This is a genomic window from Nonomuraea mangrovi (assembly GCF_042681425.1).
GTDB classification, from domain to species: domain Bacteria; phylum Actinomycetota; class Actinomycetes; order Streptosporangiales; family Streptosporangiaceae; genus Nonomuraea; species Nonomuraea mangrovi.
In genome coordinates this window covers 1-110,088 of the sequence record NZ_JBHUFV010000020.1, presented here as the reverse complement: position 1 = coordinate 110,088, position 110,088 = coordinate 1, and the positions used below count along the sequence as shown (strand labels likewise).

112 protein-coding genes and 2 pseudogenes (1 of these 114 only partly in view) are annotated in these 110,088 nt (G+C 70.7%); 48 read left to right on the top strand and 66 right to left on the bottom strand.

The genetic code is table 11. The annotated features are described in order from the left end of the window. Positions 1-646, top strand: partial view of an RNA polymerase sigma-70 factor gene (locus ACFSKW_RS12825; protein ID WP_379572419.1) — the 3' portion only. 293 nt of this gene lie to the left of the window's left edge; only the last 646 of its 939 coding nucleotides appear in the window; its start codon lies off the left edge, out of view; it ends in the stop codon at positions 644-646. Between the two features lie 126 nt (positions 647-772). On the opposite strand, the gene ACFSKW_RS12820 is transcribed toward ACFSKW_RS12825, so the two are convergent. The 3 genes from ACFSKW_RS12820 to ACFSKW_RS12810 form a co-directional block, all read right to left on the bottom strand. Continuing rightward, entirely contained in the window at positions 773-1,390 is a 618-nt protein-coding gene (locus tag ACFSKW_RS12820; protein ID WP_379572418.1) for a MerR family transcriptional regulator, read from the bottom strand. A 319-nt stretch (positions 1,391-1,709) separates the two neighbouring features. Continuing rightward, complete coding sequence (locus tag ACFSKW_RS12815; RefSeq protein ID WP_379572417.1) at positions 1,710-2,411, bottom strand: RraA family protein; 702 nt, start codon at positions 2,409-2,411, stop codon at positions 1,710-1,712. 224 nt (positions 2,412-2,635) lie between these two features. Continuing rightward, a complete protein-coding gene (locus ACFSKW_RS12810) occupies positions 2,636-3,205 on the bottom strand; it encodes a hypothetical protein (RefSeq protein ID WP_379572416.1) in 570 nt (189 codons plus the stop codon). A 112-nt stretch (positions 3,206-3,317) separates the two neighbouring features. Here ACFSKW_RS12810 and ACFSKW_RS12805 point away from each other — a divergent pair, with 112 nt between their 5' ends. Continuing rightward, a complete protein-coding gene (locus ACFSKW_RS12805; RefSeq protein WP_379572415.1) occupies positions 3,318-5,951 on the top strand; it encodes a helix-turn-helix transcriptional regulator in 2,634 nt (877 codons plus the stop codon). Here the strand turns inward: ACFSKW_RS12805 and ACFSKW_RS12800 are convergent. Next, entirely contained in the window at positions 5,938-7,101 is a 1,164-nt protein-coding gene (locus tag ACFSKW_RS12800; RefSeq protein WP_379572414.1) for an MFS transporter, read from the bottom strand. The genes ACFSKW_RS12805 and ACFSKW_RS12800 overlap by 14 nt on opposite strands. A gap of 9 nt (positions 7,102-7,110) precedes the next feature. Continuing rightward, complete coding sequence (locus ACFSKW_RS12795) at positions 7,111-8,385, bottom strand: FAD-dependent oxidoreductase (protein ID WP_379572413.1); 1,275 nt, start codon at positions 8,383-8,385, stop codon at positions 7,111-7,113. A 166-nt stretch (positions 8,386-8,551) separates the two neighbouring features. Here ACFSKW_RS12795 and ACFSKW_RS12790 point away from each other — a divergent pair, with 166 nt between their 5' ends. Further along, positions 8,552-9,874, top strand: a complete 1,323-nt coding sequence (locus ACFSKW_RS12790; RefSeq protein WP_379572412.1) for an FAD-binding oxidoreductase — start codon at positions 8,552-8,554, stop codon at positions 9,872-9,874. Between the two features lie 111 nt (positions 9,875-9,985). Here the strand turns inward: ACFSKW_RS12790 and ACFSKW_RS12785 are convergent, their stop codons facing one another. Both ACFSKW_RS12785 and ACFSKW_RS12780 read right to left on the bottom strand, forming a co-directional pair. After that, complete coding sequence (locus tag ACFSKW_RS12785) at positions 9,986-10,660, bottom strand: response regulator (protein ID WP_379572411.1); 675 nt, start codon at positions 10,658-10,660, stop codon at positions 9,986-9,988. Beyond that, positions 10,629-11,786, bottom strand: coding sequence for a sensor histidine kinase (locus ACFSKW_RS12780; protein ID WP_379572410.1), 1,158 nt, complete (start codon positions 11,784-11,786; stop codon positions 10,629-10,631). Before ACFSKW_RS12780 ends, ACFSKW_RS12785 begins: the two co-directional genes overlap by 32 nt. 231 nt (positions 11,787-12,017) lie before the next feature. On the opposite strand from ACFSKW_RS12780, the gene ACFSKW_RS12775 reads away from it, so the two are divergent. Next, entirely contained in the window at positions 12,018-13,274 is a 1,257-nt protein-coding gene (locus ACFSKW_RS12775) for an alpha/beta hydrolase family protein (protein WP_379572409.1), read from the top strand. 241 nt (positions 13,275-13,515) lie between these two features. Continuing rightward, on the top strand, positions 13,516-13,806 hold the full coding sequence (locus ACFSKW_RS12770) for a DUF1905 domain-containing protein (protein ID WP_379572408.1): 291 nt from the start codon (positions 13,516-13,518) through the stop codon (positions 13,804-13,806). Between the two features lie 62 nt (positions 13,807-13,868). On the opposite strand, the gene ACFSKW_RS12765 is transcribed toward ACFSKW_RS12770, so the two are convergent. The 7 genes from ACFSKW_RS12765 to recD2 form a co-directional block, all read right to left on the bottom strand. Beyond that, a complete protein-coding gene (locus ACFSKW_RS12765; RefSeq protein ID WP_379572407.1) occupies positions 13,869-14,567 on the bottom strand; it encodes a TetR/AcrR family transcriptional regulator in 699 nt (232 codons plus the stop codon). 141 nt (positions 14,568-14,708) lie between these two features. Further along, a complete protein-coding gene (locus ACFSKW_RS12760) occupies positions 14,709-15,284 on the bottom strand; it encodes a YceI family protein (protein ID WP_379572406.1) in 576 nt (191 codons plus the stop codon). A 303-nt stretch (positions 15,285-15,587) separates the two neighbouring features. Beyond that, positions 15,588-16,061: a carboxymuconolactone decarboxylase family protein gene (locus ACFSKW_RS12755; protein ID WP_379572405.1), complete on the bottom strand. Its 474-nt coding sequence runs from the start codon at positions 16,059-16,061 to the stop codon at positions 15,588-15,590. A gap of 77 nt (positions 16,062-16,138) precedes the next feature. After that, positions 16,139-17,092 (bottom strand): RNA polymerase sigma factor SigJ, encoded by a 954-nt coding sequence (gene sigJ / locus ACFSKW_RS12750; RefSeq protein WP_379572404.1) that lies wholly within the window; start codon positions 17,090-17,092, stop codon positions 16,139-16,141. A 243-nt stretch (positions 17,093-17,335) separates the two neighbouring features. Then, entirely contained in the window at positions 17,336-17,626 is a 291-nt protein-coding gene (locus ACFSKW_RS12745; RefSeq protein WP_379572403.1) for a hypothetical protein, read from the bottom strand. Positions 17,627-17,697: 71 nt separating this feature from the next. Further along, positions 17,698-18,819, bottom strand: a complete 1,122-nt coding sequence (locus ACFSKW_RS12740; RefSeq protein WP_379572402.1) for a L,D-transpeptidase — start codon at positions 18,817-18,819, stop codon at positions 17,698-17,700. Positions 18,820-18,993: 174 nt separating this feature from the next. Beyond that, positions 18,994-21,207, bottom strand: coding sequence for an SF1B family DNA helicase RecD2 (gene recD2, locus ACFSKW_RS12735; RefSeq protein ID WP_379572401.1), 2,214 nt, complete (start codon positions 21,205-21,207; stop codon positions 18,994-18,996). Positions 21,208-21,383: 176 nt separating this feature from the next. Between recD2 and ACFSKW_RS12730 the strand changes: the two genes are divergently transcribed. Next, positions 21,384-22,094, top strand: coding sequence for a nuclear transport factor 2 family protein (locus ACFSKW_RS12730; RefSeq protein WP_379572400.1), 711 nt, complete (start codon positions 21,384-21,386; stop codon positions 22,092-22,094). 107 nt (positions 22,095-22,201) lie between these two features. Then, positions 22,202-23,533, top strand: a complete 1,332-nt coding sequence (locus ACFSKW_RS12725) for a serine hydrolase domain-containing protein (RefSeq protein WP_379572399.1) — start codon at positions 22,202-22,204, stop codon at positions 23,531-23,533. A gap of 61 nt (positions 23,534-23,594) precedes the next feature. Here ACFSKW_RS12725 and ACFSKW_RS12720 read toward each other — a convergent pair whose 3' ends face one another. Next, positions 23,595-24,002 carry a hypothetical protein gene (locus ACFSKW_RS12720; RefSeq protein WP_379572398.1) on the bottom strand — a complete coding sequence of 136 codons (408 nt, stop codon included), beginning with the start codon at positions 24,000-24,002 and terminating at the stop codon, positions 23,595-23,597. Positions 24,003-24,123: 121 nt separating this feature from the next. Between ACFSKW_RS12720 and ACFSKW_RS12715 the strand changes: the two genes are divergently transcribed. The 8 genes from ACFSKW_RS12715 (at position 24,124) to ACFSKW_RS12680 (ending at position 29,693) form a co-directional block, all read left to right on the top strand. After that, on the top strand, positions 24,124-24,924 hold the full coding sequence (locus ACFSKW_RS12715; RefSeq protein ID WP_379572397.1) for a helix-turn-helix domain-containing protein: 801 nt from the start codon (positions 24,124-24,126) through the stop codon (positions 24,922-24,924). A gap of 137 nt (positions 24,925-25,061) precedes the next feature. Beyond that, a complete protein-coding gene (locus ACFSKW_RS12710) occupies positions 25,062-25,472 on the top strand; it encodes a TOBE domain-containing protein (protein ID WP_358141251.1) in 411 nt (136 codons plus the stop codon). Positions 25,473-25,479: 7 nt separating this feature from the next. Then, a complete protein-coding gene (gene modA, locus ACFSKW_RS12705; protein WP_379572396.1) occupies positions 25,480-26,298 on the top strand; it encodes a molybdate ABC transporter substrate-binding protein in 819 nt (272 codons plus the stop codon). A gap of 4 nt (positions 26,299-26,302) precedes the next feature. After that, positions 26,303-27,133 carry an ABC transporter permease gene (locus ACFSKW_RS12700; protein ID WP_379572395.1) on the top strand — a complete coding sequence of 277 codons (831 nt, stop codon included), beginning with the start codon at positions 26,303-26,305 and terminating at the stop codon, positions 27,131-27,133. Continuing rightward, a complete protein-coding gene (locus ACFSKW_RS12695; RefSeq protein WP_379572394.1) occupies positions 27,130-28,164 on the top strand; it encodes an ABC transporter ATP-binding protein in 1,035 nt (344 codons plus the stop codon). The genes ACFSKW_RS12700 and ACFSKW_RS12695 overlap by 4 nt, the downstream gene beginning before the upstream one ends. Next, on the top strand, positions 28,161-28,385 hold the full coding sequence (locus ACFSKW_RS12690; RefSeq protein WP_379572393.1) for a hypothetical protein: 225 nt from the start codon (positions 28,161-28,163) through the stop codon (positions 28,383-28,385). The genes ACFSKW_RS12695 and ACFSKW_RS12690 overlap by 4 nt, the downstream gene beginning before the upstream one ends. Beyond that, the gene (locus ACFSKW_RS12685; protein ID WP_379572392.1) at positions 28,375-28,908 is read left to right on the top strand and encodes a hypothetical protein; all 534 of its coding nucleotides are present in this window, start codon (positions 28,375-28,377) and stop codon (positions 28,906-28,908) included. The genes ACFSKW_RS12690 and ACFSKW_RS12685 overlap by 11 nt, the downstream gene beginning before the upstream one ends. Continuing rightward, complete coding sequence (locus tag ACFSKW_RS12680; RefSeq protein ID WP_379572391.1) at positions 28,833-29,693, top strand: hypothetical protein; 861 nt, start codon at positions 28,833-28,835, stop codon at positions 29,691-29,693. The genes ACFSKW_RS12685 and ACFSKW_RS12680 overlap by 76 nt, the downstream gene beginning before the upstream one ends. A 54-nt stretch (positions 29,694-29,747) precedes the next feature. Here the strand turns inward: ACFSKW_RS12680 and ACFSKW_RS12675 are convergent, their stop codons facing one another. From ACFSKW_RS12675 to ACFSKW_RS12645, 7 genes and pseudogenes are all read right to left on the bottom strand, one after another. Further along, on the bottom strand, positions 29,748-31,334 hold the full coding sequence (locus ACFSKW_RS12675) for an FAD-dependent monooxygenase (RefSeq protein ID WP_379572390.1): 1,587 nt from the start codon (positions 31,332-31,334) through the stop codon (positions 29,748-29,750). Between the two features lie 79 nt (positions 31,335-31,413). Continuing rightward, positions 31,414-32,040 (bottom strand): TetR/AcrR family transcriptional regulator, encoded by a 627-nt coding sequence (locus ACFSKW_RS12670; RefSeq protein WP_379572389.1) that lies wholly within the window; start codon positions 32,038-32,040, stop codon positions 31,414-31,416. Positions 32,041-32,143: 103 nt separating this feature from the next. After that, positions 32,144-33,631, bottom strand: coding sequence for a cytochrome bc1 complex cytochrome b subunit (gene qcrB, locus ACFSKW_RS12665; RefSeq protein WP_379572388.1), 1,488 nt, complete (start codon positions 33,629-33,631; stop codon positions 32,144-32,146). A gap of 355 nt (positions 33,632-33,986) precedes the next feature. Next, positions 33,987-34,904: pseudogene (locus tag ACFSKW_RS12660) on the bottom strand (NAD(P)/FAD-dependent oxidoreductase); the annotation flags it as partial. A 376-nt stretch (positions 34,905-35,280) separates the two neighbouring features. Continuing rightward, the gene (locus ACFSKW_RS12655; RefSeq protein ID WP_379572387.1) at positions 35,281-36,078 is read right to left on the bottom strand and encodes an ABC transporter permease; all 798 of its coding nucleotides are present in this window, start codon (positions 36,076-36,078) and stop codon (positions 35,281-35,283) included. Continuing rightward, positions 36,071-36,853, bottom strand: a complete 783-nt coding sequence (locus tag ACFSKW_RS12650; protein ID WP_379572386.1) for an ABC transporter permease — start codon at positions 36,851-36,853, stop codon at positions 36,071-36,073. Before ACFSKW_RS12650 ends, ACFSKW_RS12655 begins: the two co-directional genes overlap by 8 nt. Then, positions 36,850-37,752, bottom strand: a complete 903-nt coding sequence (locus tag ACFSKW_RS12645) for an ABC transporter ATP-binding protein (protein ID WP_379572385.1) — start codon at positions 37,750-37,752, stop codon at positions 36,850-36,852. The genes ACFSKW_RS12650 and ACFSKW_RS12645 overlap by 4 nt, the downstream gene beginning before the upstream one ends. Before the next feature lie 157 nt (positions 37,753-37,909). Between ACFSKW_RS12645 and ACFSKW_RS12640 the strand changes: the two genes are divergently transcribed. After that, on the top strand, positions 37,910-38,161 hold the full coding sequence (locus ACFSKW_RS12640) for a DUF6401 family natural product biosynthesis protein (protein WP_379572384.1): 252 nt from the start codon (positions 37,910-37,912) through the stop codon (positions 38,159-38,161). 30 nt (positions 38,162-38,191) lie between these two features. On the opposite strand, the gene ACFSKW_RS12635 is transcribed toward ACFSKW_RS12640, so the two are convergent. Then, a complete protein-coding gene (locus tag ACFSKW_RS12635; RefSeq protein WP_379572383.1) occupies positions 38,192-39,052 on the bottom strand; it encodes a mechanosensitive ion channel family protein in 861 nt (286 codons plus the stop codon). Between the two features lie 195 nt (positions 39,053-39,247). Here ACFSKW_RS12635 and ACFSKW_RS12630 point away from each other — a divergent pair, with 195 nt between their 5' ends. Next, positions 39,248-40,021, top strand: a complete 774-nt coding sequence (locus ACFSKW_RS12630) for a TetR/AcrR family transcriptional regulator C-terminal domain-containing protein (protein ID WP_379572382.1) — start codon at positions 39,248-39,250, stop codon at positions 40,019-40,021. Between the two features lie 50 nt (positions 40,022-40,071). Here the strand turns inward: ACFSKW_RS12630 and pip are convergent, their stop codons facing one another. Continuing rightward, positions 40,072-41,019: a prolyl aminopeptidase gene (gene pip, locus ACFSKW_RS12625; protein WP_379572381.1), complete on the bottom strand. Its 948-nt coding sequence runs from the start codon at positions 41,017-41,019 to the stop codon at positions 40,072-40,074. 48 nt (positions 41,020-41,067) lie between these two features. On the opposite strand from pip, the gene ACFSKW_RS12620 reads away from it, so the two are divergent. After that, positions 41,068-41,562, top strand: coding sequence for a MarR family winged helix-turn-helix transcriptional regulator (locus tag ACFSKW_RS12620; protein ID WP_379572380.1), 495 nt, complete (start codon positions 41,068-41,070; stop codon positions 41,560-41,562). Here the strand turns inward: ACFSKW_RS12620 and ACFSKW_RS12615 are convergent. From ACFSKW_RS12615 to ACFSKW_RS12600, 4 genes are all read right to left on the bottom strand, one after another. Continuing rightward, positions 41,540-42,406, bottom strand: coding sequence for a LysR family transcriptional regulator (locus ACFSKW_RS12615; RefSeq protein WP_379572379.1), 867 nt, complete (start codon positions 42,404-42,406; stop codon positions 41,540-41,542). The two genes, ACFSKW_RS12620 and ACFSKW_RS12615, sit on opposite strands and share 23 nt — an antisense overlap. 19 nt (positions 42,407-42,425) lie before the next feature. Next, the gene (locus tag ACFSKW_RS12610; RefSeq protein ID WP_379572378.1) at positions 42,426-44,363 is read right to left on the bottom strand and encodes a ligand-binding sensor domain-containing protein; all 1,938 of its coding nucleotides are present in this window, start codon (positions 44,361-44,363) and stop codon (positions 42,426-42,428) included. 22 nt (positions 44,364-44,385) lie between these two features. Continuing rightward, a complete protein-coding gene (locus tag ACFSKW_RS12605; protein WP_379572377.1) occupies positions 44,386-46,854 on the bottom strand; it encodes a ligand-binding sensor domain-containing protein in 2,469 nt (822 codons plus the stop codon). 375 nt (positions 46,855-47,229) lie between these two features. Next, complete coding sequence (locus ACFSKW_RS12600) at positions 47,230-48,189, bottom strand: LysR family transcriptional regulator (RefSeq protein WP_379572376.1); 960 nt, start codon at positions 48,187-48,189, stop codon at positions 47,230-47,232. A gap of 320 nt (positions 48,190-48,509) precedes the next feature. Here ACFSKW_RS12600 and ACFSKW_RS12595 point away from each other — a divergent pair, with 320 nt between their 5' ends. From ACFSKW_RS12595 to ACFSKW_RS12585, 3 genes are all read left to right on the top strand, one after another. Beyond that, complete coding sequence (locus tag ACFSKW_RS12595) at positions 48,510-49,217, top strand: SDR family NAD(P)-dependent oxidoreductase (protein ID WP_379572375.1); 708 nt, start codon at positions 48,510-48,512, stop codon at positions 49,215-49,217. A 134-nt stretch (positions 49,218-49,351) separates the two neighbouring features. Then, complete coding sequence (locus ACFSKW_RS12590; RefSeq protein ID WP_379572374.1) at positions 49,352-50,422, top strand: nitronate monooxygenase; 1,071 nt, start codon at positions 49,352-49,354, stop codon at positions 50,420-50,422. Further along, on the top strand, positions 50,403-50,768 hold the full coding sequence (locus ACFSKW_RS12585) for a YybH family protein (protein WP_379572373.1): 366 nt from the start codon (positions 50,403-50,405) through the stop codon (positions 50,766-50,768). The genes ACFSKW_RS12590 and ACFSKW_RS12585 overlap by 20 nt, the downstream gene beginning before the upstream one ends. 91 nt (positions 50,769-50,859) lie before the next feature. Here ACFSKW_RS12585 and ACFSKW_RS12580 read toward each other — a convergent pair whose 3' ends face one another. Then, positions 50,860-51,030, bottom strand: a complete 171-nt coding sequence (locus tag ACFSKW_RS12580) for a DUF190 domain-containing protein (RefSeq protein ID WP_379572557.1) — start codon at positions 51,028-51,030, stop codon at positions 50,860-50,862. Between the two features lie 210 nt (positions 51,031-51,240). Between ACFSKW_RS12580 and ACFSKW_RS12575 the strand changes: the two genes are divergently transcribed. Genes ACFSKW_RS12575 through crcB form a run of 3 tightly spaced genes read left to right on the top strand, consistent with a single transcriptional unit; the run spans position 51,241 to position 52,450 of the window. Next, complete coding sequence (locus ACFSKW_RS12575) at positions 51,241-51,726, top strand: fluoride efflux transporter FluC (protein ID WP_379572372.1); 486 nt, start codon at positions 51,241-51,243, stop codon at positions 51,724-51,726. Next, positions 51,723-52,079 carry a DUF190 domain-containing protein gene (locus ACFSKW_RS12570; protein ID WP_379572371.1) on the top strand — a complete coding sequence of 119 codons (357 nt, stop codon included), beginning with the start codon at positions 51,723-51,725 and terminating at the stop codon, positions 52,077-52,079. The genes ACFSKW_RS12575 and ACFSKW_RS12570 overlap by 4 nt, the downstream gene beginning before the upstream one ends. Next, on the top strand, positions 52,076-52,450 hold the full coding sequence (gene crcB, locus ACFSKW_RS12565; RefSeq protein WP_379572370.1) for a fluoride efflux transporter CrcB: 375 nt from the start codon (positions 52,076-52,078) through the stop codon (positions 52,448-52,450). Before ACFSKW_RS12570 ends, crcB begins: the two co-directional genes overlap by 4 nt. Positions 52,451-52,600: 150 nt before the next feature. Here crcB and ACFSKW_RS12560 read toward each other — a convergent pair whose 3' ends face one another. Then, positions 52,601-53,065 (bottom strand): MarR family winged helix-turn-helix transcriptional regulator, encoded by a 465-nt coding sequence (locus ACFSKW_RS12560; RefSeq protein ID WP_379572369.1) that lies wholly within the window; start codon positions 53,063-53,065, stop codon positions 52,601-52,603. A gap of 77 nt (positions 53,066-53,142) precedes the next feature. Here ACFSKW_RS12560 and wrbA point away from each other — a divergent pair, with 77 nt between their 5' ends. Next, positions 53,143-53,814: an NAD(P)H:quinone oxidoreductase gene (gene wrbA, locus ACFSKW_RS12555; RefSeq protein ID WP_379572368.1), complete on the top strand. Its 672-nt coding sequence runs from the start codon at positions 53,143-53,145 to the stop codon at positions 53,812-53,814. Positions 53,815-53,839: 25 nt separating this feature from the next. After that, entirely contained in the window at positions 53,840-55,264 is a 1,425-nt protein-coding gene (locus tag ACFSKW_RS12550) for an MFS transporter (protein ID WP_379572367.1), read from the top strand. 37 nt (positions 55,265-55,301) lie between these two features. On the opposite strand, the gene ACFSKW_RS12545 is transcribed toward ACFSKW_RS12550, so the two are convergent. Next, positions 55,302-56,147 carry a class I SAM-dependent methyltransferase gene (locus ACFSKW_RS12545; protein ID WP_379572366.1) on the bottom strand — a complete coding sequence of 282 codons (846 nt, stop codon included), beginning with the start codon at positions 56,145-56,147 and terminating at the stop codon, positions 55,302-55,304. 352 nt (positions 56,148-56,499) lie between these two features. On the opposite strand from ACFSKW_RS12545, the gene ACFSKW_RS12540 reads away from it, so the two are divergent. Further along, a complete protein-coding gene (locus ACFSKW_RS12540) occupies positions 56,500-57,255 on the top strand; it encodes an SDR family oxidoreductase (protein WP_379572365.1) in 756 nt (251 codons plus the stop codon). Positions 57,256-57,503: 248 nt separating this feature from the next. On the opposite strand, the gene ACFSKW_RS12535 is transcribed toward ACFSKW_RS12540, so the two are convergent. The 3 genes from ACFSKW_RS12535 to ACFSKW_RS12525 are packed head-to-tail and all read right to left on the bottom strand — an operon-like array spanning position 57,504 to position 61,191. Then, positions 57,504-59,996 (bottom strand): FtsX-like permease family protein, encoded by a 2,493-nt coding sequence (locus tag ACFSKW_RS12535; RefSeq protein WP_379572364.1) that lies wholly within the window; start codon positions 59,994-59,996, stop codon positions 57,504-57,506. After that, positions 59,993-60,685: an ABC transporter ATP-binding protein gene (locus ACFSKW_RS12530; RefSeq protein ID WP_379572363.1), complete on the bottom strand. Its 693-nt coding sequence runs from the start codon at positions 60,683-60,685 to the stop codon at positions 59,993-59,995. Before ACFSKW_RS12530 ends, ACFSKW_RS12535 begins: the two co-directional genes overlap by 4 nt. Then, positions 60,682-61,191, bottom strand: coding sequence for a PadR family transcriptional regulator (locus ACFSKW_RS12525; RefSeq protein ID WP_379572362.1), 510 nt, complete (start codon positions 61,189-61,191; stop codon positions 60,682-60,684). Before ACFSKW_RS12525 ends, ACFSKW_RS12530 begins: the two co-directional genes overlap by 4 nt. 341 nt (positions 61,192-61,532) lie before the next feature. Between ACFSKW_RS12525 and ACFSKW_RS12520 the strand changes: the two genes are divergently transcribed. Both ACFSKW_RS12520 and ACFSKW_RS12515 read left to right on the top strand, forming a co-directional pair. Next, positions 61,533-61,976, top strand: a complete 444-nt coding sequence (locus ACFSKW_RS12520) for a DUF4158 domain-containing protein (protein ID WP_379572361.1) — start codon at positions 61,533-61,535, stop codon at positions 61,974-61,976. A gap of 85 nt (positions 61,977-62,061) precedes the next feature. Continuing rightward, positions 62,062-62,343 carry a DUF1761 domain-containing protein gene (locus ACFSKW_RS12515; protein ID WP_379572360.1) on the top strand — a complete coding sequence of 94 codons (282 nt, stop codon included), beginning with the start codon at positions 62,062-62,064 and terminating at the stop codon, positions 62,341-62,343. Between the two features lie 162 nt (positions 62,344-62,505). On the opposite strand, the gene ACFSKW_RS12510 is transcribed toward ACFSKW_RS12515, so the two are convergent. Then, positions 62,506-63,036 (bottom strand): DUF6584 family protein, encoded by a 531-nt coding sequence (locus tag ACFSKW_RS12510; protein ID WP_379572359.1) that lies wholly within the window; start codon positions 63,034-63,036, stop codon positions 62,506-62,508. Positions 63,037-63,259: 223 nt separating this feature from the next. On the opposite strand from ACFSKW_RS12510, the gene ACFSKW_RS12505 reads away from it, so the two are divergent. Beyond that, a complete protein-coding gene (locus ACFSKW_RS12505; protein WP_379572358.1) occupies positions 63,260-63,955 on the top strand; it encodes a CTP synthase C-terminal region-related (seleno)protein in 696 nt (231 codons plus the stop codon). A 260-nt stretch (positions 63,956-64,215) separates the two neighbouring features. On the opposite strand, the gene ACFSKW_RS12500 is transcribed toward ACFSKW_RS12505, so the two are convergent. After that, positions 64,216-64,431 (bottom strand): hypothetical protein, encoded by a 216-nt coding sequence (locus ACFSKW_RS12500; RefSeq protein ID WP_379572357.1) that lies wholly within the window; start codon positions 64,429-64,431, stop codon positions 64,216-64,218. A 438-nt stretch (positions 64,432-64,869) separates the two neighbouring features. On the opposite strand from ACFSKW_RS12500, the gene ACFSKW_RS12495 reads away from it, so the two are divergent. Beyond that, the gene (locus ACFSKW_RS12495; RefSeq protein ID WP_379572356.1) at positions 64,870-65,496 is read left to right on the top strand and encodes a DsbA family oxidoreductase; all 627 of its coding nucleotides are present in this window, start codon (positions 64,870-64,872) and stop codon (positions 65,494-65,496) included. On the opposite strand, the gene ACFSKW_RS12490 is transcribed toward ACFSKW_RS12495, so the two are convergent. Both ACFSKW_RS12490 and ACFSKW_RS12485 read right to left on the bottom strand, forming a co-directional pair. Then, entirely contained in the window at positions 65,485-65,895 is a 411-nt protein-coding gene (locus ACFSKW_RS12490) for an SRPBCC family protein (protein ID WP_379572355.1), read from the bottom strand. The two genes, ACFSKW_RS12495 and ACFSKW_RS12490, sit on opposite strands and share 12 nt — an antisense overlap. A 5-nt stretch (positions 65,896-65,900) precedes the next feature. Further along, entirely contained in the window at positions 65,901-66,863 is a 963-nt protein-coding gene (locus ACFSKW_RS12485; RefSeq protein ID WP_379572354.1) for a helix-turn-helix transcriptional regulator, read from the bottom strand. A 52-nt stretch (positions 66,864-66,915) separates the two neighbouring features. Here ACFSKW_RS12485 and ACFSKW_RS12480 point away from each other — a divergent pair, with 52 nt between their 5' ends. Next, complete coding sequence (locus ACFSKW_RS12480) at positions 66,916-68,010, top strand: epoxide hydrolase family protein (RefSeq protein ID WP_379572353.1); 1,095 nt, start codon at positions 66,916-66,918, stop codon at positions 68,008-68,010. Here ACFSKW_RS12480 and ACFSKW_RS12475 read toward each other — a convergent pair. From ACFSKW_RS12475 to ACFSKW_RS12460, 4 genes are all read right to left on the bottom strand, one after another. Further along, positions 67,997-69,040 (bottom strand): winged helix DNA-binding domain-containing protein, encoded by a 1,044-nt coding sequence (locus ACFSKW_RS12475; protein ID WP_379572352.1) that lies wholly within the window; start codon positions 69,038-69,040, stop codon positions 67,997-67,999. The genes ACFSKW_RS12480 and ACFSKW_RS12475 overlap by 14 nt on opposite strands. Positions 69,041-69,182: 142 nt before the next feature. After that, positions 69,183-69,824, bottom strand: a complete 642-nt coding sequence (locus ACFSKW_RS12470; protein ID WP_379572351.1) for a response regulator — start codon at positions 69,822-69,824, stop codon at positions 69,183-69,185. After that, a complete protein-coding gene (locus ACFSKW_RS12465) occupies positions 69,815-70,867 on the bottom strand; it encodes a sensor histidine kinase (protein ID WP_379572350.1) in 1,053 nt (350 codons plus the stop codon). The genes ACFSKW_RS12470 and ACFSKW_RS12465 overlap by 10 nt, the downstream gene beginning before the upstream one ends. Next, on the bottom strand, positions 70,851-71,486 hold the full coding sequence (locus ACFSKW_RS12460) for a DedA family protein (protein WP_379572349.1): 636 nt from the start codon (positions 71,484-71,486) through the stop codon (positions 70,851-70,853). Before ACFSKW_RS12460 ends, ACFSKW_RS12465 begins: the two co-directional genes overlap by 17 nt. 102 nt (positions 71,487-71,588) lie before the next feature. On the opposite strand from ACFSKW_RS12460, the gene ACFSKW_RS12455 reads away from it, so the two are divergent. Then, positions 71,589-74,174, top strand: coding sequence for a DEAD/DEAH box helicase (locus ACFSKW_RS12455; protein WP_379572348.1), 2,586 nt, complete (start codon positions 71,589-71,591; stop codon positions 74,172-74,174). After that, the gene (locus ACFSKW_RS12450) at positions 74,171-75,244 is read left to right on the top strand and encodes an SWIM zinc finger family protein (RefSeq protein ID WP_379572347.1); all 1,074 of its coding nucleotides are present in this window, start codon (positions 74,171-74,173) and stop codon (positions 75,242-75,244) included. Before ACFSKW_RS12455 ends, ACFSKW_RS12450 begins: the two co-directional genes overlap by 4 nt. Before the next feature lie 60 nt (positions 75,245-75,304). On the opposite strand, the gene ACFSKW_RS12445 is transcribed toward ACFSKW_RS12450, so the two are convergent. After that, on the bottom strand, positions 75,305-75,931 hold the full coding sequence (locus tag ACFSKW_RS12445; RefSeq protein ID WP_379572346.1) for a pentapeptide repeat-containing protein: 627 nt from the start codon (positions 75,929-75,931) through the stop codon (positions 75,305-75,307). A 35-nt stretch (positions 75,932-75,966) separates the two neighbouring features. Between ACFSKW_RS12445 and ACFSKW_RS12440 the strand changes: the two genes are divergently transcribed. The 5 genes from ACFSKW_RS12440 (at position 75,967) to ACFSKW_RS12420 (ending at position 80,295) form a co-directional block, all read left to right on the top strand. Continuing rightward, positions 75,967-77,523 (top strand): 2-isopropylmalate synthase, encoded by a 1,557-nt coding sequence (locus ACFSKW_RS12440; RefSeq protein ID WP_379572345.1) that lies wholly within the window; start codon positions 75,967-75,969, stop codon positions 77,521-77,523. A gap of 121 nt (positions 77,524-77,644) precedes the next feature. Beyond that, entirely contained in the window at positions 77,645-78,295 is a 651-nt protein-coding gene (locus ACFSKW_RS12435; RefSeq protein WP_379572344.1) for a flavin reductase family protein, read from the top strand. After that, on the top strand, positions 78,286-78,441 hold the full coding sequence (locus ACFSKW_RS12430; protein ID WP_379572343.1) for a hypothetical protein: 156 nt from the start codon (positions 78,286-78,288) through the stop codon (positions 78,439-78,441). The genes ACFSKW_RS12435 and ACFSKW_RS12430 overlap by 10 nt, the downstream gene beginning before the upstream one ends. Beyond that, positions 78,438-79,784 (top strand): amidase family protein, encoded by a 1,347-nt coding sequence (locus ACFSKW_RS12425; RefSeq protein WP_379572342.1) that lies wholly within the window; start codon positions 78,438-78,440, stop codon positions 79,782-79,784. The genes ACFSKW_RS12430 and ACFSKW_RS12425 overlap by 4 nt, the downstream gene beginning before the upstream one ends. A gap of 190 nt (positions 79,785-79,974) precedes the next feature. Continuing rightward, complete coding sequence (locus tag ACFSKW_RS12420; protein ID WP_379572341.1) at positions 79,975-80,295, top strand: GYD domain-containing protein; 321 nt, start codon at positions 79,975-79,977, stop codon at positions 80,293-80,295. 175 nt (positions 80,296-80,470) lie between these two features. Here ACFSKW_RS12420 and ACFSKW_RS12415 read toward each other — a convergent pair whose 3' ends face one another. Further along, positions 80,471-80,686: a hypothetical protein gene (locus ACFSKW_RS12415; protein WP_379572340.1), complete on the bottom strand. Its 216-nt coding sequence runs from the start codon at positions 80,684-80,686 to the stop codon at positions 80,471-80,473. Between the two features lie 97 nt (positions 80,687-80,783). Next, positions 80,784-81,335: a CGNR zinc finger domain-containing protein gene (locus ACFSKW_RS12410; RefSeq protein ID WP_379572339.1), complete on the bottom strand. Its 552-nt coding sequence runs from the start codon at positions 81,333-81,335 to the stop codon at positions 80,784-80,786. 93 nt (positions 81,336-81,428) lie between these two features. On the opposite strand from ACFSKW_RS12410, the gene ACFSKW_RS12405 reads away from it, so the two are divergent. After that, positions 81,429-82,676, top strand: a complete 1,248-nt coding sequence (locus tag ACFSKW_RS12405; protein ID WP_379572338.1) for an MFS transporter — start codon at positions 81,429-81,431, stop codon at positions 82,674-82,676. A gap of 71 nt (positions 82,677-82,747) precedes the next feature. Here the strand turns inward: ACFSKW_RS12405 and ACFSKW_RS12400 are convergent, their stop codons facing one another. The 3 genes from ACFSKW_RS12400 to ACFSKW_RS12390 all read right to left on the bottom strand — a co-directional run bounded on the left by ACFSKW_RS12400 (position 82,748) and on the right by ACFSKW_RS12390 (position 85,386). Further along, entirely contained in the window at positions 82,748-83,506 is a 759-nt protein-coding gene (locus ACFSKW_RS12400) for a carbonic anhydrase (protein ID WP_379572337.1), read from the bottom strand. Positions 83,507-83,600: 94 nt separating this feature from the next. Further along, positions 83,601-84,767, bottom strand: a complete 1,167-nt coding sequence (locus tag ACFSKW_RS12395; protein WP_379572336.1) for a Cmx/CmrA family chloramphenicol efflux MFS transporter — start codon at positions 84,765-84,767, stop codon at positions 83,601-83,603. 52 nt (positions 84,768-84,819) lie between these two features. Beyond that, positions 84,820-85,386 carry a TetR/AcrR family transcriptional regulator gene (locus ACFSKW_RS12390; protein ID WP_379572335.1) on the bottom strand — a complete coding sequence of 189 codons (567 nt, stop codon included), beginning with the start codon at positions 85,384-85,386 and terminating at the stop codon, positions 84,820-84,822. Positions 85,387-85,481: 95 nt separating this feature from the next. On the opposite strand from ACFSKW_RS12390, the gene ACFSKW_RS12385 reads away from it, so the two are divergent. Further along, on the top strand, positions 85,482-86,213 hold the full coding sequence (locus tag ACFSKW_RS12385) for a class I SAM-dependent methyltransferase (protein ID WP_379572334.1): 732 nt from the start codon (positions 85,482-85,484) through the stop codon (positions 86,211-86,213). 50 nt (positions 86,214-86,263) lie between these two features. Next, on the top strand, positions 86,264-87,460 hold the full coding sequence (locus tag ACFSKW_RS12380) for an MFS transporter (protein ID WP_379572333.1): 1,197 nt from the start codon (positions 86,264-86,266) through the stop codon (positions 87,458-87,460). 8 nt (positions 87,461-87,468) lie between these two features. Here the strand turns inward: ACFSKW_RS12380 and ACFSKW_RS12375 are convergent, their stop codons facing one another. Further along, on the bottom strand, positions 87,469-88,806 hold the full coding sequence (locus tag ACFSKW_RS12375; RefSeq protein ID WP_379572332.1) for an FUSC family protein: 1,338 nt from the start codon (positions 88,804-88,806) through the stop codon (positions 87,469-87,471). 29 nt (positions 88,807-88,835) lie between these two features. Here ACFSKW_RS12375 and ACFSKW_RS12370 point away from each other — a divergent pair, with 29 nt between their 5' ends. Next, positions 88,836-89,252 (top strand): MarR family winged helix-turn-helix transcriptional regulator, encoded by a 417-nt coding sequence (locus ACFSKW_RS12370; RefSeq protein WP_379572331.1) that lies wholly within the window; start codon positions 88,836-88,838, stop codon positions 89,250-89,252. A gap of 51 nt (positions 89,253-89,303) precedes the next feature. On the opposite strand, the gene mug is transcribed toward ACFSKW_RS12370, so the two are convergent. The 5 genes and pseudogenes from mug to ACFSKW_RS12345 all read right to left on the bottom strand — a co-directional run bounded on the left by mug (position 89,304) and on the right by ACFSKW_RS12345 (position 92,748). After that, positions 89,304-89,798 carry a G/U mismatch-specific DNA glycosylase gene (gene mug / locus ACFSKW_RS12365; RefSeq protein ID WP_379572330.1) on the bottom strand — a complete coding sequence of 165 codons (495 nt, stop codon included), beginning with the start codon at positions 89,796-89,798 and terminating at the stop codon, positions 89,304-89,306. Between the two features lie 112 nt (positions 89,799-89,910). Next, positions 89,911-90,243, bottom strand: a complete 333-nt coding sequence (locus ACFSKW_RS12360) for a TetR/AcrR family transcriptional regulator C-terminal domain-containing protein (RefSeq protein ID WP_379572556.1) — start codon at positions 90,241-90,243, stop codon at positions 89,911-89,913. A gap of 531 nt (positions 90,244-90,774) precedes the next feature. Next, positions 90,775-90,966, bottom strand: a pseudogene (locus tag ACFSKW_RS12355) (alpha/beta fold hydrolase); the annotation flags it as partial. Positions 90,967-91,063: 97 nt separating this feature from the next. After that, positions 91,064-92,038, bottom strand: a complete 975-nt coding sequence (locus ACFSKW_RS12350; RefSeq protein ID WP_379572329.1) for a VOC family protein — start codon at positions 92,036-92,038, stop codon at positions 91,064-91,066. Then, positions 92,035-92,748, bottom strand: coding sequence for a TetR/AcrR family transcriptional regulator (locus ACFSKW_RS12345; protein WP_379572328.1), 714 nt, complete (start codon positions 92,746-92,748; stop codon positions 92,035-92,037). Before ACFSKW_RS12345 ends, ACFSKW_RS12350 begins: the two co-directional genes overlap by 4 nt. Before the next feature lie 153 nt (positions 92,749-92,901). On the opposite strand from ACFSKW_RS12345, the gene ACFSKW_RS12340 reads away from it, so the two are divergent. Continuing rightward, a complete protein-coding gene (locus tag ACFSKW_RS12340; RefSeq protein ID WP_379572327.1) occupies positions 92,902-94,101 on the top strand; it encodes a cytochrome P450 in 1,200 nt (399 codons plus the stop codon). Positions 94,102-94,106: 5 nt separating this feature from the next. Then, positions 94,107-95,372 (top strand): ATP-dependent Clp protease ATP-binding subunit ClpX, encoded by a 1,266-nt coding sequence (gene clpX / locus ACFSKW_RS12335; RefSeq protein WP_379572326.1) that lies wholly within the window; start codon positions 94,107-94,109, stop codon positions 95,370-95,372. Here clpX and ACFSKW_RS12330 read toward each other — a convergent pair. After that, positions 95,369-96,268 carry a DMT family transporter gene (locus tag ACFSKW_RS12330; protein ID WP_379572325.1) on the bottom strand — a complete coding sequence of 300 codons (900 nt, stop codon included), beginning with the start codon at positions 96,266-96,268 and terminating at the stop codon, positions 95,369-95,371. The two genes, clpX and ACFSKW_RS12330, sit on opposite strands and share 4 nt — an antisense overlap. Positions 96,269-96,490: 222 nt before the next feature. Here ACFSKW_RS12330 and ACFSKW_RS12325 point away from each other — a divergent pair, with 222 nt between their 5' ends. Both ACFSKW_RS12325 and ACFSKW_RS12320 read left to right on the top strand, forming a co-directional pair. Next, positions 96,491-97,183 carry a hypothetical protein gene (locus ACFSKW_RS12325; protein WP_379572324.1) on the top strand — a complete coding sequence of 231 codons (693 nt, stop codon included), beginning with the start codon at positions 96,491-96,493 and terminating at the stop codon, positions 97,181-97,183. A gap of 233 nt (positions 97,184-97,416) precedes the next feature. Continuing rightward, positions 97,417-97,917, top strand: a complete 501-nt coding sequence (locus ACFSKW_RS12320) for a TetR-like C-terminal domain-containing protein (RefSeq protein ID WP_379572323.1) — start codon at positions 97,417-97,419, stop codon at positions 97,915-97,917. 74 nt (positions 97,918-97,991) lie between these two features. Here ACFSKW_RS12320 and ACFSKW_RS12315 read toward each other — a convergent pair whose 3' ends face one another. From ACFSKW_RS12315 to ACFSKW_RS12275, 9 genes are all read right to left on the bottom strand, one after another. Beyond that, complete coding sequence (locus tag ACFSKW_RS12315) at positions 97,992-98,885, bottom strand: TIGR03620 family F420-dependent LLM class oxidoreductase (RefSeq protein WP_379572322.1); 894 nt, start codon at positions 98,883-98,885, stop codon at positions 97,992-97,994. A gap of 263 nt (positions 98,886-99,148) precedes the next feature. Next, complete coding sequence (locus ACFSKW_RS12310) at positions 99,149-99,655, bottom strand: tyrosine-type recombinase/integrase (RefSeq protein ID WP_379572321.1); 507 nt, start codon at positions 99,653-99,655, stop codon at positions 99,149-99,151. After that, positions 99,645-100,091 (bottom strand): hypothetical protein, encoded by a 447-nt coding sequence (locus tag ACFSKW_RS12305; protein WP_379572320.1) that lies wholly within the window; start codon positions 100,089-100,091, stop codon positions 99,645-99,647. Before ACFSKW_RS12305 ends, ACFSKW_RS12310 begins: the two co-directional genes overlap by 11 nt. A gap of 415 nt (positions 100,092-100,506) precedes the next feature. Further along, positions 100,507-100,911, bottom strand: coding sequence for a type II toxin-antitoxin system PemK/MazF family toxin (locus ACFSKW_RS12300; protein ID WP_379572319.1), 405 nt, complete (start codon positions 100,909-100,911; stop codon positions 100,507-100,509). Positions 100,912-101,015: 104 nt separating this feature from the next. Further along, positions 101,016-101,213 (bottom strand): SDR family oxidoreductase, encoded by a 198-nt coding sequence (locus ACFSKW_RS12295; RefSeq protein ID WP_379572555.1) that lies wholly within the window; start codon positions 101,211-101,213, stop codon positions 101,016-101,018. A 193-nt stretch (positions 101,214-101,406) separates the two neighbouring features. Next, a complete protein-coding gene (locus ACFSKW_RS12290) occupies positions 101,407-102,369 on the bottom strand; it encodes an NADP-dependent oxidoreductase (protein ID WP_379572318.1) in 963 nt (320 codons plus the stop codon). Between the two features lie 420 nt (positions 102,370-102,789). Further along, positions 102,790-103,176 (bottom strand): DoxX family protein, encoded by a 387-nt coding sequence (locus ACFSKW_RS12285; protein WP_357631771.1) that lies wholly within the window; start codon positions 103,174-103,176, stop codon positions 102,790-102,792. 94 nt (positions 103,177-103,270) lie between these two features. Then, complete coding sequence (locus tag ACFSKW_RS12280; RefSeq protein ID WP_379572317.1) at positions 103,271-103,741, bottom strand: carboxymuconolactone decarboxylase family protein; 471 nt, start codon at positions 103,739-103,741, stop codon at positions 103,271-103,273. Between the two features lie 85 nt (positions 103,742-103,826). Then, positions 103,827-104,708 carry a sigma-70 family RNA polymerase sigma factor gene (locus tag ACFSKW_RS12275; protein ID WP_379572316.1) on the bottom strand — a complete coding sequence of 294 codons (882 nt, stop codon included), beginning with the start codon at positions 104,706-104,708 and terminating at the stop codon, positions 103,827-103,829. A 273-nt stretch (positions 104,709-104,981) separates the two neighbouring features. On the opposite strand from ACFSKW_RS12275, the gene ACFSKW_RS12270 reads away from it, so the two are divergent. Next, positions 104,982-105,821, top strand: a complete 840-nt coding sequence (locus ACFSKW_RS12270) for an NAD(P)H-binding protein (protein WP_379572315.1) — start codon at positions 104,982-104,984, stop codon at positions 105,819-105,821. A 370-nt stretch (positions 105,822-106,191) separates the two neighbouring features. Here ACFSKW_RS12270 and ACFSKW_RS12265 read toward each other — a convergent pair whose 3' ends face one another. Further along, positions 106,192-109,215 carry a Tn3 family transposase gene (locus ACFSKW_RS12265; protein WP_379572314.1) on the bottom strand — a complete coding sequence of 1,008 codons (3,024 nt, stop codon included), beginning with the start codon at positions 109,213-109,215 and terminating at the stop codon, positions 106,192-106,194. A gap of 200 nt (positions 109,216-109,415) precedes the next feature. Beyond that, complete coding sequence (locus ACFSKW_RS12260; RefSeq protein ID WP_379572313.1) at positions 109,416-109,772, bottom strand: ArsR/SmtB family transcription factor; 357 nt, start codon at positions 109,770-109,772, stop codon at positions 109,416-109,418. Between the last annotated feature and the right edge of the window lie 316 nt (positions 109,773-110,088).

Here is a 110,088-nt window from a genome sequence, read left to right as displayed (position 1 = left end):
CGGGCCGTGGCTGCCCGAGCCGTTGCTCACCGCGCCCGACGTGGCCGAGGACGTCGAGCTCGCCGAGAGCGTCTCGATGGCGATGCTGTTGGTGCTGGAGACGCTGCAGCCGACCGAGCGGGCGGTGTTCGTGCTGCGCGAGGTGTTCGATCTGGACTACGACGAGATCGCCGAAGCCGTCGACAAGAGCCCGAACGCGGTACGCCAGATCGCCTACCGGGCGCGGGCACATGTCGCCGCCCGCCGACCCCGCGGCATCGCCTCCCCGGCCGAGACCCGAGCCGCGCTCCAGGCCTTCCAGCGGGCGGTCGAAACCGGCGAGCTGCAGAGCCTGCTCGACGTCCTCGCGCCGGACGTCGTCGCCCTGAGCGACGGCGGCGGAGTCAAGCACGCCCTGCTGCGGCCCGTCGTGGGGATCGACAACGTGGCTCGACTGCTGGCCGTCGGCTGGTGGAAACGCGACGCAGAACGGTCGGTCGAGCTGGTTCAGATCAATGGCGGCCCCGGGCTGCTCGTTCGGGTCGACGGGGAGATCGACGGAGTGGTGGCGGTGCGCGTGGAGAACGGCTACGTCACCGGCGCCTACCACGTGCGCAATCCCGAGAAGCTGTCGCGCGTGGAGCGAGAGACCGCCGTGACCCGCTGAGCTCATTGAGACCGGCAGCGCGGGCACATGGCGGAGGCAGGACCGAGGAGCAACGGCAAACTGCGTGGTCGTCGAGACCCGGGCATAGTGGAACGCTCAGCTTCCCTCGCGTGCTGGCCCCCGTCCTCAGGTGTGGAGCCGCTCGCCGAGGGTGGCCTGCGCCAGCCGGCGCAGCATGGCGATCAGGGTGTCGCCCACCGCGGTGCCGATGACCACGATCTCCACCGCGCGCTCGCGGTCGCTCACGTCGCCGACCAGGCTCAGGTCGATCTCGGCGAATCGCTCGGCGGCCTCGGCGTAGTCGTCCAGGGCCTCGAGCATGTCCTGACGGCCGACCTCGTCCAGGGTGGCCAGCACCCCGACGGCCGTGCGGTAGGCGGGATCGCCGGTCCTGAGGCGCCAGCCCCGCTTGGCGAGCAGGTCGCGCAGGCGGCGCTCGGCGCTGTCCCTGTACGGCCCAGGCGGCACGTCCTTCACCTGGGTCACGGTCTGCTGTGCCGCGCCGAGCAGGTCGAACGCCTCGAGTTCCGGGTTGTCGATCCGCACGATCAGGTCACGGATGACCGCGATGGACAGTCCGCCGTACTCGATCATGGCCCGCACGAGCTTGAGCCTGCGCACGTGCTCGTCGCTGTAGTCGGCCTGGTTGCGTCCGGTCGGCCGGCCGGGCGCGACGAGGTTCTCCCGGATGTAGTACTTGATCGTCGGGACCGGGATGCCCGTCTTCTCGCTCAGCTCCGCCATGCGCACGCCGTCGAACCCCTCTTGTCGGATGCGGATGGCTAACTATAGATAGTAATAAGTAGTACTATCCACTCCCGAGATGGGAGGGCACGCTGCGTTGGCACCGCGCGGGACCTCTTCCTCGGGCGGTGGATGTATCTCGACAGCCGCGAGCGACAGGTGATCCGCTGGTCATGGCGCCGACACTGGTGCTCACGATCCTGCTGTCGCCGGTAGCGCTGCCGATCTACCTGCTGATCCGGCTCGCCTACCGCGCGACTCCGGCCGAGTAGCCGCGCTCTGGGCGGCGGGGGCCCTGCGACGGCCCCTCGCAGGGCGCTCACTCCTCGATGGCGCCGCCGACCGAGCGCAGGTGCTCGCGGAAGGTCAAAGAGGGCCGCTGCCGCCGCCCGGCGAGGAAGGCGTCGAAGTCCACCTGGGCGCGCAAGGTGTGGCCCGCGCGGATGCGGTCGGCCTGGCGGCGCTCGGTGTCGCGGATCGCCTCGGCGAGCGCGAGGAGCTCCTCGGCGCGGGCGGCGGGCACGAACACCACGCCGTCGTCGTCGCCGAGCACCACGTCCTCGGGCCCCACGCTCCACTCCCCCACGGTGGCCGACTCCAGCGCGCCGGGGGGACGCTCGTCCAGACGCTGCGGCCCCGTCGGGATCGCGCCCAGGCTGAAGACCGGCAACCCGATCGCCCTGATGTCGGCGCTGTCGCGGTGCAGGCCCCAGATCACGACTCCCTCCAGCCCGGCCGCCTGCGCCTCGAGCACCACGAGGTCGCCCACGCACGCCTCGTCCAGCCGTCCGCCGTTGTCGACCACCAGCACCTCGCCCGGCCCGGCCTCGTGGAAGGCCTCGAGGAAGACGTCGACGCTGCCGGCATGCCGCGCCGGACGCACCCGTCCGGCCACGCGGCCGCCCGGCACGACCGCCTGGAGGCAGACGCAACGGACCGGGATCCCCGCCCTGATGCACGCGTCCGCCAGATGCGCGGTGGTCAGGGTCGTGAGGCGCTTGTGGAGTTCTCGCTCGTCCATGGGGTCAACATTCGGGCGTCGGGCAGCCGGCGGCAACCCGTGGGAGCCGGCTCGTCGAACCGCGCGGGCGCCGCCTTCCTGTGCGAGACCACCAGGAGCGTCGCGGGGCGCTGCCGTCGCGGGCGGCCTCGGCGATCCTGTCCCACAGCAGCTTCTCGGTCGGAGGACAACAGACGGGGGCGACCGCGGACAACGGGTTGTGTCGACCTGGCGCGTCGCTCCGTCTACCACCGTTCCACCGTGAGGGTGTCGGCGCCGCCGGTGACGAGGATGTCGTAGCGGTCGGTGCCGTCCTGCCAGCCGGGGTCGGCCAGCGTGGTGCCGGCGCCGACCGCGCCGAGGTGGCGCTCGCCGAAGGTGATGCCGGTGCCGCCGCCGATCAGCGACAGCCGTACGGGCACGGAGGTCGGGCAGCCGAAGCGCACGTGGGAGGCGCCGCCCGCGATGCGCACGGGCACCGAGCCCTCGGGGGCGGGCAGCTCCACGGCGACCTGCTCGGCACCGCCCTGCAGGTCGAGGGCGGTCACTCGCAGCCCCCGCAGGTCGGCGGTCAGGCGGGAGGTGCCGCCGCGCACCTCGATGCGCCACGGCTCCGTCCCCTTCAGCACCACCTCGCCCGCCCTGCGCCGGTCACGGACGTGGAAGCTGCGCGGGAAGACGACGGTCACCGTGCCGCCGTGGACGCGCACGTCGGGCAGGACGCCGTCGAAGCCGGCCCGGTAGGGCGTCTCCAGTTTCGCGTCCGAGCCGATGGTGATGCCCGCGGCGCCGGGGACGAATGCGATCGTGTTCATGATTCCTCCTGAGGGACGATGTCGTGATCACGACGCTACGGACCAGCGCCCGGGGCGGAATCAGTCATCTTGCTGGTGGTGGTGGCCGTGAGCGGCTAAGTACGATCGCGGGATGCTTCACGGACGAGAGGGCGAACTGCGGGCGGTCGACGGGCTGCTGGGTCAGGCCCGCACGGGTGCCAGCGGCGTACTGCTGATCCGCGGCGAGCCGGGAATCGGCAAGTCCTCGCTCCTGGAGCACGCCGAAGCGGCGGCCGAGGGGTTCATCGTGCTGCGGGGCGCGGGCGTCGAGTCCGAGGCCGAGCTGCCGTACGCGGGGCTGCACCTGCTCCTGCTACCGGTGCTTCATCTGGTCGACGAACTGCCTGCGGTGCAGGCCACGGCATTGCGGGCCGCGCTGGGCATGGTGCAGGGTCCCGGCGAGGACCGCTTCCTCGTCGGGGTGGCCGCCCTGTCGCTGCTGGCGGAGGCGGCGGGCGCAGGCCCGCTGCTGTGCCTGGTCGACGACATGCAGTGGCTCGACAAGGCCTCCGCCGACGCCCTGCTGTTCGCCGCGCGCAGGCTGCGCGCCGAAGGGGTCGCGATGGTGCTGGCAGGGCGCGAGGAGTTCGCGCCCGCGGGGCTGCCCGAACTGCCGCTGTCGGGGCTGGCAGGCGCGGCCGCCGCCGCCCTGCTCGACGAGCGGGTCCCGGGACTGAGCGCCCAGGTGCGCGAGCGGGTGCTGGCGGAGGCGGGCGGCAATCCGCTCGGCCTCATCGAGCTGCCCGCCACGGCCGACCACACGCCCTTCCCTCTGGGCCCGCTGCCGCTGACCAGGCGCCTGCAGGACGCCTTCTCCGACAAGGGCGCGGGCCTGCCGGAGCAGGCGCGGACCCTGCTGCTGGTCGCCTCGGCGGAGGACACCGGCGAGCTCGCGCTGATCCTGCGCGCGGCGCGCGCGTTCGGCGTGCACGAGGACGCGCTGGAGCCCTGCGAGCGGGCCGGCCTGGTCCGCGTGGAGGGGACGAGACTGGTCTTCGGCCACCCGCTGGCCCGCTCGGCCGTCTACCAGGCCGCCGGGTTCGCCCGCCGCTGCGCCGTGCACAGGGCGCTGGCGGAGGTCGGCGATCAGGAACGGCGCGTCTGGCACCTGGCCGCGGCGGCGACCGAGCCCGACGAGCGGCTGGCCGCCGACCTGGAGAGCTCGGCCGAAGGCTTCCGGGCCCGTACCGGTCACGCCGCCGCCGCGGCGGCGCTGGAACGGGCCGCCGCGCTCACCCCGGACGAAGCGGACAGCACGCGCCGCCTGGCGGCCGCGGCCGAGGCCGCGATCGACTCGGGCCAGTTCGACCGCGGCAGGCAGCTGGCCGAACGGGCCGCCACCCGCTCCACGGATCCGCTGCTGACGGCGCGCATGGCCATGATCAGGGCCGACGTCGACTTCGAGCGAGGCGCGCTGGAGGCCGCCTGCGCCACGCTGATGACCGCCTCGCAGGCCGTCGCCGCGACCGATCCCGCGCCTGCCAGGACGATGCTGCTGCTGGTCATCCGCAACAGCTGGTATGCCGGCGATCCCGCGCAGGCCGAGGAGGCGGCCGCCAGGCTGGACAGGCTTCCACGCCTGGAGGACCCGCGCCGTCCCGCCTCGGCCATGGCGCGCGGCATGTCCGCGCTGCTCGCGGGCAGGCCGGCGCGGGCGATGCCGCTGCTGCGCGAGGTGGTCGAGGGCGGCAGGCAGGTCCGCCACGACCTGCACGGGCTGCGCAACAACGCGGCCCAGGTGGCGTTGCTCGTGGGCGACCACGAGGCCGCGCTGGACATCGCCAGGACCCTGGCCGAGGAGTGCGCCGCGCGCGGCATGATCGGCTGGCTGCCGCACGTCAACCTGGTGCAGGCGGCCGCTGAGCTGCACCTGGGCCGCCACCTGGACGCGGCCGCCACCGCCGCCGCGGGCGAGGCCATCGCGGGGCAGACGGGCCAGTCGCACCTGGAGGCGCAGCTGTGCGGGGTGCGGGCGTGGCTGAGCGCGGCGGCGGGCCGGGAGCGCGAGTGCAGGGAGATGGCGGCGCGCGCCGGGGGCCGGCCGTACGGCGCGGCGTGGGCGCAGTGGGCGCTCGGCCTGCTCGATCTCGGGCTCGGCCGTTACGACCAGGCGCTCGACCGGCTCGACCAGGTGGTCACGCACCAGGCCGCCGCGGTCGCCGACCTGGTGGAAGCGGCGGTAAGGCTCGGCACGCCCGAGCGGGCCGCGCGCTCGCTGGCGTGGTTGGAGGAGTGGACGGCCGCGGCCGGCAGGGCGTGGGCCGTGGCCTTGATCGAGCGCTGCCACGCGCTGCTGTCCAACGACGAGGAGCGCTTCGCCCGCGCCGTCGCGGCCGACGAGCGCCCCTTCGACCGCGCCCGCACCCAGCTGCTGTACGGTGAGTGGCTGCGTCGCGAGCGCCGCAAGCACGACGCCAGGACACCGCTGCGGGAGGCCGCCGACGCCTTCGACCGGCTCGGCGCCGGGCCGTGGGCCGAGCGGGCGCGCGGAGAGCTGCGCGCCACGGGCGAGACGTTGACCAGGGATCCTGGCGTGGAGCTGCTCGGCAGGCTCACCTCGCAGGAGCTGCAGGTGGTACGGCTGGCCGCCAAGGGCGCCACCAACAAGGAGATCGCCGCCCAGTTGTTCCTCAGCCCGCGCACGGTCGGCCACCATCTGTACAAGGCCTATCCGAAGCTGGGCGTCACCACGAGAACCGAGTTGGCAGCTCTCACTCTGTCGTGACGCGCAGCGGCGTCTCGGTGACCAGGCACGCCACCACGACGGCCGCGCAGGCCACCGGCGTCGAGACGGCGAACACCGCCTCGATCGAACCGGCCTCGTACAGCGCGCCCGCGGCCGAGACACCCGCGACACCGCCGAGCTGGCGAAGGAAGGGCCCGGCCGCGCTGGCCACGCCGACGTCCGCGGACGGCACGCTGTTCTGCGCGACGAGCGTCACCAGCTGCATCAGCATGCCCGCGCCGAGGCCGATCAGCAGCATCCACGCCGGCGCCACCCCGGCGAGCGCGATGCCCGCCGTACCGGCCGCGGTCAGTGCGGTGCCCGACACCAGGAACGCTTTGTAGCGGCCCGTCCTGCCGATCACCCGCCCCGCGAGGAACGACGCGGCGACCGCGCCGGCCAGCAGCGGCAGCAGCAGCACGCCGCTGCCGGTGGCCGAGGCGCCCTGGCGCTGCTGGAGATGCAGCGGCAGGAATGTCACCGCGCTCAGCATCACCGCTCCCTGGAGCGGCGCGAGCAGCGCGGCCAGGGCGAAGTTGCGGACGGCCAGCAGCCGCACGGGCAGCACCGCCAGGTAGTCGGCGGGCCGCCTTCCGCCGGGCTGGGGCGGCGCGAGTCGTAGGCTGATCACGAGGACGGCGAACGCCACGCCGCCGAGCGGCAGGTTGATCAGGTACGCCAGGCGCCAGGAGAGCAGGTCGGTGAGCATCCCGCCCGCCAGCGGGCCGCCGACCATCGCCAGCGCGGTCACGGCCGTGACGTGCCCCTGGTAGCGGGGGCGCTCGCGGGGCGGCACCAGCGCGGCCACCACCGCGATGACGCCGACCATCAGCCCGCCCGCGCCGAGCCCGTGCACGGCCCTGGCCGCGACGAGCTGGAGCATGTCCTGCGCCGCGCCGCACCCCGCGGAACCCAGCAGGAAGACCGCCAGCGCCGCCAGCAGCGCCCGCTTGTGGCCGAGCAGGTCACCGGCCCTGCCCCACAACGGCAGGGCGAGGGTCGAGGCGAGGGTGTAGGCCACGACCACCAGGGCCACCCGCTCCCCGCCGCCGAGGTCGGCGACCAGGGCGGGGGCCACCGTGCCGGTGATGGTGGTGTCGAGCGTGGCCAGCAGGAGCACCAGCAGCAGGCTGGGCAGAACTCTTCGCATGGCCGCCGCCTACTTCATCATCGCGGCGGCCATGCTCCTGCGGATCGGTGGCACCGCGTTGAAGAAGCGGAACAGCGTCTTGGTGAAGGCCCGCTGCGCCGGGTTGGCGCTGACGCCCATCTTCAGGTTGCGCATCGCCAGCGCGACGGCCTTGAAGGCGTACTCGCGCATCTCGGCCTCGTAGCCGCCGACGGCCTCGGTGAGGGACATCCTGCCGTTGACGTGCTCGACGAGGTTGCGGGTCAGCAGGCGGGCGTCGAGGATCGCGGTGTTGGCGCCCACGCCCGCGGTGGGCGGCATGTTGTGGATCGCGTCGCCGATGAGGGTGACGTTGCCGCTCTCCCAGCCCTTGACGGGGGTGGAGGTCTTCAGCGGGAAGATCGAGAGACTGTCGAGGTCGCTGCGCGCGATCAGCTCGCGCAGCTGGGGGGCCCAGCCCTCGGTCGCGGCGAAGGCGACCTGCTGCAGCTCGGCCCCGCTCATACGCTCCAGCTTCTCCCTGTCGCCGAGCCTGCCCCAGGTGCTGACGATGTTCCACATGACGTAGTCGGCGGTGTTGTCCATGAGCAGGCCGGGCCGCTGGTCGCGGGCGAGCGAGGATCGCGAGCGGAACTCGTGCGCGGCCATGAACACCGTCTTGCCCTGCGGACCGAACAGGAAGCCGGAACCGGCGAACAGCTGGCGCGGCAGCAGCCTGCGCGTCTCGTCGTCGAGCGGGACCTTCGCCGACACCGACAGCGCGCCGGTGTCCAGCCGGGCGGCGTTCGGCAGGAACTGCCGGCGCACCCTGGAGTTGGCGCCGTCCGCCGCCACCAGCAGGTCGCCGTCGGCGTGCGTGCCGTCCTCGAAGTGGGCGCGCACCCGCCCGCCGGGCAGCGGCTCATAGCGGGTGAAGGTCTTGCCGTAGGCGACCACGTCGTCGAGCCCCGACAGCAGGACCTCGCGCAGCGAGATGCGGCTGACGGACTTGAAGCTGTCGATGTAGTGCTCGGGCGCGTTCTCCTCCCCGATGACCAGCAGCTCCTTCAGGTGCGCGTCGTAGAAGCCGAGCGTGGTGTTGGGCTTGCCCGAGGTGGCGACGAACCGGTCGTACAGCTCGGCGGGCAGGCACTCGTGCAGAGCCGCGCAGCCCTTCGGCGTGATGTGGATGCGGTAGCCCTGCAGTCTGTCGTCCTTGGCGCGGTCACGCTCGTAGAGCGCGACGCTGACACCAGACCTGCGCAGACCCTGGGCGAGCGTGAGCCCGCCGATACCGCCACCGATGACCAGGACATGGAACGACATGGCTTCCTCCAGCCGGACGAGGGGGAGATCTTGACGACCACCACGCTAGGAGGGCGCCGAATGCGAGGAATCAGTCATGTGACTGGGGCCTACTTCCTGCGCCGTACCGGCAGGAGCCTCCCCTCGTACGACGACGCCGGGCGGGTCCGGCAGAGACGATCACAGCATGGAAGATAAGCTTCGCGCCCTTGTCAAGGGCACTGTCCTGACCCCCGGCGACGACCGCTACGAGAGCGAACGCAAAGCGTGGAACACGACCATCGACTCCCGTCCCGCCGTCGTCGTCGAGGCCGAGGGACCCGGTGACGTGCGGGCCGCGCTCGCCGTCGCCCGCGAGCACGGCGTGCCGTTCGCCGTGCAGTCCACCGGGCACGGCACCCTCGTGCCGGCCGACGGCGGCATCGTGGTGAAGACCTCGCGCATGGCCGAGGTGCGGGTGGATCCCGAGCGGCGCACCGCGCGCGCCGGGGCCGGCGCGGTGTGGTCCGACGTGATCGCCGCCGCCGCGCCGTACGGGCTGGCGCCCGTGTCGGGCACTCCTGCGATCGGTGTGGCCGGCTACACGCTGGGCGGTGGCACCGGGTGGCTGTCCCGCCTGTACGGCTACGCCGCCGACAACCTGCTCGGCGCCGAGGTCGTGACGGCCGACGGCAGGATCCTCACGGTGGGCGCAGGCGAGCACCCCGACTTGTTCTGGGGGCTGCGCGGCGGGGGCGGCAACCTCGCGGTGGTGACGTCACTGGAGTTCGCGCTGCACCCCGTCACCGACGTGTACGCGGGTATCGCGATGTTCCCGATCGAGCGGGCGGCCGGCACGCTGGCCCGCTACCTCCAGTGGGCGCCGAGCGAGCCGGACGAGTCGAACACCTCGATCATTCTCATGCGGACGCCCGGCTCGGGCGGGTGGGTGCTGGCCGTACGGGTCTTCTACGCGGGTTCCGCCGAGGAGGCCGAGCGCTGCCTGAAGCCGCTGCTCGACGCCGCGGGGCCGGCGCTCGGCGGTGGTTTCGCGGCGATGAGCTTCGCGGAGGCGGCCACCGTGTTCGGCGGGCCGCCTCCGCCGCCGATGGCCGTACGCCAGCATCTCGACCTGCTCAGGCAGGTGCCCGACGAGGCGATCGAGGTGATCGTGAAGAGCGCGGAGGAGCCGGTGAGCGCGATCGAGCTGCGCCACTGGGGCGGGGCGATGGCGCGTCCCGCGCAGGGGGCGGGTCCCGTCGGCCATCGTGACGTGCCGTACTCGGTGATCACCACGGCGATGCTGGACGGCTCCCGCGAGATCGCCGAGGTCGACGAGCGGATGCGTGAGGTGACCGGCTGGATGCGGCCCTACGCCACGGGCGGCTCGTTCCTGAACTTCCTGCTCGACCCGGCCAGGACCGCGGCCGCCTACACCGCTGACGACCACGCGCGGCTGGCCGGGGTGAAGGCGACCTGGGACCCGGACAACGTCCTGGGCCGCTCGCACAACATCCCACCGAGCCCCTGACGGGCGTGACGGCGGTGGCCGCCCGCTGCTGGCAGCGGCACCGGCCAGAGCCACGCCCTCCTTGGACGCCTGCGCCGTGGCGCTCCTTCGCGGGCGACTCTCGCCGTCGTCTCACGCCTCATGCGGCGTCGCCGGGCGGATGAGTCCGCTCTCGTAGGCGAAGACCACGACCTGTGCCCGGTCGCGCAGCCCCAGCTTCAGCAGGACCCGGCTGAGGTGCGTCTTGACGGTGGCTTCGGCCAGCTGCATCGCCGCGGCGACCTCGGCGTTGGACAGCCCGCGCGCCACCTGGACCAGAACCTCGTGCTCGCGGGAGGTGAGCAGGGACAGCCGCTCGTCGCGCTCACGAACACCTGGCATGAGCTGGGGGGCGAACTTCTCCAGCAGGCGGCGGGTGATCCGCGGGGAGAGCGCGGCGTCGCCCGCCGCCACGCTGCGGATCGCCGCCAGCAGTTCCTCGGGCCGGGTGTTCTTCGGCAGGAAGCCCGAGGCCCCGGCCTTCAGCCCGGCGAAGGCGTACTCGTCCAGGTCGAAGGTGGTCAGGATGAGCACCCGCGAGCGCGGGGAGTCCTTGACGATCACGCGGGTGGCCTCGATCCCGTCGATGCCGGGCATGCGCACATCCATCAGCACGACGTCGGGACGCAGCAGCCGGGCCATCCGGGCGGCCTCGTCGCCGTCGCCCGCCTCGCCGGCCACCTCGATGTCCGGCTCGGCCTGGAACACCATGCGAAACGCCATGCGCAGCAACGACTCATCGTCGGCGATCAGCAGCCGGATCGTCACGCCGTACCCCTTCTCGCCTTGCCGTCCTTGCCTTGTCGCCGCCGATGTCGAGACCGGCCGCCACCCGCCAGCCGCCGCCGGGCAGCGGACCGGCCTGGAGGGTACCGCCGTAGGCGGCGACACGCTCGCGCATGCCGACCAGGCCCCGCCCGTGCGTGTCTGCCGGCGCGTGCCCCGGGCGGCCGTCGTCGACGACCTCCACCGCGGCGTGCCGCGGCGTCAGGCGGACCAGGACCTCGGCCGTCGCCCCTGGGGCGTGCCTGAGCGCGTTCGTCAGGGCCTCCTGGACCAGCCGGTAGATGGTGAGCTGGGCGACGGCGGGGATCGCCTCCGGGTCACCGCTGACCTCCAGGCGGGTCGGCAGCCCGGCCGCGCGCATCCTGTCGGTGAGGGGACCGAGTTGGGCGATCCCGGGCGCCGGATGGAGCGGCTCGCCGGGCTCGCCGGGCTCGTCGTGCTCGACGGCGCCGAGAGAGCGTCGCATGTCGTCCAGGGCCTGCCGCCCGGTGGCCGCGATCTGCTCCATCGCGGCGGCCGCCTGCTCGGGCGCCCCGTGCCGCACGTACACCGCGCTGTCGGCCAGGGCCACCATGACCGACAGGTTGTGGGTGACGATGTCGTGCATGTCGCGGGTCATCCGGGCGCGTTCCTCGGCGACGGCGAGCCGTGCCCGCTGGTCGCGGTCGTGCTCCAGCGAGGTGACGTACGCCCGCCGGGCCCGCGTCCACAGGCCCGTGGTCAGGGCGGCGGCGGCCATCGCGGTCAGCGCGGCCACTGTGAAAGGGAACTGGCCGGGTGGCGCCCATCGCGCCGCGGCCAGCAGCGCCCCGGCCTCCAGCGTGAGCCCGGCCACCAGCGCCTGCCGCCAGGTGCCGCGCGCGCCGACGGTGTAGACAGCGACCAGCAGCGCGGCGTCGGCAGGAAGCTGCACGTCGGCGACCCATTGGAGGGCGGCCGCCGCCGCGATCGCGCAGAACACCGTCAGCGGCGCGCGCCGCCGCCACACCAGGGGCGCCACCAGGGCCACCTGGAGCAGCAACGGCACCGGCTCGCCGCGTGCCGGCACCTGGCCAGGTCCGAGCGTGGCAAGAAAGATCACGGCCGCCAGCAGCGCGTCGGCTGGCATGGACGACCATCGAGGGGGCGCTGCGAGGCGGGCCACGGGACGGTCGCCTCGTTTCATGCCGTTCACCCTAGTTGTCCTGCGGGTTCGCTCCCCATCCTCCTGCAGGATGAACATCCGGGCATGTCAGCCAGAAGTCGTAGGTGTGGATCAACCGTATGCCGCTAGCCCGAGGCCGCGCCCCGCTGCCAGCCTCGTCGGGCACAGGAATCCGCAGCTCACAAGGAGCCTCACATGTCCTTCGTCACGATCGCCGCGGCGGTCACCGGGCTTGCGCTGGCCGCGGTCACCGCGCCCGCCACGGCCCCCGCTCTCCCCACGGCAGTCCCCGCCGTCATGGCCGATCACGCGCCGGCCGGGCAACGCGTCACGATGGCCCTGCCCGCGCCGGGCGGGCCGTACCCCGTCGGCACCCTCGCCGTGCGCCTGGTCGACCGGTCCCGCCGCGACCCCCTGGTCAGGTCCAAGCCCTACCGGGAGCTGATGGTCAGCCTGTGGTACCCGGCCAAGGACACCGGCGGGGCCCTGCCCGTCGCGCCCCATATGGCGCCCTTGGCCGCGGCCGACTGGGACCGCCACTCCGCGCCGCCCATGGGCATCCCGACCGGCGCGGTGGACTGGGCCGCCACCCCTACCCATGCCCGCGCCGGCGCGCCGGTGGACCGTCGGGTGGGCAGGCTGCCGGTCGTGCTCTTCGGCTCCGGGGACGGCGGCACGCGCACACTCGGCACCGCCCTGGTGGAGGACCTGGCCGCCCGCGGCTACCTGGTCGTCACCGTGGACCACACCTACGAGGCCGACCAGGTGGAGTTCCCGGACGGGCGGGTCGTGCGAGCCCTGCCCCTGCCGCGGAAACTGACTCCACGCGTCATCGCCAAGCTGCTCGCGCAGCATTCCCAGGCCCGCCTTGCCGACATGCGGTTCGTCCTGGACAGGATCGCCGCGCTGGGCAGTGGCCACGGCCTCGGCGAGGAGAGCGGGCCGTTGCCCGCCGGGCTGCGCGGCGCCCCGGACCTGTCCCGGGTCGGAGCGCTTGGCCAGTCCCTCGGCGGGTCGGTGGCCGCCCAACTCGTCCACGACGACCCACGCGTGGACGCGGGAGTGAACCTCGACGGCGGCTACGTCGGCCGGGTGGCCAAGACCGGCGTCGCCAGGCCGTTCCTGCAGATCGCGGCCGAGGCGCACACCCGGGCGGGCGAACCGAGCTGGAAGTCCTTCTGGGAGGCCTCGACCGGCTGGAAGAGGGAGCTGCGCTTCGCGGGCGCGGCGCACGGCTCGTTCACCGACCTGCAGGCGCTGCTGCCGCAGATCGCGGCGGCGCTGCCGAAGGTGCCCGTCGCCGACTTCGTCGGCACGATCGACCCCGGCCGGTCCGTCTCGGCCCAGCGGGCCTACGTCTCGGCCTTCTTCGACCTGCACCTGAACAGGCGGCCGAGCCGGCTCTTCGACGCCCCCGACACCCGCTTTCCCGAGGTCTCCCTCATCCCCTGATCCGCCGGTGGCGATCAGGGCGTTCGGACGTGGGACCGCCGGTTCGGCCGTGCGGAAGATCTTCGCCCCTGAGCGATGATTCCGACCCGTCGCGGGAGTCACCTCTTCGACCGGACGACCCCAGGCCAGGAGGATCCCCGTCGACCACACGGCGGCAGCGCCCGCCACCGTCGTCGGGCGCCTCCCGGCCGCGGTCCGGGCTGACCGCGACACCTGTCGGAGACGACGTCAGGAGATGACGATGACCACCCAGAAGACCACGCAACCGCTCGACCACACCTTCACCGCGCGGATCGAGAAGGACGGCGCCTTCGCCACGTTCGTCACCGTGCCCGGCTCCGCCGAACTGCTCGGGACGAGGCGTCCGGTGAAGGTCGCGGGAACGATCGACGGCCACCCGTTCACCGCCACGCTCATGCCGTCGGGTGACGGTCCGCACTGGCTGCCCATGAAGGCGGCGCTGTGCAAGCTCATCGGCAAGGACCGGGCGGGCGTCGAGGTGACCTTCCACCTCGAGCAGCGGCTCACCTGAGCGCGCTCGCGCCCGGCCACGGGGTCGTGGTGGGGCCTCCCGCGGGCCGGGGTGGCCCCCGGCTACCCGGCCGTCGTGCCGGTGTCCGAGTCCTCCGGCGCGCTTTCCCGCGTCTCGCGCACCAGGGGGACGGACCTCGCGGGGTCGTCCGGCTCGGTGAGGCGAGGCTCGGCCAGGCCGTACAGGATGGCGTCGGCCAGCGGCCGGGCCTGCTCGGCGGGAGAGAACAGCTCGCGGCAGGCGAGCCAGGTGGCGGCGGTGCCGTTGACCGCGGTGGTGATCGTGAGTGCGGCGGTGCCGGGGCTGACACCGGGGCGGAGATCGGCCGTGCGCAGCAGCTCGGCCATGTGCCGCAGCCGGCCCTCCATGATGGCCTGCTTGTCCTTCAGCCCCGGCTCCAGCTCGGGTGCGCCCTCGGCGCCGCGCATCGCCAGCGAGTACACCTCCCGGAGCGTCGTGTCGCGCTCCAGCGCGGTGAAGAACGCGACGAGGAAGTCGGCGATCCTGCGCAGGGGCGGCTCGGGACCGTCGAGCCTGCTCCAGACGGGCGTGGCCGCTTCGGCCCCGAGTTCCTCGACGGCGGCCAGATAGAGCGTGGCCTTGTCGGGGAAGTGCTGGCAGGCCGCGTCGCGCGTCGTCCCGGCCCGCGCGGCGACCGCCGCGAGGGTGGCCGCCGCGTACCCTGAGGCGGCGAATTCCGCCAGCGCCGCGACCAGCAGGTCATGACGGGTGGCCGCCTCCTGCTCGGCACTTCTCCGCATGGTGACAGGCTTTCATACCCGCACGTTCTTGGAGGTGGTGGCCGGGGCCGGCGCTCGGCGTGCGGTCGCTGGGCTCGGCTGCCGGTGGGCAAGCGCTGACCTCGCCGGAACCGCCGACGTCGCCCTGGCGCGACAACGGCACTATCGAGATCGCAGGACGGCCTCGATCTCCAGGATGATCTGGACCTTCTCCCCGAGGGCGGCGCCGCCGCCGGGGATCGGGCCGTTGTAGCTCACGCCGAAGTCCATCCGGTTGATCTCACCGGTGGCGGTGAACCCGGCGCGGGCGCCCACGGCCGGGTCGGGGGCGAACGGGTCGACACCGAAGCCGTTGACCTCCAGCTTCAGCGGGACCGGCAGGGTGACGCCCTTGAGCGTCAGCTCGCCCTCCATCAGGAAGTCGTCACCGTCAGATCTGATGCCGGTGGAGCGGTAGGTCATCGTGGGGTACTTCTCGGTCTCGAAGAAGTCGGCGTTGCGCAGGTGCTCGTCCCGCTGGGCGTTGGCGGTGTCGATCGAGGTCATGTCGATCGTGGCGGTCACCTCGGACTTCAGCAGGTTCTCGGCGGTGAGGATGCGGCCCTCGAAGCGGGTGAAGTGGCCGCGCACCTTGCTGATCATCAGATGCCGGATGACGAAGCCTACGTCGGAGTGGGTCGGGTCGATCGACCAGGTGCCGGCTACGTAGCCGGGGACCTCGATCAGGTCGGCGGGCATCGTTGCTCCCTTGAGTTCTTCTGGATGTGGTTCTTGTGCCGACGATCACGTCGTGGAGCACGGTGCCGTGTGGCGCGATCACGGTTTCGGGCATGCTGACGACGTGCGCGTGTCGGGTGGACCTGGTCGGCGGTGGCCCGAGATCGACACCAGCCCCGGAGAGGGCTGAGGTCGGTCACGGTTACGGGGTCGCCGCTGCCACGGGTCAGGGGTGAGCGCCGGTGGCTCCGGGGTGGGGGGTCAGGCCCGGTGGGATCGGGCCGCTGCAGGTCGTCCCACCGGGGCCGAGGCGAAGCGGTGTCGTTATCCCCACTGGCCGGGCTGGTAGTCGCCGGCGGGCTGCTGCGTGATGACGTTCAACCGGTTCCAGGTGTTGATGAGGGCGATGAGGGACACCAGGGCGGCGAGCTGGTCATCGTCATAGTGCTTGGCGGCATTGGCCCAGGCCTCGTCGGTGACACCACCGGCGGCATCGGCGATGCGGGTGCCCTGCTCGGTCAGTTCCAGGGCGGCCCGCTCGGCGTCGGTGAAGACCGTGGCCTCCCTCCAGGCCGCCACCAGGTTGAGCCGCACCGAGGTTTCCCCGGCGTGCGCGGCGTCCTTGGCGTGCATGTCGATGCAGACGGCGCAGCCGTTGATCTGGCTGGCGCGGATCTCCACCAGGTGCCGCGTCGCGGCCGGCAGCGTCGAGTCCGCCACGGCCTTGCCCGCCGAGACGATGTACTTCACGACCTTGGCCCCGACCGGGTTGCTGTGGTGGTCAAAACGGGCGTCCATGCTGTTCTCCTTTGCGTTTCCGCTCTTACCCCCACCGACGAAGCAGCCCGGCAAAGTGTGAGAGACCCGGAAGTGACCTACGCCTCCCGCCCGTGTGTGTCCGTCGTCCACGGCCGGAGCTTCTCGGGGTTGCGCACCGCCCAGATGTGCTTGATCCGGTCGCCTGCGACCTCGAACGCGTACACCGTCACGGTGACGCCGTCCTGCTGGGCCACCAGACCGGGCTGACCATTGACCGTACGCTCCAGGATCGTCAGACCGTGTGCCCGGCCTGCGACCTCGACGAAGAGGTGCGCGACCTGCCGGCAGCCCTCGACCGGGCGCAGCCCGGCGCTGGCCAGGCCGCCGCCGTCGGCGATCGCGGTGGCGTCGGGGTCGAGCAGACCGATGAGGGCGTCGATGTCCTTGGCTTCCCACGCCTGCTTGAAGTCCCTGACGATGCCGGCGTGGCGGGCCGTCGGGGCTACGGGAGCCTGCGAGGCACGGACACGGCGGCGGGCCGAGGAGGCCAGCTGGCGGCATGCCGCCGGGGTACGGCCGACGATCTCGGCCACTTCGACGAAGGTGTAGTGGAAGACGTCGTGCAGGATGAGCGCGACGCGCTCGGCCGGATTCATCGATTCGAGCACGACGAGGAAGGCCATGTTGATCGACTCGTCGAGGGTGACCCGGTCGGCCGGGTCGACCGTGGTGCCGGCCGTCCTGTCGTGGATCCACTCCGTGCGGCCGGGCAGCGGCTCGGGGATCCATTGGCCGACGTAGCGCTCGCGCCGGGCCCGTGCCGAGCCGAGCAGGTCCAGGCAGATGCGGCTGGCGACCGTCGTCAGCCAGGCGCCGGGGGATTCGATGGCCTCCTGCTGCCGGCGGGACATGCCGTACCAGCGGGCGTAGGTCTCCTGTACCGCATCCTCGGCCTCGGCCAGGGAGCCGAGCAGCCGGTAGGCGAGATTGATCAGCTGACGCCGCTCGCTCATGATCGCGCGCAGGCTCGGATCGGGCCGGACGTGTCCTGGTTCGGATGGGGTGGTCATGGTACCGCTGGCTCCCTTGGTCGCATCTACCCTCATCGGGTCGACGAGACAGCGCACCGGAGTGTGAGGCCCCATCCGGGAGGGTCGTGTCATCGAACCGTGCGGGTAGGTCACGATCGCCCGCCGCTCCCCGGTCGCTGCGGTACCCGGCGCACCGGCGCGTGACCGCCGCGCCGCTGGCCGGGTGCGAACCGGTCCCATCGCCGACGACGAGAACCTGCCCGCACCGATCCGCCGCATTCGTCATCTGCGCGGCCGGCTTCCTGCGGTCCCACTCCGGCGGCCGGTGACGCCCTTGGGGCAGGGGTGGAGCAGGAAGGTGGCGCCGGACTCGTTCACCAGGGCGGGCCGCGGCGGTCTGAGGCCTTCGGTGAGCTTGGCGGGGCGCCGGTCGCGACCACCCAGGGCGACACCCGGATCGCGGGCGCAGGTGGCGGGCGGCGCGTTGCGGGCCACCGGGTCGTCGGCCGAACGCAGGAAATGTGAGGGAACGGACGCACGGCGGCGACGAGCACGGTCGCCGACAGCGGGCACGGAGAGAGGATGCCCCGGAGCGTCGGTATCCGGCGTGGGCGAGGCGGTCACCGCCCACGCCGGATCGAAGGTTAGAGGGCGCTGCCCTTCTTCCACTCCTTGAACGGCATCTGCCAGAAGCCCCAGCCGTTGTTCCACTCCAGCTTGCGGGTGGTCCCCTTGATGTCGACGACATCGCCGCGCTGCATGTTGTCGAAGAACCACTTGGCCTGGTCGGGCCGGGAGTTGATGCAGCCGTGGCTGACGTTCTGCCTGCCCTGGGCCCAGACGTTGTCCTTGGCGTGGACGTACTCGCCCGAGTTGGAGATCCGCACCGCGTGATTGATCATCACGTCGTAGTAGCCGGGGTCGCCCTTCTTGCGCCCAGGCGAGATCATCCGGACCGGGTTGCCCTTCTCCATGGTCAGGTGGACGCCGGAGGTGGTGGTGTACTCCCTCGTGGTGGCCATGCCGGCGCTGATCCGCATGGTCTGCACCTTCTTGCCGTCACGGTAGACGTACATCATGTGGGTCTTGGTGTTGATCTTGCTGATCTGCTTGGCGCCGATCTCGATCGAGGTGGTGTAGTCCTTCACCCCGTACATGTCCTGGCCGCCCTGCACGCCGTTCAGGCGTGCGGTCAGCTTCACCGTCTGGTGCGCCGGCCAGTACGTGGCGGTGCGGTAGATGACGGTCTTGTCGTTGATCCACCGCCACGCGCCCTCGACGGGCTTTTCGGCCTCGACCTCCAGCGCGCCCTCGACGGCCTCCTTGTCGGACACCGGGTTGTTGAAGGTCAGGATGATCGGCGCCCCCACGCCGACCTCCTCGCCCTTCTGGTTCGGCGTCACGTCGGCGACCTCGAGCTCGATCTCGGGCTTGAGGGTCTTGAAGCTGGCCGCGGCGGTGGTCTTCCCCGCCTTGGCCGACACGCTGTAACTGCTCGTGGGCCGAAGCGGATCCTTGGAGACCCACTTGGTCTTGTCGGCGTTGAAGTCGCCCTCGAGCTGCTTGCCGCCGCCCTGGACGACCACCTCGTCGAGTACGCCGCCCGAGGCGGTCACCACGACCTTCTTGTTCGGCTTCACCTTGGCGCTGCCCGCGGCAGGGCTGATCTTGATCTGCGGGGCCGGCGTGGCGGACACCGTGGCGGACTCACCGGCCGCCTCCGGAGCTCCGGCGGGGGCCGATCCGCTGGAGCACGAGGCGGTCATGGCCGCGGCGACAATGACCGCGACCCCGGCAACGGGCTTCCGCCAAGCTGGCGCAATGCTCAACACAGTGTTCTCCCCCATACCAGCAAAGTGCACCCAAAAACCTTAATGGCCATACCTGTTGGATGCTGAATCATATGGGAGAGTTCGCTCAATTTTGGACACAGTGGGCCGTCAACAGCTTGACAAGCGGTGAGTCAGGCCCGTGTGTCTCCTTCCTGCCCCTCTGGTCCTGACCGCCTGGGCCAGCGCGCGCCGCGAGCCGACGATGACCACCAGCTTCTTGGCCCTGGTGATGGCGGTGTAGAGCAGGTTGCGCTGCAGCATCATCCAGGCGCTGGTGGCCAGCGGGATCACCACGGCCGGGTACTCGCTGCCCTGCGAGCGGTGGATCGAGACGGCATAGGCGTGGGCCAGCTCGTCGAGTTCGTCGAAGGCGTAGTCGACGCTTTCCTCCTCGTCGGTCAGGACGGTCAATTTCTGCTCGTCGAGCCTGATGTCGGTGACCACGCCGACCGTGCCGTTGAACACCCCCGCCGCGCCCTTGTCGTAGTTGTTGCGCAGCTGGGTCACTTTGTCGCCGACCCTGAAGACCCGCCCGCCGTACCTGCGCTCAGGCATGCCCTCGCGGGCGGGGGTCAGCGCCTCCTGCAGGGCGGTGTTGAGCGCGCCCGCCCCTGCGGCCCCGCGGTGCATGGGCGCCAGCACCTGCACGTCGCGTCGCGGGTTGAGGCCGAACTTGCGGGCGATACGGCGGGCGACGACGTCGACGGTCAGCGACGCGATCTCCTCCGGCTCCTCGCAGGGGAACAGGAAGAAGTCCTTCATGCCCTCCAGGACGGGATGCCGACCGGTGTTCACGCGGTGGGCGTTGACCACGACGCCCGACTCCTGGGCCTGCCGGAAGATCTGCGTCAGCCGCACCCGGGGGATGTCGTCGGCGGCGAGCAGGTCCTTCAGCACCTCCCCCGCGCCGACCGACGGAAGCTGGTCGACGTCGCCGACAAGCAGCAGGTGCGCGCCGGGCGCGATGGCCTTGACGAGCTTGTTGGCCAGCAGCAGGTCGAGCATGGAGGCCTCGTCGACCACGACCAGGTCGGCTTCCAGCGGGTTGTCGCGGTCGAAGGTGGCCTCCCCGCCGGGACGCAGCTGGAGCAGCCGGTGGACGGTGGTGGCCTCATGGCCTGTCAGCTCCGCCAGGCGCTTCGCGGCCCGGCCCGTCGGCGCGGCCAGGATCACCTTGGCCTTCTTGGCGCGGGCCAGCTGCACGATCGAGCGGACGGTGAAGGACTTGCCGCAGCCGGGGCCGCCCGTCAGCACCGCGACCTTCTCGGTGAGGGCCAGGCGGACGGCCTGGCGCTGCTCGGCGGCCAGCTCCGCGCCGCTCTGGCGGTGCAGCCAGTCCTCCGCCCTGACCCAGTCGACGTCGGCGAAGGCCTTCAGCCTGTCGCGGCCGGTACGCAGCAGGCCGAGCAGGGTGCCCGCCAGGGACAGCTCGGCGCGGTGGAAGGGGACCAGGTACACGGCGGGCACGACGTTCTCGCCGGCGGGGATGTCCTCGCGGACCACGCCCTCCTCGGCGACCAGCTCGTCCAGGCACGTCCTGACCAGTTCGGCCGGCACCTCGAGGATCTTGACCGCGTCGGCGACGAGGTTGGGCGCGGGCAGGTAGCAGTGGCCGTCGTCGGCGGCCTGGGACAGGGTGTAGCGCAGGCCCGCCTTGACACGTTCGGGGCTGTCGTGCGGGATCCCGACGGCCTGGGCGATGGTGTCGGCGGTCTTGAAGCCGATCCCCCACACGTCGTCGGCCAGCTTGTACGGCTGGCTCCTGACCACCGAGACGGACGCCTCGCCGTACTGCTTGAAGATGCGGACCGCGATCGACGTCGAGACGCCGACGCCCTGCAGGAAGATCATGACCTCTTTGATGATCTTCTGCTCTTCCCAGGCGATCGCGATCAGCTTGGTGCGCTTGGGGCCCAGTCCTGGCACCTCGACCAGGCGTTCGGGCGCGGTCTCGATGATGTCGAGGGTGTCGGTGCCGAAATGGTCGACGATGCGCTCGGCCATCTTGGGGCCGATGCCCTTGATCAGGCCCGATCCCAGGTAGCGCTGGATGCCCTGGACGGTGGCCGGGAGCACGGTGGCGTAGGACCAGACCTCGAACTGCCTGCCGTAGCGGGGATGTGAGGTCCACCTGCCGGTCAGCCGCAGCGACTCGCCGACCTGCGCGCCCAGCAGCGGTCCCACCACGGTCAGCAGTTCGGAGCCCGAACGCTCGGTCGCGACTCGCGCGATGGTGTAGCCGGTCTCCTCGTTGGCGTAGGTGATCCGTTCGAGGACGGCGTCAAGTGAGGCACCGAGGGAGCCGTCCGAGCCAGCGTTCACGGAATACCCTCTCTCCCGACCTTTCCCGGCCAGGGTAGAGCAGCGACGGGCGGTCGTTGATCCCGATGGTGGTCGGTCCGAAGCCGGCAGCACCGGAAAGTGTCGAGCCCAGGCCGCGTCGCCGCTCGGTGCGATGCCTGACCAGAGGTCCAGGAACGGTGGGCCAGGAGCGTGCCGTGTTCACGCCCGTGCCCGAGGACGGCGAGCGGGTCGGCGTGGACGCGAAGGCGCGGGGGAACCCGCGACGCATGGCCGATCGCCGCGTCGGCGGCAATACCAAGAATCGACCCAATGAATACGTCGATGATGCGCAGCCGACCGGCCGATTTCGTAAGGTGCATTTGATCGCACAGGCATTAATGACGCCCCGATGCCATCGACGGGCTTTCGCACTCCAAGAAACGACCAAGGGGATGATCTGCATGGCACGTCCTCCACTCCCTCCGTTCACCCTGGAAAACGCGATCGAGAAGGTCAGGCTGGCGGAGGATTCGTGGAACACCCGGGACCCCGAGCGGGTGGCCCAGGGCTACACGGTGGACTCCCACTGGAGGAACCGTGCCGAGTTCCTCGACGGGCGTGACGAGATCATCGCGTTTCTCACCAGAAAATGGAAGCGGGAACTGGAATACCGGCTCATCAAAGAATTGTGGGCCTTCAAGGACGATCGCATCGCCGTGCGTTTCGCCTATGAATGTCGCGACGACTCGGGGAATTGGTTCCGCTCCTACGGGAACGAGAATTGGGAATTCGACGAGGAAGGGCTGATGCGCGTGCGGCACGCCAGCATCAACGACCTTCCCATCAGGGAGTCGGACCGCAGGTACCACTGGCCTCTGGGGCGCCGCCCGGACGGGCATCCGGGATTGAGTGATCTCGGCTTCTGAACCGGCCGGCGGCACGGCACTCCCCGCCGTCCTGCCCGCGGCCGCGAAACGGCGAGGGACCGTGAGGCGTGCGGGGTTGCCGCGAACTCTCGGTAACCTTCCGCGGTATGAGCGAAGTGGGTGAGACGGCGGCCAAGGCGCTCCTGCGCAGGCTGGCCGTGGAGCAGGCCGAATCCAGGGTGCCGTCGCTGACGGCGGCGATCGTGCGCGACGGCGAGGTGGCGTGGTTCGGCGGCAGGGGCCAGGTCGGGGACGGTGAACCGACCCTCGACACGCAGTACAGGCTCGGCTCGATCACCAAGAGCATGGTCGCCACCGTCGTGATGAGGCTGCGCGACGAGGGCCTGGTCGACCTGCTCGACCCGCTCGGCAAGCACGTGGAGGGGACCGCGTTCGACCAGGTCACGGTCGCCCAGCTGCTGTCGCACACCGGCGGGCTGACGGCCGAGCCGCCGACGCCGTGGTGGGAGCGCACGCCCGGCCTGCCGGTCGACGAGCTGATCGCGCGGCTGGGCCCGGACACCTCCCGGCACCGGCCGGGCCGCCGTTTCCACTACTCCAACGTCGGCTACGGCCTGCTGGGAGAGCTGGTGGCCCGCCATCGCGGCATGTCCTGGGTGGAGGCGGTGCGGCGGGAGGTTCTGGAGCCGCTCGGGATGAACGACACCACCCCCAGGCCGCGCGCCCCCCACGCGACCGGCTACGCCGTGCACCCGTTCGCCGACGTGCTGCTGCCCGAGCCCGAGCACGACGCGGTGTCGATGGCGCCCGCCGGCCAGCTCTGGTCGACGCCCGCCGACCTGGCCAGGTGGGCGGCCTTCCTGACCGGCTCCACGCGGGGCGTGCTGAGGCCCGAGACGCTGGCCGAGATGCGCGAGCCCGCCACCGTGGACGACGGCGACGCGTGGACCTCCGGGTACGGCCTCGGCCTCCAACTGGCGCGGGCCGGCGGCCGTCGCCTGGCGGGACACACGGGATCGATGCCGGGCTTCCTGGCCACCGTCTGGACCGACCCCGCCGACAAAGTGGGCGTGCTGTTCATGGCCAACACCACCTCGGGCGTGAGCCGCACGCTGCTGGTCGAGCTGCTGGCCATCCTCGACGAGCACGAGCCGCGCCTGCCCGAGCCGTGGAAGCCGGTCGCCGCCGACCCCGACCTGCTGGCGTTGACGGGGCTGTGGCACTGGGGGCCCGCGCCGTACCTGCTGAGGCTGCTGCCCGACCGAGGACTCTCGCTGACGCCGGCGACAGGACAGGGAAGGGCCTCGCGGTTCGTGCCGCAGGACGACGGCACCTGGCTGGGCCTGGACGGCTACTACGCGGGCGAGGTGCTCAGGGTGGGCGAGGGGTTCCTCGATCTGAACACCTTCATCTTCACACGGGAGCCGTACGACCCCCGGGCGCCGATTCCCGGTGGACCCGGCGAGTGGAGCGCGTGAGCGCGGCTCATCGAGCCTCGTCCGGTCGGTCAGGTACGGCGGCCGCACAACCCGGTGAGCCTCACGCCGCGACCGCCGCTCCACCCGCGCGCAACGACTGCCGCAGGCCGACGAGCTGGAAGATCGCGAAGACCGCGACCACCACGGCTCCGGCCAGCATGAACGCGACACCCCAACCGGTCAACGGGATCAGGCCCGCGAAGGCGAGCACGAGCTGGCCCGCGCACGACAGCGCGTTGCCCGCGACCACGTACCCGCCCAGGCGAGCGGGGATCCTCGGATAGCCGGCGATGAGCCCCAGGGCGGCGGCTCCCCCCAGCATGGCGACGCCCAACGGGACGGACCAGGCGGTCGGCAGGCCGAGCGGGCCGCTGAGCGCCTGGCCCCCGGCGAGCATGACGACGCCGAAGACGGCGGTGCTCCAGCCGTCGATCCGCAGGATCGTGCGCAGCAGGCTCGAGTCGGTCACAAGGGTCTCCTTCTCCATGACGGGCCGAGGTCGTGGGAGACGGTGCCATCCGTGGCTCATGGACTCAATGACCTCACAGGTCATGGCGGCCGTGACCTGCCGGTGGTCTACCCTTCAGCCAATGACCAAGGATCAGCCGTCGCGCGTGGGCGTCCTGCTGAGGGAGTGGCGACAGCGGCGCAGGCTCAGCCAGCTCGACCTCGCCCTCCTCGCCGACACCTCCGCCCGGCACCTGTCGTACGTCGAGACGGGCCGGGCGCGCCCCAGCAGGGAGATGGTGCTGCGCCTGTCGGAGGCGTTGGAGGTGCCTCTGCGCGAGCGCAACACCCTGCTGGTGGCCGCCGACTACGCGCCCGCCTACCGGGAGGGCCGCCTCAGCGACGAGGACATGGGCTCGGTCCGTGCCGTGCTCGACACCATGCTGACCGCGCACGAGCCGTACCCCGCCGTCGTCGTCGACCGGCTCTGGAACGTGGTGGCGGGAAACCGCGCCATGTCCGTGCTCATGGCCGGCATCCCGCCCCACCTGCAGGAGCCGCTGCCGAACGTCTTCCGGCTGACCCTCCACCCCGAGGGGCTCGCCCCGCATCTGGCGAACCTGGGCGAGGTCAGGTCGCACTTCCTCGACCGGCTGCGACGGCAGGTCAACGCCACCGGCGACGACGAGCTGCGCCTGCTGTACGAGGAGGTGCGCGGCTATCCCGCGCCGGCGGACGAGGAGGAGGGCACGGAGCTCGGGTCGAGCCCCTTCGAGGTGCCGCTGCGGATCCGCACGCCGTTCGGCGAGCTGTCGATGTTCGGCACGATGGCCACGTTCGGCGCCCCGGCCGACGTGACGCTGTCGGAGCTGGCGATCGAGTTGTTCTATCCGCTCGACGAGTTCACCGCCGAGGCCCTGCGCGCGCTGGCCGGGCCCGGCTGACCCGGCAGTGGCCGCCACGGCCGGTCCCGCGGTCGGGGTCGATCTCGTGAATGCCATGACATAACCGTGGATTGTCCCGCTGTTGCGGAGGCATCCGGGTATCCAGGCTGGAATCTGCGAAGGTATGGTGATTGCTTGTGACGACGTTCCGGATCAGCGAGGCCGCCGCCCTGCTCGGGGTCAGCTCCGACACCGTACGCCGATGGGTGGACGCGGGCCGGCTGGCGGCCGAGCGGGACGAGAACGGCCACCGGCGGGTGAAGGGCGCCGAGCTGGCCGCCTTCGCCCGCGCCCAGATCGAGGCGGAGGACGGCTCTGGACTGTCCTCGGCGCGTAACCGCTTCCGCGGCATCGTGACCGAGGTCATCAGGGACGCGGTGATGGCCCAGGTGGAGATCGCCGCGGGCCCCTACCGCGTGGTGTCGCTGATGAGCCGCCAGGCCGCCGACGAGCTGGACCTTCAGGTGGGGGTGGTGGCGGTCGCTGTGATCAAGTCCACCAACGTCGTCGTGGAGATCCCCGACCACACTCGCACTGTGAGTCAGTAAGGAGTCCTTGGTGCTCAGGCGTCAATCCAGGTGGGCCGTCGCCCTCCCCCTCGTCGTCGCTCTCGCGGGCCTGTCAGGCTGCGGTTCCAGCGGAACCGCCGCGCCTGCGGCCTCCGCGGCCGCCTCCGCCCCCTCCTCGCCCGCGGGCGGCGGCGCCACCACGGTCACGGTGTTCGCGGCCGCTTCGCTGACCGGCACGTTCACCGAACTCGGCAAGTCCTTCGAGACGGCCCACCCTGGCACGACGGTGAAGTTCAACTTCGGCTCCAGCGCCACGCTGGCCCAGCAGATCACCGCGGGCGCGCCCGCCGACGTGTTCGCCGCCGCCAGCCCCGCCACGATGAAGACCGTCACCGACGCGGGCCTGGCGAGCGCGCCGACCACGTTCGTGCGCAACAAGCTGGAGATCGCCGTGCCGGCCGACAACCCGGCCAAGGTCGACGACCTGAAGGACCTGACGGACGCGAAGGTCAAGGTGGCGCTCTGCGCCGAACAGGTGCCGTGCGGCGCCGCCGCCGTCAAGGCCCTGGACGCCGCGGGGCTGAAGGTCACCCCCGTCACGCTCGAACAGGACGTCAAGGCCACGCTCACCAAGGTCGAACTCGGCGAGGTCGACGCCGCCCTGGTCTACAAGACCGACGTGATCGCCTCGGGCGGCAAGGTGAAGGGCATCGCCTTCCCCGAGGCCGACAAGGCGATCAACGACTACCCGGTGGCGACGCTGTCCAAGGCGCCGGCGCCCGACCTGGCCAAGCAGTTCGTCGACCTGGTGCTGTCGGCCGAGGGCAAGGGTGTGCTGACGAAGGCCGGATTCGAGGCACCCTGACGCGATGACTCCCACCACCACGGCATCCGTCCAGGGCGCCGAGCGACGCCGAACCACCGGCCGCCTGCCATGGCTGCTGGTGGTACCCGCGGTGCTCGGTCTCGCGTTCCTGGTGCTGCCGCTGGCCGGTCTGCTGATCCGCGCGCCGTGGCCGACGCTGCTGGATCGCCTGTCCGAGCCGCAGGTGCTGGAGGCGCTGCGCCTGTCGCTGGTGACCTCGACGATCGCGACGGTCGTGTGCCTGCTGTTCGGCGTGCCGCTAGCCTGGCTGCTGGCCAGGGTCTCCTTCCCTGGCCGGCGGCTGGTGCGAGCCCTGGTCACCGTGCCGCTGGTGCTGCCGCCCGTGGTCGGCGGCGTCGCCCTGCTGCTGGTGCTGGGCAGGCGCGGCCTGATCGGGCAGTGGCTGGATGCCACCTTCGGCATCACGCTGCCCTTCACGACGACAGGCGTCGTCATCGCCGAGGCGTTCGTGGCGATGCCGTTCCTCGTGATCAGCGTCGAGGGCGCGCTGCGGGCCGCCGACCAGCGCTTCGAGGAGGCCGCGGCCACGCTCGGCGCTTCCCGCTGGACCATCTTCCGCCGCGTCACACTGCCGCTGATCATGCCCGGCGTCGTCGCGGGGGCGGTGCTGTGCTGGGCCAGGGCGCTGGGCGAGTTCGGCGCGACCATCACCTTCGCCGGCAACTTCCCCGGCACCACCAGGACGATGCCGCTGGCGGTCTATCTGGCGCTGGAGACCGAGCCGGAGGCGGCCATCGTGCTCAGCCTCGTCCTGCTGGCGGTCTCGGTGATCATCCTTGCCGGCCTTCGTGACAGGTGGGTGAGCAGCCCGTGACCCTGCGCGCGCGCCTGGTCGTCACCAGGGCGGCCTTCGGCCTCGACCTCCCGCTCGAGGTCGCGGCGGGAGAGGTCGTCGCCCTGCTCGGGCCCAACGGCGCCGGCAAGACCACCGCCCTGCGCGCCCTGGCGGGCCTGACGGGCCTGTCGGCCGGCGGGCACATCACGCTCGACGAGCGGCCACTGCACGGCGTGGCCGTCGAGCACCGCCCGATCGGCATGGTCTTCCAGGACTACCTGCTCTTCCCTCACCTGTCCGCGCTGGACAACGTCGCCTTCGGGCTGCGCTGCCGCGGCGAGGGCAAGGCCGCCTCCCGCCGTACGGCCCGCGCGTGGCTGGAACGCGTCGGCCTGGCGGGGCACGCCGGCGCCAGGCCCCGCCAGCTGTCCGGCGGGCAGGCCCAGCGCGTCGCCCTGGCCAGGGCGCTGGCCGTACGGCCCCGTCTGCTGCTGCTCGACGAGCCGCTCGCGGCGCTGGACGCGCACACCCGGCTGGAGATCCGCTCCCAGCTGCGCCACCACCTGGCGGACTTCGACGGCGCCACGGTCCTGGTGACCCACGACCCGCTGGACGCGATGGTGCTGGCCGACCGGCTCGTGGTCATCGAGGACGGCGCCGTCGTGCAGGAAGGTGCTCCGGCCGAGGTGGCCCGCAGGCCGCGCACCGACTATGTCGCGCGCCTGGTCGGCCTCAACTTCTACCGCGGCGCGGCCGAAGGGCATCGGGTCAAGGTCGGCGAGCTGCTGTTCAACACCACCGAGCAGCTCGAAGGGCCCGCCTTCGTCGCCTTCCCACCCTCCGCCGTGGCCCTCTACCGCTCGCGTCCCGACGGCAGCCCGCGCAATCTGTGGCAGGGCCGCATCCAGGGCATCGAACGGCACGGCGACAACGTCCGCGTCCATCTCGACGGGCCGATCATCGCGTTCGCCGACATCACCCCGGCCGCCGTGGCCGACCTGGACCTGACGCCCGGCCAGGGGATCTGGGCGTCGGTCAAGGCCACGGAGACCCACGCGTACCGGGCATGAACGCCATCTGCCTGGGCGGGCCGTGTCACGGTCTTCTGACGCAGATCGACCAGGAGGTCGGCACGCTGGCCGTCGTCGTTCCCCGCCGGTCGCCGTCCGAGCCCGTGATCCGGGCGCGTTACCGCATCACCAAGGAGCGGGTGCGCTACGTGGGGCAGGCCGAGCCGTACATCGCGCTGCACTGGGCGGACACCCCGCCTGCCTGCGCGTGTGATCGGTGAGCTGGCCCCACAGATGGTCGTCGGCGCAGATCCTGATCTCCGCGATCCTGCTGATGTGCCTGCCTCCGCACCGGTCGCCGGGCACCACCAGGTGAGGGCCCTGCTCGTCGAGGCCGTCGCCGTCCATGTGGACCCCGAGGACGGCGGCGGTGTTGCCGAACTCGGGGTCGATCTCGCCCCACGACAGTACGGCGTGGTGGCCGTCGCGGCCGGGTGCCGAGATCAGGAAGCGCAGCCGGTCCTTGCGCTCGAGCGGGTCGAAGCGGGGCTGCGCGGCCCTGGCGACGTCGAGGAGCAGCGGGCCGGTGAAGGAGTGCTGGCGCAGGCCCGAGGAGCTTCATCACATCTGCGATGGCTGATCGTGGTTTTCCTTTGCTGTTGCGGAGTGTCGCGGGCGCGGCCGATCCGTACAAGACCGAAGGCCGGGTGCGTGGGAAGGATGGAGTCATGGACATCGACAAGATCACCTCGTTCATGGCCGGTCATGCGCGGCCACTCGATCGCCGCCGCTTCGAGCTGCTGACCGGCACGGGCTCGCCGGAGGCCGCCCTGGCCGCGCTGGAGGGGTATCGCAACGACGACGGAGGGTACGGCTGGGGGCTCGAACCGGACCTGCGTTCGCCCGAGAGCCAACCGGGAGCGGCACTGCACGCCTTCGAGGTGTTCGAGCAGGCGCCCAGCCCGCGGGCGGCCGAGCTGTGCGACTGGCTGGAGACGGTGACGCTGCCCGACGGCGGGCTGCCGTTCGCGCTGCCGCTGACGGTCGAGGCCGCCACCGCACCGTGGTGGCGGGGCGCGGACCCCACGACGTCGTCGCTGCAGATCACGGCGGTGACGGCGGCCGCCGCGTGGCGCGCGGCCGCCCGCGACAGCGTGGTCGGCAGGCATCCGTGGCTGGCCCGCGCGACCACCTACTGCCTGGAGACCATCGCGTCCCTGAACGAGCGGCCGCACGCGTACGTGCTGGCGTTCGCCGTCCGTTTCCTCGACACCCAGCCCGAGCACGCCGCACTGCTCGACAGGCTGGGCGCGTTCGTCCCGCCGGACGGCGAGTTGCACGTCGAAGGCGGCACGGAGACGGAGATGCTGCGCCCGCTGGACTTCTCGCCCTACCCGGATCTGCCGTCGCGGCGGCTGTTCACGAAGGAGTCGGTGGACGCCGACCTGGACAGGCTGGCTGCTCTCCAGCAGGAGGACGGCGGCTGGACGGTCGACTACGCGACCATCTCGCCCGCGGGCGCGCTGGACTGGCGGGGCGCCATCACCGTCCACGCGGTCGACGTGCTGCGGCGCAACGGCAGGAGCTAGAAGGGGCACCGCCGGCCGTCCGCCGGGGGTCGCCGGCAGACCGTGGGGGCGGCATCACGCCGCGAGCGGTGCCCCGAACCATCGCGACAGGGCCGAGCGAAGGCCCTCGCGGTCGTCGGATCCGGGCCGGGGCGAGGCCGAGGCCCAGGCGATGTGGCAGTCCGGGCGCAGGAGCAGGGCGGTGACCGGCGGGGCAGGGTCGTGCGAGCGTGCCGTGACCGGGTCGTGGAGGCGGGCCGTGACGACGTCCACCCGGTCGCGCCATCCGAGCAGCTCCCCGGCGAGCGATCCCTCCTCGGTCAGGTCCAGCAGCAGCGGCCGGGCGTCCCTGGTCAGCTCGGCGAGCCGGACGCGCCAGGTTCCGGTGTCCAGCAGCAGGTCGGGGGCCCACTGGCCGACCAAGGGGTGGCCGTCGACCGCTCCGGTGTCGTAACGGATGTCGGCACCCGACATCATGTCGGCGATGTGCTGGACGTTGCGCCGGTCGCCGAGCAACTCGGTCCACAGCTCGCGCAGCGCCGTGACCTCGCCGCCCGGGGCGATCAGCGCCGACTGGGCCTGCGTGTGCATGACCACCCGTTCGGAGGCCGCCCGCCGCTCGGCCTCGTAGCTGTCCAGCAGTCCGGGCGGAGCCCAGCCGCGGATCTCGGCGGCGAGCTTCCAGCCCAGGTTGACCGCATCCTGCAGACCCAGGTTGAGCCCGGGCCCGCCGATCGCGCTGTGCACGTGCGCGGCGTCGCCGACCAGCAGGATCCTGCGCTCCCTGTACCGGTCGGCGATCCGCGTGTTGCCCCCGACCAACGTGCGCCGCAGGAAGGGGCCTTCGCCGTCAGGCTCGCCGAGCGGCAGGTCGGCGTCGAGTACCCGGCGGACGCTGGCACGCATCTCGTCCAGGGTCGGCGGCCGCTCGTCGCCGGGCAGGTCCTGGGGCCACTCCATCGTGGTCATCAGGGGCGGCTTGCCGGGCAACGGGGCGTACACGAACAGCCCGCGCTCGGTGCGGTGGTGCATGAACGGCGGGATGTGCCCGTAGCCGGGCACGTTCAGCCCGCCCGTGGCCGGATCGACCATCGAGTCCGGCACTGTGGCGTGCACGGTGCGGGAGACCGTGGCGTCCCTGCTCACTCCGGGGAAGCCGATGCCGGCCAGCTTGCGCGTCAGGCTGCTGCCGCCGTCCGCTCCGACCAGGAAGGCGGCCTCCATCCGGTAGGGTCCGGCCGGTCCCGCGACCTCGATCGTGACCGTGTCGTCCTGCTGCGACAGCCCGGTGATCTCGTGTCCCCTGCGGATCTCGATGCCGAGCTCGACCGCGCGCTCCTCCAGGACCTCTTCGATGCGAAGCTGCGGCACTTGTAGCAGATAGAGCGGATTGTCCTCCAGTACTCTCAGATCCAGCGGGAGCGCGCCGAACACGAAGCCCGGCGCGGGGTGCGGCGGCTCCTTCGAGCCGCTGAGGCGCTCGTACAGGCCGCGCCGTTCGAGCACCCGCACCACTTGGCCGACCAGGCCGTTGGCGCGGTTTTCCCTGGTGCGTTCGGGCAGTCGCTCCAGCACCACCGGCCGTACGCCGGCGAGGCTCAGTTCGCAGGCCAGCATCAGCCCGTTCGGGCCGCCTCCGGCGATCACGACATCGGCAGACATGGCATTCCTCCTTGAAAATGGGCATGGGGCATCGACCGGTGGTGTGCCGGTTGCTCACAGTGCGTTTGCTGGGTTCGCGTCAGGGGACGGGCAGCCCCTCCGACATCTGCCGGAGGGCGTCGGTCATGAGATCGGTGATCGGGGCGAGGGAGCCGGTGCGCATCCAGTGACCGGTGACCGCCCTGATGGTGGCCCCGACGGCGGCGGCCACCAGGTGGGGATACAGGTCGCGGACGAGGTCGGTCCCGGTGCGCTCCGCGATGGCGGCGGCCAGCTCGGCCTCGGCCTGGGCCTCGGCCTTGTAGATCTCACCCTGCAGGACCGGCTCGGCGAACATCAGGCGGAGCCCGGAGATCCACTGCTGGACGTCGACGTCCTCCATGTCGGCTTCCTGTCCCAGCCCGAACCGGGTCAGGGCGGCATTGGCGATCGCCTCCCAGAGCGGCTCGGTCGCTGGCCGGGTGCGCAGTTCCTCCGTGATCTGCCGGGCGCGCTCCAGATGCCGGAAGGCGATCGCCTCGCCCTTGCTGGAGAAGTAGTTGTTGAACGTGCGGGGCGAGACGCCGGCCTCGGCCGCGATGTCCTCCACGCGGACGTTGTCCAGCCCCCGCTCCGCGCAGAGGCGGATGGCCGCCCAGCTCAACGCGATGCGGGTCTCGCGCTTCTTTCGCTCGCGCAGTCCTTCGCGCACGCCCTCGATGCTCACACGACCACAGTACACAATCTTGCGCGATGCGCAAAGATGCGCGACCGGCAAGTTTTTGCCGTGGTGACCTGCCCCGGTTTCAGCGTCAGCCGGCGGGGGCGCCCTACGTCAATCGAGCCGTCGTATCGCCCGGCCCGTTGCTCAGCGCGTCCGAACCAGGTTCAGGGCTGTGGTGGCCGGCGAGCAGGAGTGCGGCTTCCTCTTCGGTGACAGCACGTTCGAGCTCGGCATAGCCGCCGTGCGTGCCGCGGACGATGACGCCGGTCTCCACCCCGTGCGTGACGGTGTGCCGGTCGCGCTCCTGCAGGCCCAGGCAGATCCGGTAGGCGATCAGGTGACCCAGCACCGGTCCCGCGAAGATCGCGACGCGGAAGAACCAGGTGGTGGCGTACAGCGAGACGCCGAAGGCGGAGGCCAGGACGTCGTTGCCGCCGGCGGCCCAGAGGATGCCGTAATACACGATGCCGGCGACCCCGAGGCCGGTGCGCCACGGCACGTCACGTGGCCGGTCGAGCAGGTTGTGCACGCGGGTGTCCCCGGTGAAGCGGCGCTCCAGCATCGGGTAGACGGCCAGGCCGGTGAACAGCAGGCCGGGAGCGATCAGCGCGGGGATGAGCAGGCTGAGCGTCAGCGTGTGGCCGAAGACGGTGATCTCCCAGCCGGGCATGATGCGCAGGGCGCCCTCCAGGAAGCCCATGTACCAGTCGGGCTGGGAGCCTGAACTGACCACGCTGGGACGAGCGGGACCGTACAGCCAGATCGGGTTGATCTGGAAGAGCGTGGCCAGCAGGGCGACGGCCGCGAACGTGAACAGGAAGAACGCCGTCGTCTTCGCGATGAAGGCGGGGAAGAACGGCGCGCCCCTGACCACCCGGTTGGACAGGCCCTTGGCCCGGAACTGGGTGTGCGTCTGCCGCCAGGTCAGCACCACCGCGTGCAGCGGGATGAGGGCCAGCAGCAGGGCCGGGATCAGCAGCGTGTGGATGCTGAACAGGCGCGAGACGATGTCGTCGCTCGGATACTCGCCGCCGAACAGGAACATCGCGGCGTGGGTGCCCACCAGCGGCACCGACAGGATGGTGGCGTGCAGGATGCGCAGCCCCGCACCGGACAAAGCGTCATCGGGCAGCGAGTAGCCGAACAGCCCGTTGAGCAGCACCAGTGTGAACAGCACGACGCCGATCACCCAGTTCAGGTCGCGTGGTTTGCGGAAGGCGCCGGTGAAGAAGTTGCGCAGCATGTGGACACAGATCGCGGCCAGGAAGACCAGGGTGGACCAGTGGTGCAGTTGGCGCATCAGCAGCCCCGCGCGCACGTCGAAACTGATCTCCAGGCTGGAGGCGTAGGCCTCGCTCATCACGACCCCGCGCAGCGGCACGTAGGAGCCGTCGTAGACCACCTCGGTCATGCTCGGCTTGAAGAAGAAGCTGAGGAAGACGCCGGTCAGCAAGACGATGAGGAAGGCGTACAGGGCGATCTCGCCGAGCAGGAACGTCCAGTGATCGGGGAAGACCTTCCGCATCGCCTTGTTCAGCCATCCCGCGCCGCCGACCCGCTCGTCCAGCGCCTTGGCCAGCCCGCTTGCCTTCATCGCTTCTCCTCGGTGAGATGCAGTGGCGTCGACGACGCGGGAGCCGGGTGCTCCGCCGAGGCGGCAGCGCGTTGACGAGCCAGTCGTTGACGATGGCCATGCGGTTGGCCGGGATGGTGAACAGGCGGTAGGCGCGGGTCGCCGCTTTGGCGGCGATGCCGGAAAGCGGGATACCCAGCGGGTCTGCCGCCGCCTGCCGGCCGCCCAGGTCCACGGCGACGCCACGGTTGTCGTGCCGGTAGGGCTTGCGCCTGCCGTAACCGAGGGATGCGGCGACGTTGCGGCCTGCCAGCCTGCCCTGCCGTACGGCGTGCCGGCCGCTCATCGGGGTGATCCTGCCGGGTCTGGTGAGGTCGGGGACGGCCGCGGCGTCCCCGCAGACGGAGATCTCGGGGTGGCCCGGCACGGTGAGGTACTCATCGACCCTGATCCGCCCCTGCTCGACCGCCAGCCCGAGCCCGTTGATCAGGGGGTCGGGCCGAACGCCGAAGCTCCAGACGATCGTCCGTGTGGGGACGAACTCGCCGTCGGTCAGCCGTAGTCCACCAGTGGTGACCTGTCCGACCGAGGTGCGGGTCCGCACGTCCACACCCCGTCGTCGCAGCACTCGCGTCGCGGTTCTGGACAGGTGGGGATGCATGTCGGGCAGCAGGTGCTCGGCGGGCTCGGCCAGGATCCACCGGATCGACCGTCCTTCGAGAAGGGAGTGGCGGCGTGCGATCTGCCTGGACATGAGCTGCCCGGCCGCGGCGATCTCCGTGCCGGCGTGTCCCGCGCCGACCACGACGAACGTGCTGCGTGCGGCGCGTTCGGTGGCGTTGTCGCTGGTGGCGGCCAGATAGAGCTGGCGCAGGATGTGATCGCGCAGGTCGAGGGCATCGGCGACGTCGTGGAAGCCGAAGCTGTGCGCCGAGACCTCCGAGACCGGCCGGACTTTGGTGACGCTGCCGACGGTGACGATGAGCCGGTCGTAGTCGAGCCGGCCCGCGACGTCGTCGGCGTCGACGTAGTGAACGCGCCGGCAGGCGGTGTCGACGCGGTTGACGGTGCCGAGGACGACGCGCACATCGCGCAGCGTTCTGAGCGGTACCGTGACCCGGCTCGGCTCGAGGTTCCCCGCGGCCACGTCGGGCAGCAGGGGCAGGCAGAGCGTGAAGTCGGTCGGGTTCACCAGCACCACCTCCGCTCTGTCCCGCATACGGCGAGACAGAGCGGAGGCGGCGTGGTAGCCGGCGAGCCCGGCTCCGACGATCACGACACGTGGCGGCCGCATGGCGTGTCAGCCCAGGACCGGGCAGTGGACCACGTCGCGCGGGTCACGGGGCCACTCGATCGCACGCGGCCTCGTGAACGCCTGACTCCAGGAGGCCCGCGAGCCGTTCTCGCCGCCGGGCAGGAGACCCTGGCCCTGACCCGCCCGTCGTGGCTCGCTGTGCATGCTGCTTGCTCCCGCACCGGTGAGAAGGGCGGATGGCGTCATGTTCTCTCCACATGGGCTCGGTCGGGGAGTCGGTCTCCCGGTCGCATCGGCTGGATTCGGGGGTTTACCTCCAAGACGTCTCGCGAGGACGGAATGTGACACTCGGGATGAGCGCGAACGGCCGGCAGGGCGTTTCGAGGAGACCGGCCCGGTGATCGGTGCGGTCAGGCTAGGTGCCGACGCTTTGGTAGTGGCGCAGCTGGCGTGTCCAGATGAGGTAGGCCACCGCGAACAGCGCGACGCCCAGAAGGGGGCTGGCGTAGGCGAGCGGCATGACCAGCTTGCCCAGCACGACGCCGGCGGGCACGTAGGCGACGAACGCGACGGGCAGCACGTAGGTCAGCAGCCACTGGGTGACGCCGCCGAAGACGCTCATCGGGTAGGAGCCGAACTTGCTGAACACGTCGTCGACGAACACCTTCAGCGCGAACGTGTCGAGCATCCGCAGCGCCATCGACGACAGCGCCAGGAAGAAGGAGGCCTCCACCAGCGCGCCACCGACGACGGCGGCCGCGCAGAAGGCGACGAGGCCAGGCGTCCACGCCACGTCGGCGGCGCCGGCCGCGACGACCAGAAGGACCACGCCGACCAGCAGGTCGCCGAGCTGTCCCACACCCATGCGTTTGGTCATGAGCTGGACGAGCGGGTTGAGCGGGCGCAGCAGGATCCTGTCGAACTCGCCCTCGCGCACGAGCCAGTCGATGCCGATCAGGCTGCTCAGCGGGAGCATGCAGAGCGCGTGGGCGGTCAGGCGCAGGCCGTACAGGAAGGCGATCTGGGGCAGGCTCCACCCCGCCATCGCGGGGAAGGTGTGCATGATCACCCAGATGAAGGCGAAGCCGCTGCCCTGGTAGATCGCGCCGGTCAGGATGCTGATGACGGTGTTGAGCCGGTACTGCATGGCGCCGCGCATGGTGGCGCGCTGCAGCCGCCAGTACAGGCGCAGCGTGCGGGTCAGCTCAGCCACCGTTGATCACCACCCTGCGGTGTGCGACCCGCCACACCGCCCAGAGCAGGGCGCTGAGCGCCGCGATCCACGCGAGTTCGACCAGGAGCGCGCGGACGATCTCCGCACCGGACAGCCGGCCGACGTAGATGGCGGCGGGCACGTAGCCCATGTACTTGAACGGAAGCGCCTCCGCCAGCGTGCGCAGCGCCCCCGGGAAGAATGTCAGCGGGACCATCGTGCCCGCGAAGAACTGGCTGACCAGGCGGTACAGCAGCGAAATGGCGCCGGTCTCCATCGTCCAGAAGCCGATCAGGCAGATCAGCAGCGCCATCAGCACGCCGACGACGTAGCCGAGGGCCAGGGTCACCGCGTACGGCAGCGCGTGCGCCGTCGGCGTGATCGAGCCGACCAGCAGCACCACCGGCACGACCGGCGCGAGCAGCAGCACCGCCCCTGCCGTGTGGCCCGCCTGGAAGGCCGCCATCTGCGGGAGGTAGCCGACGGGCCTGGCCAGGTCGAAGAACACCATCCCGGTGCGGATCCTGAAGTGGGCGATCCGCGTGATGATCGGCATGGTGGCGAACGTCTGCAGGTTGGCGAGCGTGAGGTAGGCAAGCAGCGCCTCCAGCGTGAGGCCCATGGCCTGCTGGCGCTGGCCGTACACCGAGGTCCACACCATGCGCAGGAGGAAGACCTGCGCGATCAGCGTCAGCGACGTCATGATGACCTCGCTGCGGTAGGCGAGCTGGAAGCGCAGCCCGATGCGGGCCATGCCGCGTAAGGACCGGATCATGCGGCGTAGATCCTTTTGATCACGCTCTCCAGGTCGGGCTCCTCGATCGACAGGTCGCGGATGGTGTGCGCGGCCAGCAGGTCGGGAACCTCCAGCCCTTCGGTGAGCTCGTAGGCGTGGCTGCCGTCGTCGGCGTGCACGACCAGGCGGCGGGGCGGCGCGTAGGCGCTGACCAGGGCGTCGATGCCGCCGTCGTAGAGCACCTTGCCCTTGTCGATCAGGATGATCCGCTTGCACAGCGCCTCGACGTCGGCCAGGTCGTGGGTGGTCAGCAGCACGGTCGTGCGCCCTGCCCTGTTGGTGTCGACGATGAACTCGCGCACCGCCTGCTTGGCCAGCACGTCGAGGCCGACGGTGGGCTCGTCGAGGTAGAGGATGGGCGGCTCGTACAGCATCGCGGCCGCCAGGTCGCCGCGCATGCGCTGGCCGAGGCTCAGCTGCCTGACGGGGGTGTCGAGGAAGTCGTCGAGCCCGAGCAGGTCGCGCATCCTCTTCAGCGAGGAGGCGAAGCGGGGGGCAGGGACGTCGTAGAGGTCGCCGACCAGGCGCAGCGACTCGATGAGCGGCAGGTCCCACCACAGCTGGCTGCGCTGGCCGAAGACGACGCCGACGGATCGGGCGTTCGCGTTGCGCTCGCGCCAGGGCACCCGTCCGGCGACCTCGACGACTCCGCTGGTGGGGGTGAGGATGCCGGTCAGCATCTTGACGGTGGTGGACTTGCCGGCGCCGTTCGGGCCGAGATAGCCGACCACCTCTCCTTCGGCGATGTCGAAGGAGATGCCGTCCACGGCGGTGCGTTCGTCGTACTGGCGGGTCAGAAGTGTACGGATGGCGCCCAGCGGACCGGTGAAGGTCCGAGGGCGGCGGAAGACCTTGGTCAACCTCTCGACTCGGATCACCCGACAATATCTTTCAGATCCGCATCGGGGACGGCAAATAGTTTCTGCTCGTGTCAGCGTTTATGGTTGACGGAGTAACGGTGCGGCAAATCATTCGGGGCGTCTGGTGTCTGATCTTGCGTGGGTAGAGCGGATTCGAGCGGAGTTCGCGCATTGGGTGCTTGAGCTGCCCGCCGAACACCCCGGTGTCGGCGCGCTCCTCGACCAGCACGTGGCGGCCGTACGGCACGCCATCCGCTCCATCGGTGCGCATGTGGGCCACACGTCGCTGCTCAGCTACCTGATCGGCTTCTGGGACGGCGCGCACGAGAAAGGGTGGCGGGCCCCCGAACCCGGCCACCCTCTCGATTTCGCGACGCTGCGGATGAGCGCTGTGTGCCTGATGCTCGCGCCCGCGCAGGCCGCCTGACCTGAGCCGCCTTCCGCGGCACTGGAGCGGTTACAGAGGAGGCGGCTCCCCCGGGCGTGACTGGTAGCCGCCGGCCTCGCCGGGGCGTGACTGGTAGCCGCCGGGTGCGGGCTGCGCCGACTCCGGCGCGCCGGTCCGGGCGCCGGCGGGAGGCCGGGCGGGTGCCTCGGTGCCCGCGATGGCGTCCTGGCGTCCGCGGTCGTAGGCCGCCGCCTCGGTGCGGATGGCGCCGGTCTCGGCCTCCGCCCTGTGCAGCCAGCCCTCCCAGCGCTGCTGCATCGGCTTGACCAGGCCGCCGCCGAGTCCGACGATCAGGATGCCTGCCACCGTGGCCAGGAAGGCGATCAGGACCGGCATCGTGACGGTGGTGGCGATCTCGACCTGGTTGAGCGCGGCGATCACACCGAGGGCGATGATGAACACCTGCGCGATCGTCGCGAGCAGGCGGCCGTAGGACAGGCCGGCCAGCGCCGCGCCGACGATGTCCTTGACCGCGTTGGCGATCGCGGCGGCCACGACGACGATGATGATCGCGACCGCGGCCTTGGGCAGCCAGGCCACCACGCCGCCGAGCAGCGCGCTGATCGGGTTGGGTCCGAACACCGAGAACGAGATCTGCAGCGTGATCAGCAGCACCGCGTAGTAGATGAGCTTCGCGATGAGGCTCGAGGCGTCATAGCGGCTGCGCTCCATCATCCGGCCGATGCCGCCGCGCTCGACCCATCGATCGAACCCGACGCGTTCCAGTCCCTTCTCGACGGCCTTCTGCAGCAGCTTGGCTATCAGCCAGCCGATCACCAGGATCACCAGGAACGCGATGAACTTGGGTACGAAGGTGACGATCGCCGTCCAGGCGTCGACCAGTCCCCTTCTCCAATCGTCAGGATTCATGGCTCAGGTTCCCCCCTCCAGCCTTGTGTTCCGCCTGGCAGGAGGAAACCTGCCCCTCCGTCCGGTGACTATGCGCTATAAGTGCCGATATGCGGTATATGCCGTTTTTGTGGGTTAGGGAGAAGATCTGCGTCGCGTCCCGCGGCCCCATATCCTTATGCCATAAAGAGTCGGCCCGGAAGCAGGAGTGACGGCGTGACGGTGTACGCGGGGCAGGGCTCGATGGCGCTGCTATGGCGCGCGCAGGGCGAAGCCCGCGCCAAGCCGGGCCCGAAGCCGGGGCTGAGCGTCGACCTCATCGTGGAGACCGCGATCGCGGTCGCCGACGAAGTGGGGATGGCGGCACTGTCGATGCGCACCGTGGGCGAGCGGCTCGGCCGTACGGCGATGGCCCTCTACACCTACGTGCCGAACAAGGGCGAGCTGGTCGACCTGATGTACGACAGGTCGCTGGCGAGCCTGCCCACCGGCTACGACCTGTCGGACGGCTGGCGGGCGGCACTGACGCGGTGGGCGGAGGACATCTGCGAGTTCTACGTGCGCCACCCATGGGTGCTGCAGGTCTCGCAGGCCCGCCCGGTGCTCGGGCCCAACGAGTTCGCCCTCCTGGACACGCTCGCGCGGATCCTCGCGGCGACGGGGCTGGCGCCGCAGGTGCTGCGCGGGATCGTGGCCGCCCTGTTCGACGTGGTGCGGGGGGCGGCCAGGACGATCGCCGAGGCACGGCGGGCGCCGTCGGAGACCGGCGTGTCGGATGAGGAGTGGTGGCAGGCGCGCTCGGCGCTGCTGCAGGAGATCGCGCCCGACTTCGCCGACCGGTTCCCGATGGCGCTCTGGCTGGAAAGCGGCGGCGAAACGTCGTGGGAGGCCGATGGCGGCGAGCCGTACCTCGAGCGGGCGGCGCGGCAGGCGTTCAGGTCGGGGCTGGCCGTCCTGCTGGACGGCATCGAGGCCGCGGCGGAAGCTTAGGACGCGGGACGCTCCGCGCCCGGGAGGGGCGCGGAGCGGCGAGGGCGGCGTCAGCCCGCGAAGGCGTCCTGGGCGGCGTGGATCTCCTTGCGCATGGTGTCACTGCCTGTGTGCCCTGAGTCGTCGACCACCACGAGCCGCGCGTCGGGCCACGCCTGGGCCAGTTCCCACGCGGTCCCCAGTGGCGAACCCAGGTCGAAGCGGCCGTGGATGAGCAGGCCGGGGATGCCGGCCAGCTTGTGCGCGTCGCGCAGCAGGACGCCCTCCTCCAGCCACGCGTGGTTGGAGAAGTAGTGCGCGCAGATCCTGACGAAGGCCACCAGCGCGGCGGGCGGCCTGTCGCTGTAGGCGTTCGGCTTGCCGTTGACCTCCAGAGAGATCACCGCGTCCTCCCACGCGGCCCAGTCGTTGGCGGCCTTCGCGCGCACGTCGGGGTCGGGGTCGGACAGCAGCCGCGCGTAGGCGGCCAGCAGGTCGCCATCGCGGTCGGCCTCGGGCACACCCTCCCTGAAGCGCTGCCACTGCTCGGGGAAGAACCTGCCCACGCCCTCGTAGAGCCATTCGGTCTCGGACCGCCGCGTCATGGTCACGGCGACGATGATCATCTCCGACACGCGTGAAGGATGGGCCTCGGCGTAGGCGAGCATCAGCGTGGAGCCCCAGGAGCCGCCGTACAGCAGCCATTTGTCGATGCCGAGATGCTCGCGCAGCCGCTCCATGTCGGCGACGAGGTGGTGGGTGGTGTTGGTGCTGAGGTCGGCGGCGGGATCGGCGGCGTGGGGCAGGCTTCTGCCGCAGTTCCGCTGGTCGAACAGGATGATCTTGTAGCGCTCGGGGTCGAAGGTCTTGCGATGGTTGGGCGAGCAGCCGCTGCCGGGGCCGCCGTGGACGACGAGCGCGGGCTTGCCCTCGGGATTGCCGCAGACCTCCCAGTAGACGAGGTGGCCATCGCCGGTGTCGAGATGGCCATGGTCATAGGGCTCGATAGGGGGATACACGCCGGGTCCTCTCCGTCAAAAATCCAACAGCGCTGTTATATTAGCGCCATGGAATCCCGTGAGGTGCTGGGCACGCGCCTGCGGCTGCTGCTCGACCTGCTCGACGACGGGGTGACGACCCTCTACCCCGCGCTCGGCCTGGACGGCTTCCGCCCGCGCTACACGCCCGTTCTGCGCCACCTGGCCACCGAAGGGCCGAGCTCCATCCGCGACCTGGCCCGCGCGATCGGCGTGACGCACTCGGCCGCCAGCCAGACGGTGGCGCAGCTGGCCAAGGAGGCCCTGGTCACCCTCTCCCCCGGTGCCGACGCCCGCCAGCGCATCGTGCACCTCACGCCGAAGGCCGAGTCCCTGTTGCCGGCCATGGCCGTGGAGTGGGCGGCCGTCAACACCGCCGTGGAAGAACTGGAGTCCGAGCTGCCCTACCCGCTCAGCCGCCTGGTGGACGAGACCCTGGAGGCCCTGCGCCGCCGTCCGATGCGGGACAGGACCAGGTCGGCCGCCGAACGTCTGCGCCCGGTCACCCGGCAGGGGAAGGACTGAGAGCGGCGGCCACCGCGGCGGCGGGGCCCGGCGGCAGGGTTCCGTGGAGGAGCTCCACGCGATGGGACAGACGCGGCGCCACAACGGGGACGCCGTGGCCCACCGAGGCGGGCAGCAGGGTCAGGCCATGTCCCGCCTCGACCAGGTTCAGCACGGTGTGCACATCGTCGCCGGTGTAGGCCAGACCTGGACGGAAGCCGTCACCCAGCAGGTCGCGCAGCCGTTCGAGCGGGCACAGCGTGGTCTGCAGCCATACCGCGTCGACCAGATCGGCAAGACGCAGCCCCGCCCGGTCGGCGAGCGGGTGGCCGGCGGGAAGGGCGACCAGCAGGTTCTCCTCGGCGATCCCCACGGCGGTCAGCGGACCCACGTCGGGCAGGCGCAGGGGGTCGTTGGGCGCCGCGATGCCGTCGGCCATGCCGAGGTCGGCACGTCCCGCCGCCACCTCCCCCGCCACCTTGTCCCGGTCGAAGGTGACCAGCGTGAGGTCGAGGCGGGGGTGGGCGGCGCGGGCGCGGGCCAGCCGTCCCGCGATCGAAGGAGTCACGGACAGCGGCGAGGCGGCCACCGTCAACCGGTGGGCGGGGGCGGCCGCCGCGCGGCGCACGTCGGCTCGGGCGGCCTCCACGCGCAGCAGCAGCGGCCCCGCGTGCTCAAGCAGCCGCGCGCCGGCCTCGGTCGGCACGACGGGACGGCGGTGCAGGAGCGGCAGCCCGAGATCGGCCTCCAGGGCGGCGATCTGCTGGGAGACCGCCGACTGGGTGTAGCCGAGCTCCTCGGCCGCGGCCGAGAACGACCCCCAGCGGGCGACGGCGACCAGAGTTCTGAGCAGGTGCGGATCCATCCGCCATACTTATCGCCCTTCAGAGGGTGACGCGTACCAGGTTCCTGGCGCGCAGGGCGTACAGGGCGCGTCCGTCGGGCGCGGCGGCCAGCAGCGGCTGGGTGCCGTAGGCCTGGGCGTCGAGCCCCTCGACCACCGTGGAGATCGTCATGGCCGACGGGTCGAGCCGGTAGATCGCCTTGCCGTCGGTGCCGTACAGGCGTCCGCGCGTCTCCACGAGCGTGCCGCTGCGCGCCGCGCTGATCGGCACCTGGACCGTGCGGGTCACCTTCTTGCGCCACGGGTCGAACTCGAACAGCACGCCGGTGTCGGCGATGCCGTACAGCCTGCCGCGGTGCGCGACGAGGTCGGAGATCGACGTGGCGCCCGGCACGGGCACGGTCGACCAGCGGACCCGCTTGGTCAGCAGATCGAAGGCCGCGAGTTCGGCCTCCTTCTCGACGGGCGTGGTGCCGAGGCCGCCGGCGATCTCACTGGCGACGTAGGCGGTGCCGAGCATGCTGGTCACCGATCGGATCGACTGGTTCCGCACGACGTTCCTGAACGTCTCGATCCTGTCGCGGCGCGGGTCGTAGAGGGCCAGGGCCCCGCCGTGCAGGCCGTACTCCGGCTGGGTGCCGACCAGCAGCCGCCCGGACAGCGGGTCGTAGTGGGCGTCGAGCGGGCGGTTCTGCTCCTCGCCCACCCGGGTGAGCCGCCTGAGGTCGCTGCCGTCGGGCCGCATCCCGAACAGGTAGCCGAGCGTGTAGACCGACAGGTAGACCTGCTTGCCGACGACCGTCATCGCCTTGGCCTCGCCAGGCAGGAACGTGCGCGTGCTCGCCCCGGTGGCCAGGTCGTGCACCTGGACACCCGCCTTGCCGCTGACCAGCACCTGGTCGCGCGTCGCCGTGACGGCCATCGGCAGTTCGGGGGCGGGCGGCATGCCCGCCTGCGTGAGGTCGACGCCGGTCAGCTCACCCGTGGCCAGGTCGTACTCCACGACCGAGCTGGTGAGCACGCCCGTCAGCTTGCCGTCGCCCACGAAGATGCGGTTGAAGGACGCCCCGTCGTACGGCACAGCCAGCTTGTCGAGCTTGGCGGTGTCGCGGTCGTAGCGGTAGAGGGTCCCCGACGGCCTGGTGCCGAAGTAGACGTCGTTATGGGGCGCGTCGATCCCGATGGCCGTGACGTAGGAGTCGCCCGGCGCGTCCACCAGCACGTGGCGTGACGGGTCGGCGGTCTCCATCAGCATCAGGTCACCGGTGGCCGACAGCCCGGCCGCCAGCAGGCCGCCCTCCAGCGCCAGCGTGCCGACGAAGGTGCGGTCTGCCAGCTCGGCGGGCAGGAGCTCGCGCTTGGCGCCGGTGGCCCTGTCGATGGCGATCAGGTGCGCCTTGGCGCCCACGCCGGCGTAGACGGTGGTCTCGTCGACGGCGATGCTGCGCACGTACTGCTCGCCCGCGACCGCCTGGCCGAAGTCGCGGGTCTGCCCGGTGGCGGGGTCGTACTCGACGACGCGCCCGCGCGGGTAGGTGCCCGCGTAGATCTTCCCGTCGGGGGCGGCGTCGAGGCACCAGATGAAGTTGTCCGGTTTCACGTCGGCGACCTTCGCCGCCGTACCGGTGCGGGTGTCGACCTTGTGGATGTCGCCGGGGGTGTAGGTGCCGACGTACAGGTCGGTGCCGACGGCGGCCGCCGCCCACGTGCCGTCGCCCGTGGGCAGTTCGGCGATCGAGGTCACCTTCCGCTGGGCGGGGTCGTAGGCGCCGATCCTGGTCGGCTTGATGCCGCCGGTGCCCAGGTAGAGCCGGTCTCCCACGAACTCGGCCGCGCTGATCGAGGTCACCTCCGAAGCGGGGCCGAGGTCCTCGATCACCGGCGCGGCGGCGGCCGAGGCGGGCAGGCAGGTCAGGCCGACGGCCAGCGCCGTCGCCAGCGCCGTCGCCCGCACAGCGGCGAACCGTGTCTTTCTCATCGATGTGCCTCTCGTGTGGTGCTCAGAAGGCATAGCGGTACAGCCTTCCGACGATCTTGTAATAGAGGTTGCCGAGGTCGTCCGTGGCCAGACCGTCGAGCCCCGGGGTCTTGGGGATCAGCTCGGTGACCGCGTAGGTCGACCTCGTGATCTTGAACAGGTGGTCGCCCGCGGTGCCGTAGACGTGGGCGGGATCCTTGGCCACCGTGCGCAGGTCGGCGTCACGCCACTTCTCGGTGCCGACGTCGGAGAACTTCTTCGCGTGGTAGACGAAGTCGCCGACGGCGGGGTCGAAGACGAACAGATAGCCCTCGGCGAAGCCCCAAATCCTCCCGTCGACCACGGTGAGGTCGGTGATGGTGGTGGCGTCGGCCGCGGCGCCCGGCAGCCGCTTCGGCACCGTCTCGCCGGTGGCCGGGTCGTGGACGAACAACACCGCGGCCTCCGCCAGGGGATCGCCGGTACCGAGCGCGCCCCTGGTCGAGGTGCCGCCGTAGACCAGCCCGCCGTGGTAGGCGAGCGAGACCACGGACTGGTCGGGGACGATGTTCCTGTGGACGGTGACGGAACCGGTGGCAGGGTCGTAGATCGTCAGCGCGCCGTCGTAACGCCCGTAGTCGGGTACGGTGCCGACGAAGATCCTGCCGTCAGGCGCGCCCGCGAGCGCGTAGGGCCGCGACTGGTGGTCGCCGGCCAGGGCGAACAGCAGTCTGGGGTTCGCGCCGAAGTCCCATGGGCTCGCCGGGTCGTACTCGTAGACCTTGGCGCCCGGATAGGTGGCGACGTAGAGCCGGCCCTGGTGGTTCAGCATCGAGTCGGTCTGCGAGAAGCCCGCCCGGTGCATCAGGTCGGCGCGCAGGTCGTCGTCGTCGCCGCGCATCGGGTCGTGGACGCCCATGCCGCCGGTGAAGAAGGCCCCGCTGTAGATCTTCCCGTCGGGTCCCCCTGCGATCGCGTTGATCGCGGCGGGCAGCACGGGCGTGCCCGCCACCTCGACGGAGCGGGTGACGCCGTCGGCCGGGCGGTACTTGAACAGGCGGGTCCTGTTGGCGGCGGCGCCCAGCGCGACCAGCGTGTGGTCGGCGTCGCCGGCGAGCTTGACCCAGCCGAAGGCGGTCGGGTCCATGCCCAGGTCGACGCCGACCGCGTGCTCGGTCCGCGAGGCGATGTCGTAGGCGTACAGGGCGCTGCCCTTGGCGTAGTAGACCTTGCCGTCGCGCTCGTCGGACAGGTCGGCCGAGGTGCCGGTGATCTCGGCCTCCAGGGTCGGAGTGGCGCCGGACATCGACAGCACGATCAGCGTGGTGTCGATCCTGGCGAACAGCCTGCCGCCGGTGAGCTTCAGCGTGGTGACCATGGACCCGGCGCGCAGCCGCGCGGGCAGCGACTGCAGCAGGTCGGCCTTGGCGCCCGAGGTGTTGTCGAAGCGCACCAGCGCCGCGCTCGTCCCGGTGCCGAGGTAGGTGACGTTGGCGGCGGTGTCGTAGGCGATGCTGCGCACGTATTTCTTGCCCGCCTGGATGGGCGTGGAGCCGATGGGGGTCAGCGCGCTGTCGCCCGGCTCGTACTTGAAGAACGCGCCGGTGTCGTAGGTGCCGCCGTAGACCTTGCCGTCGCGTCCTGGGGTCAGGCACCACACGAACGAGGCGGTGCCCGCCGCCTCGCCGACCAGGCTGACCGTGCCGGAGCCCGGGGTGTGCCGGTAGACGCCCGCGTTGCTGTAGGTGCCCAGGTAGACGGTGCCGTCCGTGGCCGTCGTCGCCGCCCAGCCGCCGGTGGCGCCGGGGATCGGCACGCGCTGTACGGCGTTCTCGGTGTCGGCGTCGATCACCGCGAGCTGCGGGGTGTCGTTCTGTGTGCCGGTGTAGATGGCGTAGATCTTGTCCTGATCGGGGCCGACGCCGAACGTCGTGCCGTTGGGCGCGGAGTTCTCCACCTGGACTCCGAGGTCGGTGACCTGCGCGGTGAAGAGGATCTCGTCCCAGAAGCTGGTGCCGGTGCCGCCGACCCCCGAGTAGAGCAGCACACTCGCACGCGTGACGCCCGCGGGCGCGGCGGCCACGACCCGCACGTCGCTCCACTGGTTCAGGGGCGCGGCGACCTGGGTGTAGGCGGAGTGCACCAGCGTCGCGCCGTTCCAGAAGCGCAGGTAGAGGTCGGCGCGTCCGGCGGCCAGGTAGACCTTGGCGAAGGCGGCGTAGGTCTTGCCCGCGGTGACGGGCACCTGCCCGCTCTGCAGGCCGACCGCGGCATCGGTGGAGCCGTCGGTGAGGCGCGCGCTTCGCGCGCCGCGCCAGGCCCGCTCGGTGCTGGGCGAGACGCCCGTGGTGCCGTGCGACTGGGTCCAGCCGGTCAGCGACGAGGTTCCTTCCTCGAAGCCGTGGTTGGCGATCACGATGTCGGCGGCTCGGGCTGCGGAGGGGATGACAAGGGCGGTCGCGAGCAGGGCGGCCAGGCAGAGCACACGGGCTAAGGCGGGGCACAGGTGCATGACGCGTTCCTCTCTGGAACGAGCACAGCCAGGCCTGACCGATTACGGGCCAGACCGATATTGCGCCATTCGTACCATGCGCGGAAACGATCGAGCAAGACTCATCGTGCGCACATTTGCGCAACATCACGACGAGCCGAGCGGACGGGCACGGCGCGTGCCCGGCCCTGCTCCCCCACGCGTGCCAAGCCACGGCCCGGCTGAGACGTGGTTCTCCTCACGAAGGCGAAGGCCTGCCACTCTGGCGGCGGGCCTTCTCCGTGGCCCTCTGCGCCTGCCAGAAGATCTGCGGATAGTCGGCCGTGGCACCCGCGGGAAGGCGGGCGCGGAACGCTCGACCGGGTACAGAAGGGAGCGTGCATCGGCACGACTCGCTCACGCTGTCGTCACCGCGCCCGAGTGACCCCGGCCGGCCGGATCGGTGAGGTGGTACGGGTCATGCGCCGGGATCCAAGCCGTGTCGGGGTCGAGACGGAGCGGGCCGACGTCACGGGTGAGCGCCTCGATGGTGGCCCGCACGGCCGCCCGGGTATCGTCGCGCCGCGACACCAAGGACCACGTCCAGTACGGCGACGGGTTCACGACCGGCCGCTGCGCGAGGTCGGGCGGCACCGGCGTGGTCTGGCCCTTCGGCGAGTTGATGACCGGGCAGCCGAGCCTGCGCACGTGATCGAAGAAGGCGGGGCCGGTGACGCCGCCGTCGTTGATGTCCACGATGCGGGCGCCGGTGTCGCGGGCGAACTCCTTCGCGTACAGGTTCCACGACGACCAGGTGGCGGAGTCGGCGTCCACCAGTACCACGGTGTTCTTCGCCTGGACCTCGGACGTGGCGGACCCCGCGGCTATCGCGAAGAGCCGGTCCACGCCGATCAGCCGCGCCTCGAGGCCGTAGGTGACCAGGTCCTGGGCTCGCACACAGGAGATCGCCAGGTCGAGGCTGCGGTCGGCGACCCTGCTCACCTGAACGTGCGAGGGCATGACCCACGTGTCGCCGACGAGGTGCGCGACGCCGGACGCGCGGGCGGCCAGCTCGGCCGGGCACCAGGTGACATAGCCGAGCCGTACCGGTTCGCTCGCCGACATGCCGGCCGCGGAACGGCGCAACTCGTCGGCCTGCTCCAGCAGCGCCCTGGTCCGCGGCAGCAGCGCCTCGCCGCAGGCGGTGAGGGTGACCGAGCGGCGGTCACGGTTGAACAGGCGTACGCCCAGGTCTCGTTCCAGCGCCTTGATCTGCTGGGAGAGCGAAGGGCCTGCGATGCGCAACCGTACGGCGGCCCTACCGAAGTTCAGCTCCTCGGCCACCGCGACGAAATAGCGCAGCTGGCGTAGCTCCACCCGCCCATCCTAGTGCGGTAGGAGAGAGCGCCTCTCAGCAGAGAGCGACCAGGTCGTGGCGCACAACCCCTGGTAGGGGGCACCATTCACGTATGAGCACCACAGCGGGGAAGGCCGCGGTGCGGATGCCTCCGATCGGCGGACCCACCGCGTCGATCGAGTTAGGCGGGCCTCAGCCGCCGACCTGGCTGACCTGCCGTCTCCTGAGCCTCGCGCCTGGAGCGGCGACCACTTTCTGAACAGGCAGACCCCGTGCGGCGCCGCATCACAGCGGTGCGGGTGACGCACGCCCTCGTCCGCACGAGAAGGAAAGAGACACCATGAGTCCGCAGAAAGTCGCCGTCATCACCGGCGCGTCCCAAGGCATCGGGGAAGCGCTCGTGACCGCGTACCGCAAGCTCGGCTACGCGGTCGTCGCGAACTCCCGTTCCATCGCGCCGTCCGACGACCCCTTGATCCTGACCGTCGCGGGCGATATCGCCGACCCCGCCGTCGGCGCCCGCGTCATCGAGCAGGGTCTGGCGGCGTTCGGCCGCATCGACACGCTGGTCAACAACGCCGGCGTCTTCGTGGCCAAGCCGTTCACCGACTACACCGACGAGGACTACGACCTGGTGACCGGTGTGAACCTGCGCGGGTTCTTCGAGGTCTCGAAGCGGGCCATCACGGCGATGCTCGCCCAGGGTGGCGGGCACGTCGTCAACATCACGACCAGCCTGGTCGACCACGCCAACGCGAACGTGCCGTCCGCGCTGGCGTCGCTGACCAAGGGCGGCCTCAACGCGGTCACCAAGTCCCTGGCGATCGAGTACGCCACCAGGGGCATCAGAGTCAACGCGGTGTCGCCGGGCGTCATCCGTACGCCGATGCACGCGCCCGAGACCCACGAAGCCCTCGCCGGCCTGCACCCGGTCGGCCGGTTGGGCGAGATCGGCGACATCGTCGACGCGATCACCTATCTGGAGAACGCCCCGTTCGTCACCGGCGAGATCCTGCACGTCGACGGCGGCCAGAGCGCCGGCCACTGAGTCCGCACCCGAAGCCACCGGCCCGCCCGCCGTGGGACGGGATATCCGGCGATACAGCGTCGCCGGTTCAGGCCGGCCGGACCCACACCACCCTCGCCGGGAGTTGAGCGCGGATGCCCATCACACTCGACTGCATGCTCAGTCTCGATCTTCCAGTGATCGCCGCGCCGATGGCGGGCGGCCCCGGCACACCGGCTCTCGTGCGTGCGGCCGCCCGCGCCGGCGGCCTCGGATTCCTGGCCGCCGGATACAAGACCCCGCAGGCCGTCGCCGACGAGATCGCCGCCATGGCCGGGGACTCCGTGCCGTTCGGCGTCAACCTCTTCGTCCCCAACCCGGTTCCTGTCGATCTCGCGGCCTTCCGCCGCTACGCCGATCTCATCGCCGGCGAGGCCGAGCGTTACGGGATCGCGCTCGACGCCGGCTCGCCGACGGAGGACGACGACCACTGGCACGACAAACTCGACGTCCTTCGCGCCCATCCCGTGCCCGTCGTGAGCTTCACCTTCGGCATTCCGAGCCGTGACGACCTCGCGGTGCTCCGTGCCACAGGGGCGCTGCTCGTGCAGACCGTCACCACCGTCGCCGAAGCCGAAGCCGCGGCCGACGCAGGCGTCGACGCGCTGGCGGTACAGGCCGCGGCGGCCGGCGGCCACTCCGGCACGTTCACCCCGACGCGGCCGATCGCCGACACCCCGATCAACGACCTCGTCGCCGCGGTTCGGCGCGCGGTCGACCTGCCGCTGATCGCCGCAGGCGGCCTGGCGACCGCGGACGACGTGGCCGCCGCCCTCCGGGCAGGGGCGCAGGCCGTCGCCGTCGGCACCGTCCTGCTGCGCAGCGACGAGGCCGGCAGCTCGGCCATCCACAAGGCCGCGCTCGCCGACCCGGCCCGTACGGGCACGGAGCTGACGCATGCGTTCACCGGCCGGCCCGCGCGGGCGCTGCGCAACGAGTTCACCGACCGGTACAGCGCTCTCGCGCCCTACGGCTACCCGGCCTTGCACCACCTGACCAGCGGCATGCGCAGAGCCGCCGCGGCCGCGGGCGACCCCGAACGCGTGCACCTGTGGGCCGGTACGGGATTCCGGCACGCCACCGCCGAACCGGCAGCAGCGATCATGAACCGGCTGGCCGGGACGGCTCTGACCCACCCGCTCACCCATCCAGCAAGGGAGGCCACCCATGACCGGCACAGAAGCTGAGATCCTCCGAACCGTTCTCGACCAGTGGAAGTCCGGCGTCGACGCCCACGACCCGAAACGTGTCGCGTCGTTGTTCACCGAAGACGCGATCTTCCAGGGCCTGCGCCCGTACAGCGTCGGCCCCGAGGGCGTCGCTGCGTACTACGACTCGCAGCCCATCGGCTTGTCCGCCTCGTACGACATCAGGGAAACCCGGCACCTCGCCGACGATCTGGTCCTCGGCTACCTCAGCGTCGACTTCTCCTTCACCGACCGGCCGGCGGTGACGGTGAATCTCAGCGTGATCGTGCGCCGGATCGGCGACGACTGGCTCATCAGCCACTACCAGGTCTCCCGGCTCGGCTGACCACACGCCTGGACGGTGCGGCCTCGGCCGGCCCCCGCCCACCGCCCAGGGCCTTCCGCGCCAGGACCGGCCGGGTGAGTGACGTTCGAGGTCAGGGGTGGGGCGGGAAAGCGCCGCCGGTGCCGGTGGCGTCCAGCGATGCCTGCTGAACGGGCCGATCGAGGTAGTGGATCACCTCGACCTGGTCCATGACCACCAGTCCTTCGGTCACGAGATCGTCGAGCTGTGGCAGGAAGGCGCGGATCTTGTCCTCGGCGTCGATGAGGGTGATGTGGCGCTAGGCTGAACGGGTGTGAGGGTGCCGCGCGGGTGAGAGGGCCGCGAGGCGCCCTGCGGCGGTGGGGCCCGCCGTACCCGAACCGCGGTGTCGTACCGCCGCCAACGGTCCCTGCTCGTGACAGCTCGCGCCCGCCTCCGGCGGACGCCCACGTGCAGGGGAGACATGCGCTCAGCTGAGGTGAGGCCCGCGGCAGTGACCGAGCCCGTCGACCCCGATGTCGATCTGTCGGATGCGCGCCAGCGCAGGGAGCTGCGCCGCTCGCACTACCGCGTGCTGGCGGCCGTCGCCGCGGGTGGCATGATCGGGACCGCCGCCCGGTATGGGGCGGCGCTGCTGTGGCCGACCGCGGCCGGAGCGTTTCCGTGGACCACCCTGGGCGTCAACGCCGTCGGCTGCCTGGTGATCGGCGTCTTCCTCGTGGTCGTGAGCGAGACCTGGACCGCGCCGGCATGGGTGCGGCCGTTCTTCGCCACGGGCGTGCTGGGCGGGTTCACCACCTTCTCCACCTACTGCGTGGACATCCAGCGCCTGGTGTCCGCAGGGCATCCGGGCCCGGCGCTGGCCTATCTGGCGGGCACGGTCGCCGCCGCGCTGGTAGCGGTCACAGCCGGAACGTGGATCACCCGCCGCGTCCTGGCGGCCGGGATGGCGAGACGAGCGGCGAGGAGAGCACGATGATCATGTTCGGACGGGCGCTGCGGCTGACGGTCTTCCTCGACGACACCGACACCTGGCACCACCGCCCGATGTTCACCGAGATCGTGCACCGCGCGCACGCCGCCGGGCTGGCCGGGGCATCGGTCTTTCGCGGCGTGGAAGGGTTCGGCGCCACCCAGGTCGTGCACACCACCCGGCTGCTGTCGATGGCCGACGACCTGCCGGTGGCCGTGGTGATCATTGACGCGGAAGAGCGGATCCGCGCGTTCCTGCCTCAGCTGGACGACCTGCTCATCGAGGGCCTGGCCGTGCTGGACGAGGTCGAGGTCGTCCACCACCGCGGCCGGCAGACCAATCAGCAGGAGGAACGGTGAACTGGCTGCTGGTGCTGGTCGGTGGCGCGGTCGGCGCACCGCTGCGCTACCTGACCGACCGGGCCGTCCAAGCCCGCCACGACACCGTCTTCCCGTGGGGCACCTTCGCCGTCAACGTGGTCGGCTCGCTGATCCTGGGCGTGCTGGCCGGGGCGGCGCTGTCCGGCGTGGCCGGTCCTGCACTGCAGTTGCTCCTGGGCACCGGTTTCTGCGGGGCGCTGACCACGTATTCGACGTTCTCCTACGAGACGTTGCGCTTGGCCGAGACCGGCGCGGTCTTCTTCGCCGTCGCCAACGTCGTCGCCTCGGTGGTGGCGGGCCTGGGCGCGGTGTTCGTCGGCCTGACGATCGCCCAGGCGGCGTTCGGCTGACCTCCCATGGCGGAGCGGCGGTCTCGCGCGTGTTCGCCAGGCCGCTGCTCGTGACGCCGTCGGTCGTGCCGGTGCGCACGATCTGCTCGACGTGCTCGCTGACCCGGCCGGACACGCTCGCGACGTGCCCGGCTCGTCGCGATTCCGTGACTAGACCGCGCGGGCGCCGTGTGGGTGGCGGGGGCGCCTGGTGTCCACGTTGCCGGTCAGGGTTCTGAGGACGCAGGGCAGCTCTGCCACCGTCGCGGCGGGCAGGCCGGTCACGGTCTCCTCCGCCAGGGCGCACCATAGCTGCTTGACCTGCTCGGCCAGGGCCCTTCCGCTGTCGGTGAGTTCGACGATGCTGGCGCGCTTGTCGGAGGGGGCGGGTTTGCGGCGGATGTGGCCGCTGGCTTCGAGCTTGCGGGTCATGAGCGTGACGCTGGGCGGCTCGCAGCCGAGAGCCTCGCTGAGCTGGGCCTGGATCGTCGGGCCGGTCCGGGCGAGCTCGAGCAGGAGCGCCTCCTGTCCAGGGTGCAGGCCGAGCGGGGCCAGCAGCGCCGCGGCCCTGGCCCGGTGGCGCAGGCTCAGGAGGCGGATGGCCTGGTTGAGTGCGTCGGCTTGCTCGAAGTCCACGGGTTCTCCTTGACAGATTAGTTATGCGCATAATAGTTATTCGCATAACTAATCTACACGACTTCGAGGAGTCTGGCATGACCGTGAAGGTCGCAGTCATCTACTACAGCGCGACAGGCGCCGTGCACGCACTCGCGCAGGCCGTCGCCGATGGCGCCGCCTCGGCCGGGGCCGAGGTGCGGCTGCGGCGGGTCGCCGAGCTGGCACCCGACAGCGTGATCGACCAGAACCCGCTGTGGCGGCGGCACACCGACACCGTCACGTCGATCGCCCAGGCCTCGGTCGAGGACCTCGCGTGGGCCGACGCGTTCGCGTTCGGGACGCCGACCCGGTTCGGCGCGCCGGCCGCGCAGCTCAAGCAGTTCATCGACCAGGCCGGCGGCCTGTGGCAGGAAGGCGTGCTGGCCGACAAGCCGGTGACGGCGTTCACCTCGGCGTTCAACCGGCACGGCGGCAGCGAGGCCACGATCTTGTCGCTGGGCAACGTCTTCTACCACTGGGGGGCGCTGATCGTCCCGCCCGGATTCACCGATCCGGTCGTGTACGCCGCCGGCGGCAACCCCTACGGCACGTCGTTCGTGACCGGCCCGACCGGAGACGGCCCGGACGCCGCGGCGCTGGAAGCGGCCAGGTACCAGGGACGGCGGCTGGCCCGGATCACGACCCGGCTGCTGGAGAGCGGCCAGGTCACCGATGCCGACGGGAACTCCAGCGAAGCCATGGCCGGAACGATCTCCCAGACCGCGTGAGCGGCGGATCAGAGAGGAGGCAGTCATGACAAGCACCAGCACAACGCAGCGGGCCAGGTCGCACACCGGCCCCGCCTGGTTGGTCCTGTCATTGGCGTGTGCCAGCCAGTTCATGGTGATCCTGGACGCGTCCATCGTCAACGTCGCCCTGCCCTCGGTCCGCGAGGAGCTCGGCTTCACACCCACCGGCCTGGCCTGGGTGGTGAACGGCTATCTGCTCAGCTTCGCCGGCTTCATGCTTTTGGGTGGCCGCGCCGCCGACCTGTTCGGCCCGCGCCGGATGCTGATCGCCGGGCTGTTCTTGTTCTCCGCCTCGAGTCTGGCCGGCGGTCTGGCGACCGCTCCTGGGGTCCTGGTGGCGGCCCGCGTCGCACAGGGCATCGGAGCGGCCATGATGGCCCCGGCGACGCTGGCCGTGATCAACACGTCGTTCACCGAGCCGAACGCTCGCGCCAAGGCGTTCGGCGCATGGTCCGCCTCGGGCGGTGTGGGCGGGATGGCCGGCGCGGTCGCGGGCGGTGCCATCACCACCGGCCTGTCGTGGCGGTGGGTCTTCCTCATCAACGTGCCGATCGGCGCGGTGCTGATCGTCGTGGCCATGATGTCGCTGGCCGGCACGCGAACCGGCCGGCGGGAGTCGCTCGACCTCACGGGCGCGTTCACGGGGACGGCGGGGCTGGCCGCGCTGATCTACGGGGTCATGCAGAGCGCCGATCACGGCTGGTCGTCCGGGCCGGTCGTCGGGCCGGTAGCGGCGGGCCTGCTCCTGCTCGTCGTCTTCACCGTGGTGGAGGCGCGTTTCGCCGGCCAGCCGATGGTGCCCCTGCGGCTGTTCCGAATCCGGGGGGTGGCCGTCGGCAACGCCATGCTGCTGCTGTTCGGCGGCATTGCCATCGCGATGTGGTACTTCACGTCGCTCTTCCTGCAGAACGTCCTCGGCTTCAGCGCGCTTCAAGCCGGCCTCGGGCAGACACCCGCGGCGGTGACGTTCATGGTGATCGCGCGATGGGCCGCCACCCTGCTGCCGCGAACCGGTGTGCGCCCCCTGGTGCTGGCCGGCAGCGCCTGCTTCCTGACCGGCTTCGGCTGGCTCTCCCTGGCCCACGCCGACAGCGGCTACGTCACCAGCGTGCTCGGGCCTACGCTGCTCATCGCGGTCGGCATCGGGCTGACCTTCCCCACCCTCATGGCCGCGGCGACCGCCGACGCTCCCGAAGGCGACGCGGGGATCATCGGCGGCCTGGCGAACACCTCCAGTCAGGTGGGCGGGTCGATCGGCCTGGCGGTGCTCGCGACGGCCGCCGGCACCACAGCCGCGTCGGAGGCCGACGGGCGTTCCCCGGTCGACGCCCTCGCCGTCGGCTACGACCTCGTCTTCCTCATGGCGGCCGGGCTCGGCCTGGCCATCGCCGTGGTCAGCTTGCTGCTGCCGCGGCACCGGCGCGGCTGACCGCCGGGCCGGGCGGCAGGCCGTCGCGACCTTTTAGTCACCGCCCAGCATGCGGCTTGCGCCAGGTCATGATCTCGGTTGCCGGAAGGCGCTCCGCGAAGCGGTTGTCAGGTGATGTCCGTCGCAGCATCGCGCGCAGGTCCCGCTCGAAGTCCTCCAGCCTGTCGCCGAACAGATGAGGGGCGGAGTCGGATCGGGAGAACACCCACGCCACGATGTCGTCCGCGGCGCGGTCGACCACTTCCCCGGCCGGCACGACATGCCGTTCGAAACTCTCGAACCCGGCCCGCGCCAGAACGAGGTCCTCCCGGTCCGGCGTGCCGTTGACAAGTGTTCCCTGCCCCGCGCGGCGCACCGGGCCGAGGTACCGACGCACCAGGTCGCTGATCTGCGGGTACGGAGGAGCGGGCAGCGGCAGCGGCGCCGGTTCGGCGGGCGGATTCTTGAGGTCGCTCATGTGGACGAACACACCTCCCGGCTCCAGCATCTCCAGCACGATCTCGGCCACACGATCCCGATCCGTCCAGTGGAAGGACTGGGCGAACACCACGACCCGGAACTCACCCAGACCAGCCGGCAGGTGCTCGGCGCGGGCCGCCACCCAGCGTGCGTTGACCACCCCGCGGCGCTTGGCCTGCCGCGCGGCCTCGGCCAGCATGTCCTCATCGGGGTCGACGCCGACCGCCTCGATGAACAGCCGCGCCAGGGCGAGGGTCACGATCCCCGGCCCGCAGCCGACATCGAGGAGCCTGCCCCGGCCGTCCAGGCCGAGGGCCGTGGCCAGCGTTTCGGCGAAGCCCGGGGCATACGGCAACCGGCCGCGCTCGTAGTAGGCCGCGCTTCCCTGGAACAGCGTGCTGTCCCACTGCCATCCGTCAGGCATGTCGATCCCCCTCCGCGAGCGCGCCCACCAGCTCTCGTCCGCAGCAGCCTAGAAGATCTTGATCCACAGGTCCTGACGATCTGCTCGGCACACGACCATCAGCCCCCACGGGAATGGCGTCGACCCACTTCGGGTCGCCGATGGCCGCGCGGCTGTACGTCTCGCAGGGAGGGACGTTGGTGACGGTTGCTGAAAGTTTGCCGCCGGGTGCGTGGCAGGAGAGACAGGACGAGGGACGCTGAAGGCGAAGCCCGAAGACGTTCTGCTGGGGGCTGTCACAGGTCCGGAGGCTTTCCTGTCCTAGCAGGCGACCGGTTGGCCAAGGGGTCCCCGGCGGACAGAAAGGTTCGTCATGAAGATCGTGGTAGTCGGCGGCACCGGCCTGATCGGGTCGAAGCTCGTCACCAAGCTCGGCGAGCAAGGCCACGAGGCGGTGGCCGCGTCACCGAACACCGGCGTGAACACCCTCACCGGCGAAGGGCTGGCCGACGCTGTGGCGGGCGCGCAGGTGGTGATCGACGTGTCGAACTCCCCCTCCTTCGAGGAGGCCGCCGTGCTGGAGTTCTTCCAGACCTCCACCCGCAATCTGCTGGCCGCGGAGGCGGCGGCCGGCGTCGGCCACCACGTCGCGCTGTCGGTGGTCGGAACGGAACGGCCGCCCGGCAACGCCTACTTCCGGGCGAAGATCGCCCAGGAGAAGCTGATCGAGGAATCGTCGATCCCTTACTCGCTCGTGCACGCCACCCAGTTCTTCGAGTTCGTCCGGAGGATCGCCGACGACGCCACGGACGGCGACAAGGTGCGGATGGCGCCCGTGCTCTTCCAGCCCATGGCGGGCGACGACGTCGCCGAGGCGGTCGGCCGGACCGCGGTGGGGTCGCCGCTGAACGGCATGGTCGAGGTGGCCGGGCCCGAGCAGTTCAGGATGGACGAGTTCTTCCGTGACGCGCTGGCATCCTGGGGCGATCCGCGCGAGGTGGTCACCGACCCGCACGCCCACTACTTCGGAGCCGAACTGCTCGAGCGGTCGCTGGTGCCGGACGACGACGCCGTCCTCGGCCAGATCCGCTACCGCGACTGGCCCGGCCGGAACGCCGCCACGAAGTAGCGCGGCCCCGCCCGACATCACACGGGCCCATCACCCATAGGTCACGACCCGGCGACCACCAGAGCCAAGCCGAGATCGACCGCTTGGCAGAACGCGATCACCATGCTGCAGGAGGTCCAGCCGCCCTTCATCCCGGAGGGAGCGCGCGTGATGACCATGATCGGCGACCCCGGCGCGCCGCCGCACCAGTACTCAGGCCCGGCGTTCGGCTACGTGATGGAAGGTCGCGAGCAGTCCTAGGATCCGCGTCACAGGAGCCGGCGGGCGAGAGGCAGTCTGCTCCGGGTGACCAGCGCCGCCACGGTCGCCAGAATGGGCAGCCCCACCACCACGGCGATCACGAACGGCCACGGTATCGCGATCGTCGCGGGATCTCCGGTGCCGTGTGTCGTCATCGGCCGGCTCAGCGCCACGCCTGTCACCGTTCCCGCGACCAGCCCCACCAGCGCGCCGAGCACGGAGATGTAGAGGGCCTGGCCGGCCACGACCATCCGCAACGTCCCGGGTGGTGCGCCGATGGCCGCCATCGTCGCCCGATCAGACCGCATGTCGGCGGCTGCCAGGCGAGTAGCGGCCAGCGTGCCGCCGACGACGAGGACAAGAGCGCCGACGAGCCAGCCCCACAAGCCAGCGTCGGGCACGTTGCGGTAGCCCTCCTCGGCGGCGATCGTGACGCGGGAGTTCACCTTGGCGAGATCGCGCCACAGTGTCGAGTCGGCCGGCAGCCGGTGCATGGCATAGAGCTGGCGCTCCGCCGTCGAGAAGCCGGCCTGCTCGACCAGGGCGCGGGGCAGCAGGGCGCCGCCCTGGTGCTTGTCGGCGGGCGTGGCCAGCACCGCAGGCACTTCGAGCTTGCGCGGGGGGCCGGACGTGGAGCCCGCCCGCAGCGCGAGCTTGCCGTCCCGCAGCGCGGCCGCGTCGAACACCACGGCCTTACCGCTCGCCAACGCCGCTGCTGCCTGCGGGTCGTGGCGCCCTTGGAGGAGCCTGAGGAGAGCCTGGTCTCCGATGGCCGCCGTGCGACGCGTCCGTGTCCCGTTCCATCGCATCGTGTACCGCAACGCGTAGCGGCGGCCCCGGGCGTCCTTCGCCTGATATCCGGCGGCCAGCGGCACGCCCGGCAGCCGGCGGGCCGTTTCGGCGCGAAGTCTGGTCCAGGCCGCGTCGCCGATGTTGCCGGCCCAGATCGCCAGCATGCCGGTCGGGCGCGCCGAGGTGTAGGCGTTGCGCCGGTCCATGTAGTCGCTGTAGGTGCCGATGCCCATCGCCACGACCGTGGCCGTGACGGCCATGACGGCCGCCACGGCGCTCGCCGTACGGGATCGGTGGCGGACCGCGTCGCGGACGGACACCCGCAGCGGGAGGCGCAACCGCGCGGCCGGCCGTCCGGTGTAGCCGACCAGCCATGGCGTCGCCACCACCAGCCCGAGCAGGATCAGCACCGCGGAGGCGAGCACCCGCACCGAGCCCGGCTGGCGCCGCGCCACCACGGTCGCCCCCAGCCCGGCCAGCACCAGCACAGCCCCCACCAGGGGCCATCCCGGCCGATCGGCCACCGCGGGCGCGCGGCCGGCCAGCACGGTCACGGTGTCCTGCCGAGCCGCTTGTACGGCAGGCACGAGCGCTGCCACGAGCCCGGTGACCAGGCCCAGCGCGGCGACGCCCAGGACCTGCGACCACGGTACGTCCGGCGGCCCGACCTGCCCTCCCCAGTGCGCCACGACATGGGCGCCCAGCACTCCGATCCCGATGCCGAGGGCCGTCGCCACGATGGTGGCCGCACCGCCGAGGACCAATCCGTCCGCCAGCACGATCGTCCGCAGGTGTCCGGCCGAGCCGCCCTGCGCCGCGATCTCGGCCAGTTCCCTGCGCCGTCTGCGGAGCCCGACCGCGAAGGCGGGCCCGGCCAGCAGCACGGTCTCCAGGGCCACCATGACGATCATCGCGCCGATCCCGACCATGTACTGGACGTCGAAGGCACGAGCCGGGGTGCGCGGCGAGTTCGTGATCATGGCCCTGGAGGTGACGTACAGACCGGCCTTGTTCAGCGTGGGCACATCGGTCCAAGACACAGGCTTCGCGGTATCGGCGAGCCATCCGGTGCCGTACTCCCCGGGAGACGAGAATTGATCGAACGGAGCCAACGGGAGATCCGGACCCACGACCTGTCGAAGCGACGGCCGGTGCGGGTGCTCGACCACGCCCACCACCGTCAGCGGCGTCGCAGCGGATGCCTGTAGGAGGTCGCCGGGCCGCAGGCCCAGCGCGGGTGTCACCGCGACCTCGCGGGCGGAGGGAAACCTGCCCTCACGCAGCGTGAGCGTTCCCCTGGTGAGGGGATCGCGCAGGTCGGTCTCCAGCGCGTCGACCTGCTCGGTGCCCAGCCGGAGCACGCCAGTACTGAAAGGGATCAACCGGGTGCCCGGTCCGAGCAGCGCCATCACCTCGGCGGTGCCGAGGCTGGGCGCGGCCGCTCCATCGCCGCCCGGGCCCCAGCTCGCCCCGTTCGGCTCCTGGCGGAGTACCGTACCCGCGGGTGTCTGCATGAGGCGAGCGTCGGCCGCGCCGAGCTCGGCCACCATGCCCTCCTGGCCGGTGACGTTCATAGTATCGATCAGGGTGAACATCGCCGTGATCACCAGGACGGGCAAGCCGATCATCACCATGATGAGCGCGCTTCGTCCCCGGGAACGCCACGCGTTCCGGCGGGCGATACGCAGCGCGGCGAGAACAGCGCTCATCGGGCGCTCACCAGCGACACGTTCGTGGAATCCGCGATCATCCCGTCGCGGAGGAACACCACACGATCGGCCCAGGCGGCGTAGCGCGGCTCGTGGGTGACGAGCAGGACCGCCGCGCCCGCGTCACAGCGAGCGCGTAAGAGGCGCAGGATCTCGTCGCCGGTGCGCGTGTCGAGCGCGCCGGTCGGTTCGTCGGCCAGCAACAGGCGCCGCTCGCCGACCAGGGCACGGGCGATCGCGACCCGCTGGCGCTGGCCACCGGACAGTTCGCAGGGGAAGCGGTCGGCCAGATCTTCCACGTCGATCTCCGCCAGTACGGTCATGGCCTCCTCGCGAGCGAGGCGTGACCGCACGCCGTCGAGCTCGCGCGGCAGCATCACGTTCTCCGCCGCCGTCAGCGACGGGATCAGGTTGAGGTCCTGGAAGACGTAGCCGACGCTACGGCGCCGCAGTGCGGCCAGGTCGCGCACGGTGGCCAGATCCTGCTCGTCGATGTGCACCGTGCCCGACGTGGGCCGGTCGAGCCCGCCCGCGAGGTTGAGCAGGGTCGACTTGCCGGACCCGGACGGGCCCATGACCGCGATCAGCTCCCCTGCGTCGACCTCGAGGCTCACGCCTTTCAGCGCGTGCACGGCTGTCGCCCCTTCGTCATGGACTCTGGCCACCTCGGCCAGCCGTACGACCGTCATCTTTCCTCCTCAAGAAAGGCCTCGCAGTGGTCCAGCCATCGCTGCTCGGCCTCGGCCCGGAAAATCATCGAATCGAGCACCAGCCGCTGAGCCGCGCCTTCCGCTGCGGCTCGCTTGGCCCTGGTCAGCTGCTGAAGGGTGCGCATGGTCGCCGTACGCTGCCGGCGGATGACCTCGGCGACGTCCACCTCCTTGGCTGCGACGGCCATGGCCAGCTTGATGACCAGCTCGTCCCGCGGCCGGTCGGACTGGACGACGGGGGTGTTGAACCATCGCGCCAGTTCCGCCCGGCCCGCCGCGGTGAGCGTGTAGACGACCCGGCCCTGCTCGTCCGACTCGCCCGGCTCGACCAGGCCGTCGCGCTCCATGCGGGACAGCGTCGTGTAGACCTGGCCGATGTTGAGCGGCCAGGTCGCCCCCGTCGACGCCTCGAACTCCACCCGCAATTGGTAGCCGTGCCGAGGCCCCCTGCTGAGCAGGGCAAGCAGCCCATGCCTGATCGACATGGATACCAAGTATGCATACGCAGTATGCGCTTCTCAAGGCGATCACGATATTTCGGGTGCCACCTGCGGCTACGCCGCCGTGCACCGCCGCATGTCCTCTAGGCCCTCCACTCGGGTCCGTGTCACCACCCGCAAAGTAGCTCTGTGTGATGGCTGTTGAACGATGTGGTCGGGCATTGTCTGCTTCAGGTCGGCCGCAAGGTAACTGAGCGTTTCGTACCAAGTTCGCTACGTCGTGATCACGGCTGCGACATACCGATCGGTAGTCGAACGGTTACGGATCACGTTTCTCCTGACCTTCAGCGAGACCGGGGAGAAACAGGTGCGGGCATGCGGCCCGAGTGGAAGCGCGCTTCCCTCGGCGCGAGGACATCCCGCGAGCCGCGGTGGACTTCATGGCCGGGCAGGTCAAGGTGGAGGCGGCTTTGTTCGTCTCCTACGCCTGGCCGGGACGCACGATTGAACACCACCGGACGCAGATCAGAAAGTTCCACGACTTCCAGGAACCGACGGTGGGCGATGAGGACAAGCTCGCCGACTGGCTTGCCACCAAGATCTGCCCGGTGGAGATGTCGCGGGACCGGCTGCGCGCGGCGCTGCTGACGCGCTGCCGGGAGGACCGGATCGAGCCGCCGAAGGCGACCCGGATCGAACGCGTCCTGAGTGCGGCCGAGACTCTGTTCGAGCGGAACTTCACCCACACGACGCTGAACCGGTTGTCGTTCGATTCGGTGGACAAGCTGGAGGAGCTCATCACCCCGCCCCCCGCACACGGCGAGTTCTGAGGATCCGCTCTCAGGACAGGCCGACGCCGAGCCGCAGGGACAAGACCAGGCCACCGCTGCCCACGAAGAAAGGCGGCGAGCGTTCTTGCAAGAGCTGAAGGAGGATCCCGGCTCCTTCCCACTGGACACGCTGCTGACCGAGATCGTGAAGCTGGGCCGGGTCGGGGAGATGGGCCTGCCGGCCACCCTGTTCGACGGGGTCTCGGACAAGGTGGTGGCTGAGTGGCGGGCGTGGTTGGCTTTCTCGGCAACCACGCTCCTCCAGCACAATGCCTTCGAGCTCAAACCTCCGAAACTGACCCTCATCAACAGCAGCTATCAGCTGGTGCTGTTTCTAGCCATGGCGCTGGTGATCGGGCTACTGTAGCGTCCGCGCCAGACCTGGGGCCCGGGGAATCTGCTCGCCGGTAGTAACGCTAAGGATCGAACCGCAGGTCAGCGTGTTCTTCGGTCACCGTAACGAGGTGGTGAAGCCGTGTCGCTGCGGCGCGAGGCCAGCCGGAGCGAAATCTTCGGGGGTGGGCTTTGGTCAGCAGAACCAGCCGAAGAGCCAGCAGCCCAGCCAGCGCAGGACGGTGACGAGCCCGATTCCCATGAGCAGCGTTGCTGAGCTGAGAAGCGCGAAGACGGCGGCGCCCTCCCACCAAGGTTCGCTCCAGTCCGCTGCTGCCGGGTCTTCGCGCCAGGTGTAGGTCAGGGGGCGGCCCGCCTGTCGGCTGGCCGTCGCCAGGACGGTGGTCAGGCGCTCCCGAGCAGGCGCCGTCTGGGCGTGATCGGGGGAATGGCGCCAGCCGAGCGCGAGCATGCGGTCGACAGGGTCTCGGTAGGCCCGCTCGAAAGCGGCCGTCTCGGCGGGGACCCGCTGCTCGGCCAGGTATCCCCAGCGTCCCGCCTGGGCGGGGTCGCCGAGGGTTCGGTAGACCTCGGCGAGTTGCTCTCGCAGGTCCAGCCGGTCGGGGTAGGTTCCGATCAGGCTACGCAGCCGCTGGCGTGCCATCTGGACGGCTGCCGGAGAGCCCTCGTCCACCTCGGCCGCCACCTTCGCCAGCGTCTGCGTCACACCTATGGCGCCAAGCATCCCAGACAACTAGTGGGACTTTCCCAGCGCTACTTTGCGGCTGGTGACACCGACCCGAGTGCCGGGCCGCTACGTGCTCGCCGGAACCAGCACCCCGGACTGACCCCCAGGACGCCGGTCCCGACCTCATGGCATCAGCAACGCTTATCGGAGGAGCAGGAATCATCGTTGGCGCTTAAGTGGCCCGCCCTCCAGGATGGTGTTCATGAGAATCGCCCTGGTCGGAGACCGGTCACCCAGCGTTCGTTCCCATGCCCGCATCCCGCAGATCCTCCAGGCGCTGCGCGAGCGTGAGGGCCTCGCGCTCGACGCGTACTGGATCCCCACACCCGACGCCACCGACCTGGATGGTTTCGACGGCATCTGGGTGCTTCCCGGCAGCCCGTACCGCAGCGAGGAGGGCGCGGTCAACGCCGCGCGCACGGCGCGCGTGCGCGGCATTCCGTTCCTCGGCACCTGTGGCGGCTTCCAGCACGCCCTGCTGGAGTACGCCAGGGGCGTGCTCGGTCTCGACGTCGCCCACGCCGAGAACGACCCCGCCGCCCGCGACTTCCTGCTGCTGCCGCTGGAGTGCTCGCTGGCAGGACACGAGGGCCTGGTACGGCTGGCCCCCGGCTCCCTCGTCGAGCGGATCATGGGTTCGCCCACCACGGTCGAGAGCTACAGCTGTTCCTACGGGCTCAACTCCGACTACGAGCAGCGACTCGTCGACGGCGGCCTCGCCTTCACCGGCAGGGCGGACGACGGCACGGTCAGGGCGGCCGAGATCCCCGGCCATCCGTTCTTCTTGGCCACGCTCTTCCAGCCCGAACTGCACGGCGACGGCTCCAGGCCGCACCCGATCATCACGGCCTTCGCCACCGCGGTCAGCCTCGCGAAGGCACCGGTCAGCCCCGTGTGAACGCGGGCCGGTGGAGCGGATCGGCCCCATGTGGGCGCAGGCCTGCCCCACGAAGGCACCGGTGAGCACACGCCGGCGCGCCCGACGGGCAAGCGGCCGCGGCACGCCACGCGCACTTCCATGCCGGGGCACGCCCCGCCGGGCCCGCGCCCGACCAGGTGTGTCACAGCGCGAGCTCGCACCTGGTCAGGCGCGTCGGCGTGTCCGGCGAAGGGCGCGCGCCAAGCGGGGCATGTCGGTGTCCCAGGGATGTCCCGGTGTCAGTCGTCGATGCCTGAACCGGAAGGATGGGTGATGTTGTCGTCGCCGATGGGGCCCCCGCCCCACCGTTCGTAGCATTTGGTGGGATTCTTGTGCTGGCTGCAGGGGTGTGCCACGGATTCGGCGCCGGCCACCTGCCCTGGCATCGTCACTGGGACGACAAGGGTCGCGGCCCCCATCGCGACGGCCACGAGAGCGTTCCTGATCGTGATCATGGCTGAGACTCCACGGTGAATCCCTGGGCGATCCCAGGGTGCTGAAGGAGCGCCGCGCCGGCATCCCCGTCGGCGCCGATGCGGCAGAGCAACGCAATTCCACGCTAATGAGCGACAAACGGGATGGTCACCTCGGGAAATCCAAAGCCTGGAGCAGGTCGGATTACCCTTCCACTATCGAGAGTGACAGTATGGCCACTTATCGTGACAATGGGTCCCGAAACCCCTCTACCGGCCGAGGGAAGACGTCCGCCCCCGGATTGCAATGTTCCGGCAGGGCATCACCAGGCGCGTGCTCGCAGGAAGACCGTCGGTTCAGGATCCGCACGCAGGTCGGGTGGCGGTCGCCGTGCGTCTCGCGAGGGACGGGCTCGTCTTGATCTCAAGTGTGGTTGAGGTTGCACGATCGAACCCCACCCACGAGACGAAGGAACGCGCGTGATCGAGATCTACACCGATGTGCTGTGCCCGTGGTGCTACATCGGCAAGCGGCGCATCACCACGGCGCTCGCGGACGTCGCCGGACGCGAGCGCATGGAGGTCGTCTGGCGGAGCTTCGAGCTGGACCCAGGCGCGAGCGTGACGCCCGGCGAGACCGCTGCCGAGGCGATGGTCATGTGGTGGGGTGACCAGGCGTCCGCGAGGGTCGCGAAGATCCAGGCCCTCGGAGCCGCGGAGGGCCTGGATCTCGACCTGCACGCCGCGCGCCCCGTCCGCACCTTCGACGCCCACCGGCTGGCCCACCTGGCCGCCGACCACGGCCTGGCCGACGAGATGATGGAACGCCTGTTCCGCGCCTATCACACCGAAGGGCTCAACGTGGCCGACCCACTGGTGCTGGAACGCCTGGGCGCCGAGGCGGGGCTGGAGGCCGTCAGGGTGCGCGACGTGCTGTCAGGTGACGCCTACGCCGCCGGCGTCAGGGCCGACGAGCGCCGCGCCGCCGAGCTGGGCGTGCGTGGCGTCCCGTCGGTCGTGATCGACGACGGCCCGCCGTTCTCCGGCGTGCAGCCGCCCGCCGCCCTGCGCACTCTGTTCGAGCAGGCCGCCCGCTCACGGGTGTGACGCGGCGAGCCTGACCAGCCGCAGCAGCGACCACCGCATGAAGGCCCTGGCCAAGGGGCGGACCAGTGAGCCGAGCGGCAGCGACAGCTCCTCGGCCCAGAAGAGGCGTCCGCCGGCGATCCTGAACATGCCGGTGCCGCGCACCAGCAGACCCGTGTGCCTGACCGCTACCGCCGTGGGCGGCTCCCACCTGGTGATGACCATCGTGTCGACGAAGCCGAGCCGCCCGAACCCCGTGAAGGCGGCCAGCTCACTGCCCACGCCGTGCCCGTCGCCCGCGACGACGCGGGCCGTGGTCAGGAACATCCACTCGGGATGCCTCGGCCAGTCGGTCAGGACCTGGAACAGCCGCTCGGCGGGCAGCTGTGTCGGGACGGCGACGGCCAGGCGAGTCGGCATGATCCCTACTGTACGGAGGGCCGTACGCCCGCGCCGCGCAGCAGCCGTCCGGCCAGCTCGGCCAGCGCGGCGGGCAGCTCGGGTGGTTCGTGCACCTCGAACTCCACGCCGAGCATGCCGATCAGGTAGGCGATGCCCTGCAGCGAGTCGGCGCCGAGGTCGAGCAGGCACGAGTTCTCGTCGATGGGGGTGAGCGTGCCCTTGGTGGGGCTGACGCTCAGCCGTACCTGCTCGATGGGGGCGTGCACCGTGACGCGGGCACGGTAGCGGTAGACCGAGCTGCTGACCCTGCGGGAGATGTAGTCGGCCAGGTCGTCGGCGGGCGGCCGGCGCGCGGGGAAGCGGGCGCCGAGCGTCGGCCCGGCGACGCGGTCGACGCGGTAGGTGCGCCAGTCGGCCCTGTCGACGTCCCACGCCAGCAGGTACCAGCGGCGACCGAGGTGGGCCAGGCGCAGCGGCTCGACGTGCCGGCGATCCGCCCGGCCCTGGTGGCTGAGGTAGTCGAAGCGCAGGCGCTGCCGGTCGCGGCAGGCGGCGGCGATGGTGGTCAGCGTGGCGTGCTCGACCTGCGGGAGGCCGCCTTCCATCGTGACCGTGGCGTCCTGCAGCGCGCTGACGCGATGGCGCAGCCGGGACGGCAGCACCTGCTCCAGCTTGGCCAGCGCCCGCACTGAGCTCTCCTCGATGCCGGCGACCGTCCCTCCGGCCGCGGTGCGCAGGCCGACCGCGACCGCCACCGCCTCCTCGTCGTCGAGCAGCAGCGGCGGCAGTGCCGCTCCCGCCCCCAGCCGGTAGCCGCCCGCCACTCCCCTGGCCGCGTGGACCGGGTAGCCGAGTTCGCGCAGCCGCTCGATGTCGCGCCTGAGCGTGCGCACGTCGACGTCGAGGCGTTCGGCCAGCTCGGCGCCGGTCCAGTCGCGGCGGGACTGGAAGAGGGACAACAGACGCAGCAGCCGGGTCGGAGTCACGACCTTCATATTAAGGGCGGGATCTGTCCTTTATTCGTTCTACCGTCGAAGCATGGAAATCAAGGAGTTCCGCATCGATGTCCCGCAGGCCGACCTCGACGACCTTCGCGAGCGCCTGGGCCGCACCCGATGGCCCTCCGAGATCCCGGGCCAGGGTTGGAGCCGCGGCGTCCCCACCGGCTACCTGCGCGAACTGGCGGCCTACTGGATGGAGCGCTACGACTGGCGCGCGCACGAGGCGCGGCTGAACTCGCTGCCGCAGTTCACCACCGAGATCGACGGCGCGAACGTCCACTTCGTCCATGTCCGCTCGCCGCGCGAGGACGCCACGCCGCTGATCCTCACGCACGGCTGGCCGGGATCGATCGTGGAGTTCCTCGACGTCATCGAGCCGCTGTCCCAGGACTTCCACCTGGTGATCCCCTCCATCCCCGGCTACGGCTTCTCGGGGCCGACCGGAGCGGCGGGCTGGGACCTCAAGCGGGTGGCGCGGGCGTGGGCGGAGCTGATGAGCCGGCTCGGCTACGAGCGCTACGGCGCGCAGGGCGGTGACTGGGGTTCCGGCATCTCACGCGAGCTGGGCATCGCCGAGCCCGAGCGGGTGATCGGCGTGCACCTCAACTTCCTGCTCACCTTCCCCTTCGGCGACCTGTCCCAGCTGAGCGAGGAGGACCAGGCGCGCCTGGCCGAGTACGAGGCCTTCGACGACAGGTCGGGATACCTGCGGATCCAGGCCACCAGACCGCAGACCCTCGCGTATGGCCTGCACGACTCGCCGGTGGGCCAGCTGGCGTGGATCGTGGAGAAGTTCAAGGAGTGGACCGACTCCAAGGACGTGCCCGAGGAGGCGGTGGACCGCGACCTCTTGCTCACCAACGTGATGATCTACTGGCTGACCGGTACCGCGGGCTCCTCCGCGCAGCTCTACTACGAGTTCGGCAAGTCGTGGAGCATGCCGGAGCGCCTGGAGGTGCCGACCGGCATCGCCGTCTTCCCCAGGGAGAACGCCAAGCCGGTGCGGGCGCTGGCCGAGATGACCAACGCCATCGTGCACTGGAGCGAGTTCGACAGGGGCGGCCACTTCGCCGCGATGGAGGAGCCGGATCTGCTCGTCGCCGACATCAAGGCGTTCTTCAGTCGAATCTGACGGTCGGCCGCTTGCCAGGCTCGGCGAAGGCGAGGAGGTCGACGGCCTCGGCCTCGATCTCCTCGCGCTGGGCCGTCGTCAGCGCGCCGAACGGCGAGACGGTCACCGTGGCCCTGTCGCGCTTCCAGATGCCGTGGACGTAGCCGTCGACCAGGACGGTGCCGTGGACCTGGCCGTTGATCGTGATGACGCGCTTGCGGTGTTCGTCGGCGATGACCCTGGTCCGGTCGGCGTGGCCGAGCACCAGGTTGTCGAAGGGCGCGACCAGGCGCACGGGGGCGGGCGTGTCCTCGTCGGGGCGTGGGGCGTCCCGCAGGTCGAGCAGCCCGCCGCCCAGGTCGACCAGGTCGAGCTTGGCGGCGGCAGCGCGCAGCCCGGTCAGGCCCGACCAGGCCTGCATGTCGGCGACCGTCGCCGGGCCGAAGGCGGCGAGGTAACGCCGCAGCAGGTGCTCGACGGCGGGCTCCGGATCGAGGTCGCGGCCCAGCCACGCCTCCACGGGGGTGAGGACGGCGTCGCCCGCCTTGCCCCACACCCCCCGCGGCGGCAGCTGGACCATGGGCAGCAGCCATCGCAGGATCACCGGCAGGTCGGCGGGAGGGGCGTCGGGGAACCGCTCGGCCAGCAGCGGGGTCATGGCCTTCACCGACAGGGGCCGCTCGGTCAGCAGCGCCCTGCCGGCGGCCACCACGGCCGCGTGATCGATGCCGTCGACCCTCCTGGCCGTCAGCGCCCGGGTGAGCATGGGCTGGATGAGCGGCCTGATCGCCAGGCAGTCTCGGGCGCTGACGAGGTGAACGGTGCCGCGCATCAGCGTGATGCGGACGACCTGGCGCCCGACCAGCAGCTCGGCCAGCTCCTTCGGCTGGAAGCTCGTCATGCGCGACCACAGCCCGAAGTAGGGCGGGAAGGGCGCCTGGGCCTGCAGGCCGACGAGGTGCTCGATGACCTCTGTCGGGCTCATCGCGTGCCGGCGCAGCAGTAGCTGTCTGGCGAGGGTGGCGCGGTTGAGCGCCCGCTGGCTGATCACGGCCACCACCTTAGAGCGCGCCACCGACAGGCGGCGGAACCCGTGTCGTGGACAGAAGGGGTGCGGCAGCTCGGCCCGCCCCGCTGCCCTGCCTGGTCTTCGTCGCCGACGGCCTGGTCGTGGAGAGCGCCGAGTCCCGCCTCTAGGACAGGAAGCGCAGCACGGCCAGGACGCGGCGGCTGTAGCCGGTGGTGTGCGACAGTCCGAGCTTGTCGAAGACGGCGTTGACGTGTTTCTCGACCGCGCTCTGCGACACGAACAGGGCCTCGGCGATGGAGGCGTTCGTGTAGCCCTGCGCCATGTGCTCGAGCACCTCGCGCTCGCGCGGGGTGAGCCTGGCCAGCGGGTCGGCCTGCGCCGTGCGAGCCAGCAGCTGCCGTACGACCTCGGGGTCGAAGGCGGCGCCGCCCGCGCCGACGCGCTCCAGCGCGTCGAGGAAGTCGGCCACCTGGGCCACCCTGTCCTTCAGAAGGTAGCCGACGCCTGCCACGTCGCCGGTCATCAGCTCGGTGGCGTACTTCTTCTCGACGTACTGCGACAGCACCAGCACCCTGACCGACGGCCAGCGGCGCCTGATCTCCAGCGCCGCGCGCAGTCCCTCGTCGGTGTGGGTGGGCGGCATACGGACGTCCACCACCACGATGTCGGGCTGGTCGGCGGCGACCGCCTCGACCAGCGCGTCGCCGTCGCCGACCGCGGCCACGACGTCATGCCCCTCCTCGGCCAGCAGCCTGGCCAGGCCCTCCCGCAGCAGTGTCGAGTCCTCCGCGAGCGTCACCCGCATGGCAGCTCCGCCCTCACCACGGTCGGCCCGCCGGGCGGGCTGGACACCGAGAAGGAGCCGTCGAGCGCGGCCACTCTGCGCGCCAGGCCGGACAGCCCGCCGCCCGAGGGGTCGGCGCCGCCCCTGCCGTCGTCTTCGATGTGCACGCTGACGATCCTCGCATCGGCCGAGACGTCGACGGTGATCAGGCCCGCCTCGGCGTGCTTGGCCGCGTTGGTGACCGCCTCGCACACCACGAAGTAGGCGGCCGTCTCGACCTCGCGCGGCGGCCGCCGCGGCAGCTCGCACGCCACCTTCACCGGCACGGCCGAGCGTTCGGCGACGGCGGCAAGCGCCTCGGCGAGCCCGAGGGAGTCGAGGCCGCTCGGGTAGGCCCGCCATGCCACCTCGCGCAGTTCCGCGAGCGCCAGCTGGGCCTCCTCGTGCGCCTGCTCCAGCAGCTCGGCCCGGCCCCGTTTGGCCCTGCCGATCACCATGGCGAGCGCGACGAGGCGCTGCTGCAGCCCGTCGTGCAGGTCGCGTTCGATGCGGCGGCGTTCGGCGTCGACGGCGGCCAGGACACCGGCGCGGGTCTCGGCCAGCTCTGCGATCCTGCGTTCGAGCGCCTCGGTGGAGTGGGGACCGAGCGTGCGGAGGGCCAGCCGCCGTTCGAGCGCGTGCACGCCGACGATGCCCGACAGGTCGAGGAAGAGCAGCACGACGCCCACCCCCAGGAAGTAGGCCAGCAGCCCGGGGGTCATGAGCATGCCGTCGACGGCCTCGCCATGACCCCAGGTCCACAGCGCGCGCACCCCGATGACCAGGCCGATGACCAGCAGGGCGACGACGATGCCGCCGAGGATGCCGACGGGCGCCCGCAGGGCCAGGTAGCGCAGGGCCTGGCCGCGGGAGAAGCCGCCCACCCGCACGTCGAGCCTGCGCGCCTCCATGGCCACGACGCGGGTGGCGGCGGCGGCCATGCGCGGGTGGGTCAGCACGGGGAGCGCGATCAGCTCGGCCAGGGCGGTCAGCGCTCCGAGGGTGACCCTAGCGACGATCCGCATGGCGGCCCTTGCGGCGTTCGGTCAGCCGTACACCGACGAAGACGAGGACGGCCAGCACCACCGCGGCGATGACGAGGTTGGTGCCGATGCCGACGTAGCCCTCCACGAGGGACCAGTTGTCGCCGAGGAAGTAGCCCGCCATCACGAAGATCGTGTTCCAGATCGCACTGCCGAGGGTGGTGAACAGCAGGAAGACGCCGAGCGGCATGCGTTCCACTCCGGCAGGGATGGAGATCATGCTGCGGAAGATCGGGATCATCCGCCCGAAGAACACGGTCTTGACCCCGTGCTTGGCGAACCATTCCTCGGTCTTCTCGATGTCGGACACCTTCACCAGCGGCAGCCTGGTGGCGATCGCGACCACCCTGTCCCGGCCCAGCAGCGCCCCGATCAGGTACAGGGCGAGCGCGCCGACGACCGAGCCCGCCGTCGTCCACGCCAGAGCCTCGATCAGTCCCATTCCGCCCCGGCCCGCGGTGAATCCGGCCAGGGGAAGGATCACCTCGCTCGGCAGCGGCGGAAACAGGTTCTCCAGCGCGATGGCGAGTCCCGCGCCGGGCGCCCCCATGGTCTCCATCAGGCCCGTCGCCCAGCCGGCGATCCCGTCGTTAGAAGTCATGCCCCAGAGCCTATGAGTGATCGAATATGCCCAGAATGAGGTCATCTTCCGAATCGAGCCTGGGGTAAACCACACCTACACCGTACGGTACGCTGTACGGCTATGCGGGAACTCCTTCGGCACGCGGCAGTCTTCGAACCGGGCGACCCGCCCAGGGCAGGCACCATGGCCTTCCTCGACCCATCGGGCGACGAGACCGTGACGATCGCGGAGCCCGGAGGAACGCGGGAGACATTCGTCACCCGCGTTCCCGTCACCGACGCTGTCGCGCTGCTCAGCAGGGCTCGCACCGACCAGAGCGCCGACCCCGCCAGCAGGTTCTGGGGCGCGGTGGCGCTCCTGGCGCTCCAGATCGTCGCCAAGGGGCGCATCAGGCCGGGCGTGAGCGAAGGCGAGTACGCCGCCTGGCGCGCGGGCCCGCTCGACGCCGCCGACCTGGCCAAGGTCAGGGAGCTGGCCGACGCGATGCCCGCCACGGCGCGAGCCGTACCCGTGCCATCGGCCCCCGGCCTGCTCCCCGACGCGGAAGGCCTGGTCCGCGCCTTCCTCGACGCCGTCGCCGACGGCATGCCACGCTCGCCCGGCGCCGTGCGCGCCGTGGGCGTGCCCGCCTACTCCGCCGCCAAGCCGGTCAAGACGCCGCAGCTGAGGGAGTGGGCGGCCGACCCCGGCGTCCGGCTGTCGCTGCGGATCGAGACCAGCGGCGCCGAGCACGCGAGCTTCCGCGCGGTGGTGCAGCTGCACAGCTTGGCCGACCCCTCGCTCGTCGTGGACGCCGCCGACCTGTGGGCGGGCCGCGACCAGGGGCTCGGCCCGAGGGCGCAGGTCGACGCGGTCGTCGAGCTGCGCAGGGCAGCCCGGCGGTGGCCGCCGCTGGAGCGGCTCCTCGACGCCGCCGTGCCCGACGAACTCGACCTGTCCGACCACGAGGTGTCCGACCTGCTGGCCGGGGCGGCCAAGGGCATCGACGTGCACTGGCCGCGCGAGCTCGTGCGCGGGGTCAACGCCAGGGCCGTCCTCGGCGGCGAGTCCAGCGGGCTGTTCCGCTTCGACTGGCATCTGACGCTCGGCGACGACGAGCTGACCGCCGCCGAGATGGACCGGCTGGCCGAGGCCCACCGCCCCGTCGTACGGCTGCGCGACCAGTGGGTGCTCATCGACCCCGAACTGGCCCGCAAGGCCAGGAACCGCGAGATGAAGCCGCTGACCGGCATCGAGGCACTCGGCGCCGCCCTCACCGGCACGGCGCTGGTCGAGGAGGAGGAGATCGAGGTCTCCCCCGGCCCCGTCCTGGACGAGCTGCGCGGCAGGCTGGTGGCGGAGCCGGTCGAGCCGCCGAGCGGGCTCGCCGCGACACTGCGCGACTACCAGCTGGCGGGCCTGCGGTGGCTGGCCCAGATGACCTCGCTGGGGCTCGGCGGCTGCCTGGCCGACGACATGGGCCTGGGTAAGACGATCACGCTCATCGCGCTCCACCTGCACAGGAACAGCGGCCCGACGCTGGTCGTCTGCCCCGCCTCACTGCTGGGCAACTGGGAGAGGGAGATCGCCAGGTTCGCCCCTGGAGTCCCGGTGCGCCGCTACCACGGCTCCCAGCGCACGCTGGCCGACACCGGTTTCGTGCTCACCACGTACGGCACCATGCGCCTCGACGCGGCCGTGCTCGCCGAGCACCCGTGGGACCTGGTGGTGGCCGACGAGGCCCAGCACGTCAAGAACCACCGCTCGGGCACCGCCAAGGCGCTGCGCGAGATCCCCTCGGCCGCGCGCGTCGCGCTGACCGGCACGCCGGTGGAGAACACGCTGTCGGAGCTGTGGGCCATCCTCGACTGGACCACCCCCGGGCTCCTCGGATCGCTCACCCGCTTCCGCACCCGCTGGGAGCCGCAGCCCGAACGGCTCGGCCGCCTGATCGCCCCCTTCCTGCTGCGCCGCCGCAAGTCCGACCCCGGCATCGCGCCCGAACTGCCGCCCAAGACCGAGACCGACAGGCCCGTCTCGCTCACCAGGGAGCAGACCGCGCTCTACGAGGCGACCGTGCGCGAGCTGATGTCGTCCATCTCGGCGGCCGACGGCATGGCCAGGCGCGGCCTGATCGTCAAACTCCTGACGGGGCTCAAGCAGATCTGCAACCACCCCGCCCAGTTCCTGCACGAGAAGGACCCCGTGCTGGAAGGCCGCTCCGGCAAGCTCGAACTCCTCGAAGAGCTGCTGGAGACCATCCTCGCCGAGGACGGCGCGGTCCTGATCTTCACCCAGTACGTCACGATGGCCCGCCTGCTGGAGCGCTTCCTCGCGGGCAGGGGCATCGCCACCCAGTTCCTCCACGGCGGCACCCCCGTGGCCAGGCGGGAGGAGATGGTGAAACGGTTCCAGGACGGCGCGGCGCCCGTCTTCCTGCTCTCGCTCAAGGCCGCAGGCACTGGGCTCAACCTCACCCGGGCCGACCATGTCATCCACTTCGACCGCTGGTGGAACCCGGCCGTCGAGGACCAGGCCACCGACCGCGCCTACCGCATCGGCCAGACCCGTCCCGTGCAGGTGCACAGGCTCATCGCCGAGGGCACCGTCGAGGACCGCATCGCGACGATGCTCGAGACCAAGCGTTCGCTGGCCGAAGCCGTCCTTTCCAACGACTTCACCGAACTCACCGACGCGGACCTGCTCAACCTCGTGGAGCTGCGATGACCGCCGCCAAGGGTTTTCCCGCCTTCGCCCCGCAGGGCGCCGGCGCCCGCTTCGCCACCTCGTGGTGGGGCAGGGCCTGGCTCAAGGCGCTGGAGGACACCTCCCTCGACCACACCCTGCTCGCCAAGGGGCGCGCGTACGCCAAGACCGGGCAGCTCGGCCCCATCACGGTCAGCGCGGGCCGCATCGCCGTGGTGGCCGAGGGCGAATACACCGCCGCCGTGCACGTCGCCCCCGTGACGCCCGCCTTCGTGGAGCAGATCGCGGCCAAGGCGGGCCATCTGGCCGCGCTGCTGGACGGCGACCTGCCGTACGACCTGGTGGAGCTCCTTCCTGGAGTCGGCGATCTCGAGCCCGAGTGCGACTGCCCCGACTGGGGTCACCCGTGCAAGCACGCCGCCGCCCTGTGCTACCAGGCCTCGTGGCTGCTCGACCGCGACCCGTTCCTGCTGATGCTCATGCGCGGGCTCGATAAGGACGACCTGATCGCCTCGCTCCAGCGGGCCACCGCGCCCACCGGTACGCCGGTCGCCGAGGCCTACGCGCACGGCACTCCGCCGCTGCCGTCCTTCACGATCAGGTCCTCCGACCCCTTCGGTGCCGAGCACGCCGTCGCCGAGCCGCTCGAGGTGGAGCCGGCGCCGGGCATCGACCCCGCCGCTCTGCGGGTGCTGGCCGCCGACGCCGCCCTGCGCGCCCGCGAACTGCTCGTATCAGGCGCCGCGGCCGTCCTCACCGAGTTCCAGGACAGGGTACGGCTGGCCGCCACCCACGACCTCGACATCGGCCTGCCCGCCGCCGTCCAGTCATGGCGGTACGGCGGCGCCGACGCCCTCGACACGCTCACCACCGCGTGGACCCCTCCCAAACAGGCCGTCGCCCGCGCCGGATGGCAGCTGCCCGGGTTCGAGGTCAGCCGTAACCGCTGGAGCCTCGGCGGCGTCCAGGTCCGCTACGGCAGGGACGGGCGCTGGTATCCGTTCGTCGACGCGGACGGCGACTGGTTCCCCGCGGGACCGCCGGAACCCGACCCCGCCACCGCCCTCGCCACCGTGCAGGGAACCGACTGATCCCCCACCCGATGAGCGGCGCCGACACGCGCTGTCCGATGCCTGGCGCTCCGCTGACGCTCAGCCCTCGTCTGTGACGCTCAGGCCGAGGTTGGTGGCGACGGTGACGGCCTGGAAGGGGTCGATGATCGCCCCGGCCACCTCGCTGCCCAAGGGGTCGAGCGAGGACAGGTCGCTGCCACGCAGGTCACAGCGAGTGAAGTCGGCCTTGCTCAGCCAGGCGCCCGACAGGTCGACCCCTCGCACCTTCGCGCCGGCGAAGCGGGCGCCGGTCAGGTCTGCCTCACGCATCCGCACGTCGGTGAAGGAGGCGTTGCGCAGGTCGGCTCCCGGCATCCCGACGAACGACCAGTCACCGCCCACGACCTTCATCAGGTCGTGGGTCGAACCGTCGAACATGCTGCCCACGAACTTGCACCTGGTGAAGGTCGTGTCGAAGAACGACGTCCTGGTGAAGGTGCAGTTGATGAAGCCGGTCTCCTCGTGGGTGGAGGCGTTGAAGCGGCAGTTGCGAAAGGTGCACTCGACGAACTCCGCTCCCCTGCTGACCGCCTCCGTCAGATCGACGTCGACGAACGCCACCCGCCGATGCTGCTCGCCCGACAGGTCCCTGCTGTCCCAGTCGGCCGCGTGGACGGTGGAGTCGGTCGGCGGCGCGGGGACGCCGTGCTTGCGCTCAGCCATCATGGGAGGAGAGCCTAGACGGGGCCGCTGACATTTCCTTGGGCAACCACCTGACGACAGCGCCCCTGTGGGTGCCCGTCGACCTTCGCGACGGCAACCAGGCACTGGCCGAGCCCATGGACACCGCGCGCAAGCGGCGGCTGTTCGACCTGCTGGTCAGGATGGGGTTCAAGGAGATCGAGATCGGCTATCCCTCGGCCAGCCAGACCGACTTCGACTTCGTCAGGCACCTGGCCTGCAGTGACGCCGTCCCTGACGACGTGACGCCAGTGGTCTTCACCGCGGCCCGCCACGACCTCATCGAGCGGACGTTCGCCTCGATCGAAGGGCTGCCGCGCGCCGTGGTCCACCTGTACACGGCGACCGCGCCCGTCTGGCGCGAGGTGGTGCTGGGCCGTACCCGCGCCGAGGTCCGCGCGCTGATCACGGACGCGGCCGAGCACATGGCCAGGCTCGCGCGGGCCGGCACCCGGTTCCAGTTCTCACCCGAGGTGTTCAACCTCACCGAGCCTGACCTGGTCCTGGAGGTCTGCGACGGGCTGACCGAGCTGTGGGACGCCTCGCCCGACCGTCCCGTGACCCACAACCTGCCCGCGACCGTCGAGATCGCCACGCCCAACGTCTACGCCGACCAGATCGAGTACATGCACCGGAACCTGGCCAGGCGCGACTCCGTCATCCTCTCGGTCCACCCGCACAACGACAGGGGCACCGGCGTGGCCTGCGCGGAGCTGGCCGTGCTCGCGGGGGCGCAGCGGGTGGAGGGCTGCCTGTTCGGCAACGGCGAGCGCACGGGCAACGTCGACCTGATCACGCTGGCGATGAACCTGTACGCCCAGGGCGTCGACCCGATGCTCGACCTGTCCGACATCGACGCCATCCGCGAGACCGTGGAGTGGTGCAACAGGCTGCCCGTCCACCCGCGTCACCCCTACGGGGGCGAGCTCGTCTACACCGCCTTCTCCGGCACCCACCAGGACGCCATCAGCAAGGGCCTGGCCCACCAGCGGCCCGAGGCGCCGTGGCAGGTGCCGTACCTGCCGATCGACCCCGCCGACGTCGGCCGTTCCTACGAGGCGGTGATCAGGGTCAACAGCCAGTCGGGCAAGGGCGGCATCGCGCACCTGCTGCACGAGCACTACGGCCTCGACCTGCCGGTACGGCTGCGCGCCGACTTCGCCTCCGTCGTGCAGGCGGCCACCGACGGCAGCGGCCACGAGGCCACCCCGAAGGACCTGTGGGAGCTGTTCGCCGGCACCTACCTCGCCGGCCCCACGATGTCGTGGAGCACCTCGGAGACCGCCCCCGGCGAGCACCGCTTCACCTGCGAGCTGGGCGTCGGCGTGGGCAACGGCCCGCTGTCCGCGCTCACCGACGCGCTGCGCGGCGCCGGCATCGACGTGGACATCCTGCACTTCGCCGAGCACGCGACGGCGAAGGGCACCGACAGCACGGCGATGGCCTACGCCGAGTGCAGGGTCGGCGAGGTCACCTGCTGGGGCGCGGGCGAGGGCACCTCCGTCCTGACCGCCTCCGTCCGCGCCGTCCTGTCGGCTGTCCACCGGGCGACCTCGCTCCTCCCGGCCAGGACCTGAACGGGCGATCAAAGTCCCTGGAGACATCTCCATCCTCCACCAGGACAGTCTGTGACTTCCTCCATTCCGCCGAGGCCGGCGCCGCTGTTCTCCTGTAGCGGCAGCCCTCTCGGAGGAACTCTTGTCCCCATGCCAAGCACAGACCATCGACCCCGGCGACGTCCCGCAGGAGCGGATCTTCGAGCTGCTCATCGCCGCCGTGGTGCCCAGGCCGATCGCGTGGACCTCGACGGTCGGCCTGGACGGTGTCCGCAATCTCGCGCCGTTCAGCTTCTACACCGTGGTGTCCAGCAGGCCGCCCATGCTGTGCCTCAGCATCGAGGCGGCCGGTGACGGCACGGCCAAGGACACCCTGCGCAACATCGAGACGACCGGCGAGTTCGTCGTCAACACCGTGAGCGCCGACGCGGCCGACCTGATGTACGGCACCAGCCTCGAACACGCCGCCGACGTGGACGAGTTCGAGGCCTGCGGGGTCACACCGGCGCCTTCCGCGCGGGTCCGCCCGCCGAGTGTGGGCGAATCGAAGATCAGCATGGAGTGCGTCCTTCACACGACGCTGCGGCCGGGCAGCGACACCCTGGTCATCGGCGAGGTCGTGGCCTTCCACCTCGCGCCCGGCGTCCTGTCCTGCGACGGTCGCGTCGACATCGACGGCCTGCACCCGCTCGGCCGCGTCGACTCGCGCTTCATCCAGGTCGGGAACCCGTTCCGGCTCCCGACCGGCCGCCGCCCGCAGGACGCCGCGAAGGGTGGGACATCATGTGGGTGACGGCGGCGGTGAGCCTCGCCGGCCTGCTGGTGACGGTCACTCTCGGCGAGGCCACGAAGGGCTGCCCCGTGGCCGGGTCCTCGGGTACGGCACAGGCCGAACCTCGCACGGGGCGGGCGAGCGCGCAGGAAGGGATCATTCGGTGACATCGGATCCGATCGACGGCGTCGGTCTCGGCGAGCGGCTGGCGGCAGGCGACCTCGACGCGCTCGACGTGGCAGAGCGGGCCCTGCGGCTGGCGCGCAGGCCCAGGGCGGAGGGCACGTTCATCACCCTGACCGTCGACCGGGCGGTCAGGGAGGCCGCGGCCGCCGGCGCCCGGCACGCGGCCGGCCGTACCAACAGCCCCCTGGACGGCGTGCCGGTCGCGGTGAAGGACCTGTTCGATCTCGCCGGTACGGTCACCACCGCCGGCTCCCGCACCCGGGCCTCCCTGCCGCCGGCGGAGCACGACGCGTCCGTCGTGGGACGGCTCGCCGACGCGGGGATGGTGTGCGTCGGCAAGACCAACCTCAGCGAGTTCGCCTTCGGAGGACTCGGCGTCAACCCGCACTTCGGCACCCCGATCAACCCGACCGCCGGTGACGAGCCGCTGGTCCCCGGCGGGTCCTCGTCCGGGTCGGCCGCGGCGGTCGCCCTCGGCATCGTGCCGGTCGCCATCGGCACCGACACCTCGGGCTCTGTGCGCGTGCCCGCCGCCTTCTGCGGGGTGATCGGCTACAAGGCCAGCGCGGGCCGCTACGGCGATGACGGCATGCTCCCACTCTCCCCGACCCTCGACAGCATCGGCGTCCTCGCCACGTCCATGCGCGACATCATCGCGACGGACGCCGTCCTGGCCGGCGAGCCTGCGTCGACCGGGGACGAGGGCCCGCCCAGCCTGGTGGTCCCGCGTGGCGAACTGCTCGACGACTGCGCGCCGCAGGTCCGGCGGCGCTTCGAGGAGCACATGGCGGCTCTGGCGAGCCAGGGCGTGCGGATCGAGGAGCGCCACCTTCCGGCCCTGGCCAAGGCACAGGAGGTCATGGACCGGAACGCGACGATCGTCGAGGCCGAGGCGCACGCACGTTACGGGCACCTGCTCCGGTCTGACGACGGCGCCCGGGTCGACCCCGGGGTCATGCGGCGGCTGGCCGGCTTCGCCGCCCAGCCGCGCGATCCCGCTCCCGTGTACCAGGCGATGGAGCGCCTTCGCGCCGACATCGGCCGTGAACTCGGCGGCGCGATCCTGGCCTGTCCCGCCGTCCGCCACACGGCTCCCCCGCTGGCGCCGCTGCTGGCCGACGAGCGGCTGTACGACCTGGCCAACCGCCGGAGCCTGCGCACCACGATGCTCCTCAGCTACCTGGGCACGCCCGGCGTCACCCTCCCGATCGGAACGCCGCGGACGGGCGCCGTCGGACTCCTCCTGTCGGCCCCCTCAGCCCGTGACTCTCGCCTGCTCGCCTCCGCCGCCCGCATCGAGAACCGGCTGACGCAACGCCAGTAGCGCCGGCCAGGCGTCACGGTACCGACCCGGGTGCGCCTGTCGGCTCGGCGGGTCCGCTGGCGCGTCGGGCGTCCAGGCGGAAATCAGGACACCGAGTGGGCTTACCGTCAACCGAAGCCGAGAACGCCGTCCACGTGACCGGTTTCATGACCGTCCCGGCAGGGGCGGCGGTACGGGAAGAGGGTCAAGCATGCCCAAATATCTCATTCAGGCGACGTACACCGCGGACGGCATCAAGGGCGTCCTGCGAGAAGGAGGCACCGGGCGGCGCCAGGCGGTGGAGCGCATGACCGAGAGCCTCGGTGGCCGCGTGGAGCAGATGTACTACGCGTTCGGCGAGACCGACGTCTACGTCATCGTCGACCTGCCCGACAACGTCTCCTCGGCCGCCTTGGGCCTCAGGGTGTCGGCGGCCGGCGGAGCCCGCACGAAGACGGTCGTCCTCCTGACGCCGGAGGAGATCGACGAGGCTACGAGGCAGGAGGTGGAGTACCGGGCCCCCGGCACCTGACAGGGACCGCCCGGGGAGGAAGCGATCAGCTCGCCGGGATACGGCCGCACGGCAGGCTGGCCTTGGGCGCCGTCCTGGTGGCCCTGGCCACGCTGCTGGTTTACGTCATGTTCAGATGAACGTGATGGTCAGGCGGCGGGATGGACGGGCCGTTGGCAGTCAATGGGAGCTCGGCTCAGTCTTTCGGACGGACGAACAGCTCGAGGTGCGAGCACCCCACACAGCGGTAGGCGTCGATGATCCAGCGCGTCTTCCACAGGCGCCTGGCACCGCCGAACAGCCCGCGCTCCAGAGGGCCCTGGATCCAGCGAGCGTACCCCTGAGAATGCTCGCCGCCGTCCTCGATGAAGCCCGGCTCGAGCTCCGTGCCATCGCATTGGGTGCATCGCATGCCCGCATTGTGCCAGTACGGCGATCATCAAGGCTCGGGCGAGTCGCCCCCTTCCGGCCGGCACGCGCGACGGCCTCGGGAGATGGGAATGCTCAGCTCACGACGAATGGGTGGTGTAGTAGCGCCGCGACTTGTCGCGGCTGCCGCAGGTGGTCATGCTGCACCACCGGCGGCGGCGGTTCTTGCTGGTGTCGAGGAACAGCCAGCAGCAGGACGGGCACTCTCCGAGACGGTCCAGCGGCCCTTGGGTGAGCAGTTCGACCGTTGACGCCGCGACCTCCCACAGCAGGGTTCGCGCCGTTCGCGGAGCGCTCCACGACAGCCGGAAGGTGCTGTCATCGCCTTCGAGCCGGCCGTGAGCGACGCCGTCGGCGTGCACGGCGGTGACGGCGTCGAGGTCGGCTCGCGGTGCGCTCTCCCCGCGCGCGAGCGGCTGGAACACCCGGAACACCGCCTCACGTAGATCGCGGGCGGCGGGCAGCGTATCGGCCAGGCCTGCCGGGTCTTCGATCGGATGGCCCGTCGCGCGGGCCCAGTCGGTGGCCCCGGGCGCCGTGGCCAGCCAGTCGCGCCGGGCCACCGGGCGGGCGTTGACGGTGTTGGCGAAGTCGAGGCACAACGCGTTGCCGACCAGCTCGACATGGGTCATGCGCCAAGTATCTCACCAATCAAGCCGTGTTGACAGGTAAGGAGGCCTGAGCCAGGCTATGACCGATCAAACACGTTTGAAAGGTGAGAATCGATGCGCCTTCGCCCCAGGTCACTCGGCAGGCCGTTCAACGCCCTGTGGTTCGGCACCGGCGCCGCCAACCTGGGCGACGGCATGGCGCTGTTCGCGCTGCCGCTGCTCGCCGTCGCCGTCGAGGCCTCGCCCGGCGGGGTGGCGGCGGTGACGGCGGCGCTCACCCTCGCCTGGCCGGTCTTCGGGATGCACGCCGGCTGGATCGTCGACCGGGTCGACCGCCGGATGCTGCTGAGCGGGGTCAACGCGGTTCGCGCGGCCGTACTGACGGGCCTTTCCGTCAGCCACGTCACCGGCACCCTGTCACTGCCGGTACTGCTGGCCGCGGCGGTGCTGCTGGGCGCCGCAGAGACGCTGGTGGACACCGCCCTGACCTCCACCGTCCCGATGGTCGTCCAACCCGTGGGCCGTAACAGCGCGAACGCGCGGATCGAAGCGACCATCAACCTCACCAACCAACTCGCCGGGCCACCGCTGGCAGGACTGCTGGCGAGCGCCACGCTCGCCCTCGCCACCGGCGCGAGCGCGGCCCTCTACGTCGTCGCCGTCGCCGGACTCGCGGCGATGACGCTGCGCCGCGCACCAGAGCAGACAGGCGCCGCCGCGGGGAGCGGCGGCGTGGCCGCCGGCTTCCGGTATCTGTGGCGGCTGCCCGTGGTGCGGACGCTGACCCTGTTCACCGCCGCGATGAACATCGTCTGGGCGGCCGCCACGGCCCTGCTCGTCGTGTACGCGGTCAGCCCGGGCCCGCTCAGGCTCACCACCGCCCAGTACGGCCTGCTGCTCACCGCGATGGCCGTCGGAGGGCTGCTCGCCTCGGCGGTCGTCGAGCCGCTGCGGCGCCGGTTCGGCGTCACCCGGCTGCTGATCGCCGACGCCGCCGGGACCGTTCTGCTGGTGGCGCCCGTCGCGATGGACGGCGGGGTGTGGATCGTGGCCGCCGGCGTGGTGACGGCGGGAGCCGGCTCGAGCGTCTGGCGCATCCTGGTGGCCACGGTCAGGCAGAACCTATCGCCGCCTGACCTGCTGGGCCGCGTCTACGCCGCCTCGCGGGTGCTCAGCTGGGGCGTGATCCCCGTCAGCGCCGCACTGGCCGGTATCGGGGCGGAGCTGTGGGGGGTGCGCGCGGTCTTCGTCCTCGCCACCGTGCTCGCGGCCGTCGTGCTGGTCGCCTTCGTGGTGTACGCGCTGCGCACCGACCTGACAGCCACCGTTGAAGCGAGCCCCGACCCGCTGGCCGTCCCGTGAGCAGGGCCGGGCAGCGTGAAGACAGGCTGTGCCCGCGCCGGTCCCGCGGGGAGCCGGCCGCGATGCAGCGCTCAGGCGGGGGCTCCGTTCAGGGTCTCGACCTGGCCTGTGTCCAGCGAGTAGTACGCGCTGACCACTGCCAGGCTTCCTCTGCTCACCAACGGCGCGAGGTCCCGATTGCCACGCAGGCCGTCCGCGGTCAGTTTCACCTGGGCTCTGCTCATCGTCTCGACGGGGTCGGCGCCGCTGTCCCTGACGGTCTGCTCGTATGCCGGACGTAGGGCCTGCGCGATCGCCTGCAGGTTGCCCGGAAGCGGCTCGCCTTCCCGCAGGGCCTTGTACGCGGCGGAGACGGCGCCGCACCGCTGGTGTCCGAGGACGACGATGAGCGGGGTCCCGCTGGTCATCGGCCCGTACTCGACGGATCCCGTGACCACGGGCCCCACGGCGAGCCCGCCGGTACGCATCACGAACAGATCGCCCAGCCCGGTGTCGAAGACGAGCTCGGGCGGGACCCGGGAGTCGATGCACGACAGCACCACTCCATAGGGCTGCTGCTTGGCCGCCAGCAGCTCGCGGCGTGTGGGATCGCGATCGGGATGCCGGAGCGCGCCGGTCACCCAGCGCCTGTTGCCCTCCATCAGCCGTTCGTAGGCGGCCTTCGGCGAGTCAGGAGCCGGTCCCGTGGGCGGCGCGGGCGTCGTCTTGCCCGCCTTGCTCACGACGTGCACCACCTCGCCAGTCGAGCAGCCGGCGAGGTGTGCCGCCGCGAGAGCCACGCCGCCTGCCAGCAGCGTGCGCCGCCCCGGACCGTCAGCTACAACGCTCATGGCCTGCATCCTTCCCGCGCCCGGCAAGACCCCGGCAACGGGTGCGGATGGAATCGTCACGATTTCTGCGGACAATCGCGACGCAGCCGGTCGATCACCGGGTGGCCAGGACGCGGGGGCGTTCTCTGGCGGCGGCCACGAGCACGGTCGCGGTCGCGGCGACCGCCAGGAGGGCGCCGATCCAGGCGACGGACGGGTAACCGGCGCCTGCGCCGATGGCGAGGCCGCCCAGCCAGGGGCCCACGGTGATGCCGACGTTGAAGGCGGAGAAGTTCGTGCTGGCGGCCAGCGTCGGCGCGTCCTCCGCGAGCGCGAACACGCGCGTGTTCAGCGCCGGATTGATGCCGAAGCCGAACGCGCCGAGAAGGAACGACAGCGCGATCGCCGCCACCGGGCTCTGCGCGGTCAGCGCGAGCGCCACCGCGCTGACGACCAGCCCGGCCAGGCCGACGAGCAGCGTGGCGAACGGGTGCGCGTCGGCGGTCCTGCCGCCGATGGTGATGCCGATGAAGGCGCCCACGCCGTAGAGCGCGAGCACGGCGGGCACCCAGGCGGCAGGCAGTCCGGTGGTGCCGGTCAGCAGCGGCGCGAGGTAGCCGAAGACGACCAGCAGGGCGCCGGTGGACAGCGCGGTCGTGCCGTAGGCGAGCCAGAGCCGCGGGCTGGCCATCGCGCGCAACTCGCGCCGCAGCACCGGCACGTCCTCGCCGCGGGTACCGCCGGCGGGCACGGTGGCGACCACTCCCGCCATCGCCAGCACCGACAGCACGCTCACCGCCCAGAAGGCGGCGCGCCAGCCGAAGTGCTGGCCGACGAGCGTCCCTGCGGGCAGGCCGAAGATGGTCGCCAGCGTGAGCCCGCCCGCGACGACGCCCATGGCCCTGCCGCGCGCGCCCGACGGGACGAGCCCGACGGCGGTGATCGCGGCGACAGCCCAGAACCCCGCGTACACGAACGCGCCCACGACCCTGGTCGCGAACAGCACGTCATAGCCTGGCGCGACCGCGCCCACCACGTGTGTCACCGCGAAGATCGCGAGAAACGCCGGCAACGCCGTACGGCGCGGCCATCGCAACGTGACGACGGCCAGCACGGGGGCGCCCACCAGCATGCCCATGGCGAACGCCGAGATCAGCAGACCCGCGTCGGGGACGGACACGCCCAGGTCGGTGGCGATGTCCTGCAACAGGCCCGCGATCATCAGTTCCGAGGTGCCCTGGGCGAAGATCGCCAGGCCGAGGATGTAGACGGCCAGCGGCATGAGCCGCGCCTCCTTTTTGGATAGATCAGTACATAATTGGCGCACGAAAAAATCAGATCGCGTCCAGCACGTTGCGCGCGATCGACTCGAGCACGGACCTGTCGGCCCCGCCGCGCACCGCGACCCGCATGCCGCTGATCGCGGCGATCAGGAAGTGGGCGAGCTCGACGGGATCCTTGTCGGTCTCGCCCAGTCGCCTGCCGGTCTCCAGCGCCGTCCGCAGCGCCTCGAAGCGCAGATCCTGATCACGCCGCAGGATCTCCGCGACGTCCTTGTCGCGCGGTGCCAACTCGACCATCGAGTTGACGACCAGGCAGCCGCGCGGATCCCGCTCGTCGGCCTCGACGACCTGCCACAGCAGTTCCCTGACCTTCTCGCGCAGGGGAAGGCCGCCTTCGAGCAGGTCGAAGAACGCGGCGTTCTTGCTGTCCATGTACCGGCGCAGCGCCTTCTCGAACAGGTCCCGCTTGCTCTTGAAGGTGTTGTAGATGCTGCTGCGGCCCAGACCCGTCGCCTCGCAGAGGTCCTGCGTCGAGGTGGCCTCGTAGCCCGCGGACCAGAACGCGCGCATCGCCGCGTCGATCGCCAGGTCCTCGTCGAACTGCCTCGGCCGTGCCATGGCTTCACCGTAACACGTTCTGGATAGATCAGTTCAATACGGTCGGCCGGGACCTGTCGAGGCTCGGTCACATCCGCCTCTGACACGATGCTCGGATGGTCGATGCCTATGCCGATGCCCGACTCGTCAGCCTGTACGACGTGCTCAACCCATGGGGACCGAGCGACGACTTCTACCTCGACCTGGTGATGTCCGCATCCTCGGTCCTCGACGTGGGATGCGGCACGGGAACCCTGCTGCGCCGGGCCCGCGACAGCGGGCACGAGGGCCGGTTGTGCGGCGTGGACCCCGCGGAGGGGATGCTCGACCAGGCCCGCCGTCACCCGGACGTCGAGTGGGTGCTGGGCGACCTGTCCTCGGTCAGCGGGCCCTTCGACCTGGTGGTCATGACCGGGCACGTCTTCCAGGTATTCCTGACCGACGACGACATCCGCGGGACGCTCGCGGGCGTGCGGCGGATGCTTGGCGAAGGGGGCAGGTTCGCCTTCGAGACCCGTAACCCCGCCTTCAGGGCGTGGGAGAGGTGGACGCCCGAGCACGGCGTGACCGTCACCGGCGCGGACGGCGCCGACGTGCGGGTCGAGCACGCGGTCGAGACCCCCGTCGAAGGGCACCTGGTGCGGTTCGCCACGACCTTCAGCAGTCCCGCATGGGACGCCCCCGAGGTGAGCCCGAGCACGCTGCGCTTCGTGGACGCCACCGCGCTCTCCTGCTTCCTGTCCGAGGCGGGGCTGGCGGTGCTCGGGCAGTACGGGGACTGGGACCGGCGGCCGTTCGGCGACGCGAGCCCGGAGATCATCACCATCGCGGCTCCCGCGAGCCGGTGAGGTCTCAAACCCGCCAGCGCTCGCCTGCTCCGGGCTGCTGAACTGGGCAGATGCCCACAACGACCGTTTCCACTCCCCCCGCCACGCCACTCGCGCGATCACCGCTGATCGACTGGCTGGCCGTCGTGTCGGTGATGGCGGGGATCTTCTCCATCGTCACCGCGGAGATCCTGCCGATCGGCCTGCTGACGTCGATCGGATCGAGCTTCGCGATCTCCGACGGCGCGGCGGGCCTGATGATGACGATGCCGGGCATCGTCGCCGCCATCGCCGCCCCCACCGTCACCGTCGCGACCCGGCGGCTCGACCGGCGCACGATGCTGTGCGCGCTCGTGCTCCTGCTGGCCGTCGCGAACTTCCTGGCGGCCGCCGCCACCTCCTACTGGGTCATGGCGGTGTCCAGGGTGCTGGTCGGGCTGGTCATCGGCGGTTTCTGGTCGATCGGCGCGGGCCTCGCCGTACGGCTGGTGCGGCTCGAGAGGGTCGGCACGGCGACCGCGGTGATCTTCTCGGCCGTCCCGCTGGGCTCGGTGCTCGGAGTGCCCGCCGGCACGCTCATCGGACACCTCGCGGGCTGGAGGGCCGCCTTCGTCGTCCTCGGCGTCATGTCCGTGGCCGTCTTCGTCGCGCTGGTCGCGCTGGTGCCCCGCCTGCCCGCCGACCAGGTGACGCGCCTGAGCGTTGTCGGCGGCCTGTTCCGCAGCCGCGGGATCCGGACGGCCATCGTGCTGACCTTCCTCGTCGTGCTGGCCCACTTCGGCGCCTACACCTACGTGACGCCGTTCCTCCAGCAGGTCACCCGGGTCGGCCCCGGCCAGATCACGACCTTCCTCCTCGTGTACGGCGTGGCCGGCATCGTCGGAAACTTCGTCGGGGGCTTCCTCGTCACCAGGGCGGTGAAGGCGACGTTCGCCGGCTGCGGCCTCCTGATCTCCTGCTCGACCCTGCTGCTCCCTCTGCTCGGCGGCGGCCAGGCGGGCGCGCTGGCCCTGCTGGTCGTCTGGGGTCTGGCCTACGGCGCCGTCCCCGTCTGCTCGCAGACCTGGTTCGCCGCCTCGGCCCCCCAGGCGACCGAGGCTTCCGCCATCCTGTTCACCTCCTCCTTCCAGGCGACCATCGCGATCGGCGCCCTGCTCGGCGGGATCATGGTCGACGCGGCCTCGCCGTCCGCCGTCATGACGGCCGGTGGCGCCGTCGCACTCCTCATGGCGGTCACGGCGATCGGCGGGAGCGCGGCGAGACGGTGAAGGCCTCCTCAGCTCGCCGGTGAGTGTGGGAAGAGTGCGGCGAGCCTCGACAGCGCGGCGTCGATCTCGGCGAGCGCCTCATCGGCCCCGGGGCTTGACGGCGGCCGGTAGGCGGGGCCCGGCCGCCGTCCGATCGCCAGCCGGACCGCGGTGATGTTGGCCAGCACCGCGGCGACGGTCTCCGGCTCCCGTGATGATCGGTTGACGGCACGGGCGGGCCCCGCGCACGAGCGTACGGCGTCGATCGCGTCGGCCAGATGCGGCCCTCCACGGCGGCGGAGCGCGCGGTGTGCCTTCAGCGGTCCGGCCAGCAGGCCGAGCTGTTCGACGGCGTGGTCGAACCGGGCCCTGTGGTACTCGCGATCCTCCCCGCGGAGGAGGTCGGCGAGCGCCGCCAGCGCGTCCGCGACCCGCCTGCGCACGACGTCGACGGTCCTGATCGGAGCGATCAGCCACGATGCCGCGATCCCGATGACGGCGCCGGCCACGATCGCCATGAGCCGCTGTCGCAGGAGCGCTGGGTCCGCCTGCCCGATATAGCCGTACAGCAGCGACAAGGCGGCGGTGATGCAGGCGGCCCAGTAGCCGTAGCTCCTTGGCCGGAGCCAGGTGGCCGCGGCGAGGATCGCGAAGATCAGCACGACGGCCCACGGATCCCGCGGGCCGAACAGCCCAGCGATCCAGCTCGCCACGACAGTGCCGAGCGCCGCGCCGAGTGCCCGGAGCGCACCCTTGTGCAGGACGTCACCGCGGCTGCGCGATCCGCTGCACACGATGAAGGTGGTGAGCACCGCCCACGTCCAGTGCTCGGGGAAGGCGAGGTGCCCGACGGCGAACGCCACGGAGAGGGCGACACTCATCTGCAGCGCCATCCGTGTGCTCGGCAGGATGCCTGAACCCGCCCGCCGCTCGGCCGCCGCCGCAGGCGTCCGTCCGAGCAGGCCGCCGGGCACCTGGGCGACGGCGACCCAGAAGACGGCGATCAGCGTCGCGACCGCCGTCCACGGGCCGGAGGCGATCGGCTCCGGCACGACGAGCGCCGTGATCAGAGGAAGGGTGGCCAGGGTCCCGGCTTTGGTGGCCCGAGGTCCGAAGCGGCGGATCCAGATGGCGACGCCTGCCGCGAGGACGAAGACGGCGGGCATGAACGAGTCCGTCCCGGCCAGCGCCAGGGCGGTCACCGGCAGCACCACGAGACCGATGAGGTGGTCGGAGAGATCCGCTGTCCGCTGCGTCCAGGCCAGCGTCCAGGTCAGAGCGACCGTCTGGATGATCGCACCGAGGTCGAGCCCGATGAGGAGGGCCGTGCCGTAGCCGAGAAGCACGGCGACCATGATGACCAACATGGCCGGATAGTAAGTGATAGCGTATCAATATGGCTAACGAATCCGCTGCGGAGATCCGACAGGGGGTCACCAGACTCGCCCGTCGCATGCGGGCGGTGCGCCCCGCTGGGGCGCTCAGCAACAACAAGCTCGGCGTCCTCGCCCACCTGTATCGTCACGGCCCCTCCACCCCTGGAGAGCTCGCGGCCGCAGAGCGGCAGCGACCCCAGTCGCTCACCAGGCTCTTCGCAGAGCTCGAGCAGGACGGTCTCGTCTCGCGCGACAGCGGCGAGGCCGATCGCCGCCGATCGGTCCTCGCCATCACCCGGGCGGGCACCGACGCTCTGCGGCGTGACATGGCGGAAAGGGACGCGTGGCTGACGTCGGCGATGGCCGGGCTCACCGAGACCGAGCGCCAGGTCCTGCTGCTGGCAGGGCGGCTGATGGACCGGCTCGCCGACAGCTAATCGCTAAGATGTCTCTTACTAATCAGGGAGTCATGCACTGGTCAGCGCCGCTCAAAGCGCCGCGCGCAAGCGTCGCAGCTCGTCCGCGATGCCGGCCAACGTCCAGTGCGCGTTGAGCCCGCTCGGGTTCGGCAGCACCCACACAGGCGTCTCACCGATCTTCGCCTCCTGCGGCCCGATCGATGCCCTGGGTACGGCGAAAGCCGTACGGAACGCTGAAACCCCCAGCACGGCCAGCGTCTTGGGCCGCACCTCGGCCACCAGCTCGGCCAGCCGTACCCCGCCCTCGACCAGCTCCTGGCGGGTCAGCTCCGACGCCTTCGCGCTGGCTCGGGCGACCACGTTGGTGATGCCCAGGCCGTAGGAGGGCAGGAGGTGCTGTTCGGCGGGGGCCAGAAGGCGCGGGGTGAAGCCTGACAGGTGCAGGGCGGGCCAGAAGCGGTTGCCGGGGCGGGCGAAGTGGTGGCCGGTGGCCTCCGACAGCAGGCCCGGGTTGATCCCGCAGAAGAGCACGTCGAGGGAGGGGCCGAGCACGTCGTCGATCACCTGCGCAAACTACCCCATCTCCGCGGGCGCTCGCGCATGGCGGGACGCGGCGCCGCCCGAGTGCCCGCGGCAGGTCCACCGGGGGAGGCAGGGGTCGGCGGCACGGAGGAAGTCATCGTCTCCAGCGCTCGAAACCGTCGAGCATCGCGGCGAGGCCGAGGTCGAAGTGCTCCTCGAGGCCCACGGCGTCGAGCGGTCCGTAGCCGGGCGTCCCCCGTTTCGGCTTCCTGCTGCGCCGTTGCGCGCCGAGGTGGACGGCGGCGAGCCCCATGGCGTGGCCGATGGTGTAGTCGCGCAGGGCGCGCGTCATCTGCAGGGCGATCTCGGGCGGGAAGCCGCGGTCCCGCAGGAACTCGATCGCCCGGTCGCCCGTGGCGATCGCCTTGGCCGACCGCACGGGGCGGGAGCCGAAGATCGGCACAGCGTGCGGGTGGGCGGCGAGCACCCGCGCATACGCCGATAGGTCTGTTCGGCCAGGGCGCGCCAGGAGCCGTGCCAGGGCAGCGAATCGACGTCGATCTCGTCGAACAGCGCCTCCGCCACCGCGTCGAACAGCGCCTCCTGGTCGTCGACGTAGTAGTAGACCGCCATCGGGTCGACGCCGATCTCGGCCCCGAGCTTGCGCATGGAGAACTTCGGTGTTCCCCATGAGCCGGATCATCCCGCCAGGCCTGCGGCCGGTCGCCCACCGCACCAACCGCGCACCTCCCAGCACCGCGTTCAGGAGACCGGCCGTCACGGCCCTGCCCGCAGGGCCGGCGAACAGCCGTGGTGGCCTGGCCATGGTCATGGCCGCGAACGCCACGAACCCTCGCAGAGGTCCCTCACGCTCGCTGATCTCGCTGATCTCGACGATCTCGCCGATGGCGCGCTGTTCGGGGCTGTCCGGCCCGTCGGGCAGGATGCGGATCAGCGGCGGTTCGTGCACGACGGCGCCGAGGAGCCGGTCGCCGTGCCGCGCCAGGGCCTCCAGAGCGATGATCGCGCCACTGCTGTTGCCGAAGACGAAGGCGCGGTCGATGCCGTGGTGGTCGAGGATCGCGACGACATCGGCCGCCTGTCGCCCCACAGCGATGGACGCCTGCTCCGGCTCGGCCTCCAGGCGGCTGCGAGAGTTGCCACGCCGATCGAATGTGATCACCGTGTACCGGGCCGCCAGCAGGGGCACCACGTCCTCGTACACGGCGGCGTCGCCTCCCCCGCCGGAGATCAGGACCAGGGCGTCCGTTCGGCCAAGGACTCCATCGCCTGGCTGAACGATCACCTCAAGCAGAGCTGACCGATCGTCTTCCACCGCCCGCCCGGAAGACGATCGCCACGCCGAGCGCCGCCTCGGAGGGCACGAAGATCTCGCCCCCGGCCGTCCTGCCGAGCGGCACTCCCCTGCCGCGCAGGAACCGCTCGGTCGCGTCCGCGTCCCGTGTCGCCAGCGTGTAGGCGGCGAACCCGGGCAGGGCGGGGCAACGCTCGCCGGGCAGCAGATCCCCCAGGGCCGACGCGCCCACCAGCGTGACCGCGGCGTCGCGCAGGTCGAACACCCTCGCAGCGCCTTCGGCGCGTGCAGGAACCCCGAGGTAGCGGGTGTAGCGCTCCTCGACCTCCGACAACTCGGCGTCGGCCACGCACAGCACACACTCGAGCAGACCCGTCGCGCCGTTGGGGTGCGGGCCGTGGCCGGAACCGGCGTTCTCCGCCAGGCCCACCCTGCCCTCGGCCACCAGCCCCGGGGCCGTCCCGTCGATCTCCAGGAACCGGACGGGCTCCATCCTGGTGCCCTGCGCGGTCTCGACGGGGCGCTGGACGGCGTGCACGCCGCCGTGCCCGACGCCCTCCTGGCTCAGCCGCGCGGCCTCGTGCCCGACGTCGTCGGTGTCGAGCATGAGGATGTGCACGCCCTCGAACCGGCCGAGGCAGGAGATCAGGTTCGCGGTGGTGTCGCGGATCGCCGCCACGATCCCCGCCAGCCTGTCGTCGGGGACGCGCAACGGGATGGGGCGAGCGTCGGCCGGCATGCGGCCCGTGGCCTCGCCGCCCACGAGTGTCACCAGCTCGACGAAGTTGCCGGGGAAGTAGGCGTGGGTGTTCGCCACGCCGAACGGCTCGGCGGGCGCGCCCGGCGCCGGCGGCAGGACGGGATAGGCCGCGGGAGGCAGGGTGAAGCCGAGCGTGCCGTACCGCTCGACCGCCTCCCTCATGTCCCTGACGACATGTCCGATGTGGTGCAGTCCGAGAATGGTCACGCGTCGCCTCCGTAGGCCGTTTGCCGGTAATCGCGGCCGAGCCGCTCGAAGATCTCGATCACCCTGTCCGCGGCGGGGGCGCAGGCGGCCCCTGTCGGCACCTGCGCGGGCCCGAACGTCCTGTGCAGGGTCTCGGCCAGGTGGTCGGCCTTGTCCCGCAGTTCGAGCGTGACCTGCGACGGCAGGAAGGGCTCGATGGCGAAGAAGCCGTACACGATCGTCGGCAGGGGGTAGTCCAGGTCCTCGGGGCGCAGTCCTTCGCGCAGCAGCCCGTGCTCGGCGAGCACGCCCAGGTACTCGCGGGAGGACAGCAGCTTGGCGTTCTCCAGCGGCCCGCGGGCGGGGTTGTTCAGGAAGGCGCCCATGGTGTCGGCGTCCCTGGTGAAGATGGCGCGCAGCACGGGCCGCTCCATCGCCTCCACGAAGAATCTGCGCATGTAGCGGTGCAGGGCGATCTCGGCGGGGTCGGCGCGCATCGCGGCGACCACCTCGCCGATCATCACCACCGCCTCCCTGGCCCCGACCGCCAGGAACAGCTGCTCGCGGGAGCGCCAGTGCAGGTAGACCGTGCCCTTGCCGACACCGGCCAGCTTGGCGATCTCGTCGATCGCGGCTCGCCGGTAGCCCCAGCGCAGGAGCAGGTCCTTGGCGGCGTCGAGGATCCGGTCGGCGCGCGCCAGGCGATCGGCGGCATCCAACGGCTCGGCCATGAGACTCCTCTCGTATGACCAATGACTCATGACCAAATTAGCAATTTGGTCACCAGATGTCAGCGTTTGCCGCCTCCGGACTTCCGGGATAACGTGGCCACTCAAATGGCGACATCATCTGGATGCTGATGCCATTACAAGCTGGAGGCTTCCGTGGTCCCCGAGATCGATCTCACCGATGAGGAACTGCTGCGCGACCCCGCCGCCGTCTACGGCCGTGCCAGGGAGCGGTCGCCGGTGGCGCGCCTGACGGCCCCCGGATTCGGCCCGATGTGGGCCGTCCTCCGCTACCACGAGGCGAAGGCCATGCTCGGCGATCCCGTGTTCGAGCTCGGCGCCGACAGCTTCATGCGCCCCGCCGTACCGGAGGAGTGCCTGGTCTACCTGCGGACCATGCAGGAGATGGAGGGCGACGAGCACGCCAGGCTGCGCAGACTGGTCTCGCCCTCGTTCACCGCACGAAGAGCGGCCGCCTTCCGGTCACGCATCGAGCCGCTCGTCGACGCCCTGCTCGACCGGCTTCCCGGACGGATCGAGGACGGATCGAAGACCGGCGCGGTCGACCTGCTGGCGCACTTCGCCAGGCCGCTGCCGATCGACGTGATCTGCGAGCTGGTCGGCATCCCCGCCCAGGACCGGGCGAGCTGGCGTGAGTACGGCGCCGCCGTCGCCGCAGGACACGGGCGGCAGTTCGCCGACGCCATCCCCGCCATCGTGGACGGGGCCAAGGCGGCGGTCGCGCGCCGCAGGGCCGACGCGGGCGACGACCTGATCTCCGACCTCATCCGCGCCCAGGCCGCGGACGGCGACAGGCTCAGCGACACCGAGGTGGTCACCTTCGTCTGGCACCTGGTCCTCGCCGGCCAGACACCGACGAACCTCATCGCCAACGCCGTCGACGCCCTGCTGCGTCATCCAGACCAGCTCGCGGCGCTGCGCGCCGACCCCGGGCTCATGGCGCGCGCGGTCGAGGAGCTGACGCGCTGGTGCGGGCCGCAACTGCTGACCATTCCCCGCCGCCCCCGCGAGGACGTCGCGTTCGCGGGCGCGGCGATCCCCAAGGGAGAGCCCGTCACCGCCGTCATCGTGTCCGCCAACCGCGATCCGCGCGTTTTCGCCGATCCTGACAGGCTCGACATCGCCCGTGCCCCAGGAGCCTCCGGGCATCTCGGTTACGCCCACGGCCCTCACTTCTGCCTCGGGGCCGCGCTGGCCCGCGTGCAGACCGAGGTCGCGCTCGGCGCGCTGCTACGCCGCTTCCCCTGCCTGGCGCCTGCCGTACCCGAGGGACGGGTGGGCCGCCTGCCCGATCCCGGCACCTGGCGCCTGGCGTCGCTGCCGGTCACCCTCTGACCGCCGTGGCCCGCACAGGGGGCTGGGGCGACGTGCCGGCGTGCGCGTTCTGCGGCAAGAGCCAGAGCCAGGTCAGGAAGCTGATCGCCGGTCCCGGCCGGATCTGCATCTGCGACGAGTGCGTCGAGGTGTGCAACGAGCTGGTCGAGGAGGACCTCGACCAGGCGGTCACGCTGCCCGAGCCGAGGAAGCCGCGCGAGATCCACGCCTTTCTCGACCAGTACGTCATCGGGCAGGACCGGGCGAAGAGAACGCTCGCGGTGGCGGTGTACAACCACTACAAGCGCGTCCACGCGGCCCGGTCGAGGTCCGCGCCGAGGGACGAGCAGGTCGAGCTCGGCAAGTCCAACATCCTGCTGATCGGCCCGACGGGCTGCGGCAAGACGCACCTCGTCCAGACGCTGGCCCGCCTGCTCGACGTCCCGTTCGCGACCGCCGACGCCACCGCGCTCACCGAGGCGGGCTACGTCGGGGAGGACGTCGAGAACATCCTGCTCAAGCTGCTCCAGGCGGCCGGGAACGACGTCGGCAGGGCGGAGAAGGGCATCGTCTACATCGACGAGATCGACAAGATCACCCGCAGGGACGAGAACCCGTCGGCCACCCGTGACGTCTCCGGCGAGGGTGTGCAACAGGCGCTGCTGAAGATCCTGGAGGGTACGGTCGCCGGCGTCCATCCGCAGGGCGGGCGCAGGCATCCCGAGCAGGACGTGGTCCGGATGGACACGAGCGGCGTGCTGTTCATCGCAGGTGGCGCTTTCGCCGGGCTGGAGCAGATCATCGAGGCACGGGTGGGCCGCGGAGGCGCCGGGTTCGGCGCCGCGCCCGTGCCGGAGGCGGGCCGTGATCCGTTCGCCCACGTCATGCCGGAGGACCTGCTGCGGTTCGGGCTGATCCCCGAGTTCGTGGGCCGCCTTCCCGTGCTCTCCCCTTGCCTGCCGCTGGACAGGACGGCGTTGACGCGGATCCTCACCGAGCCGCGCAACGCGCTGATCAGGCAGTACCAGCGACTGTTCGAGCTCGACGGGGTGGAGCTGGCGTTCGACGACGACGCCGTCGAGGCGATCGCCGAGCTCGCGCTGCTGCGCGGTACCGGAGCCAGGGCGGCGCGCGCGATCCTCGAACAGGTGCTGGCCACGGTCATGTTCGAGGTACCGGGCAGGGACGACGTGGGTCGCGTGGTGGTCGGGCGCGACACGGTGCTCGGCCGTACCGGCCCGGTCCTGGTGCCGCGCTCCGACGGCCGCGAGAGCCGCGAGCGGTCGGCCTAGACCGTCGCCACGGGCTGCCTGCCGGGGACCCTGGGCGCCTTCGCGGCGGCGCGGCGGTTGATCAGGACGACGCCGAGGACGGTGACCGCTCCGCCGGCGAGCTCCACCGGGTGCGGCACCTCGCCCAACCAGACGAAGGAGACGACGAGCGCGACGGGCGGCACGAGGTACAGGGCCGCCGTCGAGGCGGACAACGGCAGCCTGGCGACCGCGTAGCCCCAGATGACGAAGCCGAGCGCGGAGGGGAGCAGGCCGAGGAACGCCGCCGACGCCAGCGCGGATGCCGGAGCGGAGAGGGCGGCGCCGGCCGTGGCGGGCACGAGAGGCAGGGCGAAGATCGTTCCTGCGACCATGGCGTAGGTCGCGACCTCGAGTCCTGTGTAGTGGCGCAGGAGCGGCTTGGACGCGACGTGGTAGACGCCCTGGACGACGGCGGCGGCCAGGACGACCAGGCTGGCGGCGGAGAATCCCGACCATCCCTCGGCGAGCGTGACGCCCGCCGTGCCCGCGAGCGCGACGACGCTGCCGACGACCACGGTACGGGTGACGGACTCGGACAGGAACGCGCCGGCGAGCAGGACGCTGAAGACGGGGGCGACGGAGATCAGCAGGCTGGCGGTCCCTGCGGGAACGTGCACCTCGCCCCAGTTGAGCAGGACCTGGTAGGCCGTCATACCAGTGGCGCCGCACAGCGCGATGAGCGGCAGGTCGCGGCGCCTGGGCCGGCGCACCTTCGCGAACGGCGCGACCGCCGCCAGCGCCACGGCGGCGATCGCCAGGCGGAGGAAGGACAACGCGGCCACGCCCAGGCCGTCGACTCCGACCCGGATGGCGGGAAAGGCGGAGGCCCACAGGACCACGGTGCCCGCCAGGGCGAGGAAGCTGCGCAGGTTCATACCTCCAGCCTGCTGGAAACACATCAGAAAGATCCAGTTAGTCTTTGTTTGGCGATGCGTAAGCCAGGCTTATCTCTTGATGCGACGACGGATGCCATCCCGAAGCTCACCGATCCCGTCAAAGCCCTGGTACGCGCTGTGAAACCTCTCTCAGACATAGACGTACATCTAAGGCGGCCGTTACTGTGACGATCACTCGCAGTTGACCCGAGGAGTGAGTACATGGGCAACGTGGCCCCTTCTGAACCGCCCAGCCAGGCCGCCACCACGCTGGCCACCCAGCGCAACCTAGGGAATTGGCTTTTCACGGTCGAGGCGAAGAAAGGGTTCGGCCTGAAGAAGTGGCGTGACTCGCGCCTGTACATGTACCACAACGGCGCCGTCATCACCGGCCCGGACGGCTACATGGCTGCGTACGAGTGGTACGACGCGAGAATCTTGCAGAACCTCCGCACCGTGAACGGCGTGGACTCGGACGCTCGCTACACGCTGATCGATCCGAACGGCGCGGCCGTGAGCATCGGCTTCGGGAGCTGGGCCTTCATCGGACGCCAGAAGGAACGGTACGGCGTCACCTCGCACGTGCAGGGCGCACCGTTCCTCTATCCGCACGACTGGGGACGGCACATCCAGGCCAGTATCAGGAACTTCCAGCTCCCGGACGTTCTGGCGCGCATCGAACGCGGCGAGACGATCGACTTCGGCGTCTACCGGGCCGACAAACAGGGTGTGAGCGGCAGCAAGCACCGGGCCGCCTGGGAGGAGATCACAGAGCTGGGATACGTCGTCGGCAAAGTCTGCTTCAACGGTTCACAGAAGCGCACGACCGTGGACTCGGAGCCGACGAGCTATGTCGTCAACCTGGACCTCTTCATGAAGCTTTGCCACCGTCTGGCCCCCATCGCAACGAGCTGAGCCCCGGCCTCGTGCACTTCGCTGGACCGTTGGATGGGGCGGGCTGGCGGGCGCTGAGCGAGAAGCGGGTCCGGCCGAGATCCGGCCAGAAGCGGCCACGAGCCGATCGTGTTCGTCACCTCGGAAGGGGATTGGAGGCTCTCCAGGGCTCGGGGGTGCAGAATCTCCCCGGGCAGGAATCCCTTGTTCATGATGCTGAGCTCGGCTCCGGCGACGAACGGGGAGCCGAGGTCGTGACCGCGCGCGCCGAACGGCTGCGGCAGCGGCACCAACAAGAACGCCATCTATCGCCGCTGGCCGAACCGGCTCACGCTCGGCATCGCCGCCCATCGTCAACTGACCACCACGGTGCAACCCCCCGACACCGGCAACCTGCGCGGCGACGCCCTCGAGCTCCTACGACAGGCCAACCGGCACTGGAGCTCCCCCTCGGCGCGATCCTGCGCGAACTGCTCTCCGCCGCCGGCGGCGCGTCGGAATTCCTGGCCCAGCTACAGGAACAGTCGGGCGACGCCGCGGCCGCCCCCTGGTTGACCATCCTGGGGCGCGCGGTCGCGCGCGGTGAAGCCTCCCCCGAGGCGCTCCACCCGCGGGTCGCCACCGTGGCCATCGTCCTGCTGCGCAACGAATTCGTCGTGCGCGGCGTCCCTACCGCACCCGACGATGTCCTCGTCGAGATCGTGGACGAGGTGTACCTCCCCCTGGTGCGGCGACGCGGCCTGACGCCGAAGTGATCGTCGCGGCGGCGCCGCTGCTTCACCGCCTGTACTGCAGGCAGCGGACCGTCCGTCTCCGCCGCGCGGGAGGCCTACACGGCGACTCGCCGCGGCAGCAGCGCCTCCGCCAGCTGCCGCCATCGCGGCATGGCCGACCGGCCGGGCTCGATGCCGAGAACCTGGATGCCGACGTGGTCGGCACCGGCGTCGAGGTGGTCGTGCAGCTTGTGGACGATCGTGTCGAGATCGCCCCAGAACACCAGGTCGTCGACGAGCCGGTCGCTGCCACGGCCGCCGTCGATGTCCGCCTCGGTGTAGCCCAGGCGAAGGAACTTGGCGATGTTGTACTTCGTCGTGAAGTACACGTGCAGATGCTCGCGCGCGATCTCGCGCGCCTTGTCCGGGTCGCTTTCGAACAGCACCGCCTGCTCCACGCCGAGGAACGGGCCGTCGCCGAGCACCTCGCGCGCCTGCGCCGTGTGCCGCACCGTCACGTGGTAGGTGTGAGCGCCTTCGGAGCGATCGCGGGCCATCTCGAGCATCTTCGGCCCGTACGCCGCGAGCAGGCGTCGCATCGGCGCCCGCGCGAGAGGATTGGCGCTCGTCGTCGCGTCCATGTCGTCCAGATAATCGCTCATCGCCTGCAGTGGTCTGATCCCTGGGCGACCGGCCCCGATGCCGAGGCCGAGCAGGTGTCGGTCGGGGTAGGCGTCGGCGAGGAGCAACGCCGCGCCCTGGGTCCACCGCGGCTCGCGGGACCAGATCCGCGCGATGCCGTTGACGACGCTGATGCGCTCGGTGCAGGAAAGCAGGAACCCCGCGTGCGTCATCGCCTCACGCCCGTCCCGCTCCGGGATCCAGAACGCCTGCCAGCCGAGCTCTTCGAGTTCCTGAACGGACTCCCGCATCATGCTCGCCGGCTGGTCCTCGAAGTCGAACGTCCAGACCCCGAAGCGCCCCAGATCCATCCCATCGATCATGCCCATGTCTTCCTCCTGCCCGACGGCGCGGAACCGTCCTCACGAACTCATCAACGCATCGAAGTATCGCAGAAAGTCGATATGAGAAGTCAAATCTGCTCCCGGTGACCGAGGTCGAGGACATGGAGAGAGGGTGACTGAACCGGGGCCCCCACTCGGGTCGGTGCAACCAGCCCCAAAGTAGCTCTCTGTAATTATGCTCACGGGCTGTGTTTACGGAGGTCGCTGGCTCATGGCCATGTCGGCCTCCCTCACGGGCAACTGATGGATCAGTGAGTGCGGCGACGGGGCGCCAGCACCTCGGTGATCTTGGCGAGGGCCTCAGCACCCGGCTTGACGTAGCGTATGGCGGTGCGGGGGTTCTTGTGCCGGGTCTTGCCCATGATGAGCTGCAGCGGGACCTCGGCCTCGCCGAGATGGGTGGCCGCGGAATGCCGCAGCTGATGCAGATCGATTCCGGCGTAGGTGTCCAGCAGGACGCGGGCGCGGTCGTAGCCGAGGCGGGCGCGGCTGGTATGCGGGCAGATGTCGGCGGCGGCCGGGCGTCGGGCGGGGACCGGGCGGCGTTCGGACAGGAACAGCGGGCCGTGCGTGCGGGTGCCGCCGTTCGGGAGCCGGAGGAGGCGGGGCAGCAGGTGGGCGGTGCCGCTGTCCCAGTACACCCACTCGATGGCGCCCCCCTTGGAGCGGACGGGAGCACGCCGGTGCTCCAGGTCGAGGTCCTCGACGTTGAGCGCCAGGATCTCGGCGGCCCGGGCGGCGGTCTCATAGAGCATCCGCCACAGCGTCTTCTCCCGCAGCGGGATGTCGCGGCGTGACAGCAGCCGGTGGATGGCGGTCTTGGCAACCGCACGGGTCTCGTCGGCGCTTTCCTTGCGGCGTTCGGCGTCGGCTGGGACTGACGGGGCGGCCCAGTGCTTCTTGGTCTGGCACCCAGGCGAGCCAGGAGGTGATGGCGGCGCGGTTGCGGTTCCAGGTCGCCGGCGCGCTCGACCCCCATAGCTCAGTGAGCGCGGCGCCGATCTCGGCGTCGCTGACCTCGGCGAGCAGCCGGTCGCGGCCGAGCAGCGCGATGGTGCGGTCAATGGCCGAGGCGTAGGCGCGGTGGGTGTTGGGGTTGGCGGCGCGAGGGGTGGCCAGGAAGGCGTCGGCGGCCGCGGCGAGCGTGACGTGCCCGCCGCGCAGCGCGGTGATCTTCGGCGTGGCAGTCATGCCAGCCACCGGGCGGCGGTCGTCGCACCGCTCCGGATGATGTACCGGATAACATGCCGGAATCGCGTACCATCCCGGCGAGGCGTTGTCCTGGTCACCGCACCGTCATGATCGCTCATGTACGTGATAATAGATATTATCACGTACATCAGTAGTGCTCCGCCGCTCGAGTCCGTATCGAAGTAATCTCCATAACTGGCATGAGCGGGGCGCCCTACGCGTAGACGCCAGAATGGGCGCACGTGGCGGTCGGCGAGGATGCGGTAGACGTTGGGCCACGGACCTGCCCTTCACGAGATTTAAAGGCGTCCCGGTCCTGCCCGGTCAGCACGCTGCGCCTGCCGGAGGCGAGCATGCGCTGTGCCTCGCCGGTCACGCTGGTGGGGTCGTCCAGGACGGGGTTCGCCTTCTCCGCCTACCTGAGTCCGCCGAGACGGAGGGCGTCCCTGATCTCGCTGAGTTTCGCGGTCGTCGCTGGGGTCCACTCCTTCGCCTGCTCCCCGAGACGGAGGGCATCCTCGATCTCGCTGAGTTTCGCGGAGGACAGGACGCCCGCTTGCTCGATCAGGTCGTCCCGGGACACCGTGGTCAGCCACGTGCACGGAGTAACGCCTGGATGAGGGAACGCTATCCGCAGCACGCCTTCAAAGGGCAGTCCTTCCACGGCTCCTACTACCACTTCGACGCCCAGGCCGCTGATGTCGACGCCCGCCGGAGCGACGACCCGCATCGCCCGGATCCCGGACGCGTCGTCTCCCGACAGCAGTACGACCGGCCGCCGCTCGTCGAACGCGACCCACCAGACTTCGCCACGTTGCACATGTCCTCCTGATACAGGGCGGCAGACCGGACGGCGGTCAGGTCATGCCTCTTCGGTGACACCGCCGCGGCGTCGGCGATGCGGGTGATCTGTTCGGCCAGTTCTTACGAGTTCAGGGAGGACGTGTTGGCAATGGCAGCCATGCGGTCGTCGCTGGTCGTTGGTTGCTCGGCATCGCCCCCGAGTTCGATGCCGCCGGCCAGCCAGCCGCCATCGATGGTGAGCACGCTGCCTGTGATGAACGACGCGCTCTCACCTGCCAGGAACGCGACCAGATTGGCGACCTCCTCGCTGCGCCCCAGGTCGGCCCAGCGGAAATCGGCTGGCGACGTCGAGCTCTTCGCCCATTATCACGTACATGAGCATGGCCGTCATCAGACGCTGGAGGCGGCGATGGGGACCAGGAAACTGATTGAGGGTCAGCGGGCAAACGTGACACCCGCATCCCATCCTCAGCTCGAAGCCGGCAACCAGTGGGCGGTATTCCGCGGCCGGTCATCCGGCGACAGTGAGTACGATCTTTCCGGTGGCTCGGTTGGTCTCGCCGAGCTCATGTGCCTTGGCCGCCTGCTCGAACGGCAGGACGGTGTCGACCTCGACGCCCAGCCGTCCCGCCTCGACCAGCTCGGCGATCGTCGCCATCGCGGCGTTGTCCGGCTCGACGAGGACGAAGCCCGCCCAGATGCCGCGCTCCCCAGCCTGGCGAAGGAGGTCCTCGTCAGGCCCCGGGTTGAGCTGGGCAAGAGTGCCGCCGTTCCGCAACGTCTGCAGGGAACGCGCCCCGTAGTCGCCCCCGATGCTGTCGATGACCAGGTCAACGTCGCGGACCGTCTCGGCGAAGTCCTCCTCGGTGTAGTCGATCACCTCGTCGGCGCCCAGCGCATGTACGAAGGCGTGCTTGGACCCACGAGCGGTACCGATCACGTACCCGCCGAGATGCTTGGCGAGCTGCACGGCCAGGTGGCCGACCCCGCCGGCCGCGGCATGGATCAACACGCGCTGGCCCGGCTGCACGTTCGCGGTGTCGTGCAGGACCTGCCACGCGGTGAGCGCCGCCAGCGGCAGCGCCGCGGCGTGCACGTGGTCGAGGCCGGCCGGTTTACGGGTGAAGTGCCGCGACGGGGCGGTCACGTACTCCGCGTAGCCGCCCGCCTTGTGCGGGAAGCGGGGCATGCCGAAGACCTCGTCACCAGGCCGGAAGCGGGTGACTCCGAGGCCCACGGCCTCGACCACCCCGGACACGTCCCAGCCGAGGATGGCGGGCGGGTCGCCCAGCAGCCTGCCGACCGTCCGTGACTTCCAGTCCGTGGCGTTGACGCCGGCCGCGTGCACCTGTACCAGGACCTCCGTCGGCATCGGCTCAGGACGGTCAACCTCGGCCAGCGTCAGCACCTCGGGGCCGCCCGCGGACTCCTGAATGATCGCGCGCATCCGCGCCGTCGTCGTGTCTTCGCTCATGGGAGAACCTTCGTGAAAGCGGGAATGAGTGCGCAGCCCATCGTTATCTGGGTTCTTGGACTCTTCTCGCAGGTCAGAGTGAGATGATCTTTTCAGGCATGTAAGGCATGTTGACTGGCTCCTCACACCTTGGTGCGAGGAGCCAGACGCTCCCGTGGGCATTTGGCGATCTCGGGCGCATTGACCCTTTTTCGGAAGGGATCGACTGAGTCGCGTCAGCCGTTCGACGGCGCGCTCTTCAGCCAGCAGCGCTGCGTCGTGGTCATCCCTGGCTACCTTCACCGCAGCCGCCCGGTCATGTCGCCGACCAGGGCGCACAGAAGCTCATCGAGCACGCCCTGCCCTGTCGCTGCCCTTCGGCGAGTGCGCCCACCCGCAGGAGCGGATCGCGGCCCGCCTCCCGCCCGGGTGACGGGCCGGTCAGCCGGTGAAGGGTTCCAGTGCGAAGCGGCCGATCGCCACGAAGGCGGCCAGGGCAAGGTAGCTCCCGTCCACCAGCGCGGCTTTGGTCTCGCCACGGCGGATCCGCATGATCACGGCGCCGGTCATGAGCAGCGTCAGGCCGCTAGCCGCCAGCGGTACCAGTACCGGCGCGATGCCGAGCAAGGCGGGCAGGATCAGGCCCACGGCACCGAGGACCTCGAGCGCTCCGATGGCCTTAAGGGTGCCGGGCTTGAAGTCGAGGACCCAGCGCGCGGCGTTGGCCATCTGGGCCATCTTCTCCCGTGGCACGAACAGCTTCCCGAAGCCGGAGAACAGGTAGAGGGCGGTCAGCAGGCCGGTGATGATCCACAGTGCGATGTTCATGAGTCTTCTCTTTGGCAGAGGGTCTGGGGTCGGCGGCCGCGGGGCGGACCCGGGGTCCCGGGTCCGCCTGAGAGCCTGAGGGGGAATGTCCGCGTCAGCCGAACTGTCCGGGCTGGTAGTCGCCGCCGGGCGTCCGGGTGATCACGTTCAGCCGGTTGAAGGCGTTGATCGTGCAGATCAGGGCCACCAGAGCCATCAGCTGATCCTCGTCGAAGTGCTTCGCCGCGTTCGCCCACGCCTCATCGGTGATGCCACTGGAGTCGGCGAGGCGGGTGCCCTGATCGGTGAGTTCCAGCGCCGCCCGCTCCGCCTCGGTGTAGACGGTCGTCTCCCGCCATGCCCCGACCAGGTTGATCCGCACCATGCTCTCGCCAGCGGCCGCGGCGTCCTTGGTGTGCATGTCAAGGCAGCCGCCGCAGCCGTTGATCTGGCTGGCGCGGATCTTCACCAGCTCCTGCACCGCCTTCGGCAGTGCCGAGTCGGTGATGACCTTGTTCGACGAGATGATGTACTTGGCCCACTTCGACCCGACCTCGTTGACCATGGGGTTGATCCGGGTTTCCATCTCGATCTCCTTCGTCTTCGGATACTTGCACCACTACGACGAAGCACCCCACCAAGACGTAACAACCCCATGCGACAGACGTGCGCTACTCGGGTCGCGCGGGCAGACCCATGGTGTCGATGAGCTTGCGGTCGCTCACGGTAAGGAGCTCGACGATCCGGCCGTCGACCACGGTGCACCCCACCACGCCGAGTACTTTGCCTTTCGCACCCCAGGCCACGAACCCGGGCTCGCCGTTGACCAGAACCGCCAGCGCCGAGGTCATCGACCGGATGCCGCGCAGGATCGGACCGGCCACCTCGGCCGCCCCGACCGTGGTCAGCACGCCCTGCGGGTGGTACGTGCGCCAGGTCACCTTCGGATCGAGCAGCCGTACGAGCCCTTCGAAGTCCCCGTTGCGCGCCGCGGCAAGAAATGCGTCGACCACTGCGCGCTGTCGCCGCGGCTCCTCCTCTGGCAGCGAGGTGCCCTGCACCTTCCGGCGGGCCCGGCTGGCGAGCATCTTCGTCGCGTCGGCGGACCGGCCGATGATCTCGCCGATCTCGGCGAAGGGCACCGCGAACATGTCATGCAGGACGAACGCCAGCCGCTCGGTAGGCGTGAGGGTGTCGAGCACCACCAGCAGTGCCAGCCCGACCGATTCGGCGAGCATCGCGTCGTCCTCGGGTGCCGCCCCGCCGTCCACCGTCACCACCAGCTCGGGCAGCCAGTCGTCGTACGACAGCTCAGCCCGGGTCTTGCGCGAGCGCAGCACGTCGAGGCAGACCCGGCCGACCACCGTGGTCAACCAGCCGGCCAGGTTGTCGATCCCGGCCGCGTCCTGCCGCGCCAGCCGGATCCACGCCTCCTGCACCGCGTCCTCGGCGTCCACCCGCGACCCGAGCATCCGGTAGGCGACCGCCACCAGACGCTCGCGCTGCTGTTCGAAGGCTTCCGCCAGTGCTTCGTGAGGACCTGATCCGGCCATGTTGTTACCTTCCTTGCGCTAATTCCGTCATGGTCATGACGCGACCGAAGGCGCCGAGGTAACCGTTCGGCGTGCGTCCTGATGGGAGACCGCAATGTCACAGGGATCGGGTCGCCGGCGCTTCATGGTCGTCAGGACGCCGCGCAAACGATCCACGCGCCTCGTGGAACTTACCGCTGACCTCGAATTCACCGGACGGCTGGTCGAGTGACGCGATCGTCACCGACCGGCCCCCGGCTCAAAGAAGCCAAGAAACTAAGGGAGATCCCCACCATGATCCTGGTAACCGGTGCCACCGGAAACGTCGGTTCCCACGTCGTCCGCCAACTCCTGGAGGCGGGTGAGAAGGTCCGCGTCATGACCCGCAACCCCAGCGGCCATGCGTTCCCTGACCAGGTCCAAGTCGTGACCGGCGACCTGACCCAGCCGGAAACCCTGTCTGAGGCACTGTCCGGCATCGAGCGGGCCTTCCTGTTCCCCGTTTTCCAGGGGGTCGACGGATTCCTCGACGTGGCCAAGCGAGCCGGCCTGCGGCATGTCGTGATGCTGTCCTCGGTGTCCGTCACGTGGTCCGAGCCCGGCTGGGTCGGCGAGGTGCATCTGCGGCTTGAACGATCCGTCGAAGCGTCCGGGTTGGCGTGGACCTTCGTGCGGCCCGACGGGCTCACGACCAACGACCTGGTCTGGGCGCCCCAGATCATCGAGGGCGGTGTCGTACGCGGACGCTACGGCGAGGCCGCGACGGCTCCGGTCGACCCGCGCGACATCGCCGCGGTCGCCGTCCGCAGCCTCCTCGATGGGCGTGCCGGCGAGGGGTACTCGGTGACAGGACCGCAGTCGCTGACCCAGATCGACCGCGTGCGCGTCATCGCGGAGACCATCGGGCGGCCGTTGCGGTGGGAGGAGCAGTCCGAGGACTGGTTCCGGGACGAGATGGTCCGCCTCGGCATGCCCGCTCCGGGGATCGACGATTACGTCAACTTGCTCACCGCGAGAGTCGGCAAGACCGCGGAGGTCCTGCCGACGGTCGAACAGGTCACCGGCAGACCGCCCTTCACCTACGCGCAGTGGGTCGCCGACCACGCCGCCGCCTTCGGCGCGGCGTCGGCCTGACGGATTGGCGGCACCTGCCGGCCTTCGCGCATGTCCCGAGGACGAGCCCGGCGGCACCAGCCGACTGTCAACCGAAGCCGTCTCTCATCGACAAAGTCAGGGCTTGGTATGTCGCCGCGTGCATGGTATTTCCGCTGGTCGCACGCGTTATGATCATCCTTTGACCGTGGCGGGAACGCTATTGACACTCTCCGCGCGAAAGAGCGCCCCGTGTCGGCGAGGCGCTCTTTCTGCTGCTGTTCTGTGACGCGATCTATACGGGGGCTCCCTCGTTCTGCTCGACGACGGCGAAGCGCTTCCCGCACAATCCGCTGATGATCCCGCATGCCTCCAGGACCGAGATCGGGCAGCGCGAAGGTGTAGGTGCCGATCACGTGATGTGCCGGCGGCCGAACGGCGACAAGCGGGCGGTGGGCCCCACGCCGTCCAACTCCAGATGGCGGTTCATGTCGAGCTCGAAGCGCCCGTACAGGTTCAGATGGGACCAGAACAGCGCGGTCAGCCCGCGCCGGTCGGCCGCGCTCAGCCGTTTTCGCCAGGCCGGATCGCGCAGCACGATCTGGATCAGGTGCGTGTTGAGGTAGGCGATCGCGGCCGCGACCAGGTGGAGTGCCAGCGCGGAGACCTCGACGTTCTCCCGGTCGTCGCCGGTCAGGTCGCCGGCCTTGCCGTAGAACAGATCCTTGCTGGCCGAGTTGAAGTTCTCCACCACGTTCAGGCCTTCGTTGATCTCCCTCCTCAGCTCCTCATCCGCGAGATAGTCACAGATGAAGATTGTCCGGACGACGCGACCTAGTTCCTCGATCGCCTGGTAGGTGGGGTGCTTGGGGCCGCCGCGGGTAAAGCGGCGCAGCATCTGGTGCGACTCGGCGGTGCGCAATCTGAGCGCGGTCGCGTATTTGATCATCTGGTCGTAGTGGCGGGCGATCAGGTCCCAGTCGATGGTCTTGTTCGACAGCACCGCCTCCAGGCGCGGCCAGGCCTCGTCCTCGCCGGTCCCCGGCCGGTACAGCCGGGCGGAACCGATGTTCTTCAGCCGCGGCAGCAGCTTGAAGCTCAGCAGTTCGGAGAAGGCGAACCCGACGATCGAGGCGCCGTGGGTATCGGTGTACTGGCGATCGATCTCGGCATCAGTCAGGTGCCGTAGCAGGCCCTCGATCATCGAGGCCACCTCGGAGGCGGTCGTGCTGGTCACTTGGCTGTAGATGCACACGGACCGCCGTTCGACGTGCCAGTACACCATGATCCCCGGCCCGTGATAGCGCTCATGCCACTCGGTCATGAAATTCGCCGACCAGGATCCGAACTTGCGCGAGTCGGACGCGCACGAGGTGCCCTCGCCCCACAGCACCGTGTCGCGCGCTTTGAGGGTGGCGTTGACGATGAGGCGGATCGCCTCGCGGAGGTTGTCGCGGTTGATGAACAGCCGGCGGGTGCGCCGCAGCGCCGCCTCGTTGTCGAGCTGCCCGGGCGGCGGCGCGGCCGCGGCCACCCCGTCGGCCACCCGCTTGATCCCGACATTCGTCCCCAGCCCGTACAGGCAGAGCAACAGCCGTCTCTGCAGCACCGCCTCATCAATGACGGTGCGCGAGGCCACCGAGGTGAAGGCGGAGGTGTAGCCGGTGACATGGGCGACGTCCTTGAGCACGTCCAGCAGGTCGATCACGCCCCATCGGCGGGAGATCTCCGCCTTCAGCGCCTTCAGGCCCGTCGGCTCCTCCTGCTTGACCAGCGGCGGGACGCTGATCCACGGTTCGCCCTTCTTCCGCGTGATCTTCACGCCGCCGGTGGTGCCCTTGCGCATCGCCCCCTCCAGCCGGTCCAGGGCGGCGGTGTGGCGGCGCTGCAGGTCGGCGAGGAACGCCGCCGGATCCCGGGGCTTCTTCAGGGCCTCGTAGTGCACGTCCCGGTTGTCGTCGTAGTCAGCCGGCAGGTCGGCCTCGGGGTTGCGCCAGATCTTGCCGCCCTCCACCCAGATCTCCCGCCGGCGGATGGCCTTGCGCAGCGCGACCAGCACGCACAACTCGTACGGGATGCGCTCGATACGGCCGCGGTCGTCGACCACCGCCTCCTGCCAGTCCTCGGGCACCACGTGCTCGATCGGGACCGTCTCGGCGCGGTCGTAGAAGACGGCCTCGGAGCCGTCGTAGCGCTCCAGCAGCGCCAAGGCGTCCATCACCGGCTGGAAGGCGGTGTTGTTGCAGCGGAAGGCCAGCGCGCGCAGCAGCTTGGGCAGGCCGCGCCGGTAGTGGCGCGAGTAGGAGCCGCGCAGCTTGACCCGTACGCGGGTACGCAGTTCCTTCTCGTTCGCCTTGGCCTCGGCGATGATGTCGGCCAGCGTGGCCGTGCCCACCACCGGGTAGATCGCATTGCGGACAAGCTCCTCGGGCAGGTCCAGCGCGGCCTGGGCCAGCCGGGCCAAGATGCCGTGCTTGCCCTGCACCCGCCGGAACTCACTGCTGAGCTCGTTCTCGACCTTCTTCTCAGCCCGTACGCTGATCTTGTGCACGAGCTGGATCGGCAACTCCACCAGCCCGTCGATCATCTCCGCCTTGCACACCCAGCACAGCGCCGCCAGCAAGGTCAGCCTGATCGGCTCCGGCGCGGCGGCGAAGTCGGAGGGGTACATGCGCATCGCCCGGGCCCGCCACACCTCCACCACCTTTTCCGACACCCCCTCGAACAGGTGGTTCGGTAACCCGATCGCCTTGACCCGTTCCAGCTTGACGATCTCGGCCAGCAGCGTCTCCAGCTGCACCGGTCCTGGGTCCTCTTTCAGCTCCTGCAGGAAGCTGCGCACTGCGGCCGTGCCGGCCTCGCCTTCGCCCTCCGGCTCGGGGTCGGGAACCGTGATCAAGTCTTTGAGCGCGGCAACCGCCGTGGCCGGCAGGCGCTGGGCCGTGGCGGCGGTGAACTCCCGCTCGGACAGCGCCTCGGCCGCGCCCCCCAGCCGTTCGATCTGCTTGGGCGTGGGAGGCCCGGTCCGTTCCTCCCGGCAGCGAGCCAGCAGCGCGGCACGCAGCCGCTCCCGCGACGTCTCCACCGGGCAGATCTCCTCGGCCAGCCAGACCGTCAGCTTGTCCTCGTCGGCGACCGTCGGCTCACGAAAGCCGTGAAACCGGCGGATCTGCGCCCGGTGATACTCGATCGTGCTGCCCGACCAGCGGTACTCGGCGAACAGTGCCGCATCGACCTTCACCTGGCCCGCCATGTAGTCGACCGCGGCCTTCGGCACGTCCTCCCGGCGCGGGAAGCGACCCTCAAGCTCGAAGTACTTCAGCATCAACGCGAACCCGAGACGGGTGGCGCCGCTCTTGTTCGCCAGTAGTTCGGCCTCGGCCTCATCCAGGGTCCAGCACTCGATGAGGTCCTCCAGCTCCCACTCTCTGCGCATCGGCAGGGATCCCTTCTCCCCCGATCGCTTTGAAGATTCGGGAGCACCCTGCTCGCACCGATGCCGCTACGGTGCGGTACCGCTCATCCGTAACCATCACGTCGCGGACTGAGACATTACAGAGAGCTACTTTGGGGCTGGTCGCGCCGACCCGAGTGGGGCCCCAACCGCGGAGGTTCCGCTCGCCGACCCGCGAGCGGCTAGAGGGAGCGGCCGAGGACGTCGACGAGCTGGGCGATGCGCTGCTCGTCACGCCGATAGTGCGTCCACTTCCCGACACGGGTGGCGCGGACCAGCCCGGCACGCTGCAGCGATGCCATGTAGGCGGAGACGGTCGACTGCGCGAGGCCCGTCTTGGCCTGAATGTGGCTCACGCACACGCCGACCTCGTCGGGGTCGGCGATTCCCTCCTCCACCGGGAAGTGGCGTTCGGGCTCGCGCAGCCACTGGAGCAGCTGGAGTCGCACGGGGTTGGCGAGCGCCTTGAACACCTCGAGCAGCTGCGCGGGGTCGTCCGGCGCGGCGGCGTCTGGTGAGGGGAGGGCGTGTGTCGTCATGAGCTTTCGAGAGGAGTATACGACGATTCGAGGAACTTCGATATGAGCCCGACGCGCACCGCCCCGGGCGCCGGGGGCGTCGCGGCCCGTCCTGCCACCCCCCAGGAGCGGCGGAAGCCTGCACTCGGCAAGACCCGAATAGGGCGCGGCACGACGAGGCGCAACCCTCGCGCGCCTCCACGCCGAGCCGTACCGGTGACCAGCACACCGAACCGAACGTGACGTGCGGTTCCAGCCGGACGCGGTCCGTTCCGACTAGGGCCTGTACGAGGTTGAGATCATGAGCCTTGAGAGGGTTCGCCTGCGCGATGGGCTC

Bases quoted from the DNA above. Each gene is read 5' to 3' on its own strand.
- ACFSKW_RS12820 (WP_379572418.1), bottom strand. From the start codon at position 1,390: ATGGCGGAGCTGAGCGAGAAGACGGGCATCCCGGTCCCGACGATCAAG.
- ACFSKW_RS12815 (WP_379572417.1), bottom strand. From the start codon at position 2,411: ATGGACGAGCGAGAACTCCACAAGCGCCTCACGACCCTGACCACCGCG.
- ACFSKW_RS12810 (WP_379572416.1), bottom strand. From the start codon at position 3,205: ATGAACACGATCGCATTCGTCCCCGGCGCCGCGGGCATCACCATCGGC.
- ACFSKW_RS12805 (WP_379572415.1), top strand. From the start codon at position 3,318: ATGCTTCACGGACGAGAGGGCGAACTGCGGGCGGTCGACGGGCTGCTG.
- ACFSKW_RS12800 (WP_379572414.1), bottom strand. From the start codon at position 7,101: ATGCGAAGAGTTCTGCCCAGCCTGCTGCTGGTGCTCCTGCTGGCCACG.
- ACFSKW_RS12795 (WP_379572413.1), bottom strand. From the start codon at position 8,385: ATGTCGTTCCATGTCCTGGTCATCGGTGGCGGTATCGGCGGGCTCACG.
- ACFSKW_RS12790 (WP_379572412.1), top strand. From the start codon at position 8,552: ATGGAAGATAAGCTTCGCGCCCTTGTCAAGGGCACTGTCCTGACCCCC.
- ACFSKW_RS12780 (WP_379572410.1), bottom strand. From the start codon at position 11,786: ATGCCAGCCGACGCGCTGCTGGCGGCCGTGATCTTTCTTGCCACGCTC.
- ACFSKW_RS12775 (WP_379572409.1), top strand. From the start codon at position 12,018: ATGTCCTTCGTCACGATCGCCGCGGCGGTCACCGGGCTTGCGCTGGCC.
- ACFSKW_RS12770 (WP_379572408.1), top strand. From the start codon at position 13,516: ATGACCACCCAGAAGACCACGCAACCGCTCGACCACACCTTCACCGCG.
- ACFSKW_RS12765 (WP_379572407.1), bottom strand. From the start codon at position 14,567: ATGCGGAGAAGTGCCGAGCAGGAGGCGGCCACCCGTCATGACCTGCTG.
- ACFSKW_RS12760 (WP_379572406.1), bottom strand. From the start codon at position 15,284: ATGCCCGCCGACCTGATCGAGGTCCCCGGCTACGTAGCCGGCACCTGG.
- ACFSKW_RS12755 (WP_379572405.1), bottom strand. From the start codon at position 16,061: ATGGACGCCCGTTTTGACCACCACAGCAACCCGGTCGGGGCCAAGGTC.
- sigJ (WP_379572404.1), bottom strand. From the start codon at position 17,092: ATGACCACCCCATCCGAACCAGGACACGTCCGGCCCGATCCGAGCCTG.
- ACFSKW_RS12740 (WP_379572402.1), bottom strand. From the start codon at position 18,819: ATGACCGCCTCGTGCTCCAGCGGATCGGCCCCCGCCGGAGCTCCGGAG.
- ACFSKW_RS12725 (WP_379572399.1), top strand. From the start codon at position 22,202: ATGAGCGAAGTGGGTGAGACGGCGGCCAAGGCGCTCCTGCGCAGGCTG.
- ACFSKW_RS12715 (WP_379572397.1), top strand. From the start codon at position 24,124: ATGACCAAGGATCAGCCGTCGCGCGTGGGCGTCCTGCTGAGGGAGTGG.
- ACFSKW_RS12700 (WP_379572395.1), top strand. From the start codon at position 26,303: ATGACTCCCACCACCACGGCATCCGTCCAGGGCGCCGAGCGACGCCGA.
- ACFSKW_RS12690 (WP_379572393.1), top strand. From the start codon at position 28,161: ATGAACGCCATCTGCCTGGGCGGGCCGTGTCACGGTCTTCTGACGCAG.
- ACFSKW_RS12680 (WP_379572391.1), top strand. From the start codon at position 28,833: ATGGACATCGACAAGATCACCTCGTTCATGGCCGGTCATGCGCGGCCA.
- ACFSKW_RS12675 (WP_379572390.1), bottom strand. From the start codon at position 31,334: ATGTCTGCCGATGTCGTGATCGCCGGAGGCGGCCCGAACGGGCTGATG.
- qcrB (WP_379572388.1), bottom strand. From the start codon at position 33,631: ATGAAGGCAAGCGGGCTGGCCAAGGCGCTGGACGAGCGGGTCGGCGGC.
- ACFSKW_RS12650 (WP_379572386.1), bottom strand. From the start codon at position 36,853: ATGATCCGGTCCTTACGCGGCATGGCCCGCATCGGGCTGCGCTTCCAG.
- ACFSKW_RS12635 (WP_379572383.1), bottom strand. From the start codon at position 39,052: ATGAATCCTGACGATTGGAGAAGGGGACTGGTCGACGCCTGGACGGCG.
- ACFSKW_RS12620 (WP_379572380.1), top strand. From the start codon at position 41,068: ATGGAATCCCGTGAGGTGCTGGGCACGCGCCTGCGGCTGCTGCTCGAC.
- ACFSKW_RS12615 (WP_379572379.1), bottom strand. From the start codon at position 42,406: ATGGATCCGCACCTGCTCAGAACTCTGGTCGCCGTCGCCCGCTGGGGG.
- ACFSKW_RS12610 (WP_379572378.1), bottom strand. From the start codon at position 44,363: ATGAGAAAGACACGGTTCGCCGCTGTGCGGGCGACGGCGCTGGCGACG.
- ACFSKW_RS12605 (WP_379572377.1), bottom strand. From the start codon at position 46,854: ATGCACCTGTGCCCCGCCTTAGCCCGTGTGCTCTGCCTGGCCGCCCTG.
- ACFSKW_RS12595 (WP_379572375.1), top strand. From the start codon at position 48,510: ATGAGTCCGCAGAAAGTCGCCGTCATCACCGGCGCGTCCCAAGGCATC.
- ACFSKW_RS12590 (WP_379572374.1), top strand. From the start codon at position 49,352: ATGCTCAGTCTCGATCTTCCAGTGATCGCCGCGCCGATGGCGGGCGGC.
- ACFSKW_RS12585 (WP_379572373.1), top strand. From the start codon at position 50,403: ATGACCGGCACAGAAGCTGAGATCCTCCGAACCGTTCTCGACCAGTGG.
- ACFSKW_RS12570 (WP_379572371.1), top strand. From the start codon at position 51,723: ATGATCATGTTCGGACGGGCGCTGCGGCTGACGGTCTTCCTCGACGAC.
- wrbA (WP_379572368.1), top strand. From the start codon at position 53,143: ATGACCGTGAAGGTCGCAGTCATCTACTACAGCGCGACAGGCGCCGTG.
- ACFSKW_RS12550 (WP_379572367.1), top strand. From the start codon at position 53,840: ATGACAAGCACCAGCACAACGCAGCGGGCCAGGTCGCACACCGGCCCC.
- ACFSKW_RS12545 (WP_379572366.1), bottom strand. From the start codon at position 56,147: ATGCCTGACGGATGGCAGTGGGACAGCACGCTGTTCCAGGGAAGCGCG.
- ACFSKW_RS12540 (WP_379572365.1), top strand. From the start codon at position 56,500: ATGAAGATCGTGGTAGTCGGCGGCACCGGCCTGATCGGGTCGAAGCTC.
- ACFSKW_RS12535 (WP_379572364.1), bottom strand. From the start codon at position 59,996: ATGAGCGCTGTTCTCGCCGCGCTGCGTATCGCCCGCCGGAACGCGTGG.
- ACFSKW_RS12530 (WP_379572363.1), bottom strand. From the start codon at position 60,685: ATGACGGTCGTACGGCTGGCCGAGGTGGCCAGAGTCCATGACGAAGGG.
- ACFSKW_RS12525 (WP_379572362.1), bottom strand. From the start codon at position 61,191: ATGTCGATCAGGCATGGGCTGCTTGCCCTGCTCAGCAGGGGGCCTCGG.
- ACFSKW_RS12505 (WP_379572358.1), top strand. From the start codon at position 63,260: ATGAGAATCGCCCTGGTCGGAGACCGGTCACCCAGCGTTCGTTCCCAT.
- ACFSKW_RS12500 (WP_379572357.1), bottom strand. From the start codon at position 64,431: ATGATCACGATCAGGAACGCTCTCGTGGCCGTCGCGATGGGGGCCGCG.
- ACFSKW_RS12490 (WP_379572355.1), bottom strand. From the start codon at position 65,895: ATGCCGACTCGCCTGGCCGTCGCCGTCCCGACACAGCTGCCCGCCGAG.
- ACFSKW_RS12480 (WP_379572353.1), top strand. From the start codon at position 66,916: ATGGAAATCAAGGAGTTCCGCATCGATGTCCCGCAGGCCGACCTCGAC.
- ACFSKW_RS12470 (WP_379572351.1), bottom strand. From the start codon at position 69,824: ATGCGGGTGACGCTCGCGGAGGACTCGACACTGCTGCGGGAGGGCCTG.
- ACFSKW_RS12465 (WP_379572350.1), bottom strand. From the start codon at position 70,867: ATGCGGATCGTCGCTAGGGTCACCCTCGGAGCGCTGACCGCCCTGGCC.
- ACFSKW_RS12460 (WP_379572349.1), bottom strand. From the start codon at position 71,486: ATGACTTCTAACGACGGGATCGCCGGCTGGGCGACGGGCCTGATGGAG.
- ACFSKW_RS12455 (WP_379572348.1), top strand. From the start codon at position 71,589: ATGCGGGAACTCCTTCGGCACGCGGCAGTCTTCGAACCGGGCGACCCG.
- ACFSKW_RS12450 (WP_379572347.1), top strand. From the start codon at position 74,171: ATGACCGCCGCCAAGGGTTTTCCCGCCTTCGCCCCGCAGGGCGCCGGC.
- ACFSKW_RS12445 (WP_379572346.1), bottom strand. From the start codon at position 75,931: ATGATGGCTGAGCGCAAGCACGGCGTCCCCGCGCCGCCGACCGACTCC.
- ACFSKW_RS12430 (WP_379572343.1), top strand. From the start codon at position 78,286: ATGTGGGTGACGGCGGCGGTGAGCCTCGCCGGCCTGCTGGTGACGGTC.
- ACFSKW_RS12420 (WP_379572341.1), top strand. From the start codon at position 79,975: ATGCCCAAATATCTCATTCAGGCGACGTACACCGCGGACGGCATCAAG.
- ACFSKW_RS12415 (WP_379572340.1), bottom strand. From the start codon at position 80,686: ATGCGATGCACCCAATGCGATGGCACGGAGCTCGAGCCGGGCTTCATC.
- ACFSKW_RS12410 (WP_379572339.1), bottom strand. From the start codon at position 81,335: ATGACCCATGTCGAGCTGGTCGGCAACGCGTTGTGCCTCGACTTCGCC.
- ACFSKW_RS12405 (WP_379572338.1), top strand. From the start codon at position 81,429: ATGCGCCTTCGCCCCAGGTCACTCGGCAGGCCGTTCAACGCCCTGTGG.
- ACFSKW_RS12400 (WP_379572337.1), bottom strand. From the start codon at position 83,506: ATGAGCGTTGTAGCTGACGGTCCGGGGCGGCGCACGCTGCTGGCAGGC.
- ACFSKW_RS12395 (WP_379572336.1), bottom strand. From the start codon at position 84,767: ATGCCGCTGGCCGTCTACATCCTCGGCCTGGCGATCTTCGCCCAGGGC.
- ACFSKW_RS12390 (WP_379572335.1), bottom strand. From the start codon at position 85,386: ATGGCACGGCCGAGGCAGTTCGACGAGGACCTGGCGATCGACGCGGCG.
- ACFSKW_RS12385 (WP_379572334.1), top strand. From the start codon at position 85,482: ATGGTCGATGCCTATGCCGATGCCCGACTCGTCAGCCTGTACGACGTG.
- ACFSKW_RS12380 (WP_379572333.1), top strand. From the start codon at position 86,264: ATGCCCACAACGACCGTTTCCACTCCCCCCGCCACGCCACTCGCGCGA.
- ACFSKW_RS12375 (WP_379572332.1), bottom strand. From the start codon at position 88,806: ATGTTGGTCATCATGGTCGCCGTGCTTCTCGGCTACGGCACGGCCCTC.
- ACFSKW_RS12370 (WP_379572331.1), top strand. From the start codon at position 88,836: ATGGCTAACGAATCCGCTGCGGAGATCCGACAGGGGGTCACCAGACTC.
- ACFSKW_RS12345 (WP_379572328.1), bottom strand. From the start codon at position 92,748: ATGGCCGAGCCGTTGGATGCCGCCGATCGCCTGGCGCGCGCCGACCGG.
- ACFSKW_RS12330 (WP_379572325.1), bottom strand. From the start codon at position 96,268: ATGAACCTGCGCAGCTTCCTCGCCCTGGCGGGCACCGTGGTCCTGTGG.
- ACFSKW_RS12325 (WP_379572324.1), top strand. From the start codon at position 96,491: ATGGGCAACGTGGCCCCTTCTGAACCGCCCAGCCAGGCCGCCACCACG.
- ACFSKW_RS12315 (WP_379572322.1), bottom strand. From the start codon at position 98,885: ATGGGCATGATCGATGGGATGGATCTGGGGCGCTTCGGGGTCTGGACG.
- ACFSKW_RS12310 (WP_379572321.1), bottom strand. From the start codon at position 99,655: ATGCTCTATGAGACCGCCGCCCGGGCCGCCGAGATCCTGGCGCTCAAC.
- ACFSKW_RS12305 (WP_379572320.1), bottom strand. From the start codon at position 100,091: ATGACTGCCACGCCGAAGATCACCGCGCTGCGCGGCGGGCACGTCACG.
- ACFSKW_RS12290 (WP_379572318.1), bottom strand. From the start codon at position 102,369: ATGAGCGAAGACACGACGACGGCGCGGATGCGCGCGATCATTCAGGAG.
- ACFSKW_RS12285 (WP_357631771.1), bottom strand. From the start codon at position 103,176: ATGAACATCGCACTGTGGATCATCACCGGCCTGCTGACCGCCCTCTAC.
- ACFSKW_RS12280 (WP_379572317.1), bottom strand. From the start codon at position 103,741: ATGGAAACCCGGATCAACCCCATGGTCAACGAGGTCGGGTCGAAGTGG.
- ACFSKW_RS12275 (WP_379572316.1), bottom strand. From the start codon at position 104,708: ATGGCCGGATCAGGTCCTCACGAAGCACTGGCGGAAGCCTTCGAACAG.
- ACFSKW_RS12270 (WP_379572315.1), top strand. From the start codon at position 104,982: ATGATCCTGGTAACCGGTGCCACCGGAAACGTCGGTTCCCACGTCGTC.
- ACFSKW_RS12265 (WP_379572314.1), bottom strand. From the start codon at position 109,215: ATGCGCAGAGAGTGGGAGCTGGAGGACCTCATCGAGTGCTGGACCCTG.
- ACFSKW_RS12260 (WP_379572313.1), bottom strand. From the start codon at position 109,772: ATGACGACACACGCCCTCCCCTCACCAGACGCCGCCGCGCCGGACGAC.